This is a genomic window from Streptomyces sp. NPDC102514, from assembly GCF_055584525.1.
On the sequence record NZ_JBVJLW010000007.1, the window covers coordinates 87,514 to 199,678 of the forward strand.

At 70.9% G+C, this 112,165-nt stretch carries 101 protein-coding genes, 7 tRNA genes and 1 pseudogene (2 of these 109 running past the window's edge); 31 read left to right on the forward strand and 78 right to left on the reverse strand.

Features of this window, described 5'->3' with window-relative positions; genetic code table 11:
- The 3 genes from ACZ60E_RS19290 to pyrR form a co-directional block, all read right to left on the reverse strand.
- Positions 1-666: the 5' portion of a dihydroorotase gene (locus tag ACZ60E_RS19290; RefSeq protein ID WP_469441901.1), read on the reverse strand. Its footprint begins 621 nt before the window's first position; only the first 666 of its 1,287 coding nucleotides appear in the window; its start codon is at positions 664-666; its stop codon lies beyond the left edge, outside the window.
- A 5-nt stretch (positions 667-671) separates the two neighbouring features.
- A complete protein-coding gene (locus tag ACZ60E_RS19295; RefSeq protein ID WP_384810142.1) occupies positions 672-1,649 on the reverse strand; it encodes an aspartate carbamoyltransferase catalytic subunit in 978 nt (325 codons plus the stop codon).
- Between the two features lie 137 nt (positions 1,650-1,786).
- The gene (pyrR, locus tag ACZ60E_RS19300; RefSeq protein WP_210891820.1) at positions 1,787-2,377 is read right to left on the reverse strand and encodes a bifunctional pyr operon transcriptional regulator/uracil phosphoribosyltransferase PyrR; all 591 of its coding nucleotides are present in this window, start codon (positions 2,375-2,377) and stop codon (positions 1,787-1,789) included.
- A gap of 244 nt (positions 2,378-2,621) precedes the next feature.
- Between pyrR and bldD the strand changes: the two genes are divergently transcribed.
- Positions 2,622-3,122, forward strand: a complete 501-nt coding sequence (gene bldD / locus ACZ60E_RS19305) for a transcriptional regulator BldD (protein ID WP_067366005.1) — start codon at positions 2,622-2,624, stop codon at positions 3,120-3,122.
- A gap of 253 nt (positions 3,123-3,375) precedes the next feature.
- On the opposite strand, the gene nusB is transcribed toward bldD, so the two are convergent.
- The 14 genes from nusB to ACZ60E_RS19375 form a co-directional block, all read right to left on the reverse strand.
- Positions 3,376-3,810, reverse strand: a complete 435-nt coding sequence (nusB, locus tag ACZ60E_RS19310) for a transcription antitermination factor NusB (protein ID WP_384815356.1) — start codon at positions 3,808-3,810, stop codon at positions 3,376-3,378.
- 2 nt (positions 3,811-3,812) lie between these two features.
- Positions 3,813-4,379 carry an elongation factor P gene (efp, locus tag ACZ60E_RS19315; protein WP_384815359.1) on the reverse strand — a complete coding sequence of 189 codons (567 nt, stop codon included), beginning with the start codon at positions 4,377-4,379 and terminating at the stop codon, positions 3,813-3,815.
- A gap of 104 nt (positions 4,380-4,483) precedes the next feature.
- Entirely contained in the window at positions 4,484-5,590 is a 1,107-nt protein-coding gene (locus ACZ60E_RS19320) for an aminopeptidase P family protein (protein ID WP_469441906.1), read from the reverse strand.
- Between the two features lie 210 nt (positions 5,591-5,800).
- Complete coding sequence (locus ACZ60E_RS19325) at positions 5,801-6,727, reverse strand: Pro-rich N-terminal domain-containing protein (protein WP_469441908.1); 927 nt, start codon at positions 6,725-6,727, stop codon at positions 5,801-5,803.
- Between the two features lie 166 nt (positions 6,728-6,893).
- Positions 6,894-7,985: a 3-dehydroquinate synthase gene (gene aroB, locus ACZ60E_RS19330; protein WP_469441909.1), complete on the reverse strand. Its 1,092-nt coding sequence runs from the start codon at positions 7,983-7,985 to the stop codon at positions 6,894-6,896.
- Positions 7,982-8,497, reverse strand: a complete 516-nt coding sequence (locus tag ACZ60E_RS19335) for a shikimate kinase (protein ID WP_453795790.1) — start codon at positions 8,495-8,497, stop codon at positions 7,982-7,984. Before ACZ60E_RS19335 ends, aroB begins: the two co-directional genes overlap by 4 nt.
- Positions 8,494-9,678: a chorismate synthase gene (aroC, locus tag ACZ60E_RS19340; protein WP_398288812.1), complete on the reverse strand. Its 1,185-nt coding sequence runs from the start codon at positions 9,676-9,678 to the stop codon at positions 8,494-8,496. The genes ACZ60E_RS19335 and aroC overlap by 4 nt, the downstream gene beginning before the upstream one ends.
- A gap of 191 nt (positions 9,679-9,869) precedes the next feature.
- Complete coding sequence (locus tag ACZ60E_RS19345; protein WP_469441911.1) at positions 9,870-10,139, reverse strand: hypothetical protein; 270 nt, start codon at positions 10,137-10,139, stop codon at positions 9,870-9,872.
- 62 nt (positions 10,140-10,201) lie between these two features.
- Complete coding sequence (locus ACZ60E_RS19350; RefSeq protein ID WP_469441913.1) at positions 10,202-11,065, reverse strand: shikimate dehydrogenase; 864 nt, start codon at positions 11,063-11,065, stop codon at positions 10,202-10,204.
- Positions 11,043-12,872 carry an endolytic transglycosylase MltG gene (mltG, locus tag ACZ60E_RS19355; RefSeq protein ID WP_469441915.1) on the reverse strand — a complete coding sequence of 610 codons (1,830 nt, stop codon included), beginning with the start codon at positions 12,870-12,872 and terminating at the stop codon, positions 11,043-11,045. The genes ACZ60E_RS19350 and mltG overlap by 23 nt, the downstream gene beginning before the upstream one ends.
- A 117-nt stretch (positions 12,873-12,989) precedes the next feature.
- Entirely contained in the window at positions 12,990-13,454 is a 465-nt protein-coding gene (ruvX, locus tag ACZ60E_RS19360) for a Holliday junction resolvase RuvX (RefSeq protein WP_107019871.1), read from the reverse strand.
- Between the two features lie 17 nt (positions 13,455-13,471).
- Positions 13,472-16,144 carry an alanine--tRNA ligase gene (gene alaS / locus ACZ60E_RS19365; RefSeq protein WP_385838371.1) on the reverse strand — a complete coding sequence of 891 codons (2,673 nt, stop codon included), beginning with the start codon at positions 16,142-16,144 and terminating at the stop codon, positions 13,472-13,474.
- On the reverse strand, positions 16,144-16,512 hold the full coding sequence (locus ACZ60E_RS19370; RefSeq protein ID WP_469441917.1) for a DUF6167 family protein: 369 nt from the start codon (positions 16,510-16,512) through the stop codon (positions 16,144-16,146). Before ACZ60E_RS19370 ends, alaS begins: the two co-directional genes overlap by 1 nt.
- 7 nt (positions 16,513-16,519) lie before the next feature.
- A complete protein-coding gene (locus ACZ60E_RS19375; protein ID WP_107019681.1) occupies positions 16,520-16,954 on the reverse strand; it encodes a DUF948 domain-containing protein in 435 nt (144 codons plus the stop codon).
- Positions 16,955-17,114: 160 nt separating this feature from the next.
- On the opposite strand from ACZ60E_RS19375, the gene ACZ60E_RS19380 reads away from it, so the two are divergent.
- A complete protein-coding gene (locus ACZ60E_RS19380; RefSeq protein ID WP_469441919.1) occupies positions 17,115-19,301 on the forward strand; it encodes an ATP-binding protein in 2,187 nt (728 codons plus the stop codon).
- Positions 19,302-19,346: 45 nt separating this feature from the next.
- Here ACZ60E_RS19380 and rpsD read toward each other — a convergent pair whose 3' ends face one another.
- The 3 genes from rpsD to ACZ60E_RS19395 form a co-directional block, all read right to left on the reverse strand.
- Positions 19,347-19,961 (reverse strand): 30S ribosomal protein S4, encoded by a 615-nt coding sequence (rpsD, locus tag ACZ60E_RS19385; protein WP_107019683.1) that lies wholly within the window; start codon positions 19,959-19,961, stop codon positions 19,347-19,349.
- A gap of 343 nt (positions 19,962-20,304) precedes the next feature.
- Positions 20,305-21,660: a replication-associated recombination protein A gene (locus tag ACZ60E_RS19390; RefSeq protein WP_384815380.1), complete on the reverse strand. Its 1,356-nt coding sequence runs from the start codon at positions 21,658-21,660 to the stop codon at positions 20,305-20,307.
- A 104-nt stretch (positions 21,661-21,764) separates the two neighbouring features.
- Positions 21,765-22,403, reverse strand: coding sequence for a vitamin K epoxide reductase family protein (locus ACZ60E_RS19395; protein ID WP_469441921.1), 639 nt, complete (start codon positions 22,401-22,403; stop codon positions 21,765-21,767).
- 139 nt (positions 22,404-22,542) lie between these two features.
- Here ACZ60E_RS19395 and ACZ60E_RS19400 point away from each other — a divergent pair, with 139 nt between their 5' ends.
- Genes ACZ60E_RS19400 through ACZ60E_RS19415 form a run of 4 tightly spaced genes read left to right on the forward strand, consistent with a single transcriptional unit; the run spans position 22,543 to position 26,097 of the window.
- Positions 22,543-23,409: an ABC transporter ATP-binding protein gene (locus ACZ60E_RS19400; RefSeq protein ID WP_384815385.1), complete on the forward strand. Its 867-nt coding sequence runs from the start codon at positions 22,543-22,545 to the stop codon at positions 23,407-23,409.
- Positions 23,406-24,254 carry an ABC transporter permease gene (locus tag ACZ60E_RS19405; protein WP_469441924.1) on the forward strand — a complete coding sequence of 283 codons (849 nt, stop codon included), beginning with the start codon at positions 23,406-23,408 and terminating at the stop codon, positions 24,252-24,254. The genes ACZ60E_RS19400 and ACZ60E_RS19405 overlap by 4 nt, the downstream gene beginning before the upstream one ends.
- Positions 24,255-24,265: 11 nt before the next feature.
- Entirely contained in the window at positions 24,266-25,477 is a 1,212-nt protein-coding gene (locus ACZ60E_RS19410; RefSeq protein WP_469442272.1) for a sensor histidine kinase, read from the forward strand.
- Positions 25,474-26,097: a response regulator gene (locus tag ACZ60E_RS19415; protein ID WP_384815392.1), complete on the forward strand. Its 624-nt coding sequence runs from the start codon at positions 25,474-25,476 to the stop codon at positions 26,095-26,097. Before ACZ60E_RS19410 ends, ACZ60E_RS19415 begins: the two co-directional genes overlap by 4 nt.
- Before the next feature lie 163 nt (positions 26,098-26,260).
- Here the strand turns inward: ACZ60E_RS19415 and hisS are convergent, their stop codons facing one another.
- Both hisS and ACZ60E_RS19425 read right to left on the reverse strand, forming a co-directional pair.
- Entirely contained in the window at positions 26,261-27,523 is a 1,263-nt protein-coding gene (hisS, locus tag ACZ60E_RS19420) for a histidine--tRNA ligase (RefSeq protein WP_384810155.1), read from the reverse strand.
- 13 nt (positions 27,524-27,536) lie between these two features.
- A complete protein-coding gene (locus ACZ60E_RS19425; RefSeq protein ID WP_384810158.1) occupies positions 27,537-28,253 on the reverse strand; it encodes an MBL fold metallo-hydrolase in 717 nt (238 codons plus the stop codon).
- A 181-nt stretch (positions 28,254-28,434) separates the two neighbouring features.
- Between ACZ60E_RS19425 and ACZ60E_RS19430 the strand changes: the two genes are divergently transcribed.
- Positions 28,435-29,274, forward strand: a complete 840-nt coding sequence (locus ACZ60E_RS19430; RefSeq protein WP_384810161.1) for a peptidylprolyl isomerase — start codon at positions 28,435-28,437, stop codon at positions 29,272-29,274.
- A gap of 135 nt (positions 29,275-29,409) precedes the next feature.
- On the forward strand, positions 29,410-30,639 hold the full coding sequence (locus tag ACZ60E_RS19435) for a DUF349 domain-containing protein (protein ID WP_384810164.1): 1,230 nt from the start codon (positions 29,410-29,412) through the stop codon (positions 30,637-30,639).
- Between the two features lie 156 nt (positions 30,640-30,795).
- Here the strand turns inward: ACZ60E_RS19435 and ACZ60E_RS19440 are convergent, their stop codons facing one another.
- The 15 genes from ACZ60E_RS19440 to pgsA form a co-directional block, all read right to left on the reverse strand.
- The gene (locus tag ACZ60E_RS19440) at positions 30,796-33,357 is read right to left on the reverse strand and encodes a RelA/SpoT family protein (protein ID WP_469441927.1); all 2,562 of its coding nucleotides are present in this window, start codon (positions 33,355-33,357) and stop codon (positions 30,796-30,798) included.
- A 228-nt stretch (positions 33,358-33,585) separates the two neighbouring features.
- Positions 33,586-34,125, reverse strand: coding sequence for an adenine phosphoribosyltransferase (locus ACZ60E_RS19445; protein WP_469441929.1), 540 nt, complete (start codon positions 34,123-34,125; stop codon positions 33,586-33,588).
- Positions 34,122-35,255, reverse strand: a complete 1,134-nt coding sequence (gene secF, locus ACZ60E_RS19450; RefSeq protein WP_384810170.1) for a protein translocase subunit SecF — start codon at positions 35,253-35,255, stop codon at positions 34,122-34,124. Before secF ends, ACZ60E_RS19445 begins: the two co-directional genes overlap by 4 nt.
- A gap of 1 nt (position 35,256) precedes the next feature.
- Positions 35,257-37,008, reverse strand: a complete 1,752-nt coding sequence (gene secD, locus ACZ60E_RS19455; protein WP_469441930.1) for a protein translocase subunit SecD — start codon at positions 37,006-37,008, stop codon at positions 35,257-35,259.
- A gap of 139 nt (positions 37,009-37,147) precedes the next feature.
- Positions 37,148-37,681: a preprotein translocase subunit YajC gene (gene yajC, locus ACZ60E_RS19460; RefSeq protein WP_469441932.1), complete on the reverse strand. Its 534-nt coding sequence runs from the start codon at positions 37,679-37,681 to the stop codon at positions 37,148-37,150.
- A 164-nt stretch (positions 37,682-37,845) separates the two neighbouring features.
- The gene (gene ruvB, locus ACZ60E_RS19465; protein WP_107019699.1) at positions 37,846-38,916 is read right to left on the reverse strand and encodes a Holliday junction branch migration DNA helicase RuvB; all 1,071 of its coding nucleotides are present in this window, start codon (positions 38,914-38,916) and stop codon (positions 37,846-37,848) included.
- Positions 38,917-39,042: 126 nt separating this feature from the next.
- Complete coding sequence (gene ruvA, locus ACZ60E_RS19470; protein ID WP_469441935.1) at positions 39,043-39,654, reverse strand: Holliday junction branch migration protein RuvA; 612 nt, start codon at positions 39,652-39,654, stop codon at positions 39,043-39,045.
- Complete coding sequence (gene ruvC / locus ACZ60E_RS19475; protein ID WP_384810181.1) at positions 39,651-40,196, reverse strand: crossover junction endodeoxyribonuclease RuvC; 546 nt, start codon at positions 40,194-40,196, stop codon at positions 39,651-39,653. The genes ruvA and ruvC overlap by 4 nt, the downstream gene beginning before the upstream one ends.
- 220 nt (positions 40,197-40,416) lie before the next feature.
- Positions 40,417-41,169, reverse strand: coding sequence for a YebC/PmpR family DNA-binding transcriptional regulator (locus ACZ60E_RS19480; protein ID WP_385834917.1), 753 nt, complete (start codon positions 41,167-41,169; stop codon positions 40,417-40,419).
- A 76-nt stretch (positions 41,170-41,245) separates the two neighbouring features.
- A complete protein-coding gene (gene pdxT, locus ACZ60E_RS19485) occupies positions 41,246-41,851 on the reverse strand; it encodes a pyridoxal 5'-phosphate synthase glutaminase subunit PdxT (RefSeq protein WP_385834918.1) in 606 nt (201 codons plus the stop codon).
- A gap of 66 nt (positions 41,852-41,917) precedes the next feature.
- On the reverse strand, positions 41,918-42,766 hold the full coding sequence (gene pdxS, locus ACZ60E_RS19490) for a pyridoxal 5'-phosphate synthase lyase subunit PdxS (RefSeq protein ID WP_384810304.1): 849 nt from the start codon (positions 42,764-42,766) through the stop codon (positions 41,918-41,920).
- A gap of 264 nt (positions 42,767-43,030) precedes the next feature.
- On the reverse strand, positions 43,031-43,576 hold the full coding sequence (locus tag ACZ60E_RS19495; RefSeq protein ID WP_210891882.1) for a hypothetical protein: 546 nt from the start codon (positions 43,574-43,576) through the stop codon (positions 43,031-43,033).
- 317 nt (positions 43,577-43,893) lie between these two features.
- Positions 43,894-45,066, reverse strand: coding sequence for a glycosyltransferase family 4 protein (locus ACZ60E_RS19500; protein ID WP_469441940.1), 1,173 nt, complete (start codon positions 45,064-45,066; stop codon positions 43,894-43,896).
- Complete coding sequence (locus ACZ60E_RS19505; protein ID WP_469441942.1) at positions 45,063-46,061, reverse strand: phosphatidylinositol mannoside acyltransferase; 999 nt, start codon at positions 46,059-46,061, stop codon at positions 45,063-45,065. The genes ACZ60E_RS19500 and ACZ60E_RS19505 overlap by 4 nt, the downstream gene beginning before the upstream one ends.
- Entirely contained in the window at positions 46,058-46,756 is a 699-nt protein-coding gene (gene pgsA / locus ACZ60E_RS19510; protein WP_384810197.1) for a phosphatidylinositol phosphate synthase, read from the reverse strand. The genes ACZ60E_RS19505 and pgsA overlap by 4 nt, the downstream gene beginning before the upstream one ends.
- Positions 46,757-47,039: 283 nt before the next feature.
- Here pgsA and ACZ60E_RS19515 point away from each other — a divergent pair, with 283 nt between their 5' ends.
- Both ACZ60E_RS19515 and ACZ60E_RS19520 read left to right on the forward strand, forming a co-directional pair.
- The gene (locus ACZ60E_RS19515) at positions 47,040-49,238 is read left to right on the forward strand and encodes an elongation factor G-like protein EF-G2 (protein WP_469441943.1); all 2,199 of its coding nucleotides are present in this window, start codon (positions 47,040-47,042) and stop codon (positions 49,236-49,238) included.
- A gap of 167 nt (positions 49,239-49,405) precedes the next feature.
- On the forward strand, positions 49,406-51,067 hold the full coding sequence (locus ACZ60E_RS19520; protein WP_384810203.1) for a hypothetical protein: 1,662 nt from the start codon (positions 49,406-49,408) through the stop codon (positions 51,065-51,067).
- A gap of 36 nt (positions 51,068-51,103) precedes the next feature.
- Here the strand turns inward: ACZ60E_RS19520 and ACZ60E_RS19525 are convergent, their stop codons facing one another.
- Positions 51,104-51,664: an HIT family protein gene (locus ACZ60E_RS19525; protein WP_107019708.1), complete on the reverse strand. Its 561-nt coding sequence runs from the start codon at positions 51,662-51,664 to the stop codon at positions 51,104-51,106.
- A 67-nt stretch (positions 51,665-51,731) separates the two neighbouring features.
- Between ACZ60E_RS19525 and ACZ60E_RS19530 the strand changes: the two genes are divergently transcribed.
- Positions 51,732-52,388 (forward strand): potassium channel family protein, encoded by a 657-nt coding sequence (locus ACZ60E_RS19530; protein ID WP_384810206.1) that lies wholly within the window; start codon positions 51,732-51,734, stop codon positions 52,386-52,388.
- Positions 52,389-52,601: 213 nt separating this feature from the next.
- Here the strand turns inward: ACZ60E_RS19530 and thrS are convergent, their stop codons facing one another.
- The 3 genes from thrS to ACZ60E_RS19545 form a co-directional block, all read right to left on the reverse strand.
- Positions 52,602-54,578 carry a threonine--tRNA ligase gene (gene thrS / locus ACZ60E_RS19535; protein ID WP_469441948.1) on the reverse strand — a complete coding sequence of 659 codons (1,977 nt, stop codon included), beginning with the start codon at positions 54,576-54,578 and terminating at the stop codon, positions 52,602-52,604.
- Between the two features lie 143 nt (positions 54,579-54,721).
- On the reverse strand, positions 54,722-55,945 hold the full coding sequence (locus ACZ60E_RS19540) for a hypothetical protein (RefSeq protein WP_385834931.1): 1,224 nt from the start codon (positions 55,943-55,945) through the stop codon (positions 54,722-54,724).
- Positions 55,942-56,508, reverse strand: a complete 567-nt coding sequence (locus tag ACZ60E_RS19545) for a DUF4365 domain-containing protein (RefSeq protein ID WP_107019874.1) — start codon at positions 56,506-56,508, stop codon at positions 55,942-55,944. Before ACZ60E_RS19545 ends, ACZ60E_RS19540 begins: the two co-directional genes overlap by 4 nt.
- A 168-nt stretch (positions 56,509-56,676) precedes the next feature.
- Between ACZ60E_RS19545 and ACZ60E_RS19550 the strand changes: the two genes are divergently transcribed.
- Positions 56,677-57,405 (forward strand): exonuclease domain-containing protein, encoded by a 729-nt coding sequence (locus ACZ60E_RS19550; RefSeq protein WP_469441950.1) that lies wholly within the window; start codon positions 56,677-56,679, stop codon positions 57,403-57,405.
- Between the two features lie 63 nt (positions 57,406-57,468).
- On the opposite strand, the gene ACZ60E_RS19555 is transcribed toward ACZ60E_RS19550, so the two are convergent.
- Positions 57,469-57,540 (reverse strand) — tRNA-Val (locus ACZ60E_RS19555).
- Positions 57,541-57,579: 39 nt separating this feature from the next.
- Positions 57,580-58,062, reverse strand: a complete 483-nt coding sequence (locus tag ACZ60E_RS19560) for an SRPBCC family protein (RefSeq protein ID WP_469441952.1) — start codon at positions 58,060-58,062, stop codon at positions 57,580-57,582.
- Between the two features lie 95 nt (positions 58,063-58,157).
- Between ACZ60E_RS19560 and ACZ60E_RS19565 the strand changes: the two genes are divergently transcribed.
- Entirely contained in the window at positions 58,158-60,635 is a 2,478-nt protein-coding gene (locus tag ACZ60E_RS19565) for an SCO7613 C-terminal domain-containing membrane protein (protein ID WP_469441954.1), read from the forward strand.
- Positions 60,636-61,161: 526 nt separating this feature from the next.
- Here ACZ60E_RS19565 and ACZ60E_RS19570 read toward each other — a convergent pair.
- The 7 genes from ACZ60E_RS19570 to ACZ60E_RS19600 all read right to left on the reverse strand — a co-directional run bounded on the left by ACZ60E_RS19570 (position 61,162) and on the right by ACZ60E_RS19600 (position 69,190).
- Positions 61,162-63,918: an exo-rhamnogalacturonan lyase family protein gene (locus ACZ60E_RS19570; protein ID WP_469441957.1), complete on the reverse strand. Its 2,757-nt coding sequence runs from the start codon at positions 63,916-63,918 to the stop codon at positions 61,162-61,164.
- 102 nt (positions 63,919-64,020) lie between these two features.
- Positions 64,021-64,632 (reverse strand): hypothetical protein, encoded by a 612-nt coding sequence (locus tag ACZ60E_RS19575; RefSeq protein ID WP_469441959.1) that lies wholly within the window; start codon positions 64,630-64,632, stop codon positions 64,021-64,023.
- A 7-nt stretch (positions 64,633-64,639) separates the two neighbouring features.
- Positions 64,640-65,563 (reverse strand): carbohydrate ABC transporter permease, encoded by a 924-nt coding sequence (locus ACZ60E_RS19580; protein WP_469441961.1) that lies wholly within the window; start codon positions 65,561-65,563, stop codon positions 64,640-64,642.
- On the reverse strand, positions 65,560-66,531 hold the full coding sequence (locus tag ACZ60E_RS19585; protein WP_385834937.1) for a carbohydrate ABC transporter permease: 972 nt from the start codon (positions 66,529-66,531) through the stop codon (positions 65,560-65,562). Before ACZ60E_RS19585 ends, ACZ60E_RS19580 begins: the two co-directional genes overlap by 4 nt.
- A complete protein-coding gene (locus tag ACZ60E_RS19590; protein WP_469441963.1) occupies positions 66,531-67,820 on the reverse strand; it encodes an ABC transporter substrate-binding protein in 1,290 nt (429 codons plus the stop codon). Before ACZ60E_RS19590 ends, ACZ60E_RS19585 begins: the two co-directional genes overlap by 1 nt.
- A gap of 794 nt (positions 67,821-68,614) precedes the next feature.
- Positions 68,615-68,686: transfer RNA gene (locus ACZ60E_RS19595), tRNA-Val, on the reverse strand.
- 69 nt (positions 68,687-68,755) lie between these two features.
- A complete protein-coding gene (locus ACZ60E_RS19600; RefSeq protein WP_384810232.1) occupies positions 68,756-69,190 on the reverse strand; it encodes a TIGR02611 family protein in 435 nt (144 codons plus the stop codon).
- A 191-nt stretch (positions 69,191-69,381) separates the two neighbouring features.
- Here ACZ60E_RS19600 and ACZ60E_RS19605 point away from each other — a divergent pair, with 191 nt between their 5' ends.
- Both ACZ60E_RS19605 and ACZ60E_RS19610 read left to right on the forward strand, forming a co-directional pair.
- Entirely contained in the window at positions 69,382-69,795 is a 414-nt protein-coding gene (locus tag ACZ60E_RS19605; protein WP_003959770.1) for an SsgA family sporulation/cell division regulator, read from the forward strand.
- Between the two features lie 515 nt (positions 69,796-70,310).
- The gene (locus ACZ60E_RS19610; RefSeq protein ID WP_384810235.1) at positions 70,311-70,868 is read left to right on the forward strand and encodes a CGNR zinc finger domain-containing protein; all 558 of its coding nucleotides are present in this window, start codon (positions 70,311-70,313) and stop codon (positions 70,866-70,868) included.
- 41 nt (positions 70,869-70,909) lie between these two features.
- Here the strand turns inward: ACZ60E_RS19610 and ACZ60E_RS19615 are convergent, their stop codons facing one another.
- Positions 70,910-71,062 carry a hypothetical protein gene (locus tag ACZ60E_RS19615; RefSeq protein ID WP_189772695.1) on the reverse strand — a complete coding sequence of 51 codons (153 nt, stop codon included), beginning with the start codon at positions 71,060-71,062 and terminating at the stop codon, positions 70,910-70,912.
- Between the two features lie 197 nt (positions 71,063-71,259).
- Positions 71,260-71,706: a hypothetical protein gene (locus ACZ60E_RS19620; protein WP_385834938.1), complete on the reverse strand. Its 447-nt coding sequence runs from the start codon at positions 71,704-71,706 to the stop codon at positions 71,260-71,262.
- A 290-nt stretch (positions 71,707-71,996) separates the two neighbouring features.
- Here ACZ60E_RS19620 and ACZ60E_RS19625 point away from each other — a divergent pair, with 290 nt between their 5' ends.
- Positions 71,997-72,521: a DsbA family protein gene (locus tag ACZ60E_RS19625; protein ID WP_469441964.1), complete on the forward strand. Its 525-nt coding sequence runs from the start codon at positions 71,997-71,999 to the stop codon at positions 72,519-72,521.
- Between the two features lie 28 nt (positions 72,522-72,549).
- Here ACZ60E_RS19625 and ACZ60E_RS19630 read toward each other — a convergent pair whose 3' ends face one another.
- The 3 genes from ACZ60E_RS19630 to ACZ60E_RS19640 all read right to left on the reverse strand — a co-directional run bounded on the left by ACZ60E_RS19630 (position 72,550) and on the right by ACZ60E_RS19640 (position 75,513).
- Positions 72,550-73,374 (reverse strand): GNAT family N-acetyltransferase, encoded by an 825-nt coding sequence (locus ACZ60E_RS19630; protein WP_469441966.1) that lies wholly within the window; start codon positions 73,372-73,374, stop codon positions 72,550-72,552.
- A gap of 172 nt (positions 73,375-73,546) precedes the next feature.
- The gene (locus ACZ60E_RS19635; RefSeq protein WP_469441968.1) at positions 73,547-74,368 is read right to left on the reverse strand and encodes an aminotransferase class IV; all 822 of its coding nucleotides are present in this window, start codon (positions 74,366-74,368) and stop codon (positions 73,547-73,549) included.
- 38 nt (positions 74,369-74,406) lie between these two features.
- A complete protein-coding gene (locus ACZ60E_RS19640; protein WP_469441970.1) occupies positions 74,407-75,513 on the reverse strand; it encodes a chorismate-binding protein in 1,107 nt (368 codons plus the stop codon).
- A 156-nt stretch (positions 75,514-75,669) separates the two neighbouring features.
- On the opposite strand from ACZ60E_RS19640, the gene ACZ60E_RS19645 reads away from it, so the two are divergent.
- From ACZ60E_RS19645 to ACZ60E_RS19665, 5 genes are all read left to right on the forward strand, one after another.
- Positions 75,670-75,742: transfer RNA gene (locus ACZ60E_RS19645), tRNA-Gly, on the forward strand.
- Between the two features lie 39 nt (positions 75,743-75,781).
- Positions 75,782-75,855, forward strand: a tRNA-Cys gene (locus tag ACZ60E_RS19650).
- 1 nt (position 75,856) lies between these two features.
- A tRNA-Val gene (locus ACZ60E_RS19655) sits at positions 75,857-75,928 on the forward strand.
- A gap of 23 nt (positions 75,929-75,951) precedes the next feature.
- Positions 75,952-76,023 (forward strand) — tRNA-Val (locus ACZ60E_RS19660).
- Between the two features lie 55 nt (positions 76,024-76,078).
- Positions 76,079-76,153 (forward strand) — tRNA-Val (locus ACZ60E_RS19665).
- A gap of 61 nt (positions 76,154-76,214) precedes the next feature.
- Here ACZ60E_RS19665 and ACZ60E_RS19670 read toward each other — a convergent pair.
- The 4 genes from ACZ60E_RS19670 to ACZ60E_RS19685 form a co-directional block, all read right to left on the reverse strand.
- Positions 76,215-76,511, reverse strand: coding sequence for a TFIIB-type zinc ribbon-containing protein (locus ACZ60E_RS19670; RefSeq protein WP_384810254.1), 297 nt, complete (start codon positions 76,509-76,511; stop codon positions 76,215-76,217).
- A gap of 74 nt (positions 76,512-76,585) precedes the next feature.
- Positions 76,586-77,533 carry an aminoglycoside phosphotransferase family protein gene (locus tag ACZ60E_RS19675; RefSeq protein ID WP_469441973.1) on the reverse strand — a complete coding sequence of 316 codons (948 nt, stop codon included), beginning with the start codon at positions 77,531-77,533 and terminating at the stop codon, positions 76,586-76,588.
- 280 nt (positions 77,534-77,813) lie between these two features.
- Positions 77,814-78,023: a hypothetical protein gene (locus ACZ60E_RS19680; protein ID WP_107019729.1), complete on the reverse strand. Its 210-nt coding sequence runs from the start codon at positions 78,021-78,023 to the stop codon at positions 77,814-77,816.
- Between the two features lie 240 nt (positions 78,024-78,263).
- Positions 78,264-78,530, reverse strand: coding sequence for a hypothetical protein (locus ACZ60E_RS19685; protein ID WP_384810261.1), 267 nt, complete (start codon positions 78,528-78,530; stop codon positions 78,264-78,266).
- Positions 78,531-78,726: 196 nt separating this feature from the next.
- On the opposite strand from ACZ60E_RS19685, the gene ACZ60E_RS19690 reads away from it, so the two are divergent.
- Positions 78,727-80,112, forward strand: a complete 1,386-nt coding sequence (locus tag ACZ60E_RS19690; protein ID WP_469442275.1) for a serine/threonine-protein kinase — start codon at positions 78,727-78,729, stop codon at positions 80,110-80,112.
- A gap of 437 nt (positions 80,113-80,549) precedes the next feature.
- On the opposite strand, the gene ACZ60E_RS19695 is transcribed toward ACZ60E_RS19690, so the two are convergent.
- From ACZ60E_RS19695 to ACZ60E_RS19740, 10 genes and pseudogenes are all read right to left on the reverse strand, one after another.
- Positions 80,550-81,368: a TrmH family RNA methyltransferase gene (locus ACZ60E_RS19695; protein WP_384810263.1), complete on the reverse strand. Its 819-nt coding sequence runs from the start codon at positions 81,366-81,368 to the stop codon at positions 80,550-80,552.
- Between the two features lie 64 nt (positions 81,369-81,432).
- Positions 81,433-82,701, reverse strand: a complete 1,269-nt coding sequence (cobA, locus tag ACZ60E_RS19700) for a uroporphyrinogen-III C-methyltransferase (RefSeq protein WP_469441974.1) — start codon at positions 82,699-82,701, stop codon at positions 81,433-81,435.
- 245 nt (positions 82,702-82,946) lie between these two features.
- On the reverse strand, positions 82,947-86,900 hold the full coding sequence (cobT, locus tag ACZ60E_RS19705; RefSeq protein WP_469441975.1) for a nicotinate-nucleotide--dimethylbenzimidazole phosphoribosyltransferase: 3,954 nt from the start codon (positions 86,898-86,900) through the stop codon (positions 82,947-82,949).
- Between the two features lie 507 nt (positions 86,901-87,407).
- The gene (gene cbiE / locus ACZ60E_RS19710; RefSeq protein ID WP_384810272.1) at positions 87,408-88,616 is read right to left on the reverse strand and encodes a precorrin-6y C5,15-methyltransferase (decarboxylating) subunit CbiE; all 1,209 of its coding nucleotides are present in this window, start codon (positions 88,614-88,616) and stop codon (positions 87,408-87,410) included.
- Between the two features lie 228 nt (positions 88,617-88,844).
- Complete coding sequence (locus ACZ60E_RS19715) at positions 88,845-89,483, reverse strand: GNAT family N-acetyltransferase (protein ID WP_384810274.1); 639 nt, start codon at positions 89,481-89,483, stop codon at positions 88,845-88,847.
- 153 nt (positions 89,484-89,636) lie between these two features.
- A complete protein-coding gene (locus tag ACZ60E_RS19720; protein WP_384810276.1) occupies positions 89,637-90,470 on the reverse strand; it encodes a MetQ/NlpA family ABC transporter substrate-binding protein in 834 nt (277 codons plus the stop codon).
- A 62-nt stretch (positions 90,471-90,532) separates the two neighbouring features.
- A complete protein-coding gene (locus ACZ60E_RS19725) occupies positions 90,533-91,360 on the reverse strand; it encodes a MetQ/NlpA family ABC transporter substrate-binding protein (RefSeq protein ID WP_384810279.1) in 828 nt (275 codons plus the stop codon).
- 293 nt (positions 91,361-91,653) lie between these two features.
- Positions 91,654-92,361 (reverse strand): annotated as a pseudogene (locus ACZ60E_RS19730) (methionine ABC transporter permease); the annotation flags it as partial.
- Entirely contained in the window at positions 92,358-93,401 is a 1,044-nt protein-coding gene (locus ACZ60E_RS19735) for a methionine ABC transporter ATP-binding protein (RefSeq protein WP_469441979.1), read from the reverse strand. The pseudogene ACZ60E_RS19730 and the gene ACZ60E_RS19735, both read right to left, overlap by 4 nt.
- 388 nt (positions 93,402-93,789) lie before the next feature.
- Positions 93,790-94,437 (reverse strand): HAD family hydrolase, encoded by a 648-nt coding sequence (locus ACZ60E_RS19740; RefSeq protein WP_469441980.1) that lies wholly within the window; start codon positions 94,435-94,437, stop codon positions 93,790-93,792.
- 69 nt (positions 94,438-94,506) lie between these two features.
- On the opposite strand from ACZ60E_RS19740, the gene ACZ60E_RS19745 reads away from it, so the two are divergent.
- Together ACZ60E_RS19745 and ACZ60E_RS19750 are read left to right on the forward strand one after the other, a co-directional pair.
- Entirely contained in the window at positions 94,507-94,866 is a 360-nt protein-coding gene (locus ACZ60E_RS19745; protein WP_107019741.1) for a hypothetical protein, read from the forward strand.
- A gap of 1 nt (position 94,867) precedes the next feature.
- Positions 94,868-95,314, forward strand: a complete 447-nt coding sequence (locus tag ACZ60E_RS19750) for a hypothetical protein (RefSeq protein ID WP_469441981.1) — start codon at positions 94,868-94,870, stop codon at positions 95,312-95,314.
- An 81-nt stretch (positions 95,315-95,395) separates the two neighbouring features.
- Here the strand turns inward: ACZ60E_RS19750 and ACZ60E_RS19755 are convergent, their stop codons facing one another.
- The 3 genes from ACZ60E_RS19755 to ACZ60E_RS19765 all read right to left on the reverse strand — a co-directional run bounded on the left by ACZ60E_RS19755 (position 95,396) and on the right by ACZ60E_RS19765 (position 97,815).
- A complete protein-coding gene (locus ACZ60E_RS19755) occupies positions 95,396-95,899 on the reverse strand; it encodes a GNAT family N-acetyltransferase (RefSeq protein ID WP_469441983.1) in 504 nt (167 codons plus the stop codon).
- Positions 95,900-95,945: 46 nt separating this feature from the next.
- Positions 95,946-96,452 (reverse strand): RNA polymerase sigma factor, encoded by a 507-nt coding sequence (locus tag ACZ60E_RS19760; protein ID WP_469441985.1) that lies wholly within the window; start codon positions 96,450-96,452, stop codon positions 95,946-95,948.
- Positions 96,453-96,612: 160 nt separating this feature from the next.
- Positions 96,613-97,815 carry a glycerophosphodiester phosphodiesterase gene (locus ACZ60E_RS19765; protein WP_469441987.1) on the reverse strand — a complete coding sequence of 401 codons (1,203 nt, stop codon included), beginning with the start codon at positions 97,813-97,815 and terminating at the stop codon, positions 96,613-96,615.
- Between the two features lie 456 nt (positions 97,816-98,271).
- On the opposite strand from ACZ60E_RS19765, the gene ACZ60E_RS19770 reads away from it, so the two are divergent.
- The gene (locus tag ACZ60E_RS19770) at positions 98,272-98,964 is read left to right on the forward strand and encodes a lysophospholipid acyltransferase family protein (protein ID WP_107019745.1); all 693 of its coding nucleotides are present in this window, start codon (positions 98,272-98,274) and stop codon (positions 98,962-98,964) included.
- Between the two features lie 231 nt (positions 98,965-99,195).
- Here ACZ60E_RS19770 and ACZ60E_RS19775 read toward each other — a convergent pair whose 3' ends face one another.
- The 4 genes from ACZ60E_RS19775 to argH all read right to left on the reverse strand — a co-directional run bounded on the left by ACZ60E_RS19775 (position 99,196) and on the right by argH (position 104,215).
- The gene (locus ACZ60E_RS19775; protein WP_469441989.1) at positions 99,196-100,713 is read right to left on the reverse strand and encodes an MFS transporter; all 1,518 of its coding nucleotides are present in this window, start codon (positions 100,711-100,713) and stop codon (positions 99,196-99,198) included.
- On the reverse strand, positions 100,710-101,261 hold the full coding sequence (locus ACZ60E_RS19780; RefSeq protein ID WP_384810299.1) for a TetR/AcrR family transcriptional regulator: 552 nt from the start codon (positions 101,259-101,261) through the stop codon (positions 100,710-100,712). The genes ACZ60E_RS19775 and ACZ60E_RS19780 overlap by 4 nt, the downstream gene beginning before the upstream one ends.
- A 104-nt stretch (positions 101,262-101,365) precedes the next feature.
- Positions 101,366-102,337, reverse strand: coding sequence for an aldo/keto reductase (locus ACZ60E_RS19785; protein ID WP_469441991.1), 972 nt, complete (start codon positions 102,335-102,337; stop codon positions 101,366-101,368).
- A gap of 444 nt (positions 102,338-102,781) precedes the next feature.
- A complete protein-coding gene (gene argH / locus ACZ60E_RS19790; protein WP_469441992.1) occupies positions 102,782-104,215 on the reverse strand; it encodes an argininosuccinate lyase in 1,434 nt (477 codons plus the stop codon).
- A 317-nt stretch (positions 104,216-104,532) separates the two neighbouring features.
- On the opposite strand from argH, the gene ACZ60E_RS19795 reads away from it, so the two are divergent.
- From ACZ60E_RS19795 to ACZ60E_RS19820, 6 genes are all read left to right on the forward strand, one after another.
- On the forward strand, positions 104,533-105,411 hold the full coding sequence (locus ACZ60E_RS19795) for a hypothetical protein (protein WP_469441994.1): 879 nt from the start codon (positions 104,533-104,535) through the stop codon (positions 105,409-105,411).
- A gap of 135 nt (positions 105,412-105,546) precedes the next feature.
- Entirely contained in the window at positions 105,547-106,134 is a 588-nt protein-coding gene (locus ACZ60E_RS19800; protein ID WP_469441996.1) for a pyridoxamine 5'-phosphate oxidase family protein, read from the forward strand.
- Between the two features lie 2 nt (positions 106,135-106,136).
- Complete coding sequence (locus ACZ60E_RS19805) at positions 106,137-106,838, forward strand: L,D-transpeptidase family protein (RefSeq protein WP_469441999.1); 702 nt, start codon at positions 106,137-106,139, stop codon at positions 106,836-106,838.
- A gap of 191 nt (positions 106,839-107,029) precedes the next feature.
- Positions 107,030-108,358: a ferredoxin reductase family protein gene (locus ACZ60E_RS19810; protein WP_385837277.1), complete on the forward strand. Its 1,329-nt coding sequence runs from the start codon at positions 107,030-107,032 to the stop codon at positions 108,356-108,358.
- A gap of 37 nt (positions 108,359-108,395) precedes the next feature.
- Positions 108,396-109,253, forward strand: coding sequence for an FMN-binding protein (locus ACZ60E_RS19815; RefSeq protein WP_469442001.1), 858 nt, complete (start codon positions 108,396-108,398; stop codon positions 109,251-109,253).
- Positions 109,254-109,341: 88 nt separating this feature from the next.
- Positions 109,342-110,079, forward strand: coding sequence for an FAD:protein FMN transferase (locus tag ACZ60E_RS19820; RefSeq protein ID WP_469442277.1), 738 nt, complete (start codon positions 109,342-109,344; stop codon positions 110,077-110,079).
- 407 nt (positions 110,080-110,486) lie between these two features.
- On the opposite strand, the gene ACZ60E_RS19825 is transcribed toward ACZ60E_RS19820, so the two are convergent.
- Both ACZ60E_RS19825 and ACZ60E_RS19830 read right to left on the reverse strand, forming a co-directional pair.
- On the reverse strand, positions 110,487-111,023 hold the full coding sequence (locus ACZ60E_RS19825; protein WP_384808324.1) for an arginine repressor: 537 nt from the start codon (positions 111,021-111,023) through the stop codon (positions 110,487-110,489).
- A gap of 18 nt (positions 111,024-111,041) precedes the next feature.
- On the reverse strand, positions 111,042-112,165 hold the 3' portion of the coding sequence (locus ACZ60E_RS19830) for an acetylornithine transaminase (protein WP_385837266.1). Its footprint extends 115 nt past the window's final position; only the last 1,124 of its 1,239 coding nucleotides appear in the window; the start codon falls outside the window, past its right edge — the gene reads right to left on this strand; the stop codon is at positions 111,042-111,044.

Here is a 112,165-nt window from a genome sequence, read left to right on the forward strand (position 1 = left end):
GACGTGCTCGGCGAGCAGGACGTCCCGGGCGATGATCGACTCCTCGGCGACCGCGGGCCAGCCGCCGAGTCCCAGTTCCGCGGAGACGACGCCCTCGTTCATCTGGGCGCCCTCGGTGAGGCGGGGCTCCTGGGCGTGCTGGGCGACGACACCGCCGAAGGCCTTCACGTACTCCAGGGCCCGGCGCATGATCACGGCGTCGTCGACGCACTTGCCGTCGTCCGAGAAGACGGTGACTCCGGCGGCGGACTCGTGCATGGCGCCCAGTTCGGCGAGCTTCTTGCCCTCCAGGCCGACGGTGACGGCCCCGATGGGCTGCACGTCGCAGTAGCCGTGTTCGCGGCCGAGCCGGTAGACCTGCTCGACGACTCCGGCGGTGTCGGCGACCGGGAAGGTGTTGGCCATGGCGAACACGGCGGTGTAGCCGCCGCTCGCGGCGGCGCGCGTACCGGTCAGGACCGTCTCGGAGTCCTCACGGCCGGGCTCGCGCAGATGGGTGTGCAGGTCGACGAGCCCCGGCAGGAGCACCCGGCCGCCGGCCTCGACGACCTCGGCGCCCTCCGCCGAGAGACCCGTACCGACCTCGGCGATGGTCTCGCCGTCGATGAGGACGTCCTGCGGCTCGCCGCCGAGCACCTTCGCACCACGGATCAGAATCTTGCTCATGTGACTTACTTCTCCTCGGTACGGGTGTGGGTGGCGGCGGGTTCGTTGCCACCGAGCAGCAGGTACAGGACGGCCATCCGGATCGAGACCCCGTTGGTGACCTGCTCGATGGCGGTGCAGCGCGCCGAGTCGGCGACCTCGGCGGTGATCTCCATGCCGCGGACCATCGGCCCGGGGTGCATCACGATGGCGTGCTCGGGCATCTTCGCCATGCGGTCGCCGTCGAGGCCGTAGCGCCGCGAGTACTCGCGCTCGGTCGGGAAGAACGCCGCGTTCATCCGCTCGCGCTGCACGCGCAGCAGCATCACGGCGTCGGACTTGGACAGCGTCCGGTCCAGGTCGTACGAGACCTCGCAGGGCCAGGACTCGACGCCGACCGGCACCAGGGTGGGCGGGGCGACGAGGGTGACCTCGGCGCCGAGGGTGTGCAGCAGGTCGACGTTCGAGCGGGCGACCCGGCTGTGCAGGATGTCGCCGACGAGCGTGATGCGCCTGCCGGAGAGGTCCTGGCCGAGGCCCTCGTCCCGGCCGACGAGCCGGCGCCGCATGGTGAAGGCGTCGAGCAGGGCCTGGGTGGGGTGCTGGTGGGTGCCGTCGCCCGCGTTGATGACGGCGGCGTCGATCCAGCCGGAGGTCGCGAGGCGGTACGGGGCTCCGGAGGCGCCGTGCCGGATGACGACGGCGTCGACGCCCATCGCCTCCAGGGTCTGGGCGGTGTCCTTCAGGGACTCGCCCTTGGAGACGCTGGAGCCCTTGGCGGTGAAGTTGATGACGTCCGCGGACAGCCGCTTCTCGGCGGCCTCGAAGGAGATCCGGGTGCGGGTGGAGTCCTCGAAGAAGAGGTTGACGACGGTGCGGCCGCGCAGGGTCGGCAGCTTCTTGATCGGCCGGTCGGCGACCCGGGCCATCTCCTCGGCGGTGTCGAGGATCAGGACGGCGTCGTCGCGGGTGAGGTCGGCGGCCGAGATGAGATGACGCTGCATCTTTCAGGCTCCGTAAGGCAGAAGGCACAAGGCGGTTCAGGTCGGGAAGCGGGCGTCCGGAGGTGCCGGTGGGCACGACCGGGACGGGCAGGGGCGCGCGTGGGCCCGGCGCACGGCGACGGCCGTACGCCGCAGAACTACGGCTGCCCGCCCTGGGAGGTCTGCTTCACACCGAGCAGCACGGTGTCCCGACCGTCCTCCTCGGCGAGCTGGACCTTGACCGTCTCCCGCAACGACGTGGGGAGGTTCTTGCCGACGTAGTCGGCGCGGATCGGGAGTTCGCGGTGGCCGCGGTCGACGAGGACCGCGAGCTGCACGGCACGCGGGCGGCCGATGTCGTTCAGCGCGTCGAGGGCGGCGCGGATGGTGCGGCCGGAGAAGAGCACGTCGTCGACGAGGACGACGAGTCTGCCGTCGATGCCGTCACTGGGGATGTCGGTGCGGGCCAGTGCTCGCGGCGGGTGCATGCGCAGGTCGTCGCGGTACATGGTGATGTCGAGGGAGCCGACCGGGATACGGCGGTCGGTGATCTCCTGGAGCTTGACGGCGAGCCGCTGCGCCAGGTGCACGCCCCGGGTCGGAATGCCCAGGAGCACCACGTCCTCGGCGCCCTTGGCGCGCTCGACGATCTCGTGGGCGATACGGGTCAGGACCCGTGCGATGTCGGGGGCCTCGAGAACGGGCCGCGCATCGGACGCGTACTGCTGCTTCTGCTGTTCGGTGTCCATACGAAACGGACCTCCTTCTCCGCCTCTCGGGACGGATCATTAAAGGACGTCGGAATTGCGCCATCAACGGTACCAGCCCGGCAATGCCCCTGATCACCCCCCTCGTCCCGGCCGTGCTCCGCTTCCCCGGGGAGACCGGTCCGGACCATTCGGCTTGACGAGCCAGAGTCACGCTGCGTAACCTCACAGTGAGTCACCAGCCGCGCGGCCGAGCCGCACGTCGACACAGTGTCCGGGGAGCTATATGTCCAGCGAATACGCCAAACAGCTCGGGGCCAAGCTCCGCGCCATCCGTACCCAGCAGGGCCTTTCCCTCCACGGCGTCGAGGAGAAGTCCCAGGGCCGCTGGAAGGCGGTCGTGGTCGGTTCGTACGAGCGCGGCGACCGCGCCGTGACCGTGCAGCGTCTTGCCGAGCTGGCGGACTTCTACGGCGTCCCCGTGCAGGAGCTGCTGCCGGGCACCACGCCGGGCGGGGCCGCCGAGCCGCCGCCGAAGCTGGTCCTCGACCTGGAGCGACTGGCCCACGTACCGGCCGAGAAGGCGGGCCCCCTGCAGCGCTACGCGGCGACGATCCAGTCCCAGCGCGGCGACTACAACGGCAAGGTGCTGTCGATCCGCCAGGACGACCTGCGCACGCTCGCCGTCATCTACGACCAGTCGCCCTCGGTCCTCACCGAGCAGCTGATCAGCTGGGGCGTCCTGGACGCGGACGCGCGCCGCGCGGTCTCCCACGACGAGGGCTGACCGCCACCAGCACTGAGAAGAAACGTGCCGCCGGGGTGGCCGGAACCAGTGGGTTCCGGCCACCCCGGCGGCTTTCTGCGGCCCTGGGAGGCTTCGGCCGTACAGGGAAACGCCGGAGGGCCCGCAGCGTGATGCTGCGGGCCCTCCGGCGTACCAAGGGGCGCGGGGCCATGACACTCGGCGGCTCCGCCACGTGGGCGCGATCAGCCCCCACCGGCCCGCACATCACATCGAACCGTGCGGAGCGGATCGTTCAGGACTCGTCCCGGCGCAAGGAGGACTTGAGTTCCTTGAACCGGCCCAGCAGCCCGTTCACGAACGCGGGCGAGTCGTCCGTGGAGAACTCCTTGGCCAACTGCACCGCCTCGTCGAGCACGACCGCGTCCGGGGTCTCGTCCACCCAGATCAGTTCGTACGCGCCGAGACGCAGGATGTTGCGGTCGACGACCGGCATCCTGTCGAGCGTCCAGTCGACGGCGTACTGCGAGATCAGCTCGTCGATGCGGCGCGCGTGGTCCGCGTAGCCCTCGACCAGGACCATCGTGAACTCGCTCACGGGCGGCTGCCTGGTGTCGGTCCTGGAGTGCCTGATCCAGTCCGCGAGGACCGTCTGGACGTCGACGTCTCGCTGGTCACCCTCGAAGAGGATCTGGAAGGCGCGCTTGCGGGCCGTATTGCGGGCAGCCACGGTTAGCTGTTCACCCGGCCGAGGTAGTCGCTCGTGCGGGTGTCGACCTTGATCTTCTCACCGGTGGTGATGAAGAGCGGGACGTTGATCTGGTGACCGGTCTCCAGGGTGGCGGGCTTGGTGCCGCCGGTGGAACGGTCGCCCTGCACGCCCGGCTCGGTCTCCGCGACCACGAGCTCGACGGCGGCCGGCAGCTCGACGAAGAGCACCTCGCCCTCGTGCTGCGCCACGGTGGCGGTGAAGCCCTCGATCAGGAAGTTGGCGGCGTCGCCGACGGCCTTGCGGTCGACCATGAGCTGGTCGTAGGTCTGCATGTCCATGAAGACGAAGTACTCGCCGTCCATGTACGAGAACTGCATGTCGCGCTTGTCGACAGTGGCCGTCTCGACCTTGACGCCGGCGTTGAACGTCTTGTCGACGACCTTGCCGGAAAGCACGTTCTTCAGCTTGGTGCGCACGAAGGCGGGGCCCTTGCCGGGCTTGACGTGCTGGAACTCGACGACGGACCAGAGCTGGCCCCCGTCGAGCTTGAGCACCAGGCCGTTCTTGAGGTCGTTCGTGGAAGCCACGGTTGCGGAATCTCCTGGACTGACGTGGACGACCCAGGTAACACGCGCACGGCTCGAAGCGGTCGAAGCACTCGATACGGTCGAGGCTTGTGCGGCTTGCGAGACTAGAGCGCGAGCAGTTCCTTGGTCGTGATGGTGAGTAGCTCGGGTCCGCCGTCCGCCTCAGGGCGCACGACGAGCGTGTCATCGATCCTGACACCGCCCCGGCCCGGAAGGTGGACCCCCGGTTCGACGGTGACCGGCACGCAAGCGTCCAGTTTACCCATGGCTTCGGGGGCCAACTGCGGCTCCTCGTCGATTTCGAGCCCCACACCGTGTCCGGTCGACTCCGGAAGGCCCTCCGTGTGCCCCGCGGAGTCCAGAACCTGGCGGGCCGCGCGGTCCACGTCACGGTAGGCGGCGCCGGGCACCAGGGCCTCGCGGCCGGCCCTCTGGGATGCGAAGACGAGGTCGTACAGCTCGATCTGCCAGTCCGCGGGAGAGGTGCCGATGACGAACGTGCGGCCGATCTCGCAGCGGTATCCGTGGTAGGTCGCCCCGAGGCAGACGGAGAGGAAATCCCCCTCCTCGACCCGGCGGTCGGTCGGCCGGTGCCCGCGCCGCCCGGAGTGCGGGCCCGTGCCCACCGACGTCCTGAAAGCGGGTCCGTCGGCGCCGTGGTCGACGAGGCGGCGTTCCAGTTCCAGCGCCAGGTGCCGTTCGGTGCGGCCGACGAGGATCGACTCCAGGAGTTCACCCAGGGCCTGGTCGGCGATCTCCGCGCCGATGCGCAGACAGGAGATCTCCTCCTCGTCCTTGATCACCCGCAGCTGTTCGACGGCTCCGCCGACGTCCGCGAGGCGCAGGGCGGGCGCCACGGAACCGATCGCCCGGTGGCGGCTCACGGTGAGGTGGTGCTCCTCGACGGCGAGGGAGTCGGCGCCCTGGGCCACGGCGAGGTCCGCGGCGGCGACGGCGGGGTCGCCGCCGGGGCTCGGCAGCGCGTGGATCCGCAGGGCCTCGTCCGGGCGGCCGTCCGCGGCGGCGGTGCCGGGTGCGGTGCCGTGCACGAGCAGGTCCTCGGTCCTGCCCAGCAGGAGGACCGCGCCGGGCGGGGCCACGCCTGTGAGGTAGCGGACGTTGGCCGGGCGGGTGACCAGCGCGGAGGCGCTGCCGCTTGCGTTGCAGCGTTCACGTAGGCGGGCTCGGCGGGTCTCGTACACCTCTGGCATGTTCCGAGCGTAGGAGCTTCGCTCGGATTGTGCCGGTTTGAGGGGGCCAGGTGGGCGGGGCCTTGCGGAGTAGGGGGTGGGGCTGGAGGTTGTGTGCCGGGTGCGGGGCCGTGGGGGCTTGCCGCGCAGTTCCCCGCGCCCCTAAAAATGCGCCGTTCTCCGCGCCCCTGAAAAATGCGCCGTTCCCCGCGCCCCTTCAGGGGGCCCAGGTCACCACTGGGGTGGGCTTGCGATCGAGCGGGAGAGGACCTCGTCCAGGACTCGGGCCGTTTGGGGGACGTCCAGTTGGGAGTTGTCGATGATGGGGAGGCCCGAGCCGTACCAGCCGGCCATCCGGCCGTGGATACGGGCCACCTCCTCGTCGGTGAGGCGGCGGTTCCCGGAGCGTTCCGCGTTGCGCTCCAGGACTATCTCCAGGCCCGGCAGGAGGACGACGGGGAGCAGCCCGGGCCCGACGTGCCTTTTCCACCCGCCGAGGCCCACCACGGGCCGGTCGGGGAAGACCGCGTCGTCGAGGATGCACGAGATGTTGTTGGCCAGGAAGTTGCGGGCCGAGAAGCCACAGGTGCGGCGGGCGAGCCGGTACTGCGCCTCCGACATGTCGTTCCACCCCGACTGCGGGTCGGCGAAGCCCGAGCGCACCCACTCGCGGACGTCGTCCAGGCTGATGTGCGCCGTGGGCACCCTGCGGTGGTCCGCCCAGTACTTGGCGACGCTGGTCTTGCCCGCGCCCGCGGGCCCGATGAGCAGCACCGCGAGCGTCGTGGACGTCGGGTCGGGGACACCGGTCGCGGGCGGCGCGCTCGGCATCGGCACGGGACCGCCCGGCGGCAGCTGGACGTGGCCCGTGGTGTCCGGCGTGGGCGGTACGGGAGCGTGGTGCGGGACCGCGTGCTGCGGCGCGGGCGGGTGTCCCGGCGGATGCGGAGGGCCCTGCGGGTGGGGAAGGCCCGGCGGGTGCGGGGCCGCGGGCCCCGCCTGCGCCCCGGCGAAGCCCGGCGGCGGACCCGCGGGGACACCGGCGTGCGGACCGGGGTGGTGCGGTCCCGGGTGTGGTGCGGCCCCCGACCAGCCGGCGGCCGGTCCGTGCCCCGGCTGATGGGGCGGCGGCAGCGGAGACCCCACTGCGTGCTGCATCCGGTGCCACTCCGTCTCGTACAGGCAATGGGCGCTGGCAGCGGGGCACCTGCCCCGCTCGCCTACCGAACGGTACCGTCCCCGGCCGCCGTTTGGTGAACGGCCGGGAACGGCCCGAAGTGCCCGTCCGCACAGGCGAATCGGTGCAAGTGCCGCCCCGGGGGAGCTATACGCCCACTTCGCCGTACGCGGCGAGGAGGACCGCCGGGTCGGGGCCCTCCAGGACGGTCGGCTTGGCCAGTCCGTCGAGGACGATGAAGCGCAGGAGGTCGCCGCGGGACTTCTTGTCGACCTTCATGTTCTCCAGGAGCTTGGGCCACTGGTCGTAGCGGTAGGTCAGCGGCAGCCCGACGGATTCCAGGATCGTGCGGTGCCGGTCCGCGGTCACGTCGTCGAGGCGGCCCGCGAGACGGCCCAGTTCGGCGGCGAAGTGCATGCCGACCGAGACCGCGGCGCCGTGCCGCCACTCGTAGCGCTCGTTCTTCTCGATGGCGTGGGCGAGGGTGTGCCCGTAGTTGAGGATCTCGCGCAGCCCGGACTCCCTGAGGTCGGACGAGACGACCTCGGCCTTGACCCGGATGGAGCGCTCGATCAGCTCGGCGGTGTGCGGCCCGGCGGGCGTGCGGGCGCCCTGCGGGTCGGCCTCGATGAGGGCGAGGATCTCCGGGTCGGCGATGAAGCCGGCCTTGATGATCTCGGCGAGCCCGGACACGAAGTCGTGGACCGGCAGGGATTCGAGCGCGGCGAGGTCGCACAGCACGCCGACGGGCGGGTGGAAGGCGCCGACGAGGTTCTTGCCCTCGGCGGTGTTGATGCCGGTCTTGCCGCCGACCGCCGCGTCCACCATGGCCAGCACGGTGGTGGGGATGGCGATCCAGCGCACCCCGCGCAGCCAGGTCGCCGCGACGAAGCCCGCCAGGTCGGTGGTGGACCCGCCGCCGACGCCGATGATCACGTCGGTGCGGGTGAAGCCGGACTGTCCGAGCGCCTTCCAGCAGTACGCGGCGACCTCTGCGGTCTTGGCCTCCTCCGCGTTGGGCACCTGGATGGCGACGGCCTCGAAGCCCTGCTCGGCGAGGTCCGCGCGGAGCGCCTCACCGGTCTCGGCGAGCGCCTCGGGGTGGATGACAGCAACCCGCTTGGCCCTCTCCCCCACCAACTGACCCAGCTCACCGAGGAGTTGGCGGCCGACCAGGACCTCGTACGGCTCGCTGCCCGCCGTACCGCCGACGTGGATCCGCGTCACTGCCTCGTTCATGCTTCCTTCAACTCCAGTGCGTCGAGGACCGCTCGGGTGACCTCTTCGGGGGTACGGCCGTCGGTGGCCACCACGGCGCTCGCGACCCCCGCGTACAACGGGCGGCGGGCGTCCATGAGTTCGCGCCACTGCCGGCGCGGGTTGACCGCGAGCAGCGGCCTGGCCGCGTTCAGGCCGGTGCGCTGCACGGCCTCCTCGACGTCCATGGAGAGGTACACGACGGGCTGTCCTGCGAGCAGCGCCCGGGTGTCCTCGTCGAGGATGGAACCGCCGCCCAGGGCCAGTACGCCCTCGTGTCCGGCGAGCGCCCGCTTCACGGCCTGCTTCTCCAGGGCGCGGAAGGCCGATTCGCCCTCCTCCACGAAGATGTCCGCGATGGTGCGGCCCTGCTCGGCCACGATGTCCTCGTCCGTGTCCCGGAAGCGGCAGCCGAGCCGCTCCGCGAGCAGCGCTCCGACCGTGGACTTGCCGACGCCCATGGGGCCGACCAGCACGATCCTGGGACCGGTCACCGCACGACCAGGTTCTTCAGGTACGACTGCACGTTGCGCCGGGTCTCCGGCACGCTGTCGCCGCCGAACTTCTCCGCCACCGCGTCCGCCAGGACCAGCGCGACCATCGCCTCGGCGACGATCCCGGCCGCGGGCACCGCGCACACGTCCGAGCGCTGGTGGTGCGCCTTGGTGGCCTCGCCGGTCACCACGTCGATGGTCGCCAGGGCCCGCGGCACCGTGGCGATGGGCTTCATCGCCGCCCGTACGCGCAGCAGTTCACCCGTGGTCAGCCCGCCCTCGGTACCGCCGGAGCGGCCCGAGGTGCGCCGGATGCCCTCGTCGGTCTGGACGATCTCGTCGTGCGCCTTGGAACCGGGCACACGCGCGAGGTCGAAGCCGTCCCCGACCTCCACGCCCTTGATCGCCTGGATGCCCATCAGCGCCGCCGCCAGCCGGGCGTCGAGGCGCCGGTCCCAGTGCACGTGCGAACCGAGGCCCACCGGCACCCCGTACGCCAGCACCTCGACGACGCCGCCGAGCGTGTCGCCGTCCTTGTGGGCCTGGTCGATCTCGGCGACCATCGCCTTCGAGGCGTCCGCGTCCAGGCAGCGCACCGGGTCCGCGTCCAGCTTCTCGACGTCGTTGGGGGTCGGGTACACGCCGTACGGGGCCTTCGCCGCCGCCAGTTCCACGACGTGCGAGACGACCTCGATGCCCGCGGTCTCCTTGAGGTACGAACGCGCCACCGCGCCCAGGGCCACCCGCGCCGCGGTCTCCCGTGCGGAGGCCCGCTCCAGGATCGGCCGTGCCTCGTCGAAGCCGTACTTCTGCATACCGGCGAGGTCGGCGTGGCCGGGCCTCGGCCGGGTCAGCGGGGCGTTGCGGGCCAGCTCGGCGAGGATCTGCGGGTCGACGGGGTCGGCCGCCATGACCTGTTCCCACTTGGGCCACTCGGTGTTGCCGACCATCACGGCGACCGGCGAGCCGAGGGTGAGTCCGTGCCGGACACCGCCCAGGAAGGTGACCTCGTCGCGCTCGAACTTCATCCGCGCGCCGCGCCCATAGCCCAGGCGCCGCCGGGCCAGGTGGTCCGCCACCATCTCCGTGGTGATCGGCACGCCGGCGGGAAGACCCTCCAGCGTCGCCACAAGTGCCGGACCGTGGGACTCCCCGGCGGTCAGCCAGCGCAACCTGCTCAACGGTGCTCCTCATGCTCGCGCCCTGGTACTGCGTACTGCTCCTGCGTACACGCGTCCTCGCGTACGGCGACGGCGCGACCGGGTGCGCGGCCCTGGCCCGCCGCCTCCGATCCTCCCACGTCCGCGCCCTGCGCCCGGCCCCAGGTCCATCTGGCGGACGCGCCCCGCTCACGCCGTGGTGCCGGTACGCGTCACGCCGCGGGGTCGTCCCGCCGGGGCGGTGGGGCGTACGAGCCCAGGTGGTCGGCGCCGCGGCCCTGTGCGAACCGCGCCGACTCGGGGATGGGCCGCCCGGCGCGCACCGCCCGGTGGTAGGCGAGCTTGCGCTTCGTCTTGAGGGCCCAGGGCGTCACGACGGCGAGCACGAAGACCCCCAGCGCGGTGCCCTGTGCCCAGTCCGGCAGGAAGCCCACCACGGACTGGAACACCTCTGACTTCCAGGAAGCCTCTGTCACATACATGGATCCGTCCCCCGATTTTCCGGTACCCCCGACCCCGCCCCCGCGGAATCGGAAGCCGGATCCTAGCGGCCGTCCTGGCGGGCCGCGAGCGACTTCTCCCCCGCCGTCCGCATGGCGTCGACCGGGGCGGGAGCCAGGCCCGTCATCTGCTCGACCTGCAGCACCGCCTGGTGTACAAGCAGGTCGAGCCCGCTGACGACGGCGCCCCCGTAGGCGGACCAGCGGGCCGCGAGGTCGGTCGGCCAGGGGTCGTACAGGACGTCGAAGAGGGTGGCGGGCCGTTCGGGGACGGACGGGGCGAGGGCGTCGGTGGTGCCCGCCGGGGTGGTGGCGATCACCAGGGGCGCGCGCAGCGCCTGCTCGGCGTCCGACCAGTGGGCGGTACGCACCTCGATGTCGAGCCGCTCGCCCCACTGCCGCATCTCGGCGGCACGCGCCTCGCTGCGGACGTACGCGACGACCTCGCCCATGCAGACACGGGCGAGCGCGGCCAGCGCGGAGGAGGCGGTGGCGCCCGCGCCGAGGATCGCCGCGGATTCCACTTGTTCGATGCCCCGCTCGCGCAGTGCGGCGACGATCCCGGGGATGTCGGTGTTGTCGCCGACGCGGCGGCCGTCCTCGGTGCACACCACCGTGTTCACGGCCTCGACGGAGGCCGCCGTCCCACTGATCTCGTCCAGCAGCGGAATGATCGCCCGCTTGAGCGGCATCGTCAGCGAGAGTCCGGCCCATTCGGGACCGAGTTTCCCGATGAATCCGGGCAGCGCCGCCTCGTCGATCTCGAAGCGGTCGTACGACCAGTCGTGCAGACCCAGTTCCCCGTACGCGGCACGGTGCAGCACCGGGGAAAGGGAATGGCCGATCGGGGAACCGAGAACGGCGGCTCTACGCCGCCGGCCCCCGTCAGTCCTTGTTGCGCCGCTCATTGAATTTCTGAACCAACTTCTCGTGCTCGGCCAGGGTCTTGGTGAAGTCCGTCTTCTTGCCGTCGATGGAGATGAAGAACATCCACGCACCGCCGTCGGGCTCAAGCGCCGCCCGCAGCGCCTCGTCACCGGGATTCCCGATCGGCCCGGGCGGAAGACCCTTGTAGAAGTACGTGTTGTACGGGTCGTCGTAGTTCCGGATCTCGGCGACCGAGATATCGATCTTGCTCTGACCCTTGAGGTAGTTGTACGTCGAGTCGAATTCGAGCTTCTGGTTGGTGACGTCGTTCGTCGGCTTCAGCCGGTTGTAGACGACGGACGCCATCTTCTTGAAGTCGTCGTGCGTGATGCCCTCGGCCTGGACGAGGCTCGCGACCGTGACGACCTGGAGCGGGTCCTCAAGGCCGAGGTCCTTGGCCTTCGCCTCCAGGTCGTACTTGGCGTACTCCTTGTTGGCCTGCGCGACCATGTCCTTCAGGACGGTCTCGGGCTTCATGTTCTTGTCGGCGGGGTAGGTCGCCGGATAGAGGAATCCTTCCAGCGGGTCCTTGATGTCGCTGTCGTCGTTCGCCCAGTCCGGCAGCCCGAGGCTCTTGTACTTCTTCTTGGCGATCTCGGCGGTGGTTCCCTTGGAGAGATCGAGCTGCTTGTCGATCGCCTCGTACACCGTGACGTTGCGCTGCCCTTCCCTGACGACCAGATTGTTCTGGCTCTTGGGATCGAGCATCAGCGCGACAGCGCTTTCTGCGGACATCTGCTTCTTCAGCAGATAGGAACCCGCCTGGATCTTGTCGCCGTTCTCGTTCTGCGCCTGGGCCGCCACGAAGGCGTCCACGCTCTTGACGACTCCGGCCGCCTTCAGTTTCTGGCCGATCACCGATCCGAAGGCGCCCTTGGGAATCACGACGGTCACCTGACCGCCGGTTCCCTCTCCCGCGTAATCGGGGGCCGAACCGAAACGACTCTGATAGAACTGGTAGCCGAAATAGGTGATGCCACCGCCCACCGAGAGGAGGACGAGGGAGACCACCAGGCAGGCGCAGCCGTTCTTGCTCTTCTTCTCGCCTTTGCCCTTGCTCCCCTTACCGCCTTTGCCGCCCTTACCGCCTTTGCCGCGCCGCCGGTTCTGCGGGTCGTCGTCGGAGTCGTCCTCGTCGTCGTCACCGCCCGCGAAGAACGCGTGCTCGCCCTGGTCCGGACCCGGGTCCCAGTCGGTGCGCTTGGATTCCGGTTCCGGTTCCGCCTGGGGTTCCGGTTCGGCGCGGCGGCGGCTCGGCGGCTCCGGCGGCGGATAGGCGTCGGGGGTCCCGTAGTAGTCGGGCTGCTGGCCGTTGTACGCCACGGCCTGGCCGCCGTAGGGATCGTTCGGGTCACCGCCGTACGGAACCTGTTGCTGCTGCTGGTACTGCTGGCCCGCGTCCCAGCCGCCGCCGTTGTACGGCTGGCCGTTCTGGTCGTACTGCTGACCGTTCGGGTCGTACTGCCCGCCACCCTGGTTGTGGTAGTCCTGCCCACCCTGGCCGTTGTACTGCTGCGGAGACTGACCGTCGTACTGCTGCTGCCCCTGGACGTAGTGCTGCTGCTGTCCCTGGGCGTACTGCTGCTGCGCCTGGTCGTAGTCGGCCTGCTGACCCGTGCCCCAGTCGCCGTACTGCGGCTGCTGCGGCTGCTCCGGATAGTGCTGCGGCTGGCCGCCGTAGGGGGACTGGGCCGCGTGGGCCTCCTGTCCTCCCCATCCGCCGTCCCCGTACAACGGGTCCTCGGGATGCCACGGTTCGGAGCCTGGGCCCCGGCCATACTCAGTCATCGATCCCCTAGAGCCGCGAGGCGGTGGTCGCGCGGTGGCTGGGCTTCCGTCGCCTCTTCTCCTGTGCGGAAGCTATTCGAACACCACCGCATCGCGCGGAACGTTACCGTACCGCGATCAGATGACCACTTCGACGCCCTCGCCCGGAGATGTACCTGACACCCGTTCGGACTCCAGTGCCTGCTGGAGGATGATCACGGCCGCGACCTGGTCGATGACCGATCTGCCCTTCTTGGACTTCACGCCCGAGGCGCGCAGTCCCTGACTGGCCGTCACTGTGGTCATCCTCTCGTCCACGAGGCGCACCGACACGGGTGCGATCGCGCGTGCGAGTTCTTGTGCGAACGCGCGGACCTTCACGGCGGCCGGGCCCTCGCCCCCCTTGAGGGAGCGAGGGAGACCGACGACGACCTCGATCGGCTCGTACTCCTCGACGAGTTGCCGCAGCCGCCGGTGGGCGGCCGGGACGTCACGTCCCGGCACGGTCTCCACCGGCGTGGCGAGGATCCCGTCGGGGTCGCAGGAGGCGACCCCGATCCGGGCGTCCCCGACATCGATGGCGAGCCGCCGGCCGCGGCGCATGACCCGCTCGCCGTCGCTCACTTGGCGGTCTCGGCCACAAGCCGCTCGACGGCGTCGGCGGCCTCACCGATGGCGGCCGGGTTCTGGCCGCCGCCCTGGGCCACGTCGGGCTTGCCGCCACCGCCGCCACCGAGGGTCTTGGCGGCCGTGCGCACCAGCTCACCGGCCTTGAGGCCACGCTCACGGGCGGCCTCGTTGGTGGCGATGACCGTCAGCGGTTTGCCGTTGACGGTGGTGAACAGGGCGACCACGACGGCCCGTCCGCCCTGGATGCGGCCACGTACGTCGAGGACCAGTTTGCGCAGGTCGTCGGCGCTCGTGCCGTCCGGGACCTGACCGGTGACCAGGGCGATGCCCTGGACGTCCTTGGCCGACCCGGCGAGACCGGCGGCGGCCTGGAGGACCTTCTCCGCGCGGAACTTCTCGATCTCCTTCTCGGCGTCCTTCAGCTTGCCGAGCATGGCCGAGACCTTCTCCGGCAACTCCTCCGGACGGCCCTTGATCAGCTCCTGGAGCTGGGCGACGACCGTGTGCTCGCGGGCGAGGAAGTTGTAGGCGTCGACTCCCACCAGGGCCTCGATACGGCGTACGCCCGAACCGATCGACGACTCGCCGAGCAGCTTGACCAGGCCCAGCTGGGCGGTGTTGTGCACGTGTGTGCCGCCGCACAGCTCCTTGGAGAAGTCGCCGATGGTCACGACGCGCACGCGCTCGCCGTACTTCTCGCCGAACTCGGCGATGGCGCCCTGCTTCTTGGCCTCGTCGATGCTGAGGATCTCGGCGTGCACGTCGAGGTCGCGGGTGAGCACCTCGTTGATCTTCTGCTCGACGTCCGTCATCACGGCCGTGGGCACGGCGGACGGGGAACCGAAGTCGAAGCGGAAGCGGCCGGGCTGGTTCTCGGAACCGGCCTGGGCGGCCGTCGGGCCGAGGGCGTCGCGCAGGGCCTGGTGGGTCAGGTGCGTGGCCGAGTGGGCACGGGCGATGGCCGTGCGGCGGCGCACGTCGATGACGGCCTGGGCCTTGGCGCCGACGGTCACCTCGCCGACCTGGACGACGCCCTTGTGGACGTACACCCCGGGGACGGGCTTCTGGCAGTCGCGGACCTCGATCACGGCACCGGTGTCGATCCTGATGCGGCCGGTGTCTCCGATCTGGCCGCCGCCCTCGGCGTAGAAGGGGGTGCGGTCGAGGACGATCTCGACCTCGTCGCCCTCGGTGGCGGCGGGCGAGGACGCGCCGTCGACGAGAATGCCGACGACCGTGGACTCGCCCTCGGTGCTGGTGTAGCCGATGAAGTCGGTCTCGCCGGCGGCGTCGGCGATCTCGCGGTAGGCGCCCATGTCGGCGTGCCCGGTCTTCTTGGCCTTGGCGTCGGCCTTGGCGCGTTCCCGCTGCTCCTTCATCAGGCGCCGGAAGCCGTCCTCGTCCACGGACAGGCCCTGTTCGGAGGCCATCTCCAGGGTGAGGTCGATCGGGAAGCCCCAGGTGTCGTGGAGCAGGAAGGCCTTGTCGCCGGACAGGACCGTGCCACCGGAGGCCTTGGTCTCCGTGACGGCGGTGTCGAGGATGTTGGTGCCGCCCTTCAGCGCCTTGAGGAAGGCGGCCTCCTCGGCGAGGGCGACGGTCTCGATGCGCTTGCGGTCGGAAACCAGCTCCGGGTACTGGCGGCCCATCATGTCGATGACGACGTCGACGAGGTCCTGGACGACCGGGCCGGTGGCGCCGAGCAGCCGCATGTTGCGGATGGCGCGGCGCATGATGCGGCGCAGCACGTAGCCGCGGCCCTCGTTGCCCGGGGAGACGCCGTCGCCGATGAGCATCACGGACGTCCGCATGTGGTCGGTGACCACGCGCAGGGAGACGTCGGAGCCGTGGGCGGCGCCGTACTCGACACCGGTCAGCTCGGTGGCCTTCCTGATGACGGCCATCGAGGTGTCGATCTCGTACAGGTTCTGCACGCCCTGCAGGATCATGGCGAGGCGTTCGAGGCCGAGGCCGGTGTCGATGTTCTGGCTCGGCAGGTCGCCGAGGATCTCGAAGTCCTCCTTCGAGGTGCCCTCGCCGCGCTCGTACTGCATGAAGACGAGGTTCCAGATCTCCACGTACCGCTCGTCGTTGACGGCGGGGCCGCCCTCGGCGCCGAACTCGGGGCCGCGGTCGTAGTTGATCTCGGAACACGGGCCGCAGGGGCCCGGGACGCCCATGGACCAGTAGTTGTCCTTCTTGCCCAGCCGCTGGATGCGCTCCTTGGGGACGCCGACGACCTCGTGCCAGATGCGCTCGGCCTCGTCGTCCTCCAGGTACACGGTGATCCAGAGCTTCTCCGGCTCCAGGCCGTAACCACCCTTGTCCTGGGGGCTGGTGAGCAGCTCCCAGGCGTACTTGATGGCGCCTTCCTTGAAGTAGTCGCCGAAGGAGAAGTTGCCGCACATCTGGAAGAACGTGCCGTGCCGGGTGGTCTTGCCGACCTCTTCGATGTCCGGCGTACGGACGCACTTCTGGACGCTGGTGGCGCGGGCGAAGGGGGGCTTGACCTCACCGAGGAAGTACGGCTTGAAGGGGACCATGCCGGCCGGGACCAGGAGCAGAGTCGGGTCGTCCGCGATGAGCGACGCCGAAGGGACGACGGTGTGCCCGCGCTCCTCGAAGAAGCTCAACCAGCGGCGACGAATCTCGGCCGACTCCATCAGTGGTCCTCATTCCGGTTGTACGAGTACGTCGACCTCTCGACGTACGTCGGGTTCTTGCTGTACTTCGGGTTCCCGCCGCGCTGCGGGTCCTCGCCGCTCTCCAGGGCGGCGAGGCGGCGCGGGGAGGCCAGTTCGGGGTCGGCGTTCAGTCCGAGCGCCTCGCCCAGTTCCGCCTCGCGCTGGACCATGCCGTCCCGGACGTCGAGTGCGAAGTCCTTGAGGCGGTGACCCGCTTCGAGCGCCTTGTTCGCGGCCTGTGCCGCCAGGCTCTCGGGCGTCAGCTGCTTGATCTTGCGGTTGACCTTGGTGGTGGCCCACACGCCGGCGGCTGCGCCCGCGGTGAACCAGAACGTACGGCGGAACATCGCTGCGTCAGTCCTTCTTCCGCTTTCCCCGTCGCGCCGACGGGACGGTGCGGCCCACGATCACGGTGCGTCGCGTGGGCTTGGCGGGCTCGTCCTCGCGGCGGCCGCCCATGGCCCGGCGCACGCCGTAGCCGAACGCCGCCACCTTCACCAGCGGGCCGCCGAAGGTCGAGGCGACGGTCGAGGAGAGCGCCGACGCGTTCGACGTGACCTCCTGGACGTCCGCGGCGATGGCGTCGACCCGCTCGATCTGGGTCTGTGCGGAGCGCACGGCCGCGGAGGCGTCCGCGAGGAGCGGGACCGTCTGTTCGGTCACGTCCGCGACGAGCTTGGTGGTCGCCCTGAGCGTCTGGGCCAGCCTCGCAAGTGCCACCGCGAGGAAGGAGACCAGGATCGCCCAGAAGACGGCCACCAGGATCCCGGCCACCTCACCACCGGACACTGCGCACCCGCTCCCTGAACTCGTGCCTCACCATCGAAAAGTCGTCCTCCGACCCTATCGCGCCGGGGCCGCGGCTCCGTACCGGATTACCGCCCGTCGCAACAGTCCTCGCGGGAAGCGATTGTACGGAGTGCTCATGGATGAGTACGCTCCGTTGCCCATGCGGTCTTCTCAGGGTTCTCAGCCCTCCGGAGCGGGGGCGGGCGGTCACCGGGCCGGCAATCTGCCCCTGGAACTCAACGCGTTCGTGGGCCGGGCGGCCGAGCTGACGCGACTGGACGCGGCGCTCGGCGCGGCGCGGCTGGTGACGGTGACGGGCCCCGGCGGGGTCGGCAAGTCACGGCTGGCGGCGCGCGCGGCGGCCCGGCTCCGGCCGGACGACGGGGTGTGGCGGGTGGAGCTGGCCGAGCTGCGCGAGCCGGAACTCGTCGCGTACGCGGTCGTGGAGGCGCTGGGGCTGACGGATCACACCTCGCGGCCGCCGCGCCAGGTCCTGCTCGACCATCTTGCGCAGCGGCACCTCCTGCTCGTGCTCGACGGGTTCGAGCATCTGGTCGACGCGTGCGCGTCGCTGGTCGGTGAGCTGCTGCGGCGCGCGGCGGGTCTGCGGGTGCTCGCCGTGGGGCGCAGGCCGCTCTCGGTGGAGGGCGAGCAGGTGTTCCCGCTGGCGCCGCTGACCGAGGCGGAGGCGGCCGAGCTGTTCGCGGACCGCGCCGCCGCCGGCACACCGGGTTTCACGCTGCACGACGGCAACCGCACGGACGTCCACGAGATCTGCCGGCGGCTGGACGGGGTCCCGCTCGCCGTGGAACTGGCCGCGGGACGGCTGCGGGCCCTCTCCCCCGCGCAGCTGCTGGTCCGGCTCGACGACCGTTTCCGGCTGCTCACGGGTGGGGGGCGCGACACGCTGCCGCGCCATCAGGCGCTGCGTACGACGATCGGCTGGAGCCATGAACTGTGCACGCCGCAGGAGCGGCTGATGTGGGCGCGGTTGTCGGTGTTCGCCGGGCAGTTCGACCTGGAGTCCGTGGAGTACGTGTGCGGGGGCGGCGGACTGCACCCCGACAACATCCTCGACGTGCTCCACGAGCTGCTGGCCCAGTCGGTGATCACCCGCGAGGAGACACCTGCGGGCGTGCGCTACCGGATGCTGGACACGGTCCGGGCCTACGGCGCGGACTGGCTGGAGGCCACCGACGACGGGGCGCGGCTGCGGCGGCGGCACCGGGACTGGTTCATGGGGCTGGCGACCTGGGGCGAGCTGGACTGGTTCTCGCCCCGGCAGCACGAGGTGGCCGCGCGGGTGGAGGCGGAGCTGCCGAATCTGCGCCGCGCCCTGGAGCACTGTCTGAGCGAGCCGGACGACGGGCATCTGGGCCAGTACCTCGCGGGGACCCTCTGGTTCTACTGGGTGGGCTGCGGGCGGCTGTCGGAGGGGCGGCACTGGCTGGAGCGCAGTCTGGACCTGGACACCGAGCACGAGGGTTCGCGGCTGAAGGCGCTGTGGGTGCTGGGCTATGTGGCGATTCTCCAGGGCGACACCGTGCCCGCGTTCGCCGCGCTCGGCGAGTGCCGTCGGACGGCGGAACTCGCCGGGAACCGGACCGCGCTGGCCTACGCCGAGCACCGCACCGGCTGTCTGGCCCTGGTCACCGACGACATGCCCCGCGCGCAGACCCTGCTGCGCTCGGCGCTCGACCGATATCACGAGATCGGTGAGCTGAACAGCAACGTCCTGATGGCGCAGGTGGAGCTGGCGATGGCGCTGGCCTTCCAGGGCGAGCTGCCGGACGCGGTGCGCCTGTGCGAGGAGGTGCGCCGGGTCTGCGTGGACCACGGGGAGCGCTGGTCGCTGGCGTACGCGCTGTACGTGCTGGCGTACGCGGCCTGGGCCGAGGGTGATCCGGCGGGCGCCCGACGGCTGCTGACGGAGTGCCTGGACATCACCCATGCCTTCCACGACCTGCTCGGCACGGTCCTGACGGTGGAGCTGCTCGCGCTAATCACCGTGGCGGAGGGCGACGCGGCCGAGGCGGCGGTGCTCCAGGGTTCCGCCTCCCGGATGTGGCCGTCGGTGGGCCTGCCCCTGTTCGGCTCGGCCTACTACAACGCCCCGCACGAGCAGTGCGAGGCCATGGCCCGTGAGCGGCTGGGCGACGAACGGTACGAGGAGTGCGTACGGACCGGGGCGCGGCTGGGCCGGCAGGCGGCGGTGGGCCGGGCGCTGGGCCGCACCCGGCCGGAGGCGCTCGGCGCCTCGGCCGCGCCGCGTGGCATCACTGCACCCCCGGACATGAGAGAACCCGCCGCCTCGCCCACCCGCAAGGGTGGGGAGACGACGGGCTGACGCTCTACGAGCGGGCGCGAGGCCGGTGGTGCTGTGTACGCCTGATCAGCGGGCGTAGTACTCGACGACGAGCTGCTCGTCGCAGATCACCGGGATCTCCTTGCGGTTCGGCTCGCGGTCCAGGCGGAACGCCAGGGCGCCGAGGTTCACCTGGAGGTAGCGCGGGGTCTCACCGTCGGGGGCGAACCCACCGGCACGGGCGACCTCGAACAGCGTCTTGCTGCGGCTGCGCTCGCGGACCATCACGACGTCGTCGGGCTTGACGCGGAACGACGGCTTGTCGACCTTGCCGCCGTTGACCTCGATGTGGCCGTGCACGACCATCTGGCGGGCCTGGTAGATCGTGCGGGCGATGCCCGAACGCAGAACCAGGGCGTCGAGACGACGCTCCAGCTCGATGACCAGGGCCTCACCGGTCTTGCCCTGCGTCTTGGCGGCACGCTCGTAGGCGCGGACGAGCTGACGCTCGGACACGTCGTACTGCGCGCGCAGACGCTGCTTCTCCAGCAGACGGACCTTGTAGTCCGAGTTCTGCTTGCGGCCACGGCCGTGCTCGCCGGGCGGGTACGGGCGGGCCTCGAAGTACTTGACGGCCTTCGGGGTCAGCGCGATGCCGAGGGCACGCGACTTCTTGACCTTGGGGCGGGACTGGTTCGTCATGAACCAAACACCTCGTGATTTCTGATGTGAATACGGCTTCACCAGTGGTTAGGGGAGGTCGCATCCGCAGCCAGGGAAACCCTTCGGGTCCTTCACGGACCTGTTGGGCAGCCGCTCCCTGAGCTGGGCACATGTGCAGCACGCGAGTGGCCCACCGACCGGTTCCCGGAGAACTCCGAGAGGGTGATGGGCTGCCCGCGACACCTTCGACGGTGCGCGACGCTCCTGGGTTCCTCACCCGGGGGTGGGGGCTCCGGCTGCATGTCCCGTTCTGGTGGTGCCGACTTCCTTGTTGAAGGAGGCCGGACACGGGACGCAGCGCTGCGGAGAGTCTACAGGGTGATCAGGACCGCCCTCGACCGAGGTGTTTCCTGGTCCACTCCACCGCGTCCGCGTAGCGCGCCTCGGCACCGTGCCGGGTCGGGGTGTAGTACTCCCGGTCCTTCAATTCCTCGGGCGCGTACTGCTGGGCGGCGATGCCTTCGGGGAGGTCGTGCGGATACACGTACCCCTGCGCGTGACCGAGCTTGGCCGCGCCCTTGTAGTGCCCGTCCCGCAGGTGCATCGGCACGGGACCGGCGTGGCCCTTGCGCACGTCCTCCATGGCGGCGCCGATCGCCGTCGTCGCGGCGTTCGACTTCGGGGCCAGGGCGAGGGCGATGGTGGCGTGGCTGAGGGTGAGCGCGGCCTCGGGGAAGCCGATCATGGCGACGGCCTGGGCGGCGGCGACCGCCGTGGGCAGGGCGTTCGGATCGGCCAGGCCGATGTCCTCGCTGGCGGAGATCATCAGCCGACGGGCGATGAAGCGGGGGTCCTCGCCGGCCTCGATCATCCGGGCCAGGTAGTGCAGTGCCGCGTCGACGTCCGAGCCCCTGATCGACTTGATCAGGGCGCTGGCCACGTCGTAGTGCTGGTCGCCGTCGCGGTCGTACTTCACCGCGGCCCGGTCGACGGTCTCCTCCAGGGTCTGGAGGGAGATCTCGGCGTCCTTCTTGTCGAGTGCGGCCCCGGCGGCGGCCTCCAGGGCCGTGAGGGCGCGCCGTGCGTCACCGCCGGCGATCCGCAGAAGGTGCTCCTCGCTCTCCTCGGGGAGGGTGAGGGCCCCCTTGAGGCCGCGCTCGTCGGTGAGCGCCCGGCGCAGCAGCCCGCGCAGGTCGTCGTCCGTGAGCGGTTCGAGGGTGAGGAGCAGCGAGCGGGACAGCAGCGGGGAGATGATCGAGAAGTACGGGTTCTCCGTGGTCGCCGCGATCAGCGTCACCCAGCGGTTCTCCACGGCCGGGAGCAGGGAGTCCTGCTGGGCCTTGCTGAAGCGGTGGATCTCGTCGAGGAAGAGGACGGTCTCCTTGCCGTACCCCCCGGTGGCCCGGCGGGCGCCCTCGATGACCGCGCGGACCTCCTTGACGCCCGCGGTGATCGCGGAGAGCTCCACGAAGCGCTTGTTCGTCGCCTTGGAGACCACGTACGCCAGGGTCGTCTTGCCAGTGCCGGGCGGGCCCCAGAGGATCACCGAGGAGGGCCCGGCCGGGCCGCCGCCGCCCTCGCCGACGAGTCTGCGCAGGGGCGAGCCCGGCTTCAGCAGATGCTGCTGCCCCTCGACCTCGTCGAGGGTGCGCGGGCGCATCCGGACGGCCAGGGGGCTCCCCGAGGGGTCCTTCTCCTGGCGTTCTTCGGCTGCGGCGGTAAACAGGTCGGGCTCCACGTCCAAAACCCTATGTCACGCCACTGACAACGCGGCCGGGCCCTTGTCCCGCACAGGATCCGCCGGTTCCCGCAAGGGTTCCGCCGGGCGCACCGCCGGTCGCGTCAGCTGGTCCAGAAGTCCCACCAGCGCGTGAGGATCAGCATGCCGATGATCCCGATGTGCAGGACCGGCAGCACCCAGGCGAACTCGTCGAGGAACCCCTTCAGCCAGCCGGGCGCGGGCAGCAGGCCGTTGCGGACGTTGTGCGAGGTCACGGCCCAGAACATGATGATCGTCGCAACCCAGGCGAGGCAGCACCACAGGCAGAGCGAGTTGATGTTGTACAGCGACTGGTACTGCAGCCAGGTCACGAACCCGACCCCGAACAGCGTGCCCGCGTTGAAGGCCAGCCAGTACCAGCGCGGGTAGGTCGCCCGCCCCAGCAGGCTCACGCCGACGGCGATCACGATGCCGTACGCCACGAGGCCCATCATCGGGTTGGGGAACCCGAAGACGGAGGCCTGGTCGCTCTTCATGATGTTGCCGCAGGAGACGACCGGGTTCAGGCTGCAGCCCGGCGTGAAGTTCGGGTCCTCCAGCAGCTTGAACTTGTCGATGGTGATGACCCAGGAGGCCAGCAGCCCGGCCGCGCCCGTGACCATCAGCAGCAGGGCGAGGAAACGCCCGCCGCCCACGGTCCGTGGGACTCCCGCGGCTCCCTGATCGGTGGAGACGCCTTCCCTGACTGTCGTCTTGCTCATCACGCCGTTTCCGTAGCTTGAGAGGACCTTCCGGGCACGGTCATTGTGCCGCACACGCGCGTGTGTCCACCGTTCGATGGACATAAGGAAGTACGTGCGGTCGTCCCGGAACGCTCGCTTCGGCGGGACGCTCGTTCGCATGACAGCACACGCGAACGAACTCGCGGTCGACGTACGGGGGCTGCGCAAGCAGTACGGCGACATCACCGCCGTCGACGGCATCGATCTCGGCATCCGGCAGGGCGAGGTGTTCGGCCTGCTCGGACCCAACGGCGCGGGCAAGAGCACCACGGTGGAGATCCTTCAGGGCAACCGTTCCCGCGACGCGGGCGAGGTCTCGGTGCTCGGCACCGATCCGGTGAACGCCACACGCGCGTGGCGTTCCCGGGTCGGCATCGTCTGGCAGGACGAATCCGCGCCCCCCGAGTTGACGGTGGGCGAAACGGTCCGTCATTTCGCGCGCTACTACCCGAAGCCGCGCGACCCGGAAGAGGTCATCGGCCTGGTGGGCCTTGAGCAGAAGACGGGCAGCCGGATCAAGGCGCTCTCGGGCGGGCAGCGGCGCCGGCTCGACGTGGCGCTCGGGGTGATCGGCGATCCCGACCTGCTGCTCCTGGACGAGCCCACGACCGGTTTCGACCCGGCGGCCCGGCGGCAGTTCTGGGAGCTGATCCGCAGGCTCGCGGACGAGGGCACCACGATCCTGCTGACCACGCACTACCTGGAGGAGGCGGAGGCGCTCGCGGACCGGCTCGCGGTGATCGCGCGCGGGCTGGTCGTGGCCGAGGGCGAACCGGCGGAGCTGCGCGACCGGTTCGGCACCGAGGCCGTCGTCGAGTGGACGGAGTCCGACGGCTCCCCCCGCACCGAACGCACCGGCACGCCCACGCGTACGGTCGCCGAGCTCATGCACCGCTTCGACGGGGAGATCCCGGGGCTGAGGGTGGCCCGCCCGACCCTGGAGGACGTCTATCTGCGGCTCACGGGCCAGGAGGGCACACGATGACCACGACGACGACACGGGCGCGTACGCGGGACAGCGGCACGCAGCGGCTCCCGGCGGCCTGGCGGCTCGGATTCCACCGGGGCGCCCTGGAGATCAAACAGTTCTTCCGGCTGCGCGACCAGGTGGTCTTCACCTTCGCCTTCCCCATCGTGTTCCTCTTCCTCTTCGCCTCGATCTTCAGCGACGACGTGACGGGCGCGGGCGTCACGGCCTCGCAGCTGTACGTACCGGCGATGATGGCCGCGGGCATCATGACCACCAGCTTCCAGTCGCTCGGCATCTCGATCGCGATCGAGCGGGACGAGAAGGTGCTGCGCCGGCTGCGCGGGACCCCGATGCCGCCGGCCGCGTACTTCATAGGGAAGATCTGGCTGGTTCTCGTCACCGGCTTCCTGGAGACGGTGATCCTGCTCCTCGTGGGCATCACGTTCTACGGCGTGGAGCTGCCCTCGGACGCCGTGAAGTGGCTGCACCTCGGCTGGATCTTCCTGCTGGGCCTGACGGCGTGCGCCCTGCTCGGCATCGCGATCAGCTCGGTCCCGAAGACCGGCAAGAGCGCCACATCCGTGGTCGTCCTGCCCTTCCTGGTGCTGCAGTTCGTCTCCGGCGTCTACATCTCCATCGACACCATCCCGGACTGGATGCTGAACATCAGCGCGGTGTTCCCGCTGAAGTGGATGTGCCAGGGGCTGCGCGGGGTGTTCCTGCCGGAGTCGGCGCAGGTCCTGGAGCAGACGGGCAGCTGGGAGTTCGGGCGGATCGCGCTGGTGCTCGGGGCGTGGTGCGTCGGAGGATTGCTGCTGTGTCTGCTGACCTTCCGCTGGAAAACCCGCCGCGACGGATGAGCGGCACAGCCATGGACCACGGCGACGGCGCCTACACCTGGGACCGTTCTTTCCGGCTCTGGGACTCGTACTTCGCCGTGGTGTGGGCGGCCACCCTGGTGTTCGTGCTCGGCACGGACTTCCCGGGGTGGCACACCCGCGTCGTCGCCGCGGCCCTGCTCGTCCCGCTGGTCCCCTGGTACGTACTGGTGGGCCGCCCGACCCTCAGGAGCGAACCGCCCGACGAGCGGCGGGCCCTCGCGTTCCTCGCCGGATGCCTGGCGCTGTTCCTCCCCTCCGCGGTCCTGGTCGGCGAGACCCGGCTGATGACCTTCGCGCTCGTCCCGCCCTGCTTCATGGCGCTGTGCCTGCGCCGGGCCCTGGCCGCGGTCGTCGTCATCAACCTCGCGCCGGTGGTGGGCTGGGCGCTGCTGTGGTGGCCCAACGACCACGCCGTGTTCTTCAACTCGGTGTTCGCCGTGGTCACCCTCGTCTTCTCGGCGGCCGTCGGCACCTGGATCATCCGGGTCATCGAGCAGAGCCAGGACCGGGCCACGCTGATCGCCGAGCTGGACGCCAGCCGCCACGAGCTCTCACGGCTCTCGGCCGCGCACGGCGCGCTGGCCGAGCGGGAGCGCCTCTCCCGGGAGATCCACGACACGCTCGCGCAGGGCTTCACGAGTCTGCTGATGCTCACGCAGGCGGTCGAGGCGGAGCTGGACCGCTCCGATGTGGTGAAGGCCCGCCGGCATCTGGCCCTGATGGAGGGCACCGCACGCCAGAACCTCGCCGAGGCGCGGGCCCTGGTCGCCGGCGGTACGCCCGCCGACCTCGACGGGGCGTCGCTGCCCGACGCGCTGCGCCGGCTCGCCGCACGGCACGAGGCGTCGGTGACCGTGTCCGGTCCCGTGCGCGCGCTGCCCGCCGCGACGGAGGTCGTCATCCTGCGCGGCTGCCAGGAGGCGCTGTCCAACGCCCGCAAGCACGCGGGGAGTTCGGCCGCGGTCGACATCGAGCTGAGCTACTCCTCCGAAGAACTCTCGGTGCGTGTGGGCGACGACGGGTGCGGCTTCGATCCGTCGCTGCCGTCCGGGGGTTACGGGCTCGTGGGCCTGCGGGCGCGGGCCGCCGAGGTGGGCGGGACGACGGTGGTCCGCAGCGCGCCCGGCGAGGGCACCACGGTCACGGTCCGGCTCCCCGTACCGCTCACACCGCTCACACCGCTCGAAAGGGGTACCCCGTGATCCGGATCGTCCTCGCCGACGATCATCCCGTCGTGCGCGAGGGGCTGCGCGCGATGCTCAGCGCCGAACCCGATCTGGACGTCGTGGCCGACGCCTCCAGCGGGCCCCAGGCGGAGGCCCTGGCCGCGGAACTCCGGCCGGACATCGTCCTGATGGACCTGCGGATGCCGGGCGGCGGGGGCGTCGACTCGATCCTCCGGATGACCGAGGCGGGGCTGCCGTGCCGGATCGTGGTGCTCACCACGTACGAGACCGACCGGGACATCCTGCGGGCCGTCGAGGCCGGGGCCGCGGGGTATCTGCTCAAGGATCTGCCACGGGGTGAGCTGGCGGACGCGGTACGGGCCGCCGCCCGCGGGGAGACCGTCCTGGCGCCGTCCGTCGCCGCGCGGCTGGTGGACCAGCTGCGTACGAAGCCGGAGCGGCCGCGGTTGTCCGCGCGGGAGGTGGCGGTGTTGCGGCTAGTGTCCGAGGGGTGCACGAACGCCGAGATCGGGCGGCGGTTGTTCATCGGGGAGTCGACGGTGAAGACGCATCTGCTGCGGGCGTTCGGAAAACTGGGGGTCGACGACCGGACGGCGGCGGTCACTAGCGCGATGCGTTTCGGCTTGCTTGAGTGACCTTTCCTCGCCCCCGCCGCCCTTACCCGTTCCCGTCACTGACTCGGGGGCGCTGCCCCCGAACCCCCGGTCCTCAAACGCCGGACGGGCTGGTTTTCCAGCCCGTCCGGCGTTTGAGGACACAGTGACGGGACGGGTAGGGGCGGCGGGGGCGAGAAAAGTCCTAGCTCAGGCGGGACTCAAGCTCCGCCACGATCTCGTTCACGCCGACCGCCACCTGTTCTCCGGACTCCATGTCCTTCAGCTGCACGACCCCCTCGGAGAGATCCCGCTCACCGGCGACGACCGTGTAGCGCGCCCCACTGCGGTTCGCGTTCTTCATGGCGCCCTTCAGGCCCTTACCCCCGTAAGAGAAGTCCGCCGCAACCCCGTTGCGCCGCAACTCGGTCACCACACCGAAGAGCACCCGACGGGCCTCCTCCCCGAGCGGTACCGCGAACACACTCGTGGCGGAGGGAAGCTGGAGCGAGACACCCTCGGCCTCAAGGGCGAGGACCGTACGGTCGACGCCCAGCGCCCACCCGACGGACGGCAGCGCGGGCCCGCCGATCATCTCGGAGAGGCCGTCGTAGCGACCGCCACCCCCCACCGCGGACTGCGAGCCGAGCCCGTCGTGCACGAACTCGAACGTCGTCCGGGTGTAGTAGTCGAGCCCCCGGACGAGCTTCGGGTCGTCCTCGTAGGAGACGCCCGCGGCCGTGATCAGCTCGCGCACCTCCTCGTGGTACGCCTTGCACGCGTCGCAGAGGTAGTCCCGCAGGAGCGGGGCGCCCACCAGCTGCTTCTGGACGTCGTCCCGCTTGTCGTCGAGGACGCGCAGCGGGTTGATGTCGGCGCGGCGCAGGGTCTCCTCGTCGAGGTCGAGCCCCCGCAGGAAGTCCTGGAGCGCGGCCCGGTAGACGGGCCGGCACTCCTTGTCGCCGAGCGAGTTGAGCAGGATCCGGAACTCGCGCAGTCCGAGCGAGCGGTACGCCTGGTCGGCCAGGATGATCAGCTCGGCGTCGAGCGCCGGGTCCTCGGCCCCGATGGCTTCCGCGCCGACCTGGGAGAAGTGCCTGTAACGGCCCTTCTGCGGGCGCTCGTAGCGGTAGTAGGAGCCCGAGTACCAGAGTTTGACGGGGAGGTTGCCGAGCTTGTGGAGGTTGGCCTCCAGCGCGGCCCGCAGCACGGACGCCGTGCCCTCGGGGCGCAGCGCCAGCTGGTCGCCGCCCTTGGTCTCGAAGGCGTACATCTCCTTGGTCACGATGTCGGTGGACTCACCGACCCCGCGTGCGAACAGCTCGACGCTCTCGAAGCCGGGCGTCTCGATGTAGCCGTAACCGGAGTTGCGCAGCGGAGCGGCGATCGCCTCGCGCACCGCGAGGTACTTCGCGCTGTCCGGCGGGATGAGGTCGTACGTGCCCTTGGGGGCCCTGAAGGTGCTCACGGGAGGTCTCTCGTCACATTCCTCGTCGAGGAGCGGAGGTCGGGTCCGCTCCGGGGCCGGGCGCCGCCACCTGCCGCAGGTACGGGTTGGTGGCGCGCTCCTGGCCGATGGTCGTCTGGGCGCCGTGGCCGGACAGCACCACGGTCGAGTCGTCGAGCGGCAGGCACACACGTGCCAGCGAGCCGAGCATCTCGTCCATGTCGCCGCCGGGCAGGTCGGTGCGTCCGATGGAGCCGGCGAAGAGCAGATCCCCGGAGAAGAAGACGGAGGGGATCTCCGCGCTCTCGGGCATCCGGAACGTCACCGACCCCTTCGTATGGCCCGGCGCGTGCGCGACGGAGAAGTCCAGGCCGGCGAGTCTCAGCGCGGCGCCGTCCGTCAGTTCCCGTACGTCGTCCGGTTCGCCGACCGTCAGCTCGCCCATCAGCGGCATGCCGATCGAGCGGCCGAGCGCCCGCTCCGGGTCGCTCATCATGTAGCGGTCCTCGGGGTGGATCCAGGCGGGCACGTCGTGCGCGCCGCACACCGGGACCACCGAGGCCACATGGTCGATGTGGCCGTGCGTGAGGACGACGGCGACGGGCTTGAGCCGATGCTTGGCGAGCGCTTCCTCGACTCCCTGGGCGGCCTGGTGGCCCGGGTCGATGATCACGCACTCCTCACCGGCGGCGGGGGCGACCACATAACAGTTGGTGCCCCAGGCCCCGGCGGGGAACCCGGCAATGAGCACGTTCGTCCTTCGGTATGCCGTACGGAATGTCGCACGGGGGATGGCTTCGCTGCGGTTCAGAGCCTACCGGCGCTGCCGGAACCACAGCGAACCCATATACGGTACGGGGCACACGCAGGCGGTCGGCTCACAAGACCCACGCGTCCCACCTGACGTACGAGACGCATGAGGAGATAACCCGGTGGTCACCCAGGAACAGCGGCGGCGTCAGCTCGCCCGGGAGAAGTTCTTGCGGCAACAGCAGCGGCGTACGTCCGCTCGGCGCAAGGCCCACGCTCGTAACGCGGTGATCGCGTCGGTCCTCGGCGTGATCGTCGTCGGCAGCGTGGTGTCGTACGCGACCGGGGTCTTCAAGAAGGACGACGACGACAAGTCGAACGCCGCCGCGGAGGCCACCCCGAGCGCCTCCCCCAGCAAGGCCCCGGACCCCTGTGACAAGGCCGCCGCGGGCAAGGTGAAGTCGCTGACGTACAAGAAGGAACCGGCGATCACCATCGACAAGTCGGCGGACTACACGATGAAGCTGCAGACGACCTGCGGCGCGATAGACATCGACATGCCGGCCTCGAAGGCCCCGCACACCGTGAACTCGTTCAGCTTCCTCACGGGCAAGGGCTATCTGGACCACACCAAGTGCCACCGTCTGACGACGAACGGCATCTACGTGCTCCAGTGCGGTGACCCGCAGGGCACCGGCATGGGCGGCCCCGGCTACACGATTCCCGACGAGAACCTCAAGGACAAGCGCCTCAAGGGCGATGTCTATCCGGCGGGCACGGTGGCGATGGCCAACCAGTACAACGCGCAGACGAAGGAAGGCCGCAACAGCGGCGGCAGCCAGTTCTTCCTCGTCTACCAGGACAGTCAGTTGCCGGCCAACTACACACCGTTCGGCACGATTTCCGAATCGGGCATGAAGGTGCTGAAGAAAATCGCGGGCGCCGGCGAGAGCACTGGCCAGGGCGACGGCGCACCCAACGCGACCGTCGTGATCGACAAGGCGACCGTGACGAAATCCTGACCGCAGGCAGCGAAATTTCGGTCGCGCGGGATGCGGACAGCCGCCCCGCCGGTCGCCTATGTTGGCCGTGACGAAACTGTGGACGATGCCCGGGGGCAATGCCGCCCCACGCAGGCATCATGTGGAGGAGGCGCTGTGAGCAGCGACCCGTGGGGCCGCGTCGACGAGACGGGCACCGTGTACGTGCGTACCACCGACGGCGAGCAGGTCGTCGGTTCCTGGCAGGCCGGTACTCCCGACGAGGCACTGGCCTACTTCGAGCGCAAGTACGAGGGACTGGTCGTGGAGATCGGCCTTCTCGAACGACGGGTGAAGACCACCGACCTGTCCTCGAAGGACGCCCAGGTCGCCATCTCCCACATCCGCGAACAGGTGGACGCCCACCACGCGGTCGGGGATCTGGACGCGCTGAAGGTCCGGCTGGACAAGCTCGTCGAGACGGTCGACGCCCGTCGTGAGGAGCGCAAGGCTCAGCGGGCGAAGCAGTCCGACGAGGCCCGGCACTCCAAGGAGGCGCTGGTCGTCGAGGCGGAGGAACTGGCCCAGTCGGACCAGTGGCGGGCCGCCGGTGAGCGGCTGCGGGCGCTCGTGGACACCTGGAAGGGCCTGCCGAGGCTCGACCGGAAGTCCGACGACGAGCTGTGGCACCGCTTCTCGCACGCGCGCTCGGCGTTCTCCAAGCGGCGCAAGGCGCACTTCGCGTCGCTGGACGCGCAGCGCGAGGAGGCCCGCAAGACCAAGGAGAAGCTGGTCGCGGAGGCCGAGTCGCTCTCGGCCTCGGCCGACTGGGGTCCGACGGCGGCCCGTTACCGCGAGCTGATGGCGGACTGGAAGGCCGCGGGCCGCGCCCAGCGCGAGCACGAGGACGACCTGTGGAACCGCTTCCGCGGCGCCCAGGACGTGTTCTTCGCGGCGCGCAGCTCGGTCTTCGCCGAGCGGGACGCGGAGCAGACGGAGAACCTGAAGCTCAAGGAGGAGCTGGCCGAGGAGGCCGAGAAGCTCGTCCCTGTGCAGGATCTGAAAGCGGCCAGGGCCGCTTTTCGCTCGATCAACGAGCGCTGGGAGGCCATCGGCCATGTGCCGCGGGACGCCCGGCCGAAGGTCGAGGGGCGGATGCACGCCGTGGAGCGGGCGCTCCAGGAGTCCGAGGAGACCGAGTGGCGCCGGACGAACCCGGAGGCACGCGCGCGTGCGGAGGGTCTGACCGGGCAGCTGCAGGCTGCGGTGGACAAGCTCCAGGGGCAGATCGAGACGGCTCGCTCCGCCGGTAACGGGGCCAGGGCCGACAAGCTCCAGCGGGAACTCGACGGGCGGCAGGCTCTGCTGGAGCAGGCGCTCAAGGGGCTGCACGAGTTCGGCGGCTAGCTCCGCCGGGGCGCTCCGCTGGACGGCCCGTTTTTGACTGCGGGTGCGTCGTGGCTGGTCGCGCAGTTCCCCGCGCCCCTTCGGGGGCGCTGCCCAACCGACGAAGGAGGGGCTCCCGTACAGACCGTACGGGAGCCCCTCCTTCGTGTTCTGCTGCTAGGCCTCCGACGGGCGGCGGGCCGATGTCACCCGGTAGACGTCGTACACGCCCTCCACTCCCCTGACCGCCTTCAGGACGTGGCCCAGGTGCTTGGGGTCGCCCATCTCGAAGGTGAAGCGGGAGGTGGCCACCCGGTCGCGGGACGTCTGGACGGCCGCGGACAGGATGTTGACGTGCTGGTCGGACAGGACGCGTGTGACGTCCGACAGGAGCCGTGAGCGGTCCAGTGCCTCGACCTGGATGGCGACCAGGAAGACCGAGGACTGGGTGGGGGCCCACTCGACTTCGAGGATGCGCTCGGGCTCGCGGGACAGGGAGTCGACGTTGACGCAGTCCGTGCGGTGGACCGACACCCCGCTGCCGCGCGTCACGAAGCCCATGATCGGGTCGCCGGGAACGGGCGTACAACAGCGGGCCAGCTTGACCCACACGTCGTCGACGCCCTTGACGACGACACCCGGGTCGGCGTTCGAGCGGCGCTTGCGGCCCCGGCCGCGCGCGGGCGGGACGCTCTCGTCGATCTCCTCGGTGGCGGCCTCCTCGCCGCCGAGCGCCTGCACGAGCTTCTGCACGACACCCTGCGCGGCCACATGGCCTTCGCCGATGGCCGCGTACAGGGACGAGATGTCGGGGTAGCGCATCTCGTGCGCGAGCGTGACCAGCGAGTCGCCGGTGAGGATGCGCTGGATCGGCAGGTTCTGCTTGCGCATGGCCCGCGCGATGGCGTCCTTGCCCTGCTCGATCGCCTCGTCGCGGCGCTCCTTGGAGAACCAGGCGCGGATCTTGTTGCGGGCGCGGGGCGACTTGACGAAGCCCAGCCAGTCCCGGGAGGGTCCGGCGCCGGCCGCCTTGGAGGTGAAGACCTCCACCAGGTCGCCGTTGTCGAGGGTCGACTCCAGCGGTACGAGGCGTCCGTTGACGCGTGCTCCTATGGTGCGGTGGCCCACCTCCGTGTGCACCGCGTAGGAGAAGTCCACGGGGGTCGCGCCGGCCGGCAGCGCTATCACGTCGCCCTTCGGCGTGAAGACGAAGACCTCGTTGCGCGAGAGGTCGAAGCGCAGGGACTCCAGGAACTCGCCCGGGTCCTCGGTCTCCTTCTGCCAGTCGAGGAGCTGGCGCAGCCACGCCATGTCGTTGAGGTGGTCGTCCTTGCCGGTGGTCCGCGGCTGGTCGGAGCGCACCTTGGAGGCGCCGGCGACGGCCTCCTGCTTGTACTTCCAGTGGGCGGCGATGCCGTACTCGGCGCGGCGGTGCATGTCGAACGTACGGATCTGGAGTTCGACCGGCTTGCCGTTGGGCCCGATGACCGTCGTGTGCAGCGACTGGTACATGTTGAACTTGGGCATCGCGATGTAGTCCTTGAACCGCCCCGGAACCGGGTTCCAGCGGGCGTGGACGGTGCCCAGTGCCGCGTAGCAGTCGCGGACCGTGTCGACGAGGACGCGGATGCCCACCAGGTCGTAGATCTCCGCGAAGTCACGGCCGCGGACGATCATCTTCTGGTAGACGCTGTAGTAGTGCTTCGGGCGGCCGGTGACGGTCGCCTTGATGCGGGCCGCGCGCAGGTCGGACTGGACCTCGTCGGTCACTATGGCGAGGTATTCGTCGCGCTTGGGGGCGCGCTCGGCGACCAGGCGCACGATCTCGTCGTACATCTTGGGGTAGAGGATCGCGAAGGCGAGGTCCTCCAGCTCCCACTTGATGGTGTTCATGCCCAGGCGGTGGGCGAGCGGCGCGTAGATCTCCAGGGTCTCGCGCGCCTTCTTCTCCTGCTTCTCGCGCTTGAGGTAGCGCATGGTGCGCATGTTGTGCAGGCGGTCGGCGAGCTTGATGACCAGGACGCGCGGGTCCTTGGCCATGGCGACGACCATCTTGCGGACGGTCTCGGCCTGCGCGGCCTCGCCGAACTTGACCTTGTCGAGCTTGGTGACGCCGTCGACGAGCAGGGCGACCTGGTCGCCGAAGTCCTTGCGGAGGGTGTCGAGGCCGTACTCGGTGTCCTCGACCGTGTCGTGCAGGAGCCCCGCCATCAGCGTCGCCGGGTCCATGCCCAGCTCGGCGAGGATCGTCGTCACCGCGAGCGGGTGCGTGATGTACGGGTCGCCGCTCTTGCGCTTCTGGCCGCGGTGCCAGCGCTCGGCGACCTGGTAGGCGCGCTCGACCTGGCGCAGCGTGGCCGTCTCGATCTTCGGGTCGTTGCTGCGCACGATCCGCAGCAACGGCTCCAGCACCGGGTTGTACGGGTTCGAGCGCTGGACGCCGAGACGGGCGAGCCGGGCCCGTACACGGTTGGAGGAGCCACCGGAGCGCGCGGGCTGGCCGGCGGCGGGCCGGGCGGCGGACGCGGGGCGGGCCGCCGGCGTGGAGGCCTGCCGCTCGGGAGCCGCCGGCTCGGGACGTGGCTGATCCGCCGCCTCGGCCGGGGCGGCCGACCCGTTCTTCGCGGGTGCGGGCGCGGCGGGCGTGCCCGTGGACGCCGCGGGCTGCCCGGGCTTGGCGGCGGGTGATACCCCCGGGCGGTCGGCCCTGGGGGCGAGTGGCTGGGCCTCGTCTGGCAAGAGGGCTCCTCGTGCGCGATCCGGGTCCCCGGTCAGGCTCCGGAAACTCCATGGTAGCGATCCTGGGCTCGGGTCTCGCCTTCGGCCGGTGGGACGGCCTTCCACGGGAGAAACACGAGAGGCGGGTCCCGGATTCCTCCGGGACCCGCCTGCGCGGTGTCCTGCGGGGTTCTGAACGATGTCCGACGGGTGGCCGCCCGGTTGCCGGGAGGCAGGTCGTCCGGTCGCTCAGACCGTGAGCAGTGCCTCCAGCGGGGCGCCGTCCAGAGCGGGCTCCAGACGGGCACGGCCGCCCAGGAAGCCCAGCTCCATGAGAACGGCGACCCCGGCGACCTCGGCGCCCGCCCTGCGGATCAGCTGGAGCGAGGCCTCGGCGGTGCCACCGGTGGCGAGGACGTCGTCGACGACCATGACGCGGTCGCCCGGCGTGAGGTCCTCGGCGTGCACCTCGATCTCGGCGGAGCCGTACTCCAGCTCGTACGACTGGCTGAGGGTCGCTCCGGGGAGCTTGCCGGCCTTGCGCACGGGGATGAAGCCCAGTCCGGCGCGGACCGCGACGGGGGCGCCGAGGATGAAGCCGCGGGCCTCCAGGCCGACGATCTTCGTGGCGCCGTTGCGGACACTGACCTCGGCCAGGGCTTCGGTGAGCGCCGTGAACGCCGCCGGGTCCGCCAGGAGCGGGGTGATGTCCTTGAACACCACGCCCGACTCCGGGTAGTCGGGCACGTCACGGATGCGGCTGAGCAGCAGCTCCTCGACGCCGGTCATCGGCGCTTGCCCGAGGGACGGCCGCGGCCCCTGCCCCGGGAGGAGGGCTGGGCGCGCTGGGCACGGGGTCCGACGACCGCGGGGGTCGCGTCGTCGTCCTCCGGCTCCTCGTCGTCGTACGAGCGCTCGACGACCGGGGCCTCCAGGGACTCGCCCTTCGCCGCGGCGGCGGCCCGCTTGGCCAGGACGCGCTTCCTCAGTGCCTTTATCTGCGGCTCGCGCTCCTTGAGGTCGGCGACGAGCGGCGTGGCGATGAAGATCGAGGAGTACGCGCCGGCGGCGAGGCCGACGAACAGCGACAGCGAGATGTCGTTGAGCATGCCCGCGCCGAGGACACCGCCACCGATGAACAGCAGGCCCGCCACCGGGAGCAGCGCGACGACCGTGGTGTTGATCGAACGCACCAGGGTGCCGTTGATCGAGCGGTCGGCGATCTCGCTGTAGGTGTAGCGGGTCTGTTTGGTGATGTCCTTCGTCTGTTCCTTGAGGCTGTCGAAGACGACCACCGTGTCGTACAGCGAGTAACCGAGGATCGTGAGCAGACCGATCACGGTGCCCGGGGTGACTTCGAACCCGACGAGTGCGTAGACGCCGACCGTGATGGTGATGTCGTGGATGAGCGCCACGAGCGCCGCCGCGGCCATGCGCCACTCGAAGGCGATCGCCAGATAGATCACGACGAGGACCATGAAGATCGCCAGGCCCTGCCAGGCCTTGTTGGCGACCTGATCACCCCAACTGGGGCCGACCAGATCGGCGTTGATCTTCTCCGGGTCGACCTTGAGGTCCGAGGCGAGGGTCTTCTTGATCTGGTCGGACTTGCTGGTGTCGACGCCGGCGACCTGGATGCGCAGTCCGCCGTTGCCGAGCTTCTGGACGATCGCGTCGTGGCCCGAGGCCTCTTCCGCGTACGTCTCGGCCTGGCTCACCGAGACGCTGGTGCGCTCCGTGGTGAAGACGGCGCCGCCCTGGAACTCGATGCCCATGTTCAGGCCGCGCACCGCGAGGCCCAGGATCGCCGTGATGGTGATCAGGATCGAGACGCCGTACCAGATCTTGCGCTTGCCGACGAAGTCGTAGCCGATCTCACCGCGGTGGAGCCGGGCGCCGAGGGTGCCGAGTTTCGACATCTCACGCCTCCTTCGTGTCGACGGGGGCGGACGCACGACGGGTGCGGCGCAGCGGCGGCTGCACGCCCAGTCGCTTCGGGTCGAGGCCGGACCAGCTGTGGCCGTCCGCGAAGAACTTCCTGCGGGCCAGAAGCGTCATCAGCGGCTTGGTGAAGAAGAAGACGACCACCACGTCGAGCAGGGTGGTCAGACCCAGGGTGAAGGCGAAGCCCTGGACCTTGCCGACGGTGACGACGAAGAGCACGGCGGCGGCGAGGAACGACACGAAGTCGGAGACCAGGATGGTGCGCCGGGCGCGCGGCCAGGCACGCTCGACCGCGGGGCGCATCCTGCGGCCTTCGCGGATCTCGTCACGGATGCGTTCGAAGAACACGATGAACGAGTCCGCCGTGATGCCGATGGCCACGATGGCGCCGCAGACCGCGGGCAGGTTCAGCGCGAAGCCGATGGTCGGGCCGAGCAGCGCCATGATCACGTACGTCATGACCGCGGAGACCAGCAGCGAGGCGATGGCGATGAGCGACAGACCCCGGTAGTAGAGCACCAGGTAGATGATGACCAGGGCCAGGCCGATGGCGCCGGCGATCAGACCGGCCTCCAGCTGCTCGCCGCCGAGCGCGGCGGTGACGGTGGTGACGCTCGCCTCGGTGAAGGTGAGCGGCAGCGCGCCGTACGACAGCATGTTGGCGAGGTCCTGGGCCTCCTGCTGGTCGAAGCTGCCGGAGATCTCCGCGGTGCCGCCGGTCAGCGCCTGGCTGACGTACGGGTCGGAGACGACCTCACCGTCGAGGACGATGGCGAACTGGTTCTGCGGGGACTGGTTCTGCGCCAGCTTGCCCGTGATGCTCGCGAACTTCTTGCCGCCCTTGCCGGTGAAGTCCATGGTGACTTTCCAGCCCGCGGCACCCTGGGTGTCGAACACGGCCGAGGCCTTGTCGACGTCCGTGCCCTCGACCTCGGCCGGGCCCAGGATGTACTTCTGCCACTGGCCCTGCGAGTTCTGGCCGCAGGCCACGGTCGGGTCGCCGGCCTTGACGCCGTCACCGGCCTTGGCGCGGACCGTCTTCTTGCTGCAGTCCAGCGCCGTGTACTGCGCCTGGAGCTTCGCGGTCGCCGGGTCGGTGCTCGCGGACGCCGAGGGGCTGGCAGCGGGGGACTCACTGCCCGTGCTGCTCCCCGAGGGAGTGGGGTCGGCCTTCAGCGCGTCGGTGACCGCCCGGCCCTGCGAGGTGGCGGAGGCGGAGGGCGACGAGGACGAGGTGGCCTTCTCGCTCTCCTTCGCCGAGGCGGAAGGGCTCGCGGAGGAGCTGCCGGACGCGCTCGGGGACGGGGTCGCGGCGTCGGCGCCGGTGACCTCGGTGACCAGCACGGGACGGAAGTAGAGCTTGGCGGTGGTGCCGACCTGTTCCCGGGCCTGCTCGGAGTTCGTACCCTTGGGGATGTTGACGATGATGTTGCTGTCGCCCTGGGTCTGCACCTCCGCTTCGCTGACGCCCAGACCGTTGACACGGCGGTTCATGATGTCGACCGCGGTGTCCATGTTGGTCTTGTTGATCGCGTTCTTCTGACCGGGCTCGTTCTTCGCCTGGAGCGTGATGCTCGTACCGCCTGCGAGGTCGATGCCCAGTCGCGGTGTCGTGTGCCCGGAGGCGAACATGCCGCCGGTGAGCGCCACGATGGCGATCAGGATCAGGGCCAAGGTGCGCCCCGGCCTGCTCTGGGTGCCCTGTCGGCCCTTCTTAGGTGCTGCCACCTTCTCGTTCTCCCTCTTCGTCCGCCCGGTCTCTCGGTACCTTCGCGGACGGGCATCAAATGGTGTGGGGTTCCACGCGAAGCCGGACGTCCGGGGACCACGGCGCGCGAGCGGCGCACTCCGCGGTCCCCGGTCGTGGCTACTTCGTGTCGGACTCGCCGTCGGACTTCTTCAGCTCCGCGGCGTCGGTCTTCTTCGGCTCCGCGACGGCGGACTCGTCGGCGGGCTCCGCGACGGGCTCGGTCGTCGGCTCGGCGACGGGCTCGTCGGCCGCGTCCTTCTTGCCGAGGTCGACGTGCTTGCCGTCGGAGACGTCGGCGGACTCGTCCGTCTCGGTGAGGGAGGAGGCGTCGTCCGGCACGACCGACTCGTCGGACTTCAGGTCGTGCTCGATGCCGTGGACGATGCGGTTGTACTCGTCGTCGCCGAGGACCGCGCCGATGGCGTTCTTCGCGAAGAGCAGGTCGACGCCCGGGCCCGCGTCAAGGAGGACCGTCTCCTCGTTGACCTCCTTCACCGTTGCGTACATGCCACCGATCGTGCGGACTCCGGTGCCGGGCTGCATGTCGTTGCGCATCTGCGCAGCCGCATTCTGCTTCTTCTTGGCCGACCGGGTCATCAGGAACATGGCCCCGATGAGCACGATGAACGGGAGGAGGGTCACGAGACTCACGGGACGGAACTTCCTTCATTCGACCGCGATGGTGAGCGGCCTGATGGATGGGGGTATGTACGCCGTCGACAAGGGCGGCATCGGCGGAGTCTAAGCGAGTCCGCCGTCAAGGAACAACGCTCAGCATGGCACCGGGGTTCCTGACCTCGCGAGCCCCCTCGCCGTCACGCCCCGAACAGGTCCCCTTGTCCGTTTCCACCGGTTGACGACCGGGGCGGCGTGAGCCCCAGGTGAGCCCACGCGGCCGGAGTGGCGACGCGTCCGCGGGGCGTACGGGCCAGCAGCCCCTCGCGTACGAGGAAGGGCTCGGCCACCTCTTCCACGGTCTCCCGCTCCTCCCCCACGGCCACGGCGAGCGTGGAGAGGCCGACGGGCCCGCCGCCGAAGAGCTTGAGGAGGGCTTCGAGGACGCCCCGGTCGAGACGGTCGAGGCCGCGGCTGTCCACTTCGTACACCGCGAGGGCGGCCCTGGAGATGTCCTGGTCGATGACGCCGTCGGCCTTGACCTGGGCGTAGTCGCGGACCCGGCGCAGCAGGCGGTTGGCGATACGCGGCGTGCCCCGGGAGCGGCCGGCGATCTCGGCGGCCCCGTCCGTGTCGATCTCCACGTCGAGCAGATGTGCGGAACGGTGGATGACCCGCTCCAGCTCGGCGGGCTCGTAGAACTCCATGTGGGCGGTGAAGCCGAAGCGGTCGCGCAGCGGGGGCGGCAGCAGGCCCGCGCGCGTGGTGGCGCCGACCAGCGTGAAGGGCGGCAGTTCGAGGGGGATGGCGGTGGCGCCGGGGCCCTTGCCGACGATGACGTCGACGCGGAAGTCCTCCATCGCCATGTAGAGCATCTCCTCGGCGGGCCGCGACATGCGGTGGATCTCGTCGAGGAAGAGGACCTCGCCCTCCTGGAGGGAGGAGAGGATCGCCGCGAGGTCGCCCGCGTGCTGGATGGCGGGGCCGCTGGTGATGCGGATCGGGGCCTCCATCTCGGCGGCGATGATCATCGAGAGGGTGGTCTTGCCCAGGCCGGGGGCGCCGGAGAGCAGCACGTGGTCGGCGGTGGCGCCCCGCGCGCGGGCGGCGCGCAGGACGAGGTCGAGCTGTTCGCGGACCTTCTCCTGACCGATGAACTCACCGAGGTCCTTGGGCCGCAGGGCGGCCTCGACGGCCTGCTCCTCACGATCCCCGGCAGCACCGACGAGCCGCTCGCCGCTGCCGTCGTCGGTCGTCTCGTCCCAGTTCATTCGGCGTGCCTCGCGGGGTAGTGGTTCAGGTCGTGCGGACGTGGGGTGCCCCGAAGGGGCGCGGGGAACTGCGCGACCGGCCACGACGCACCCGCAGGTTCATGACGGCCCCTCCCCCGGCAGGGCTCAGCGGGCCCGGTTGAGCGTCTGAAGCGCGGCCTTCAACAACTGACCGATCTGCGGCACCTCGCCGGAGGCCTCCGCCTGCGGCGCAACCGCCGACACCGCCTCGTCGGCCTCCCGGGTCGCATATCCCAGCCCGATCAGCGCGGCATGCAGCTGCTCCCGCCACCCCTCGGCGACGGGCCGCCCGATCGCCGCGCCCCCCGTACCGAGCGGCTCCCCGAGGCGGTCCTTCAGTTCGAGCAGCAGCTTCTGGGCCCCCTTCTTGCCGATGCCCGGGACGGCGGTGAGGGCCTTCTCGTCCCCGGTGGACACCGCGCGGCGCAGGGCGTCCGGGCTGTGCACGGCGAGCATCGCCTGGGCCAGCCGCGGCCCCACCCCGCTCGCGGTCTGCAGCAGCACGAAGGTCTGGCGCTCGTCGTCGTCCGCGAAGCCGTACAGCGTCAGCGAGTCCTCGCGGACGACCAGGGAGGTGGCGAGCCGGGCCTCCTTGCCCATGCGCAGTCCGGAGAGGGTGTCGGGGGTGCACTGGACGGCGATGCCGATACCGCCCACCTCGACCACCGCGGAGTCGGGGGCGAGGGCGGCGACCTTGCCGCTGACGAAGGCGATCATCGGGTGACCTTCCGGGTGGAGAGCTGGGCCCGGCGGTGCGCGGCCTGTGCCTGCTGGAGGCGGTTCACGGCCGGGGCACGCCAGATGTGGCAGATGGCGAGGGCGAGGGCGTCGGCGGCGTCGGCGGGCCTGGGCGGTGCGTCGAGCCGCAGCAGCCGGGTGACCATGGCGCCGACCTGGGCCTTGTCGGCGCGGCCGTTGCCGGTGACGGCGGCCTTGACCTCGCTGGGGGTGTGCAGGGCGACGGGGATGCCGCGCCGGGCCGCGCAGAGCATCGCGACCGCGCTGGCCTGGGCCGTGCCCATCACCGTACGGACGTTGTGCTGGCTGAACACCCGCTCCACTGCGACGTATTCGGGGCGGTGCTCGTCGAGCCACTGCTCGATGCCCTGCTCGATGGCGACGAGGCGCTGTCCCAACTCCGCGTCGGAGGGGGTGCGGACGACTCCGACGGCGATCATGGTGAGCGGCCGGCCCGCCACGCCTTCGACGACCCCGACACCGCACCGGGTCAATCCGGGGTCAACGCCCAGTACCCGCACCCGGCCCCCTCCTTCGACTGATCGGCCCCACCCGGCCACCACCGGGGTGCTGTCCCCGATTCGTGCAGGTTATCGGGTGCCACCGACAACGCCCGCCAGCGACGCCCGGCAAGGGGGCGGGCCGACAACGGGACGGGCCGACGGGGTGTGTCCCGTCGGCCCGTTGAGCCCGTACCGGCTGCGGCGCGACGACGCGCGGCGGGCGGTGTGCGGCGCGGTGTTACGCGTCGACCTTCTCCATGACCTCGTCGCTCACGTCGAAGTTGGCGAAGACGTTCTGCACGTCGTCGCTGTCCTCAAGGGCGTCGATGAGCTTGAAGATCTTCCGGGCGCCGTCCTCGTCCAGCTCGATCTGCATCGTCGGGACGAAGTTGGCGTCGGCCGAGTCGTAGTCGATGCCGGCCTCCTGGAGCGCGGTGCGCACCGCGACCAGGTCGGTGGCCTCGGAGAGGACCTCGAAGGACTCACCGAGGTCGTTGACCTCCTCGGCACCCGCGTCGAGCACGGCACCGAGGACGTCGTCCTCGGACAGCTCGCCCTTGGGGACGATGACGACGCCCTTGCGGTTGAAGAGGTACGCGACGGAACCCGGGTCGGCCATGTTGCCGCCGTTGCGGGTCATGGCGACGCGTACGTCCGAGGCGGCGCGGTTGCGGTTGTCGGTGAGGCACTCGATGAGCACCGCGACACCGTTCGGGCCGTACCCCTCGTACATGATCGTCTCGTAGTCGGCGCCACCGGCTTCGAGACCACCGCCGCGCTTGACCGCGGAGTCGATGTTCTTGTTCGGGACCGAGGACTTCTTGGCCTTCTGCACGGCGTCGTAAAGCGTCGGATTGCCGTCGAGGTCCACGCCGCCCATGCGCGCCGCGACCTCGATGTTCTTGATCAGCTTCGCGAAGAGCTTGCCGCGCTTGGCGTCGATCACGGCCTTCTTGTGCTTCGTCGTGGCCCATTTAGAGTGGCCGGACATCTGCCTGTCTCCTTCGCGTAACCCAACCAGTACGAACTCCCGGGGCTTCGAGAGCCTGGGGGACCCCCAGATCCTACTAGGACGCCGCTGTCCGGGTCGCGCGGACCATGTCGACGAAGAGACCGTGCACGCGGTGGTCGCCGGTCAGTTCCGGATGGAACGACGTGGCGAGCGCGTTGCCCTGGCGTACGGCGACGATGTGACCGCCGTACTCGGCCAGTACCTCGGCCTCCGCGCCCACCGATTCCACCCAGGGGGCCCGGATGAAGAGTCCCTCCACAGCATCGCCCTCGATGCCCCTCACGTCGACCTTCGCCTCGAAGGATTCGTTCTGCCGTCCGAAGGCGTTGCGGCGCACGATCATGTCGATGCCGCCGATCGTCTCCTGGCCCGAGCGCGGGTCGAGGATCTTGTCGGCGAGCATGATCATGCCCGCGCAGCTGCCGTAGACGGGCAGGCCGTCCCGCACGCGCGCGCGAAGGGGCTCCATCAGGCCGAAGAGGACGGCCAGTTTGGAGATGGTGGTGGACTCACCGCCGGGGACGATCAGTCCGTCGACCTCGGCGAGTTCCTCGGGGCGCCGCACCGGCCTGGCCACGGCGTCCGCCGCGGCCAGGGCGATGAGGTGCTCCCGTACGTCGCCCTGGAGGGCCAGGACGCCTATGACGGGGGTGGTGCTCATCTACGGAGTGCCTGCCTTGTGTGAAGGGGTGCCCTGGAGAGGGTGGTCTCCGTCCGGAGGGACGGACTACCAGCCGCGGTTCGCGTAGCGCTCGGACTCGGGGAGGGTGTCGCAGTTGATGCCGACCATGGCCTCGCCCAGGTTGCGGGAGGCGTCCGCGATGATCTTCGGGTCGTCGTAGAAGGTGGTGGCCTTCACGATGGCCGCGGCGCGCTTGGCCGGGTCGCCGGACTTGAAGATGCCGGAGCCGACGAAGACACCCTCGGCGCCGAGCTGGCGCATCAGCGCCGCATCGGCGGGAGTGGCCACGCCACCCGCGGAGAACAGCACGACCGGGAGCTTGCCCAGTTCGGCGACCTCCTTGACGATCTCGTAGGGGGCGCGCAGTTCCTTGGCGGCGGCGTACAGCTCGTTGTTGTCGTAGCCGCGCAGGCGGGCGATCTCGTTCTTGATCTGGCGCAGGTGGCGTACGGCCTCGACGACGTTGCCGGTGCCGGCCTCGCCCTTGGAGCGGATCATGGCGGCGCCCTCTGCTATGCGGCGCAGGGCCTCGCCCAGGTTGGTGGCACCACAGACGAAGGGGGTCGTGTAGGCCCACTTGTCGGAGTGGTTGACCTCGTCGGCGGGGGTGAGCACCTCGGACTCGTCGATGTAGTCGACGCCGAGGGACTGCAGGACCTGGGCCTCCACGAAGTGGCCGATGCGCGACTTGGCCATCACCGGGATCGAGACGGCCTCGATGATGCCCTCGATCATGTCCGGGTCGGACATGCGTGCCACGCCGCCGTCCTTGCGGATGTCGGCCGGGACCCGCTCCAGGGCCATGACGGCCACGGCGCCCGCGTCCTCGGCGATCTTCGCCTGCTCGGGCGTGACGACGTCCATGATCACGCCACCCTTGAGCTGCTCGGCCATGCCGCGCTTCACGCGCGCGGTGCCGGTGGCCGGGGTGTCGGTGGACTGGACGGGGTGGGAGAGCGTGCTGGACACGGGTTGACCTCACTCGGTGAAAGAGGGCTTCTGCAAACACCGAGGAAACGCCCGGGGACCAGGCCACAGCAAGGGCCAATGGGTAGGCGGTGGCTCATTTTCCGGCCCATGCCGAGCTTTTCCGCTGGTCAGGGCCTTGTCCGGGATTCACGCACCCGCCCGGACCACGGCCTCGCGCCGCCGGAACTCCTACGTTCCGGGGCGGTCCGCGAGCGCCGTCGGGGGCTCGTCGTCCATCTCGAAGGCCAGCGGGAACGGGGCGTGTCCGGCCAGCCGGAACCAGCGCACCTTGCGGTGGCGGCGCAGGGCGCGGGCCGCGCGTACGGCGTCGTTGTGGAAGCGCCGGGCCATCGGTACGCGGCGGACCGCCTGGGCGAGTTCGCGGGCCGCGTCCTCGCCGCCCGGGGCCGCCTGGACCGCTTCCACCTGCTCGGTCTCCCCGAAGACCGCCCGCAGTGCCTGGCTGAGGTCGCTCTCGGCGACCTCCCGGTGGTCCTCCTCGGCCTGCCGGGCGGCGTGCGCGGCCTCGTAGAGCACCATCGACGCGGCCGGGTCGAGCACGCCGGCGGTGGCGAGTTCCTGGGCGACCGAGGCGCGGCGCAGGAGCTGTGCGTCGAGGGCTGCGCGGGCTGCGTCGATGCGTGAGTGCAGGCGGTCCAGGCGGCCCGCCGTCCAGCTCAGGTAGAGGCCGATCGCCGCGAGGGCGACCACGATCCAGATCAGTGTGGAGGTCACGGGGGCACGCTATCCGGTGGGGGTGGCGCGGTCCTTCGGGGCGCCCCCCGAGGCGGCGCCTGCGGCGCCGGGCTGCTCGGGTGCAGGGCGGGTGAGGGCTCGTCGCGCGTCGCGGCGGAGCCGCTGATCGGCTCCGGCCCCGCGTGCTCGAACGGTCGGCTGCGGGCCGGTGGGGGCTTGTCGCGCAGTTCCCCGCGCCCCTGGGCAGCGGGCGCCGGGCGGGATGAAAAGCGCGGCGCAGCCGGCTTTTCAGGGGCGCGGGGAACTGCGCGGCCGGCCCCCACCGGCCCGCAGCCGAAACTCTGCCCCCCGGAGGGTCAGTCCCGCGCCAACCCGAAGCGGGCCAGCAAACCGCCCGGCTCCGCCGGTTCGTCCGCCGCGGCTACCGCCGCCGCGCCGTCCGTGACCGTCTCGTACACGGACAGGATGTCCGCGCCGACCGTCGACCAGTCGAAGCGCCGCACGTGCGCGCTCCCCCGCTCGTGGAGTTCCGCGCGTCGCGCCGGATCGCCGAGGAGCCGTACCGCCGACGCGGCCAGCGCGTCCGCGTCCTCGTTGGTGAACAGTTCGCCCGCCGCGCCCTGGTCGAGGACCTGCGCGAACGCGTCGAGGTCGGAGGCGAGCACGGGCGCGCCCGCCGACATCGCCTCGACCAGGATGATCCCGAAGCTCTCGCCGCCGGTGTTGGGCGCCACGTACACGTCGACGCTGCGCAGGAATCGCGCCTTGTCCTCGTCGCTGATCATGCCGAGGAACTCGACGCGCGGGCGCAGCTCCGCCGGAAGTTTCTCGACGGCTTCCTTCTCGTCGCCGCGTCCGGCGACCAGCAGCCGTGTCTGTGGCCGCTCGGCGAGGATCTTCGGCAGGGCCTTCATGAGGACCGGCAGGCCCTTGCGGGGCTCGTCGATGCGGCCCACGAAGCCGATCGTGCCGCCCTGCCACTCGGGGTTGGGCTCGGCCTTCGCGAAGAAGTCGACGTCGACGCCGTTCGGGATGACCACGGCGTCGCCGCCCAGGTGCTCGACGAGCGTGCGCCGGGCGTACTCGCTCACCGCGATCCGCGCGCTGATCTTCTCCAGCGCGGGCTGCAGGATCGGGTACGCGGCGATCATCGCGCGGGAGCGCGGGTTCGACGTGTGGAAGGTGGCGACGATCGGTCCCTGGGCCGCCCAGCAGGCCAGCAGGCCGAGGGAGGGCGAGGCCGGCTCGTGGATGTGGATCACGTCGAACGTGCCGTCGTGGAGCCAGCGGCGTACGCGCGCGGCGGACAGGAACCCGAAGTTCAGGCGCGCGACCGAGCCGTTGTACGGCACCGGGACGGCACGGCCCGCCGAGACGACGTACGGCGGGAGCGGTGTCTCGTCGTCGGCGGGCGCGAGGACGGACACATGGTGCCCGAGCGCGATGAGGTGGTCGGCCAGGTCGCGGATGTGGAACTGGACTCCCCCGGGGACGTCCCAGGAGTACGGGCAGACGATGCCGATCCTCATGGCCGCTCCCCCGGCCGGACCTGCTCGTCGCGTACCGCTGCGGACGGGAGCTCCCCGCCGGGCGGCCCCGCGATCGGCTCCCCCGCGGTCGTCCCCGGGCGGGGTTCCAGGTCGGCGAGCCACAAGCGTTGCAGCATGTGCCAGTCCTCCGGATGGTCGGCGATCCCCGTGGCGAAGGCATCGGCCAGCGCCTGCGTCATGACAGACGTCTTCTCGGCCCGCGTACCTGACCCGGGTACGTCGACGGGGGGATGGACCCGGCCACGCATCACGGGCGAGTCGTCGTACCACAGGGTCACCGGCAGCAGCAGCGCGCCGGTCTGCTGGGCGAGCAGTGCCGGGCCCGCGGGCATCCGGGTGGTGTCGCCGAAGAAGGAGACCTCGACCCCGGAGGCGGACAGGTCGCGTTCGGCGACCAGGCAGACCAGGCCGCCGTCGCGCAGCCGCCGGGCCAGCGTGCCGAACGCGGTGCCGCCGCTGTGCGGCAGCACCTCCATGCCGAGGCCCTCGCGGTACGCCACGAACCGGTCGTAGAGCTTCTCGGGCTTGAGGCGTTCGGCGACCGTCGTGAACGGCGTCTCCAGTCTGGTGGTGACCCAGGCGCCCGCGAGGTCCCAGTTGCCCAGGTGCGGCAGCGCGAGGATGACGCCCTTGCCCGCCGCGAGTCCCTCGGTCAGATGGTGGAGGTCCTTCGGCTCGAAACCGCTCCTGATGCGTTCCTTGCTCCATGCGGGCAGCCGGAACGACTCCATCCAGTAGCGCAGGTACGAACGCATGCCCGCGCGGGACAGTTCCGCGAGCCGCTCGGGACTCGCGTCGGGCAGCACGCGCGCGTAGTTCGACTCCAGACGCAGTACGCCCTTGCCTCGCCGCTTCCAGGTGATGTCGGCGATGGTCCGGCCGAGGCGCACGGCCACCGGCTCGGGGAGCTTCTTCACGGCTCCCCAGCCCGCTGCGTACGCGCCGTAGGTCAGCTGGTCCCGGAGACCGCTCACGAGGTGGCCTCGCTGTTGTGCGAGGTGCTTTCCGGTGAGTTCCCCGGCGGGGCGGCGACCGCCGCGTCGGCCTCGGCGGCCTCGCGGCGGACCGTGACGACGCGCTGGACGAGGGTGACGACACTGCCCACGGCGACGATCCACAGCGCGATCGGCAGGAGCACGTCGATGCCGGGGACGCCGAAGGTCTTGTGGAAGCCCGCGAGGCCGGCCGCGACCAGCGAGATCACCAGGCGTTCGGCGCGCTCGACCAGGCCGTTGACGGCGACGGGCAGGCCGATCGACTCGCCCCGGGCCTTGGTGTACGACACCACCTGACCGCTGGCCAGGCAGAAGATCGACACGGCGCACAGGACGTTGTCGTCGCCGTTGCCCGCGTACCAGAGGGCGAAGCCGCCGAAGATCGCGCTGTCGGCCACCCGGTCGAGCGTCGAGTCGAGGAAGGCGCCCCAGCGGCTGGAGCGGCCCAGCTGGCGTGCCATGTTGCCGTCGACCAGGTCCGAGAACACGAAGAGCGTGATGACGATCGTGCCCCAGAAGAGCTCTCCCCGGGGGTAGAAGACCAGCGCGCCCGCCACCACTCCGGCCGTGCCCAGGAGGGTGACCGTGTCGGGGCTCACCCCCCGGCGGATGAGAAACGCGGCGAACGGTGTGAGGACACGCGTAAAGAATGCACGCGCGTACTTGTTCAGCATGGCCTTCCCGACGGTCGGTGTGGCCGGGCGGCCCTGCTGGCCACCGGCTGGCCCATCGTAGCCACGCGTGCGCGTGTGCGACGGTCGGGCACCCGCGCCCCGTGTCACGTCCTGGTGACATCCGGGGGGCTCGGCAGGGGGGCGGCGCGATCGCGTCCGTTGTATGGACGCACCGTGACGCGAGTGCAAAGCTCGATGGCACCGCGGGCGTCGCCGGAGCCGCCCTTCGCGGATCCGCCGGCCCGCGCCCCCAGTGACCTCACCGTGCACGGGAGGCAATTCCATGGGCGACAAGGCGAACGCACACCCCGGAGCCGCCGGCAGGGCTACGGCGGCCGACCACCCCGCGTCCGTACGGAATGTGGTGCTGGTCGGCCACAGCGGTTCGGGCAAGACGACTCTGGTGGAGGCTCTCGCGCTGACCGCGGGAGCGGTGAACAGGGCGGGCCGTGTGGAGGACGGCGGCACCGTCTCCGACTACGACGAGATCGAGCACCGGCAGCAGCGCTCGGTGCAGCTGTCCCTGGTCCCGGTCGACTGGGACGGATACAAGATAAATGTGCTGGACACTCCCGGTTACGCCGATTTCGTCGGCGAGCTGAGGGCCGGTCTGCGAGCGGCGGACGCGGCCCTTTTCGTCGTCTCGGCCTCGGACGGCGTGGACGGCTCGACGCGCATGGTGTGGGAGGAGTGCGCGGCGGTCGGCATGCCGAGAGCCATCGTGGTGACGCATCTGGAGTCGGCGCGGGCCGACTTCGACGAGATGACGCGGATCTGCGCGGACGCGTTCGGCGCGGACGACCCCGACGCCGTACTGCCGCTGTACCTGCCCCTGCACGGCGCCCAGGGGCCCGACGGGCATGTGCCGGTGACGGGGCTGATCGGGCTGCTCTCGCAGCGGCTGTTCGACTACTCGTCCGGGGAGCGCAAGGAGTCCGAGCCGGGTCCCGAGCAGATGCCGCTCATCGAGTCGGCCCGCAACCGGCTGATCGAGGGAATCATCTCGGAGAGCGAGGACGAGACCCTCATGGACCGCTATCTCGGCGGTGAGGAGATCGATTTCAGGACACTCGTGGAGGACCTGGAGCGGGCGGTCGCGCGCGGGGTCTTCCATCCGGTGCTGGCCGCCGCGCCCGCCGCCGAGGGCGCCCGGCAGGGGCTGGGCACGGTCGAACTGCTCGAACTGATCACCGGCGGCTTCCCGACGCCGCTGGAGCGCGAGGCCCCGATCGTCACCACCCCGGACGGCCGGGCCCGCCGCGTCAAGGCCTGCGATCCGGACGGGCCGCTGGTCGCCGAGGTCGTGAAGACGGCCTCCGACCCGTACGTCGGCCGGGTCTCGATGGTGCGGGTGTTCTCCGGGACCCTGCGCCCGGACGAGACGGTGCACGTCTCCGGGCACGGGCTCGCCGACCGCGGCCACGAGGACCACGACGTCGACGAACGCATCGGCGCCCTGTCCGCGCCCTTCGGCAAGCAGCAGCGCGCCCTCACGCACGCGATCGCGGGCGATCTGGCCTGCGTCGCCAAGCTGAACCGGGCCGAGACCGGTGACACCCTTTCGGCCAAGGACGACCCGCTCCTGATGGAGCCCTGGCAGATGCCCGACCCCCTGCTGCCGCTCGCCATCCAGGCGCACAGCAAGGCCGACGAGGACAAGCTCTCGCAGGGCCTGGGCCGGCTGGTCGCCGAGGACCCCACGATGCGGCTGGAACAGAACCAGAACACCCACCAGGTCGTCCTGTGGTGCCTGGGCGAGGCCCACGCGGACGTCGCCCTGGAACGGCTGCGCAACCGGTACGGCGTCCAGGTCGACGTCGTACCGCACAAGGTGTCCCTCCGGGAGACGTTCGCCGCCAGGTCGGCGGGGCGCGGCCGTCATGTGAAGCAGTCCGGCGGGCACGGGCAGTACGCGATCTGCGAGATCGAGGTGGAGCCGCTGCCCGGCGGCTCCGGCATCGAGTTCGTCGACAAGGTGGTGGGCGGTGCCGTGCCCCGGCAGTTCATCCCGTCCGTGGAGAAGGGAGTGCGCGCCCAGGCCGCCAGGGGCGTGACGGCGGGTTATCCCCTCATCGACGTGCGGATCACGCTGACCGACGGCAAGGCGCACTCCGTGGACTCCTCGGACGCGGCGTTCCAGACCGCCGGCGCGCTCGCCCTGCGGGAGGCCGCGACCGACGCGCGGATCCATCTGCTGGAGCCGGTGGCCGAGGTGACGGTCCTGGTGGGCGACGAGTACGTGGGGGCCGTGATGAGCGATCTGTCGGGCCGGCGCGGCCGGGTCGTCGGCACCGAGCAGGCACCGGGCGGCCGGACCCTCGTACGGGCCGAGGTGCCGGAGATCGAGATCGGGCGGTATGCGGTCGATCTGCGCTCGCTCTCGCACGGCACCGCGCGGTTCGACCGCACCTACGCCCGGCACGAGCCCATGCCACCGCAGTTGACCGAAAGGATCCGCGAACAGACGCAGGGCGCTCATTAGTTGATGTCCTCTTCGATCGGCGGGCGGCTGCGGCCGTCCGCCGACGAATGTCGGCCCCTGGCGATACGCTGAGAACCTGATCAAGACGATGACCTGATCAACAGGTGTGCGGAGCACCGAAGTCGGGAATGCCGCAGCAGCGGGGCAAGGCGGCGATGGGGGCGGTAATGGCGGACGACGCATTCGATTTCAGGCCGGGAGCGCAGGTTCCGCTCTCGGGTTCCGCGGGACAGACGGCGGCGACGTTCGCGCTCGCCTCCGCGGCCTATCGGGACAGCCCCGTCGAAGCGATCCTCGACGCGAACAGCGAGTGGCACCAGTCGAAGGTCTCACCGGGACAGAAGTGGGCGTCGATCTTCAAGCCGAACCTGGGCGAGGCCTTCGCCCGGGCCGTGCAGCTCCGGATGCTGGGCGGCGGTCGCGGTGCGCTCATCCAGTCCTTCGGCACGGAACCGCAGGTGGTCGTCGAGCACTGCCTGGCGGCGAACCGCATCCGCAAGGAGCGGGACAGCTGGCTCACCGCCGTGATGGTGCTGACCGGCCTGATCTTCCTGCCCGGTCTGCTCATCTGGCTGCTGGTCTTCCAGATCCGCCGCTCGGTCGCCAAGTCCGAGGACAAGCGGGCCGGAGCCCTCGGCACCGCGATCCTGATCGGGGTGGGCGGCCTGGCGGTCCTCTTCCTGCTCAAGATGCCCTTCAGCGGCTTCTGGGCCTGGTATGCGCGCGCGGCGATCGTCGCGCCCGTCGTCGGCTGGGTCTGGGCGAAGCAGATCTGTGAGCGCACGGCCCACGATCTGCGGGAGCGCTGGAGCAGCCTGCTCGCGGGCGGCGGCATCGGCGCCAAGATTCCCGAGGCGGTGCCCGGCAGCCCCGGCGAGACGGCGGCCGAGCGGCTGCGCCAGGGCCTGGCACGGCTGAGCGCCGAGCAGCAGTCGAACTCGGTGTTCTACGCGGGCCCCAAGGGAATACTGGGCATGGGCACGCGCTGGGGCACCTGGCAGCTCGCCGAGGACCTGGTGTCGGCGGACTCCAGCAAGGAGATCCATCCGTTCCGCAGCTGGGACGTCATCCGGTCGATCCACGACCAGTTGCGCATGCTGGAGCGCGGCCCGCTCAACACCGGTGGTTTCCCGGCGCCTTCGATAAAGCACTGGGTGGTCACACCGATCAACGAGAACGCCGGCTCGGTCTCCCGCCCCGGCGGCACCGACGTGGACGCGTACCAGGTCAAGACGCACAAAATACAGGAGATCTGCAACAAGCAGCAGTTCGGCAGCGGTGACCGCCACTACCTCGGGGTCCAGTGGACGCTCTGGGACGGCCAGTTGATCATCACGATGCTGATCACCGTGACCGTGCTGCACGAGACGCTGCGCATCGAGGTCACCGGACACGCGCTGGGGCCCGTGCACTCGCTGTTCACCAGCGGGCCCGCCGCGAAGACGAAGACGGTCCCGAAGACCGTCAGGTTCTGGGAGACCAAGACGCAGAAGCTGCCGCTGGTCGACGCCGACGAGGTCGTACGGCTCGCGGTGCGCGCGCCCTTCACCTGGTATCCGCCGATCCTCGACCACCTCGGCGGCAAGCTGACCCTGCCGGAGCCCTTCGGTCTGCGGCACGCCTGGGCGGCCAAGCCCTGGCGGCACCGCTTCATGGCGGACGACGCCCTGCGTGCGGCGACCCCCGTGCTGCGGGTCGTGCACGCGGCGGCGATCCGCGTGCTGAACGACAACGGCGTGGACACGACGAAGTTCGCGGGCCGCTCGTCCGCCCTCAGCGGGGCCGTCCAGGACGTCTCCCCGAAGAAGGCGGACCTGTACGACGCGTAGGCGTCCACGCCGGGTGGACGGGCGGGAGGCCGGGCCTCAGACCGACGGCCAGGCCTCCGCGAGCATCTTCCGCGTGTCCGCGAGGAGTTGCGGCAGCACCCGGGTGTGCCCGACCACCGGCATGAAGTTCGTGTCCCCGCCCCAGCGGGGCACGATGTGCTGGTGGAGGTGCGCGGCGATCCCGGCCCCCGCGACCGAACCCTGGTTCATCCCGATGTTGAAGCCGTGCGCGCCGGACGCGGTCCGCAGCGCGGTCATCGCCTGCTTGGTCAGCTCACCGAGCTCGGCGGTCTCCGGGACGGTCAGATCGGTGTAGTCCGCGACATGCCGGTAGGGCACGACCATCAGATGCCCACCGTTGTACGGGTACAGGTTGAGCACGGCGTAGACCTGCTCGCCGCGCTTGATGACGAGCCCGTCCTCGTCGGATTTCGCCGGAATCGAGCAGAAGGGACAGCCGTCGCCGGCACCGGGACCGGTCGGCTTGTTCTCACCCTGGATGTATGCCATCCGGTGGGGCGTCCACAGGCGCTGGAACGCGTCCTGTGTGCCGACTCCGATCTGCTGCTCCGGCTCACTCGTCATGAGGTGAAGCATATGGCTTCGCCCGTTCGCGGCGTGTCGCCGGGTACCGCGCGAAAGGGCCCGCCGCCAAGCTGAGGTGATGGACGACGACACCCGCACGACCCGCTGGGAGCGCCGCACCGAGCTGCCGCTCGTCGTCGCCTCGGTGCTCTTCTTCACCTCGTACGCGATCCGGGTCCTGGGCCACGGACTGCCCGAGCCGTGGCCGGGCGCCTGCGTCGCGGCGATGCTGGGTGCCTGGGCGGTGTTCGCCGTCGACTACGCCGTGCGCTGGCGGCTGAGCGGCCAGGGGCCCCGGTTCGTACGGACGCACTGGCTGGACACGGTCGTCCTCATGCTGCCCCTGCTGCGCCCGCTGCGCGTGGTGAAGGTCTACGAGACCGTGCAGCGCCGGCGCGGGCGGCCCCGGCTGGCCCTGCACGCCCGTGTGATCACGTACGCGGGTCTGGCCGTGTCCCTCCTCGGCTTCGCGGGCGCGCTCGCCGTGTACCAGCAGGAGCGCACGGCACCGGACGCGACGATCCACACCTTCGGCGACGCGGTGTGGTGGACCTGCGCGACGCTGGCGACCGTGGGGTACGGCGACGTGGCTCCCGTGACGCCCGTGGGACGGCTGATCGCGGTGGGCCTGATGGCCTGCGGGCTCGCCCTGCTCGGCGCGGTGACGGGGTCGTTCTCGTCGTGGCTGCTCCAGGTCTTCTCCGGCGAGGGCAACGAGAAGCCCCCGGGCGGCTGAGCCGCCCGGGGGCCTGTCGTCGCGCGCCCTAGGGCCTGTCGTCAAATTCCCGCCTGCCGGGCGACGCCTGGCACGCACTCTCGCTGCACCGGGCGAAAGCCCAAGTACGTCCAGTACGCGGACTTCCACCCGGCACACCGAGAGCACGCACCAGACGCCGCCCGGCCCGCCCTCCGGGCGGACGCCGGGAATTTGACGACAGGCCCTAGGGCCTCAGAGCTGCACCCGCTCCTCGACGACCTTCGCGATCTTCGCGATGGCTTCGTCGAGCGGGATGCCGTTCTCCTGGGAGCCGTCGCGGTAGCGGAAGGAGACGGCGCCCGCGGCCATGTCCTCGTCGCCCGCGATGACCATGAAGGGCACCTTCTGCTTCTGGGCGTTGCGGATCTTCTTCTGCATACGGTCGGAGGACGAGTCGACCTCGACCCGCAGCCCCTTCTTCTTCGCCTCGGCGGCGAACTTGTGCAGATAGTCGATGTGCGCGTCGCCGATCGGGATGCCGACCGCCTGGACGGGCGCCAGCCACGCCGGGAACGCGCCCGCGTAGTGCTCGAGGAGCACCGCGAAGAAGCGCTCGATCGACCCGAACAGCGCACGGTGGATCATGACCGGCCGCTGCTTGGAGCCGTCCGGGCTCGTGTACTCCAGGTCGAACCGCTCCGGCAGGTTGAAGTCGAGCTGCACGGTCGACATCTGCCAGGTCCGGCCGATCGCGTCCTTGGTCTGGACGGAGATCTTCGGCCCGTAGAACGCGGCGCCGCCCGGGTCCGGGACGAGCGGGAGGCCCTGCTTCTCGGCCACCTGCCGCAGCGTCTCGGTGGCCTCCTCCCACACCTCGTCCGAGCCGACGAACTTCTCCGGGTCCTTGGTGGACAGCTCCAGGTAGAAGTCGGTCAGGCCGTAGTCCCGCAGCAGGCCGAGGACGAAGGTGAGCGTCTTGTCGAGCTCCTCCGCCATCTGCTCCTTGGTGCAGTAGATGTGCGCGTCGTCCTGGGTGAAGCCGCGGGCGCGGGTCAGGCCGTGCACGACGCCCGACTTCTCGTACCGGTACACGGTCCCGAACTCGAAGAGGCGCAGCGGCAGTTCACGGTAGGAGCGGCCACGCGCGTCGAAGATCAGGTTGTGCATCGGGCAGTTCATGGGCTTGAGGTAGTAGTCCACGCCCTCGTCGAGCTGCATGGGCGGGTACATGCCGTCGGCGTACCAGTCCAGGTGGCCCGAGGTCTCGAAGAGCTTCCCCTTGGTGGCGTGCGGGGTGTAGACGAACTCGTACCCCTCCTCCTCGTGGCGGCGCCGCGAGTAGTCCTCCATGACGCGGCGGACGATGCCGCCCTTGGGGTGGAAGACCGCGAGGCCCGAGCCGATCTGCTCCGGGATGGAGAACAGGTCGAGTTCGCTGCCGAGCTTGCGGTGGTCGCGCTTCTCGGCCTCGGCGAGGAACTCCAGGTGCGCCTTCAGCTCGTCCTTGGTGGGCCAGGCGGTGCCGTAGATGCGCTGGAGCATCGGGTTCTTCTCGCTGCCGCGCCAGTAGGCGGCGGCGTTGCGCATCAGCTTGAACGCCGGGATGTTCCGGGTGGTGGGCAGGTGGGGACCGCGGCAGAGGTCCTTCCAGCACAGGTCGCCGGTCTTGGCGTCGAGGTTGTCGTAGATGGTCAGCTCGCCCGCGCCCACCTCGACGTCCGCGCCGTCGTCGCTCGAAGCGGCGCCCTTGAGGCCGATGAGCTCCAGCTTGTACGGCTCGTCGGCCAGCTCCTCGCGGGCGGCCTCGTCGGTGACGACCCGGCGGGAGAAGCGCTGGCCGCGCTTCTGGATCTCCTGCATCTTCTTCTCGACGGCCTTGAGGTCCTCGGGGGTGAAGGGCCGCGCCACGTCGAAGTCGTAGTAGAAGCCGTCCTTGACCGGCGGACCGATGCCCAGCTTGGCCTCGGGGAACAGCTCCTGCACCGCCTGGGCCATCACGTGCGCGGTGGAGTGGCGCAGGATGTCGAGGCCGTCCTTGGAGGAGATCTCGACGCTCTCGACGGTCTCGCCGTCCTTCACCTCGTACGCGAGGTCCTTCAGCTCGCCCGCCACGCGCGCGGCGACGATGGTGCGCTCACCGGCGAAGAGCTCGGCCGCCGTAGTCCCCGTCGTCACCACGCGCTCTTCCCGCTCGGAATCGCGTTGGATGATCACACGGACGTCTGACACCGGACTCTCCTACCTGAAGGGAACGCGTGCGGCGACTCCTGCGCGCGTCGTGGAAGCGATCGTACCGAGCCGGGGGCGCCCACCGCGAAACGGTTGTCCCCAGCACCGCCCCACGCCCGCCCCCGCCTCGCCCACAGCCCGCGTCAGTCCTCCGTGCACGCCTCCTCGAAGAAGTCGAGGTTCTCCTGGAGGGACTTCATCAGGCGGTCGCGTTCAGCCTCGTCCACCTGGACCGGTGTCACCCCGGACGCGCCGGTCAGCCGGCGGAATCCGCCGCGGCTCTCCAGCCGGCCGTGCACCCGCACCGGGAGCCCCACGAGATGGGCCTGCCCCGCGATCCGGTACGACTCCTCGTCGAGGGTCATCCGGACGTGCGGCACCTCGGCACCCGCGATGACCTTCAGCCGTACCGTTCCGTCGCCGCGCGGCCCCGACCTGCGCATCCGCACCACGGCCCCGGTGACGCGCACGGGCACGGACGGCTCCTCGCGCAGATAGCGGGCCCCCGCCTCACGCAGCGCGGGCAGGTCCCCGGGCGAGAACTCGACGGGTTCCGCGGACGCCGCGCAGCCCTCGGGGACCCCCGCGGCGGGCGCCCACTCGACGGCGACCCTGGCGCCCTCCGTACCCCGCACCAGCGCCACGAGCGCCTCCGTCAGCTCATGGCTCACACCCGCCTCGACCGCCCCGTCGAACGCGTCCATGCCACCGGTGGCACGCCGGTAGTCGATCGCCTCACGGGCCGCGTACAGCGCCTGGTGGAGTTGGACGGCGAGCGGGCGGCCGGTGGCGACCGGCACGAAGGCGGTGAGGCGGCGGCCACCGGGGGCGGCTCCGACCAGCACGTTCTCCAGGGAGGCCGCGGCGGGCCTGCGGTGGCGGGCGCCGTGGTAGCCGGCCCGCCCGCGGGTGGCGAGGGCGCCCGCGAGGAGGATCTGCCGGGCCGCCGTACGCATCTGCTCCTCGACCGTCCACGGCGATGTGCCGACCGGGCCCACCGGGACGTCGCGCCACCAGTGGATCTCGTCGCTGGGCACGGCGAGGCCGACCAGGACGTCACGGGCGGACGGCGAACCGCTGCGGGACAGCGCGACGAGGGCCTCCCCCAGCAGGTCCTCGCTGTCCGGGAACGCCCGGCTCTCCGGCACGAGCAGACTGGTGCCGGAACCGCCGGGCCCGGGTGGCGTCCAGCGGCCGTACCGGCCGGGTGCCCCGCCGCGGCGCTGCCAGCCGTGCCGGAGCAGCAGCGCGCCGAGGACGGCCGGGTCGACCTCGTCGGGCCGCGGCGGCTGGTCCCACAGCCCCGGCGGCTCGACGGGGTGGGGCCTGACGGGGCGTAGGGGCTCGTCGAAGGGGCGGTGCGTCACGGTATGCCTCCCGTACCGACCCGCGTCATGATCTCGCAGAGCGCCCTGTCGTCGAAGACGCGCGTGGTCGGTATCCGCACGGTGGTCCTGCGCCGGCCGGTGATCCGGTGTCCGGCGAGGTTGATCCAGTAGCAGCAGTGCCGCAGGTCGAGGCCTTCGTGGCCGGCACGCAGCCAGTCGTCCTGCGATCTGGGCACCAGCATCACGACCAGTATTTTGTGCACCGAGACCGGGGTCCGGGCCAGCTTCTCCAGGTGGGCGTTGTCGAGCGTGAAGGAGAAGGCGGCGCCCGGCGGGTTCGGCGGGATCTGGTACGTGCACTTGAGCTGCACCTTGATGGTGACTTCGTCGTCGACCGTGTGCCCGGGGGCGCTGTGGCTGACGTGCCAGTCGATGCCGTTGTCCGGAAAGGGCTGGGACAGGGAGCAGCCCGAGGCGGCCGCCACCGCGTGCAGATAGCCGACCTGCAGTGTCTCCATGCATGCGGTGGTGGCCAGTGAGCCGCGATGCGGTGCCGTCCGCCGGGGCAGCAGCCCGCCCTGCTCGGGCTGCGCGAGCGCCATGTCCAACAGCCTTCCGAATCCGGTGAATCCCCGCGACGAGTCGCTGAACTGCAAAGACCCGTACCTCTGTTGTCTCCTTCCGGCGTACGGCGCAAACAGCCCGGGTATCACAAAAAGGGCAGGGGACGGCGCGTCAACTGCCGAAGGTGAACGAGGAGTTGTGTGCGTATGACGTGCTGGTACGAAGGGCCCTTGACCGCATTCGACACGGAGACGACCGGTGTCGACGTGGAAACCGACCGGATCGTGTCGGCGGCCATCGTCGTCCAGGACGCTCCCGGCAGCCGCCCGCGCGTGCGTCGCTGGCTGGTGAATCCGGGGGTGCCGATGCCCGAGGGCGCCACGGCGGTGCACGGGCTGACGGACGAACATCTGCGGCGCAGCGGCCGCTGGCCGTCACCCGTCATGGACGAGATAGTCAGGGAGCTGGCCGAGCAGAGCGCGGCGGGACGGCCGCTCGTGGTGATGAACGCGCCCTTCGATCTGACGCTCCTGGACCGGGAGTTGCGCAGGCACCGGGCGTCCTCGCTGGACCACTGGTTCGAGTCCGTGCCGCTGCGCGTCCTCGATCCGCGGGTCCTCGACAAGTATCTGGACCGCTACCGCAAGGGCCGCCGCACGCTGACGGACCTGTGCGCGCACTACGAGGTGGAGTTGCAGGGCGCCCACGAGGCGGCGGCCGACGCGCTGGCCTCCCTGGAGGTCGTACGGGCGATCGGGCGGCGGTTCGCGACCCGCATGGAGCGGCTGTCGCCGGCCGAACTGCACACGCTGCAGGGCGGCTGGCACGCGGCGCAGGCCCGTGGCCTGCAGGCGTGGTTCGCCCGCAGCGGTTCGGAGGAGCTGGTCGACCAGTCCTGGCCCCTGCGTCCCGAACTCCCGGCGGAGGCCGCCTGAGCGCCGCACCGCGCGGGGCCATGCAAAAAGCCGGTCCGTCTGTGACGGACCGGCCTTTCCCGGTGGGCGATACTGGGTTCGAACCAGTGACCTCTTCGGTGTGAACGAAGCGCTCTCCCACTGAGCTAATCGCCCGGGAACGCACCGAACAATACAGGTCTCCGTGCGTTTCCTTCAAACCGCTTCGCGGTTCCCCCGAAGGCGGGCGGCGAGCCCGCGGCGCCCCGCCCTCATCATCAGCGCGTGATTGGCGCGGAAGACGGGCCGCCCGGGCACCGCGAACCGTCGCAGCAGCGGCTTGGTCACGTGCACCTCCTGGTCGTAACGGGCGCGGGTGCCCGGCCCGTCGCCCGGCCCGCCGCCCGCTCCGTCGGCGGCGACGGTCCACCGGGCCCAGCCGTCCACGTCGCCCGTCATCGAGATCTCCAGGATGCCGGCCGCCCGGTCGCGCCGGACCTCCCTGGCGGTGAACACGAGGTCGTACGGCAGCACCGAGCGGATCCGGATGACACCGCTGGCCCCGTCGACGGGCGTCACCTCGCGCACCTGCGGCCACCAGAGCGGATAGCGCTCGGCGTCGGCCAGCGCGTCGTAGACGTCGCCGGGCGGGGCGTCGAGGATCCAGAGGCTGCGGAAGCGGTAGTGCGTCCAGTCCATGGGTTTCATGATCCGGGTCCGCCCGCCCACCACAAGCCCATGACCCGCCATGGCTGCCCAGGACGGATCTGAGTACGACCTGAGTACGTACGCTCATGCCGTGGGACGTGACCCGGACCACACTCCAAGGCATGACGAACATTCCGCCGCCGGCCGAGGAGTTGCGGATCCTCGACCACGAGCTGTGGCAACTGGACGCCCGCAGGGCCCAGTTGCTGGCCCGCCGGATCTGGCTGCTCAATGTGCTCCGGTCGGCCGGGCCTCAGACGGCCCCCGTCCATGTCCCGGCCGCCTGGCCGCCCCGCGCTCCCGGGCCCCGACGCCCGGAGGCCACGGCCCCCGGTGTGCAGAACGTGCTGCTCGTGCTCGGCGGTGTCCTGCTGACCATCGCGGCCATCGCGTTCACGCTGGTGAGCTGGGGCGACATGGGCATCGCCGGACGGTCGGCGGTCCTCGGCGCGGTCACCGCGGCCGCGCTCGCCGCGCCGGTGCCGCTGCTGAAGCGCGGCCTCCGTTCGACGGCGGAATCGGTGGCGGGCCTCGGCCTCGCGCTGACGGTGCTCGACGCGTACGCCCTGCACGAGGTCGCCCTCTCCACGGTGGACGGCACCGGTTACGCGGCAGCGGCGGCGGCGCTCCTGGCCGCGCTGTGGACGGCGTACGGCCGTGTGCTCGGCGACCTGCGACTGCCCCTCCCGGCAGCCGTGGCATCGGCCCAACTCCCCCTGCTGCTCTGGGCGGTGGCGGCCGACGCGGGGGCCCACCCGATCACGGCAGCGCTCCTGGTGACGGCCGCGTCGGACACCGCGCTGGCGCTCTCCGTCCCCGTGCGCTCCATCCGGCCCGTACGGATCGTCGCCGCCGTCGGCGCGTACGGGACGGGCGCCTTCGGCGTCCTGGCGGCCGGCGTCCTCATGCTGGACGCCCCCGGTCCGAGCGCCGCCGCCCGTGCGGCGGCGCTCCTCGCCCTCGCCGCGGCGATCGCGCTCGGGGCCGCATGGCGTGCCCCCGAGGCGCGGGCCGCTCTCGGCCTCGCGTCGGCCGGCGGTCTGATCGCCGTCGCCGCGGCGGGCGGCGTGCTCCGTACGGTCCTGCCCGGTGTGTGGACGGTCCCGGCCTGCCTGGCCTGCGCGATCGCCCTGCTGTCGGTACGCGGAACCTGGCTGCCCGGGACCGTACGCCGTGGCCTGTTCTGGTCCTCCGTCACGGTGCAGGCGCTCGCCGTGGCCGAAACCCTGCCCCTCGTCCTCCTGACCCTGTTCGGCCCGGCCGGCTGGGCCGCTCATGCCTGGTCCGGCGCGCCGTCGGACGCCCGCGACGCGGTGACGGTCTCCGCGCCGTGGATGTCCGGCACGGAGAGCGCTCCGCTGGTGCTGGCGGCGGTGGCGGCGGTGCCGGCCCTGACGTTCCGGAGCGGCGCGCGGCGCCCCTTCGCCCTGAGCGGGGCACTGCTCCTCGCCTGGTCCGCGGCCCTGCCCCTCCCCGCCATCGCACAACTCCCCTACGCGGCGGCCCTGGTGGCGCACGGCGCGATCACGGTGGCCGTGCCGGCGGCAGCGGCGTACACGTCCGCGACCGTCGACCACCCCCCGGCGGCCGGCCGACGCGTGCCTCTGCTCCCGACCACCGCGCTCTGCCTCGCGCTCCTCGGCTCACTGCACCTGGTGGCCCTCTCCCTGGCCTCCGAAGCGGCGACACTGGCCGTGCTCGCAACCCTGACCGCGGTGTTCGCGTCGGCGGCGGCCCTGCGCAAGGGGACGAACCTCAGGGCCGTCACGACCGCCACCGCGCTCGTGTACGCCACGGCGCTCGCCTGTGCCACGGGCGTGTCCCTCGGCTGGCAGCCGCAGCACATCGCGCTGCTCGTCCTGGTGGTGCCGGCCGTCGCGGCGGTGCTCGCGCCCCGGTTCGGCGATCGCGCGACGACGGTGTCCACCGAAGTCACGGGAGCCGTCGCGGGACTGCTGGCGATCGACCTCGCGACCGCCGAACTGCCCGTCCTCGCTCTGGTCCTGGCCCTGTGCGGCGTGATCGCCGCGGGCACGGCCGTACGCGAGGACCGCAGGCGGGTCGGCCATGCGGCGGCCGTGCTGTTCGTCCTGGCCGCGTGGGTCCGGCTGGCCGCGTGGGACGTCGGCGCCCCGGAGGCGTACACGCTGCCGGTGACCGTGCCCGCGCTGCTCCTCGGGTACGTCCGCAGGAGCCGTGACGCGGAGGCCTCGTCCTGGACGGCGTACGGTCCCGGCCTCTCGGTGACCCTGCTGCCGAGCCTCCTGGCCGTATGGGGCGACGCGAACTGGCTGCGCCCCCTGCTGCTGGGCTCCGCGGCACTGGCCGTCACCCTCGTCGGCGTCCGGCACCGCCTCCGGGCCCCGCTCGTCCTGGGCGGCGCCACGCTGATCCTGGTCGCCCTCCACGAACTGGCCCCGTACATCGCCCAGGCCATGGGCGCGGTCCCCCGCTGGGCCCCACCCGCCCTGGCCGGCCTCCTGCTCCTGACCCTGGGCGCCACCTACGAACAACGCCTACGGGACGCACGACGGGTCAAGGACGCCCTTGGCCGCATGCGCTGAAGCCGCTGTCTGGACGGTGCCGCCCCACCCCCGGGGGGGCCGTCCCACCGGGGGAAACCGCCCCCGCGGGGAGTCGCCCCGCCAGGGGCGCTCCCGAGGGGCGCGGGGAACTGCGCGGCCAGCCACAACGGACCCGCACCCGAACGCCCCTCCCCTGAGGGGGCACAGCGCACTGCGGGTACGTGAGCCGCTGCGCGTGCGTCGTGGCTGGTCGCGCAGTTCCCCGCGCCCCTAAAAGGCGCCACGGCTGGCGCACCCGACAGAGGGCTCAGCCTCGCAAGGGCGCAGCGCACTGCGGGTACGTGAGCCGGCGCGCGTGCGTCGTGGCTGGTCGCGCAGTTCCTCGCGCCCCTAAAGGGCGCCGAGGCGGGCGCACCTGACAGGGGGCTCAGCCCCACAGCGGCGCAGCGCACCGCCGGCGCGCGTGCGTCGTGGTCGGGCGCGCAGTTCCTCGCGCCGCTGAAGGGCGCCGAGGCGGGCGCACCCAGCCACAGCGGACCCGCCCCCCCAACCCCCCGCGGCAGCGTCACGGCATCTGGTCGCCGATCAGGGCCAGATTCTGGATCGCCGCCAGCCCGTACAGCGCCGTCGTGTTCGTCGACACCCAGGGCGCCTCGCTGCCGGCGACGAGCCCCACCGGTCCCGTCACCTCCTTCGTGGACCAGTCCGTCGACTCCTTGTAGTCCCACGTGTCGGCGCTGTTGTAGAACTGCCGCCACGCCCGCGCGGCGAGCGCGTCGTCGCCCAGTTCGACCGCCGCGTACGCGTCCTGCCGCGAGTGTCCCTGGAACAGCAGCAGCGACCCGAAGTCGGACCCGTAACGGGCCTTCTGTTCGGCCTTGGTGGCGTTGAAGTACCGGCAGTAGTCGAGCCACGCCTCCTTGAACTCCGGCATGTCGATCTGGTCGAGCAGTTCGGCGTTCAGTTCGACCAGCCCGAACATCGCCGAGAGGTGCGAGACCCCCACCACGGCCGAGCCCGCGACGGCGAACTTCCCGGTGTCCAGGTCGTACAGCGCGCTGCCCTGGACGAATCCGTTCGGCTGCGCGGCGATGGTCTCCATCGTGGACAGCACGCGTGCCCGCGCCTTCTCCCACTTCGGCCCGCGCCGCTCCCATTCGGTGAGCCACGCCGACACGAGCCCGCTCCAGTCGGTGCCGAAGCCGATGGAGAGGGCGTTGCGGTCGGGCTCGTACGGCTCGGTGCGGATCTTGCGGATCGGGTCGAGCACGAGGAACGTCTCGTCGGAGTCGACGTTGGCGTGCATGAGGTCGCCGACGCGTTCGTCCCCGGTGAGGAAGTAGTAGTAGCGCCGGTAGGTCGTGTTGGCGATGCGCTGCTGCTTGGCGCTGTCGGCGTAGTGCTGGACGCCGTGCCGGGTGCCGAGGCCGACCCACTGTCCCAGGTGGTAGACGTCGACCTCGCCGGTGTGCCGGGTCATGGCCTCCGCGAAGCGGAAGATGTCGGCGCGCCCGGAGCGCATGTAGGCGAACCAGAGCCACAGGTCGGGCGACAGCTCGGAGTTGTCCCAGGCGTAGCCGCCGACGTCGTAGCACCACTGGTGACGGCTCGGATCGTACGTGTGCATGATGTCGCCGTAGTCCCAGAAGCCGTACCACCTACGCATCTCCACCTGGTCCTTGTAGTAGGTGAAGAGGAAGTCGAGATGGTCCTCGATCTTCGCCTTGGCGGCGGTGGAGCGGTCCGGTTCGGCGAAGAGCCGGCCGAAGACGCCCGCCTTGACGAGGTGTCCCGGTGGAGCGGCGAGCTGCGCGGGCTTGCGTACGGCGGCCACCTGTTTGGCCGTCGCCGCGGCGCTGGGGGTCGACTCATGGGCCCAGAAGAGGAGTTCGCTGGTGCGGGCGATGCCGTAGGGGGTGCCGAAGCCGGGCTCGTAGTCCTCGTAGGTGATGTTGAGGCCTTCGAGCTGTTCGGGGTACGTGTCCTGGCCCATGCCGTCGTGGTAGAAGCGCAGGTCCATGGGCTGCGACTCGGGCGACCAGAGCCACAGGGTGACCTCGGCCTCGTCGGTCTGGGCGTCGCGGATGTCGAGCTGGGCGGGGAACTTCTCCCAGAAGTCCCGCAGCCCGAAGGCGAGTCCGCCGCTGGCGCCGCCCACGTACCCGAAGCCGCTGGCCCGCCGGCCGCCGCCCGCGGAGATCCAGCCGTGCCCCTTCTTGGTGCGCTTGCGCACGCCGAAACCGTCGGCCGACAGCTGCGAGAGGGTGTAGTCGCCCCATTCGGGGATGTACTGGAGCCGGGTGGTCACCCGCTGGTCCCAGGTCGACGGGTCGGGCAGCTTCTGTCCCTCGAACTGGGCCGTCCGGACGGCCGCGCCCGGGTCCCGGCGCAGCCCGGTGATGCCCTTGACCGCCTCGCGCAGCAGCCCGGTCCCCTCCCCGCCGATCCGGATGTGCCGGTCGTACGCGGCATCGCGCATCGGCACCTTGAAGCGCACGCCGATACCGCGGATGAAGTCGCCGCTCGCCTTTCCGGGCTCCTGGGTGCCGTCGAAGGTGATCGTGTGCACCATGCGGAACGACTCGCCGCCCGCGTAGAAGTAGAGCCGCACCGAGAAGGGCAGCCAGCTCCGGCCGCCCTTGCGGTGCTTGCCGTCGATGCGGACCACGGCGCGGACAGGCCCGTCCTGCTCGACCTCGGTCTCCGCGATGACGCTCTCGAACCGCTCGTACTTCTCGGCGCCCTGGTCGCCGTCCTCGATCTCGGGCTGGCGCAGCAGGACGAGACGGCCGTCCTTGGCGATCTCCGTCGAGCCGCGGACGACGGACTTGACGAGGGTGGCCCCGCTCTTGCCGATCTTCGCGGTGATGACCCCGGTCGAGACGGTGATGGTGCCGCCGCCGCTGCCGACCGTGATCTTCTTCTCCGGGGCGGCGGGCGTACCCGCGTCGAGGGTGAGCTTTCCGCTGCCCGCCCCCGGGCCGACCGCGTGCGCGGTCCACTTCAGGGAGCCGTCGGGCCAGTAGCCGATCGGCCAGGACTGCACGGGCACGGCCCTGCCGTCGGCGTCGGTCAGCGCGAACGTCTGGTCCTTGTCGTACGCGCCCTTCGGCCAGGGCACGCCCACGGTCGAGCCGGGGGCCTCGCCGAGGCCGCCGTCCTCCAGCCAGTCCAGGGTCACCGGGTCCGCGTCGGCGGCCTCGGTTCTCGGGGCGGCCTGCGCGGCCCGGGCGTCCTGCGCGCCCAGGGCCCAGCTGAACTGGGCGGCGGCTCCGGCGACGGCGGCCGCCTTGAGGAGGGACCTGCGGGGGATGGGGGACATGGCCTTTCCTTTCCTTGCGAGGAGGTCAGGTGCATGACAGAGAGAGGTACGGCGCCGGGCGCCGACCTTGTGCGAAGTGGTCAGGACCGTCGGGACGGCCGGTCAGCGGCGTCGGCGCCCGCGTTCCTCCACGGCGAGGGCCGCCGCCGCGACGGCCCCGAGGACGGGGATCGCCAGCGGCGGCACGAACCAGCCGGAGACGGCCACGACCGCCAGTCCGCCGACGAGCAAGAAGGACCCGGCGGGGTCCAGGACCGTACGGCGTCCGGCGGCGCCGAGCAGTTCCCGCCACCGGGCGCCCGGCTCCCAGACGGCCGCCGCGCGCAGCCCGGCGACGGCCAGCCCGATCAGCGCGAACAGCCCCACGGCCCCGACGAACGGACCTCCCGGAATCCCGGCGCGCACGGCCTGGACGTCCACCCACACCGCGAGGGCCGCGGCCCACCCGGCGAGCCCGGCGGCCCACCCGCCGCGCACGGCCAGGCGGAAGTCCGCGACGAACTCCCGCCAGCCGCCCGACTCATGGCCCGTACGCCGTCGCAGGTGCCGTGCCCCGGCCGCGAACGCGGCCGGGTAGGTGACGACGGCCAGCGAGGCCACCGCGATCCACACCCCGGTGAGCAGACACTCGGCGAAGAGCGCGAACCGCTCGGCGAAGGCGGATTCACGTCGCGTGACAGCGGCCGTACGGGCCTTCGTGCGCGTCTGGGTCATGACCTGTTCAGCCCTTCAGACCGGAGGTCGCCATACCGTCGATGAGGTAGCGCTGGAAGGCGAGGAAGAACGCCAGCACGGGCAGCAGCGCCACCAGTGACATGGCGATCATGCCGCCGTAGTTGGCGACGCCCTCCTGGTCGCGGAACATCATCATGCCGAGGGAGACGGTGTACTTGGCGGGCTCGTTGAGGTAGATCAGCGGGCCCATGAAGTCGTTCCAGGCGTTGATGAAGGTGAAGATCGCACTGGTGATGAGGGCCGGGCGGCACAGCGGCAGCACGATCGACCAGTAGATCCGCAGATGCCCACAGCCGTCGAGCCGTGCCGCCTCGTCCAGTTCCCTGGGCAGGTTCCGCATGAACTGCACCATGAGGAAGACGAAGAACGCCTCGGTGGCGAGGAACTTGCCGATCAGCAGCGGCACGTACGTGTTGATCAGTTCCATCTTCTGGAACATCACGTACTGCGGGATCAGCAGCACGTGGTACGGCAGCAGCAGGGTGCCGATCATCAGCGAGAACATCAGGTTGCGCCCGGCGAACCGGATACGGGCGAACGCGTACGCCGTCAGCGAGCAGGAGACCAGGATGCCGACGACGGAGCCGAGCGCGTAGAAGAGCGAGTTCTGGAAGAACGTGGCGATCGAGATGTCCGCGATGCCGTCGGCCAGCCCCTTGAAGTTCTGCAGGATCGGGCTGGTCGGGAAGAGCTGCAGACTGCCGATGATCTCCCGGCTGGGCTTGAACGAGGCGCCGATGACCCAGACGACGGGGTAGAGGACGACCGCGAGGACCAGCAGGGCGCCGAGGTGCCAGACGAGCGACCCGCCGGTCCTCCGCCCGAGCGCCAGGGGCTTGCGTGGCGGTGCGGTCTTCGTACCGGTGCCATTACTCGTGGACACGCCGGTGGTCGTGGTGGTGGTGCTCATCGGGAGGCCTCCTCGTAGTGCACCCATCGCTTCTGGGACCAGAAGAGGACGACCGTCACCAGGGCCACGGCGAGCAGCAGCATCCAGGCCATCGCCGAGGCGAAGCCCATCTGGGCCTCCTTGAAGCCCTTCTGGTACAGGTAACAGGTGTAGACGAGCGTGGAGTCGGCCGGTCCGCAGGATGCGTTGGAGACGACGTACGCGGAACCGAAGATCTGGAACGAGTGGATGGTCTCCAGCAGCACGTTGAAGAACAGCACCGGGGAAATCATCGGCAGGGTGATGCTCCAGAACCGTTTGAACGGTCCCGCGCCGTCGACCTCGGCCGCCTCGTACAGTTCCTTGGGCACCTGCTTCAGACCGGCGAGGAAGATGACCATGGGGGCGCCGAACTGCCAGACGGTGAGCGCCACCAGGCTGTAGAGCACCCAGTCCGGGTTCCCGACCCAGCCGCCCACGTCGAATCCGAAGAACGACTGCGTACGGTCCACGGCGGCGTCGTCGGAGAACAGCGCGCGCCATACGAAGCCGATGGACACGCTCGCGCCGATCAGCGAGGGGGCGTAGAACGCGGCCCGGTAGAAGGCCTGTCCGCGGCGGCTCTGGGCGAGCAGCAGGGCGACCCCGAGCGCGAGGAGCAGTTTCAGCGGGGTGCCGATGATGACGTACTTCGCCGTCACCTCGACCGACTTCTGCCACCGGGGGTCGTCGAACATCCTGGTGAAGTTGTCGAAGCCGATCCACTTCGGGGAGTCGAAGAGGTTGTAGTCGGTGAACGCGAAATACAGCGATGCGGCCATGGGCCCCGCGGTCAGCAGCAGAAAGCCGGCGATCCAGGGGGACATGAAGAGGTAGCCGGCCAGGTTCTCCCGGCGGCCCCGCCGCTTCACGGCGACGGGGCGGCCGGGACGCTTCGCCGGGGCATCCGGCGGAGAGTCCTTGATGAGCGTCGTCACTGCTGTTCCCATCAGGTGGCGAGGGCGGTCTTCGCCTCGGAGAAGAACTGCTTGACCGCGTCGGAGACCTTGGTCTTGCCCGTCGACATGTCACTGGCGACCCGCAGGAACGCGGCTTCCACGGTGTCGGCGCCCGCCGGGTGCGGTGTGATCGTGCCGAGCAGTCCGGCCTCGGCGACGTCCGCCTCGTACTTCGCGATCGCCTGGTTGGGGGCGTCTTCCGGCTTGTACGCGTCGAACTGCTCGGTGGTGGAGAGGAGGCCGCGGTCGTAGCCCATGATCTTGCCGACCTCGGGGTCGTGCACCATGAAGGAGATGAACTGCGCGACCTCCTTCGGGTGCTTGGTCCGCGCGAAACCGCTCAGCATGAGTGAGCCGAGGTACTGGCCGGTCTCCTTGCCGTCGGTCGTGGGGATCGGCGCCAGACCGTAGCTGCTGTCGCCCTCCGTGGCGTAGCGCACGGTGAAGTTGTCCCAGGTGAACTCGGACGCGCCGTCCCCGGAGGCCAGCGCCGACTTGGGCTTGAGCTGCTCGACCTTCTTCGGGTCGGTCACGATGCCGGCCTTGACGCGGTTGTAGCCGTCCTGCCACCACTCCGTCAGATCGGTCTCCTCGAAGCCGAGTCCGTCCTCGGTGAAGAACGCCTTGCCGTTCTGCCGCAGATAGAGGTCGTAGAGGTACATGATCCCGAAGTAGCCGGTGTCGCCCGCGACCTTCTGGGTGTCATGGATCTTCTTGAGCGCGGCGAAGTACTCGTCCCAGGTCCAGCCCTGTTCGGCCTTCACCCCGGCGGCCTTGAAGACTTTCTCGTCGATGACGAGTGACATGGTGTTCGAGCCGACGGGTACGCCGAGGAGTTTTCCGTCGACCTCGCCGACCTTCTCCACTCCGGCGCGGAAGTTCTTGAGGTCCAGATTTCCCGCGTCCACTTGCGACTTGAGGTCAAGCAGAACACTTCTCTTGTCGTACTTCCGCAGGAATGCGACCGCGTTCTGGAATACGTCCGGTGGATTTCCGCCCGCGGCCTGAGTCTGGAACTTCTCCCAAAAGGCCACGTAATCCTGGAAGTCCGTCTTCACCTTGATCTTCGGGTACTTCTTCTCGAAGAGCTTGATGGACTGGTTGATGCGCTTGGCCCGCTCCTCGGCACCCCACCAGGCGAAGCGGATCTCGACCGTGCCGTCGCCCGATCCACCGCTGTCACCGCCACAGCCCGTGGTCGCGGCCAGCCCCGCCGTCGCGAGCGACGCCCCGGCCGCCTTGAGGACCGTCCGCCTCTCGACACTCCCGTTTATCCCCACAGTCGGGCCTCCTTGCGACGTCGCTGTCCGCTGCCATGAATCGTTTCAAGTAAGCGCTTGCTGGCACAAGGTACGGAGGCCCTTCGCGGGCGTCAATGATTCGGACAGGAATTGATGTGAAGCGGCTCGCGCGGGCCTGAGCGTGAACTGGGGCGAATTGACTACGGAGTTGGGCGACTCCGCAGGTAGGGCGGGGTGGGTCGGGTGGTCGAACGGGAATGTCGGGGGGTGGGGGTTTGGGGAGGGGGGCTGAAAGGGGTGGGGTGCCGGGTTGCCGGGCCGCCTGGGAGGGGGATCGCCTCTGAGGCGGCTTCCTTGGGGAGGGATTCTGCAGGGAGGGTCCACCGAGGGTTTCCGCGGGGCCGGAGTGTGCGGGGGCTGTCGCCCGAGAGGGTCTGGGGCAGGTGGTGCGCGGGGTCGCCTGTCGCTTCGGCGGTGTGTCTTTGGAGGTGAAGCGACTGGTCGGGGGCCGTGTGCCGCCTGGGGCGGCCTCGGGCTAGCTCCTCGCGCCCTTTCCGGGACGGGGGCTCGACCGGGTCCGGGGCGGGTCGTACAGCCTGCCCCGCGGGCCTTCTTGGCGGCAGCGGGCGAGTCTCGCGCCCCTCGGGGCCGGAGTCGCTCCGGGTCGCGATCCGTGACCTGCGTTTGTGGCCACTGGACGCACGTCACCGCTGGACCGCGAGGTGCGGCTGCGGCTGGACTTCCGGTGGCTGACCGGGGGGCGTGTTGCCCGGAACGGCGATAGGCGGCTTGGGTCCACGGATTACGTGGACCCAAGCCGCCTATCGGCAGTGTGGGCGATACTGGGATCGAACCAGTGACCTCTTCGGTGTGAACGAAGCGCTCTCCCGCTGAGCTAATCGCCCGGGCGCAGGAAGAAGATTACCCCATGTCAGGGCGTGCGCCCGACCGGCCCGTGAGCGCGTGAACCGCCGCTACTCCTTGATGTTCCACGGCATCTCGATGCCGAACTTCCACACGTACACCCCGACCAGTACCGCGATGATCACCAGCCCGATGGTCGTCAGGATGATGTTGCGGCGCCGGACCTTCGGGTCGAGAGCCTTCTGTGTGGCCTCGGTGACTTTGCGTTTCGTCCAGCGGAGCACCAGCTGCGCCCAGACGAACTCGGTCGCCCAGATCGCCATACCGCCGAAAATCACCAGCCAGCCCGGACCGGGCAGCGGCAGCATGATCACTCCGGCCACGACGACCGCGAGACCTACTACGAACACACCCACCTGCCAGCTCAGGTGCAGCATGCGGCGTGCCTTGATGAATTGCGGCGCACGGGATCCGAGCGCCGGCTCGCTCTTGGTTTCGTCGGCCGCCATGGCGACCTCCCCCGTTCGGTCACTCCCCGTATTCATACGGCCAAACCCTACCGGACGGAAACCGGTCACCGGAATGGTCGTAGTACGCGAACGAGGACTCGGCCGGATGAGGTACCTAAAGACACGCAAAACACTCAGAGGGGTTTACAACGGCACCGTAGGTGGCATGTCGATTTCGCCGACGTGCGAATCCCCGAGCGCACACTGAGCGAAAGGCCCTGGCGCTTATGAACACCACGGTCAGCTGCGAGCTGCACCTGCGCCTCGTTGTGTCGAGCGAGTCCTCTCTGCCTGTCCCCGCAGGCCTGCGGTACGACACGGCCGATCCCTACGCCGTGCACGCCACCTTCCACACCGGAGCGGAGGAGACTGTCGAGTGGGTGTTCGCCCGCGACCTTCTCGCCGAGGGCCTGCACCGGCCCACCGGTACCGGCGACGTCCGAGTCTGGCCGTCCCGCAGTCATGGTCAGGGCGTCGTGTGCATCGCCCTGAGCTCTCCGGAGGGCGAAGCTCTGCTGGAGGCCCCTGCGCGGGCCCTGGAGTCGTTCCTCAAGCGAACCGACGCCGCCGTGCCTCCCGGCACGGAACACCGGCACTTCGATCTCGATACGGAGCTCTCACACATCCTGGCCGAAAGCTAGGACGAGGCTTCGTACCAAGCCGCCCGGCGCCGTCCACTCGGGGAGACGGCTCGGGCTCAGACAACCGCATATGGATGACATGGGCGCCGTCTCCGCGTTAGCCCGCGGGGGCGGCGCCTGTGTTGTGCGCTTGGGCCTTGTTGCGGCTGCGTGGGGGTGGGGGGTGGGGGTGACCGTCGTACGTTCCCTGGCCGCCGCCCTGCGCTGAGCGCGCCGTTCCCCGCGCCCCTGGGTGCGTGGGGGTGGACGTCGCATGGCCCCTGCACGCCGTCCCGGGCTGAGCGCGCCGTTCCCCGCGCCCCTCGGTGGGTGGGGGTGACCGTCGTACGATCCCTCGCCGCCGTCCTGGGCTGAGCGCGCCGTTCCCCGCGCCCCTGGGCGCGTGGGGGTGCGGGGCGTGTGGATCGGGGTCGTCCGCCTGCGTGCTGTCGGGGCGCCGTCGCTTCGGGCGGGAGCCGCTAGCATCGGCCAGCATCGGCGGGCGGTTGCCCGACCTTCAGGCCAGGGAGCGAAACGTGCTGATCACCCACGACACCCGGTGCGCCCTCGACACCGTGGTCGATCTGGTGAACACCGCACCGGAGGACGACACCCCGGACGGACTCGCGAACCTCGCGGCGCTGCTCGACTTCGTGCGAAAACACGCCATGAGTGATGTCGGGACCCTGTCCGAGCTCGATCTGTCGGCGGTGCGCCGGATTCGGGGGCGCTTCGCCGCGGTCTTCGCCGCCCCGGACGCCCGGACCGCCGCCTCGCTCATCAACGAACTGGTCGCCGCCGCCGGAACCACTCCGCGTCTCACGAACCATGACGGCTACGACTGGCACGTGCACTACTTCGCGCCCGGCGCGTCCGTCGCCGATCATCTCGCCGCGGACTGCGGCATGGCACTGGCGTTCTTCGTGGTGGCCGGAGAAGAGGAGCGGCTGCGCCGCTGTGAGGCACCGGACTGCCGACGTGCCTTCGTCGACCTCTCCCGCAACCGCTCCCGCCGCTACTGCGACAGCCGCACCTGCGGAAACCGCCTACATGTGGCCGCGTACAGGGCACGGCGCAAAGAAGCGGCAGGCTGACGGAGTCCTCAGCGGGTGGCGCCGGGGACTCCGCATACGGCTCAGAGCAGCAGCAGATCGTGCAGCGAAGCCATGAGCAGCAAACAGCCGATCACCGCAAGGAAGATCATCAGCGGTGGCTGAGAAAGCGCGAAGAGACAACCCCGCCGTTCCTCGGGAGGAACAACGGTGTCGCTCTGGGTTGTGTCCAGCATCTCGCCGCGATGATGACGCAGCCGAGAGGCCCTACGCGATCAACACGCCCGGATTATGGGGGAGTTAGCCGAAATCCGTGACACGATGTTCCACGATCTGGGATACGCGTGTGCGAGCGGGCCTTCATGGAGCGCGGCCGGGTGTTCGTCCGGCTCTCTGTGGCGAATCAGGAGATCCTCGCGTGCCGCCGCATTCTTCATATCCCGTGCTTTTTCAGGATGGCTTCGATGTCGCTGAAGTCCTCCCCCGCCGGGGCCTTGCGCGGCTTGCTCTCGGGACGGGCCGCGGGACGGGCCGCCGCCGGGCCCAGCGAGGGGGCCGAGGCCGCCGGAGCCACCGCCTCGCGCTGCGCGGCCCTGGCAGCCCTGCGCTCCTTGCGGGTCCCGCCCGTACGCCGCTCCACGGCGCGCGTGGTCATGAACAGCAGCCAGGCCGCCCCGAGCACGCCGACACCGGCCCAGGCGGTCGGACTGAACGCCGTGTCGGCCGCCCATTCGACGACCCCGGTCATCACCAGACCGAGCGGGACCAGCGAGTACGCGGCAAGGCGGGCCGCGGTCAGGAAACGCTTGCGGTACGCGGTGACCGCGGCGATGCCCAGGCCTGCCGCGGCGACGGCGGAACAGACGGTCTCGGCAATCATCCGGTCCTCCAGGCGGGGCGGGTGGGTCGGTCGGGGGCACTTCGTCCCTTCCATCCTGCACCGCCGCACGCCCGGTATGCCATGGTCCGGGGAGACCTCAGGGACATCTCCGGGTCGGGTCCTCCTGAGGTGCCGGTCCAGGCTGCCGGTCCAGGTGGCCGGTCCATGGCGAGGCATCGCCGGGGAGAATCGCGGTCGGCGCCCACCGGCTGCAGGGCGGACCGGGCGGACCCGGGGTCGCCCGGAGGTCCCGGTTGGGGCACGTGGGCCCCGGCTGGGAGACTGGCCCCATGAGCGACTCCTCCCCCGCCCGCCCCGCCGTCCCCGTACTGGACATCTGGTGCGAACTGCAGTGCCCGGACTGCCGCAGTGCCTTCGACGACCTGCGCGCGCTGCGTGCCCGCTACGGCGACCGGCTGGAGCTGCGGCTGCGGCATTTCCCGCTGGAGAAGCACAAGCACGCGTTCGCGGCGGCCCAGGCCGCCGAGGAGGCCGCGGAACAGGGCAAGGCCTGGCCGTACGTCGAGGCGGTGCTGGAGCGGGTGTCGGAGCTGGACCGCGACGGGGAGGCGGTCCTCCTCGATGTGGCCCGCGGGCTCGGCCTGGACGTCGAGGAGTTCGACACGGCCCTGATCGACGGCCGGCACATCCTGATCGTCGACGCCGACCAGGCCGAGGGCAAGGCGATCGGCGTGACCGGCACGCCGACGTACGTCATCGACGGCGAGCGCCTCGACGGCGGCAAGAGCCAGGACGGGCTGCGCGAGCGCGTCGAGGAGATCGTGGACCGGCTGCTGGCCGGGCAGGAGTCCTGACGCCCGCCCTCTCAGGGGGCTCCCGCGGCTACAGCAGGTCTTTGTAGAAGTGGTACGTGGTCGTCCCGTAGCCGAGTGACTCGTAGAGCCGCTCGGCCGGGGTGTTGCCCGCGAAGACGTTCAGGCGGACACCGGCGTGTCCGGCGTCGAATGCCCGTACCTCCGCCAGCAGCATCAGCGAGCGGCCGTGCCCCCGGCCCCGGTGTTCCTCGTCGGCATCGACGCGGTAGACGAACGCCCATCCGTCACGCGCCGCCACCCACAGCACACCCACCGGAGTTCCGTCGTGCTCCAGGACGTCGAGGTCCGAGCCCGCGCTGCCGGCCCCGTCCGGCAGCAGAGTGGCGTAGTCCTGATCGGCCTTGGCGCGGGCCTCGGCCTCGGGCATCCCCCCGGCGATCCACTCCTGGGTGTAGGCCTCCTTGACCCGCACCACCCAGGAGTCGAACTCGGTCTCCGTCATGGGGCGTCCCCGGCTGCCGGCCGGGAGTTCGGGTGCGGTCGCGCCGAGCCGCTTCTCCAACGCGCGGTTGCGGACCACGTAACCGAGGGCCGTCGCGAGTCGCAGGGCCCGCGCCGCGTCGGCGGGTACCGACACCTCGATGCGCCGGCAGCCCCAGCCGCGCGCCACCTCCTCCGCGGCGAGCGCGGCCACCGTGCCCCGGCCGCGCCCCCGGTCCGGCTCCTCGATGCCCAGTTCACGGATCCGGGCGACGGGCGGTCCGGAACCGGGGTCGGTGGCGAGATGTATCGCGCCCACGGGACGGCTGTTCACACACACCGTGTAGTGACGGGAGAGCGCCCCGTCGGCGTCGCGCTGAAGCGGCTCGGTCGGCCGCAGGGTGGTGGTCATCAGGGGTGTTGTACCCGTCCGGACGCCCTCACGCCATCGAGTTCGGCCGACGGTTCCGACGAGCGCCCGCACGACGACCGGCGCGGAGATCCGGACAGCGATCGGTCCGGGGATCCGGACAGCGATCGGTCCGGGGATCAAGTCAGCGATCGCCGCACGGTGACGGTGCGGCTCAGGGGTCGAGGTCGTCGGCCGCCCGCTCGGTGAAGATCCGCATGGCCTTCGCGGTCACCGGGCCCGGCGCGCCCGGCAGTTCGCGGTCGTCGACCCGGTGCACGGCCTGTACGTCGCGCAGCGTCGAGGTCAGGAAGACCTCCTCGGCCCGCTCCAGGACGTCCAGCGGGAGGTCGGTCTCCTTGGCGCCGGTCCATTCGACGGTGAGGGCGCGGGTGATGCCCGCGAGGCAGCCGGAGGCGACGGGCGGGGTGTGGATCTCACCGTCGAGGACGACGAAGACGTTGGACCCCGTGCCCTCGCAGAGCTGCCCGACCGTGTTCGCGAACAGCGCCTCGGACCCGCCGTGCTCACGCGCGCGGGCGAGGGCGACGACGTTCTCGGCGTACGACGTCGTCTTGAGGCCCGTCAGCGCGCCGCGCTCGTTGCGGGTCCAGGGGACGGTGATCACGGCGGTGGAGTCGGGGCGGCGGCCGGACTCCGCCAGCGCCACGACCAGGGTCGGCCCCTGCTCCCCGCGGTCCGAGCCGAGCGGCCCGTGCCCGCCGGTGTACGTGATCCGCAGGCGGCCGAGCCGCATGGGATTGGCGTCCAGGACGGCCGCGCACGCCCTGAGCAGCTCGTCGCGGTCGGGCTCGGGCAGTCCGAGGCCGCTCGCCGAGCGTGCCAGGCGGTCGAGGTGTCTGGTGAGCGCGAAGGTGCGCCCGTCGGTCGCCTTCACCGTCTCGAAGACGCCGTCGCCCACGGTCAGCCCGTGGTCGAACACGGAGACGCGGGCCGACTCGCTGTCCTGCAGCCCGCCGTCGAGCCAGATCTTCACTGAACCTCACCTCACGAGAACGACGAGAACGTGCCGGGTCACCGGCCTGACCTGCTTCCCCGGCCGGAGACTCCGGGGGCGCGCGCGGAGGTGAGCCCACCCGCCTCACCCGCGTCGTACGCCCCTGGGTACTCCCCCGACGCTACAGCGAGCAGCCGGGCGGCCTTCAGCTCGGTCTCCTCCCACTCGCGCCGGGGATCCGAGCCCCACGTGATGCCCGCGCCGGAGCCGAAGCGCAGCACGCCTTCGGCCCGGTCGATCCAGAAGGTGCGGATCCCGACGGCCAGTTCCGCGGTGCCGCGGTCGGCGTCGACCCAGCCGATGCCGCCGCAGTACGGCCCGCGGGGGGCCGTCTCCAGTTCTTCGATGATCCGCAGGGCGCTGGACTTGGGGGCGCCGGTGACGGATCCGGGCGGGAAGGCCGCGCCCAGCAGCTCCGGCCAGCCCACGTCCTCGCGCAGTTCGCCGCGGACGGTGGAGACGAGGTGGACGAGGCCCGGGTGCTTCTCGACGACGCACAGGTCGGGCACGGTCACACTGCCCGTGGCACACACCCGGCCCAGGTCGTTGCGGACCAGGTCCACGATCATCACGTTCTCGGCGTGGTCCTTTTCGAGGAGGTCCGCCTCGGTGCGGCCGGTGCCCTTGATCGGACCCGACTCGACGACACGGCCGGTGCGGCGCAGGAAGAGTTCCGGGGACGCGGTGGCTATCTCGACCCCGTGGCCGGGCAGACGAATCGTTCCGGCGTACGGGGCCGGGTTGCCGCGTGCCAGCAGGGCGGTCAGCGCGTCCACGTCGGCGTCCGGGGCGATGGGCGCGGACAGGACCCGGCAGAGGTTCGCCTGGTACACCTCGCCGGTCGCGATGAGCTCCCGTATGCGGCGTACACCCGCCGTGTACGCGGCGCGGTCGAGCGACGACGTCCAGTCGCCGGCGGCGGGTCCCGTCCACTCCCCCGGCACCGGAGCCGGTACGACCTCGCGCCGTACGTCCGCGAAACGGGCACAGACGACACGGCCCTCGAAGTCGGCGCTCACGGCCCAGAAGCCACTGGAGTCGAGGGCCGCGGGGTCGTCCGTGACATCGACGAGGCCGGTCGCGACGAGGCCGCCGAAGCGGGCGAGAGCTGGGAGGTCGTGCACAACCGTGAGTCTATGGTGGGTGACCTGCGGGTGCCTCGGCCGTGTCCTGGAGCGGGCGTAACGCAGCACGCTGCGCAAACGCGTTTTTGTGCTGGCCCCGGTATCCGCTAGAGTTCAACACGTCGCCGGGACGCGAGAGCCGACCGGAAACGACAAGCGGACGTAGCTCAGTTGGTAGAGCGCAACCTTGCCAAGGTTGAGGTCGCCAGTTCGAACCTGGTCGTCCGCTCGCAGGAAGTGGGGGATCTTCCCGACCCCCCGCACTCCTGGTGGAGTGGCCGAGAGGCGAGGCAACGGCCTGCAAAGCCGTCTACACGGGTTCAAATCCCGTCTCCACCTCCAAGGACGATTAGCTCAGCGGGAGAGCGCTTCCCTGACACGGAAGAGGTCACTGGTTCAATCCCAGTATCGTCCACTGATCCGGTTCGCCGGGTTCCCGCGCGATTAGCTCAGCGGGAGAGCGCTTCCCTGACACGGAAGAGGTCACTGGTTCAATCCCAGTATCGCGCACGCAGTACAGACAGTACGAAGGACGAGCAGTACGCATCACCAGCAGGTCCCACCCGCGCGATTAGCTCAGCGGGAGAGCGCTTCCCTGACACGGAAGAGGTCACTGGTTCAATCCCAGTATCGCGCACCAGCCGAAGCCCCCGGCCGTCTCGTACGGTCGGGGGCTTCGTCGTGTTCCGGGTCGGACCGGATCAGGAGGAGAAGAGCATGTGACCGAAGCTCTTCTGACGCTTGTGGCCATAGTGGCCACCGTGCCCGCCATGACCGCCGTGCTGCGGCGCGCCCCAGGCGGGTGCGGGGGCGGACGGGTAGGCCTGCGGGGCGCCCTGCGGCGGCGGGCCGGGCTGCGACCACTGGCCCTCCATGCGGGTCAGCGACTCCAGCTCGCCGTAGTCGAGAAAGATCCCGCGGCAGCCGCTGCACTGCTCGATCTGGACACCATTGCGGTTGTACGTGTGCATCGGCGCATGGCACTTCGGACACTGCATGCTCGGCTCAACTCCTCGCCTGTCGGTACTGCTTCCGCCAGGACAGACTCTGTCCGGCTGCGGTCGGTTGCACCCTACGTCGCGTAGTCTCCCGCCAACTCCGGTGGGTGCGCTGCCATTCGGTCACATGCGTCGATCACGGACGTCTCGACCTCGTCCAACGGGCGCCCGGCCGCGACCGACTTGGCGATCGCCTGCGCCGCGGTCTGCACGCTCAGGGCGCGGGCCGGGACGTCGAGGGCCGGCCAGGGGTCGCTGTCCGCCGGGACGGCCGTACCCCCGGCCTTCCGGTACGCGGTGAGGAAACGCGTCCACTCGTCGGGCGCCAGGAGCCCGCAGGCGAACCAGGCCGCGGGACGGGCCAGGTCCCAGGCGGGATCGCCGAGGCCGAGGTCGTCGATGTCGATGAGTAGCCAGTCGCCGCAGCCCGACCGCACCAGCTGGCCCAGGTGGAGATCGCCGTGGCAGAGCGTGCCCAGGTCCGGCATCGGGGCCTCGTCCCGCGCCCAGGCGGGCAGGACGGCCCAGGCACGCAGCACGGGGGCCGCCGCCGGGTGCGGTCCCGCCGCCAGGAGGCGGGCGACCGCGCGGGCCGCCTTCGCCGGGCCACGCATGGGAGGCAGCCCGGACGGGAGGACGGCGTACGGAGTCCGGTGCAGCCGGGCGAGCAGGGCCGCGGCCTCCTCCCAGGGGGCGGCGTCCGGGTCGTCGCGGTCCACGGGAGTGCCGTAGGACCAGAAGGTGACCGGCCTGCCGTCCAGCTCGGCCGTGCCCGGTCCGTACGGCGGCAGGAGGATGCCGTCGAGCGCGGGGTGCGCGGCCACGGCCAGCCGCGCCGCGAGCTCCGTGGGGTCGGTGCCGGCGGCGTGCGCCTTCGCCACCGTGCCGCCGTGCCGGACCACGGTGCCGTCGGGCCGGTCGGCCAGCACGGAGGTGTCCGTACCGCAGACGCAGGTCTCCGCCGCAGGATGGGCGGCGGCCCGCACCTTCGCGCTGAGCGCGGGCAGCACATCTGCGGTCACTCGGGTCCCCCTCAGGTCGTACGTTCCCGGCCCCGTCCGGCCTTGTCCTTTTTCGGCTGGCCTTGTCCGGTTCCGTCCCCGGTCCCGTCGCGCGTGGGCGGGTCCACAGGATCTACAGGAGCGTACGCAGAAGATCTCAGGAGCCCGGGCGGGCAAAGCAATGCGGGCGCAGCTCCCCAGCTGCGCCCGCATCTTTTGCCGTCCGCCGCACCCCCGTCCCCACGGGGTTTCATGGCCGGATGTCCCCGCCCGGACCGCTCTTCCGGGCCTGGGGCGCCGCTCAGCGCCCCAGCATCACGCCCACGGACGACGCCTGTGTGACCACTGCCTCCCAGCCGCCGAAGACGACTACAAGCAGGGTGGCCAGAGGAAGAACCATGGCCGTCGCCACCAGGGGGTGGCGCCGACCGGACCGGCTGGGCCCGAACGCGGCGGTGTACGCCCTGCGTCCCTGTGTACGGATCATCGCCCGCGATGCCGTGTCAGCCATGGTCCCTCTCCTGACCGTTCTGTTGAAAAGCTCGTGGTGTCCGGCCTCTGACGACGCCGGACCTCTCATATCTGGCAGCGGCGGGTGTCTGACCTCGGGGGACGAGTGCTGCCACCCGCCGCTTGACAACAAATCTAGGCGGGAGGGGCGTGTGGGTCGTCATGCCCTCGTACCTATTACCGGGCCTCCCGGAGGATGAGCGGTGACCTGCGGAGTACTCCCCTGGGTGGAGAAGGCCTTCTAGGTCTCGGGGGTTTCCCTGAGGGGGCGTCCGGTCTGTTCCGAGCTGTCCTCCCTCGGGACCGGTTGTTCGACGAGTGCGAGCACCCGGGTGGACATGAAGCGGGCCGTACGCACGACTGATCCACTCCTGGTGACTTCGCTCACTTCGACCACCCCTCTGCGGACCGCCGTCTCCACCCGACGGCCCGCCCGGCTGGCCACCACCTCGTACGTACGGGTCGTGTCCCCCGCGTCGACCACTATCTCCACGCGATCACCCTTCACGGGCCCAATCCCCCTTCTGTGAGCGATGGTTGGGATTCCGCGCAGCTCAACGCCGCCGCAGTCCCCCGTCCCCTGACCACCTCTCAAGTTTCCCACCCGGCACTGACAATCGGTCGGGCCGCGAGGGCGCGGCCTCTGCGCGCACCCGGCCGCGGAAACGTAAGCTGTGGCTCGTCAAACGGACCGGGCAGCGGGGATGGACATGGCGATGATGCGCCTGAGGCGCGAGGACCCGCGTGTCGTCGGCTCGTTCAGGCTTCACCGACGGCTCGGCGCGGGCGGGATGGGCGTTGTCTATCTGGGCTCCGACCGGCGCGGCCAGCGGGTCGCGCTGAAGGTGATCCGGCCCGACCTCGCGGAGGACCAGGAGTTCAGGTCGCGCTTCGCCCGCGAGGTGTCGGCGGCGCGGCGGATCAGGGGCGGGTGCACCGCGCGGCTCGTCGCCGCGGATCTGGAGGCCGAGCGGCCCTGGTTCGCGACCCAGTACGTTCCCGGGCCCTCGCTGCACGACAAGGTCACCGAGGACGGGCCTCTCTTCGCGGCCGAGGTCGCGGCCGTCGGCGCCGCCCTCTCCGAAGGGCTCGTCGCCGTGCACGAGGCCGGTGTCGTCCACCGGGACCTCAAGCCGTCGAACATCCTGCTGTCCCCGAAGGGGCCGCGCATCATCGACTTCGGCATCGCCTGGGCGACCGGGGCGAGCACGCTCACGCACGTGGGTACGGCCGTGGGGTCGCCCGGGTTCCTCGCGCCGGAGCAGGTGCGGGGTGCGGCGGTCACGCCGGCCACGGATGTCTTCGCGCTCGGCGCGACGCTGGCGTACGCCGCGACGCAGGACTCGCCCTTCGGGCACGGCAGTTCCGAAGTGATGCTCTACCGGGTGGTGCACGAGGAGCCGCAACTGCACGGCGTGCCCGACGCGCTGGCCCCTCTCGTACGCGCCTGTCTGGCGAAGGATCCCGAGGAGCGGCCCAGCACGCTGCAGTTGTCGTTGCGGCTCAAGGAGATCGCGGCGCGGGAGGCGCAGGGTATGGGCGAGGCCCGGCCGCCCGCGCCCCGTGCGGCGGAGGCCGACCGGCCGACCGGGCGGCTCGCCGACGATTACGACGACTATCCGGAGCAGCGGACGCAGCGGCGGACGCAGGGGTCTTCCGGGCCTCGTGGGAACGGGTCGTCCTCGCGGTCGGGGGCGCGTCCGCCGGCTCCCTCGCGGGGTGGTTCGAATCGGTCCGGATCTGGCTCCGGGTCCGGGTCCGGCAGCAGGGCCGGGCAGTCCGGCAGTCGGGCCGGGCAGTCCGGGAGTCGGAGCGGGGCGCCGCGGAGCGGGACGGGGCGGTCTGGGCCTCGGACCGGGCCGCGGACCGGGCCTCGGACCACCGGGACCGGGCGGCGGCCCGCCAATCCGCGGCTGTTGCGGCAGCGGTTGTTCGTGTTCGTGGTGGTGACGTTGCTCGTGGCGCTGGCGATTGCTGCGGCGCAGGGGTGTCAGGGGCCTGCTCGGGGGCTTGATCGTGAGGGGTCCCCTGGCGGGGGCGTGTCGCAGGAGCAGTCGTATCGGCAGGGTGGGCTTCACCACGGCGGGTAGGGCGGGTAGGGGTTGTTCGTCGGGTGCGGGTGCGTTGTGGCTGGGCGCGCCGTTCCCTGCGGCCCCCCTGCGGGGCGCGACGGGGTTGCTCGTCGGGTGCGGGTGCGTCGTGGCTGAGCGCGCCGTTCCCCGCGCCCCTTACGGGGCACACCGGCGTTAGTCGTCGGCTGACGGTGCGTCGTGGTTGGGCGCGCCGTTCCCCGCGCCCCTTTTGGGGCGCTGTCGTGGCCGCCTGTTATGAAAGATCCGGCTCGGCCGGTAAGCGTGTTCGTCGGGTGCGGGGCCGTGGGGGCTTGTCGCGCCGTTCCCCGCGCCCCTTACGGGGCAATACCGGCATTAATCGTCGGCTGACGGTGCGTCGTGGTTTGGCGCGCCGTTCCTCGCGCCCCCTGCGGGCGCCCCGGTCGTCGCCGCGGCGGTCTCCGGGGCGTGCGGGTTTAGCGGGTTGGTCTGCCTGTTGCTACCGCGTAGAACGCGACCGCTGCTGCCGCTCCTACGTTCAGGGAGTCGACTCCGTGGGCCATGGGGATGCGGACCCATTCGTCCGCCGCCACCAGGGCCTGGGTGGACAGGCCGTCTCCCTCCGCGCCGAGCATCAGGGCGACGCGGTCCATGCGGTGCGGGGCCACCTCGTCGAGGGTCTTGGCCTTTTCGTCCGGGGTGAGTGCGAGGAGGCCGAAGCCCGCCTCGCGGACCGAGTCGAGACCCTTGGGCCAGGAGTCCAGGCGTGCGTACGGCACGGCGAAGACGGCGCCCATGGAGACCTTCACCGAACGCCGGTACAGCGGGTCCGCGCAGTCCGGTGAGAGCAGGACCGCGTCCATGCCGAGGGCGGCGGCGGAGCGGAAGATCGCACCGATGTTGGTGTGGTCGTTGACCGACTCCATGACGACGACCCGGCGGGCCGTGCGGAGCAGGTCGTCGGGGGTGGGCAGCGGTTTGCGCTGCATGGAGGCGAGCGCGCCGCGGTGCACGTGGTAGCCGGTGACCTGTTCGGCGAGGTCGGGGCTGACCGCGTACACCGGGGCCGGGAGTTCGTCGATGACGTCGCGCATGACGTCGACCCACTTGGCGGACAGCAGCATCGAGCGCATCTCGTAGCCGGCGTCCTTGGCCCGTCTGATGACCTTCTCGCCCTCGGCGATGAACAGGCCCTCGGCCGGTTCGCGCTTGCGGCGCAGCTCCACGTCGGTCAGGCCTGTGTAGTCACGCAGGCGCGGGTCGGCTGGGTCCTCAACGGTGATGAGATCGGCCACAGGGTGATACTGCCTTGTCCTGAGTGCGGTGCCAACGGCTTGGAACGGGTTGTGTTACCCGGGGTTACTCAGAGGTCCCGTCAGAGGCCCCGTCGGACGTCTCGAACGAGCCGTCCGCCCCCACGGTCACGACCTCCCCGATGACGATGACCGCCGGCGGCCGTACCTCCTCGGCCCGGGCGGTGTCGCCGACCGTCGCCAGGGTCGCGTCGACGCGGCGCTGCGCCGCGGTCGTGCCCTCCTGGACGAGCGCCACGGGGGTACCGGGCGCCTTGCCGTTCTCGATGAGGGTACGGGCGATCGCGCCGATCTTGTCCACGCCCATCAGCACGACCAGGGTGCCGCGGAGCTTGGCGAGCGCAGCCCAGTCGACCAGGGAGCGTTCGTCGTCGGGGGCCACATGGCCGCTCACGACCGTGAACTCGTGGGCGACCCCGCGGTGCGTGACCGGGATGCCCGCCGCGCCCGGCACGGAGATCGAACTGGAGATGCCCGGGACGACCGTGCAGGAGATGCCCGCCTCGGCCAGCGCCTGGGCCTCCTCCATGCCCCGGCCGAACACGAAGGGGTCGCCGCCCTTGAGACGGACCACCGACTTGCCCTGCAGGGCGTGCTCGATGAGCGCGTTGTTGATGGCCTCCTGGGCCATGAAACGCCCGTACGGGATCTTCGCCGCGTCGATCACCTCGACGTGCGGCGGGAGTTCGGCGAGCAGGTCGCGCGGGCCCAGGCGGTCGGCGATGACCACGTCCGCCTCGGCGAGGAGACGCCGGCCGCGGACCGTGATCAGGTCCGGGTCGCCGGGACCGCCGCCGACCAGGGAGACGCCGGGCGTACGGGTGCGGTGGTGGGGCGCCACGAGGGTGCCGTCGCGCAGGCCCTCGACCACCGCGTCGCGGATGGCCGCGGTGTGGCGGGGGTCGCGGCCCTTGGCGTCCGTCGTCAGGACGGCCACCGTGACGCCCTCGCTGTGGCCCGTCGCCGGGGTCCAGGCGGTGGCCTCGTCGGCGTCGTCCGCGCGGACGCACCACACGCGGCGCGCCTCCGCCTCGGCGGAGGCCTCTGCGTTCGCCGCGGAGTCGGGGGTGGCGATCAGGACGTACCAGGATTCCGCGAGGTCGCCCGACGCGTACCGGCGCCTCGTCCAGGTCAGTTCGCCGGCGTCCGCCATCGCCTCGACCGAGGGGGTCGCGGACGGGGACACGAGCTGGATGTCCGCGCCCGCCGCGATGAGGGCCGGGAGGCGTCGCTGGGCGACCTGGCCGCCGCCGAGGACCACGACACGGCGGCCGGCGAGGCGGAGGCCTACGGGGTAGGCGGGGTTTTCGGCCATGGAGGTGCGGCTCCTCAAGCGGGTGGTGCGGGGTGGCGCGCTGCGGCGGTGGAGCGGGCCTGACGTGCGGATTTTATGGGGCGGGGTGGTGGGGGGCCGGGGTGGGTGGGGGTACTTTCCCCTGGCCCGCCCCTTCCCGAAACCGGGGCTGTGCCCCGGGCCCCCCGCGTGTGCGGGTCCGTCGTCGGTCTGTGCCCACCCGTTCCGCCCTGCGGAACGCCTGCCCACAGACCGACGACTCGCGCCTACTTCTCGGTCACGCCCGCCGAGTCGAACGTCGCCACCTCGTGCATCGCCCTGGCCGCGCTCTGGACCACCGGCAGGGCCAGGAGGGCGCCCGTGCCCTCACCGAGGCGGAGGTCGAGGTCCACCAGGGGGCGCAGGCCCAGCTTGTTGAGGGCGGCCACATGGCCGGGCTCGGCGCTGCGGTGGCCCGCGATGCAGGCCGCGAGTACCTCGGGGGCGATCGCGCGGGCCACCAGGGCGGCGGCGCCCGCGCTGACACCGTCCAGGATCACCGGCGTACGCAGGGAGGCGCCGCCGAGGAGGAGGCCCACCATCGCGGCGTGCTCCAGGCCGCCGATGGCCGACAGGACGCCGATCGGGTCGGCCGGGTCCGGCTGGTGGAGTTCCAGGGCGCGGCGGACGACCTCGGTCTTGCGGGCCAGGGTCTCGTCGTTGATGCCGGTGCCGCGGCCGGTGACCTCGGCCGGGTCGCTGCCGGTGTAGACGGAGATCAGGGCGGCCGACGCCGTGGTGTTGGCGATGCCCATCTCACCCGTGATCAGCGCCTTGTTCCCGGCCGCCACCAGGTCGCGGGCGGTCTCGATGCCCACCTCGATGGCCGACCTGACCTCCTCGCGGGTCAGCGCGGGGCCGGTCGTCATGTCGGCCGTGCCCGCCCGGACCTTGCGGGGCAGCAGGCCGGGGGTCGCGGGCAGGTCGGAGGCCACGCCCACGTCGACGACGCAGACCTCGGCGCCGACCTGGGCGGCGAAGGCGTTGCAGACCGCGCCGCCGCCGAGGATGTTGGCCACCATCTGGCCCGTGACCTCCTGGGGCCACGGGGTGACGCCCTGGGCGTGTACGCCGTGGTCGCCCGCGAAGATCGCGACGGCCGCCGGTTCCGGGATGGGCGGCGGGCACATCCGGGAGAGCCCGGAGAGCTGCGCGGAGATGATCTCCAGCATACCGAGGGCCCCGGCCGGCTTGGTCATGCGCTTCTGGCGCTCCCAGGCCTCGCCGAGCGCCTTGGCGTCCAGCGGCCGGATGTTGGTGATGGTCTCGGCGAGCAGGTCGTGCGGCTCCTCGCCGGGCAGGGCGCGACGGCCGTACGTCTCCTCGTGGACCACCCAGGACAGCGGGCGGCGCTTGGACCAGCCCGACTGCATCAGCTCGGGCTCGTCCGGGAACTCGTCTACGTATCCGACGCAGAGGTAGGCGACGACCTCGAGGTGCTCGGGCAGGCCGAGGCCGCGGACCATCTCGCGCTCGTCGAAGAAGCTGACCCAGCCCACGCCCAGGCCCTCGGCACGGGCCGCGAGCCACAGGTTCTCGACGGCGAGCGCCGAGGAGTACGGGGCCATCTGCGGCTGGGTGTGGCGGCCCAGTGTGTGCCGGCCGCCCCGGGTCGGGTCGGCGGTGACGACGATGTTCACCGGGGTGTCGAGGATGGCCTCGATCTTCAGTTCCTTGAACTGCTTCGCGCGGCCCTTGGGCAGCGACTTGGCGTACGCCTCCCGCTGGCGCGCGGCCAGTTCGTGCATCGAGCGCCGGGTCTCCGCCGAGCGGATGACGACGAAGTCCCAGGGCTGCGAGTGGCCGACGGAGGGCGCCGTGTGGGCCGCCTCCAGGACGCGGAGCAGCACGTCGTGCGGGATGGGGTCGCTGCGGAAGCCGTTGCGGATGTCGCGGCGCTCGCGCATCACGCGCAGGACGGCCTCGCGCTCGGCGTCGTCGTAGCCGGGCGCGGCCTGGCCGGTGGACTCAGGTGTCTGCGCCACGGCGGCCGTGCTCTCTTCCTGGTCGGCGGCCCGGGTGTCCAGGTCTTCCGCCTGCTGTGCGACTACGGGCTCGGGGCTGTCGTCCGCGGCCTCGGCGACCGGCGCGGGCTCCCTGGGGGCCGGCAGTACGAGGATCGACTCGTCGTCCGGTTCGTCCTCGGACGCGGTGTCGGGCCCTGCGGCGGGGATCGGCGCGAGTGCCGGTTCCGGGGCGGGCTCAGCCACGGGTTCAGCCACGAGCTCCGGCGCGGGCTCCGGCGTGAAGTGCTCGACGGACGCCGCGGGCGGGGTCGCCGCCGCCTCGGCTGTCTGCTCGGCCTGCTCCTCGGGGAGGGGCGTCACCGGCATGCCGTGCGGCGGGGTGGGAGCCAGGTGCGGGGTGGTCGGGACCGTGCCCTCGACCGGCACGAACTGTCCGGCCTGCGCGGCCGGAGCAACCTGGTCGGCCGGGGCGATCTCCGCGGCTTGTCCGGCGGGCTGCTCCGGCGCCGCCTGGAAGTCGTCCTGCGGCTGGGCAGCCTCGCCCAGTGCCTGACCCTGCGACTCGTCCCCGGGAATCTGGTCGGCGGGTGCCATGGGTACCTCGGGGTGCGCGATGGGGTCGGGCTGCGCCTGCTGTGCCGTGACGGGGACACCGATGCTCGGGTCGACACCCGTCACGGGCTCTACGGGCTCTACGGCCTCGGCGGCGTCCTGGATCTGGACGGCCTCCGCGACAACGGGCTCACCCTCCACCGGCTGGGGCTGCGGCTCCTGGAGTGCGGCCTGCGGTCCGGCCTCGGCGAAAGGGGCGGCCGTGTCCTGAGACTGCGGTTCCACCAGGTGGACGGGGTGCGGGACCTCGGCGGCGTACTCGGGGTGCTGCGTCGCGTCTTCGGCAACCGGGGCGACGGGGGGCTCGGTGGCGTACTGTCCGGCCTCCTCGTCCGACGGGTGGGCGAAGTGGACGGCGGCGGGTGCGGCCGGGAAGGACGCGGGCTGGGGGGCGTGCGGGAAATCGGGGAGCGCCTGGGCGTACTCGGATCCGAGGCCCCCTTCCGGGGCCTGCGGGAACAGCGAACCGTCGGCGAGCTGCGGGGCCTGCGCGTAGTCCTGGACCAGGACCGGTTCCGGGAACTGGACGGCATCCGGCGCCGGGACGGCTTCCCCGGGCTGCGCGATGCCGGTCGGCTGGTCCGGGGCCGGGGCCGTGGGCTGAACCACCGGTTCCGGCTGCGGAGGGACGTACGCCTCCTCGGCGGCCTGCTCGGCAACCTGCGGAGCCTCCGGAACCGGTACGGCACCCACTGCCGCCGCCTCTGCCGCTGCCGCTTCGTCCGCACCGGCCTCGGTGGGCTCCACGACGGGCTGTGCGGACGGCACCTCGTGCACCGGGTCGGCGCCCGAGGCGTCCTGCGCCTGCACCTGTGCCTGCTCCTGCGGGACCTCGGGCGTCTGCTCCGCCACCGGAGCCTCGACGGCCTGCTCCTGCGGAGCGGGCACCTCCTGGCTCTCGGCGAGCGACGGCCCGGCCCCCGCGTCGGGCGTCAGCGCGCCGGACGGCTGCGCATCGGGCGCCTGCGCGACCGGCGCGGCCCCTGCGGTCACCGGGGCGCCCGCGTATGCCCCCGCGCCCTCCGGGAAGACCGTTTCTGCAGGCGTGCCCTCGGAAACGACCTGTGCCACCGGGGGCGCGACCTGGACCTGAGCCCGGGCGCCCCACGGAGACGCGCCCTGCAACGCGATCTCGTCACGCGGTGCGTCGAGGTACTCGGGACCGGACACGACCGGAGCGACCTGCCGTACGGGGAACGCGGCGGCCGGGGCCCCCGCCGGACCGCGGTCCGCGAGCGACCGCACCGGGCTGCCGGCGCCGTTCGGGGTCGGCGGGCCGAGGTGCAAGGGGCGACGGGCGACGGGCGGCTGCGGCGCGGAGGACGACATCCGGACGGCGCTGAGGTCGACCGAACCGCTGTCGCGGCCCGACGTCTCGTGCGGACCGGGCTCGTGGACGGCCTCGACGACCGGTACGGGGACCGGTGGGGCCACCTCGTTGCCCCACGCACCCTGGGCGCCCGGCAGCAGCAACAGGTCTTCGTCTTCGGCGGTGGGCTCGGAGAGGTAGGTGTACGCACCGGGGGCGGGGACGCCCGGCTGCTCCACCATGCCTGCGTTCTCCGGCAGTCCCTCGCCCGGGACCTGGCCGGTGTCGGTCATGCGTACCCCTCGCCCATCGGTTTAGTGCTCCTACGACCTGCTCGTCCGGGGCGGCGCACCGACCGCCCGTCATGAGAACGAGCACGCGGGCCGGGCGGCACGAACGACCGGTCGACAAAGCCATTAACTGGCATTGTCGCGGTCGGCCCGCCACCGCGACAGGGTGATCCGTCACGGCCCGCTGTGGACTGCGCCACTTTGCGCGTCCTCCGGTTCTGCCGTACCACACGCCCCTCAAAATGGGTGCGTTTCGCGGGCATTGACCGGCGAAATACCGGACAAGCCGATTGCAGTACAACGATCGGCCAGCCTACCGCGCGCAGTACGACAACAGGATCACAGGACGGCGATCAGCGGGCGGCCCGGCGCCCGAAGGGGCGCGGGGCTGTGACATTGTGCGGCTCCGCCGCAGGGCGCGCTCAGCCACGACGCACGGCAGCCAACTCACCGCTCCCTCTCCCCCAGCAGAGCACCAGGCGGAGCACCCCGCGAAGCGCTGAAACGGAGCTACGGCCGGCGTTCCAGCTCCCCCGAGAGCAGGAACACCACACTCCGCTCCTTCTCCGTCCACGCGCGGGTGTCCAGCTCCACGGACTGCAGAAGGGCGCACTCGACCCGGTAACCGTGCTCGGTCAGGTCGCGGCCGATGAGTTCGGCGGCGTCGCGGGTGGACGCGTGGGTGACGATCCGCTCGGGGCGCCGGTCGGCGACGGCGGAGACCACCGCGGCACCGCCGCCCCCGACGCGCACGACGTCCGGCTCGGGGAGGTTCTCCAGGATGTGCGGTGCGGTGCCGTGCGCGATCTGGAACTGGACGCCGAACCGGCGGGCGGTCGCCATCGTGCGGGCGCAGGCGTCCGCGTCGCGGTCGACGGCGATGACGGCGGCGCCGCAGCGCGCGGCCTCCGTGGCGAAGGCGCCGCTGCCCGAGCCGATGTCCCAGACGAGGTCGCCGATCCGCGGCCCCAGGCGGGCGAGTTGGGCGGCGCGCAGCACCTCGGTCTCGCCCTCCCCCAGCTCGTCGCCGTACATCTCGTCGGGCAGCGCCCAGCCGCGCGGGCCGGTGCCCGGGTCGCGGCCGGCGAACCAGCCGCCGCCCTCTGAGGAGGTGACCGGGCCGCCCATGACGATGACGACGTTCGGGTCGCGCCAGGTGTGGTCGGCGACCTTGTCCGAGGTGAGGATCGAGACGCGCTCGCGCTCGGTGCCGAGCTCCTCGCAGATGACGAAGGTGCGGTGGACCCCTTCGAGGAGCAGTCCGAGTTCGGCGGGTCCGGCGCCGGGTGAGGTGAGGACGGCGACCTTGGTGTGGGCGCGGCACACATTCACCGCGCGTCGCAGGGTGCGCCGGTGTGCGACGACCACCTGTGCGTCGTCCCAGGGCATCCCGGCGCGGGCGAAGGCGGCGGCCACGGACGAGACCGCGGGCACGACCTCGACCTCCAGGCCGAACTCGGGGTCGCGCAGGGTGCGTACGACTCCGAAGAAGCCGGGGTCCCCGTCGGCGAGGACGACGGCCGTGCCGCGGTGGGCGGTGATGCGGCGGGCCGCGAGGGCGACGCTGCCGAGCCGGATACGTTCGGCGGCCGGGGGCACCTCGGGGAGGGTGAGGTGGTGTGCCGCGCCCGCCACGAGTGTGGCGGCGCCGAGAGCCGAGCGCGCCGCGTCCGTCAGCGGCGAGCCGTCACAGCCGATCACCGTGACCCGGTCGGCCATCGTTGTCAGTCTCCTGGAGTCATCGCAGGTCGTCGGATGGGCGGCGGGCCGCCGGGCAAGGGCCCGGAGCCCCGTGAGCGTACCTCGTGACGTCCGGGGGTGTCGGCGGGGGTCTCGGCGCGGTCGTGGGTGGGGCTGCCGGTGCGGTGCGCGGTGGGGACGTGGACCGGGACCGGGGCCCCTTCCGGCCTCGGCCGGTCCGTTCCAGCCGGTCCGGTTCCAGCCGGTTCAGTTCCAGTCGGAGTACGCGGTGAAGCCACCGGTGTCGGCGAGCTGCTCGGCGATGCCCTCGATGTCCTCGGGAAGCAGGCCCCACACGATGAAGTCGGTGCGCAGGTCCTCCCAGCGCCCGTCCTCGGTGCGGGTGCGCGCTATGCAGGCGCCCCGCAGGACGCCCTCGCTGATGCAGCCGATCTTCTGCGCGACCTGCTGGGAGGCGGTGTTGTCCGCCGCCGTGCGCAGTTCGAGACGCTCGAACTTCTGGTCGTTGAACAACCATTGGGCGGTGGCGAGCGCCGCCTCGGAGGCGTAGCCCTCACCGCGGGCCCAGGGGGCGGTGATGTACGACAGCTCCGTGGAGCGGACATGCCAATTCGTGTTGCCGAGCTGGATGATGCCGACCAGGCGCTGGGTGAGGAACTCCACGACGACCAGGTCGAGTCCACGGCCGGCGGTGCGCTCGGTGGGCGCGTACTCGTCGATCCACCTGCGGGCGGCGGCCTCGGTGAAGGGCTGCGGCACGGACGTCCAGGCCGCGACCTGTTCGTCGTTCATCATCTCCGTGAAGGCCGGAATGTCCTCGTCCTCAAGAGGGCGCAGCACCAACCGCTCCGTGTTCAGGGAGATGTCGGGGAAGGTGTTCGTCATGCGCCGCTCCGTAACCATCAGGGACCGTCGGGCCTGCTGAACTGCCCAGCATGCAGCATGCAGGCACCGAACTGCACCACGGAGTCGGCTCCTTGTCGATGAGTCGACACCGTGGCGCAGCGGGAACAGGCCGGGGACGGCCGGGGTTCGGCGTCACCCGGACGTGACGGGCAGCACCGATCCCTTGTACTTGTCCTGGATGAACTTCCGTACTTCGTCGGAGGTCAGGAGCTCGGCGAGCTTCCGGACCCGCGGGTCGTCCTCGTTGCCCTTCTTCACGGCGAGGAGGTTCGCGTACGGGTTGTTCTTCGCGGACTCCAGCAGGACGGCGTCGTCGGCCGGGCTGAGGCCCGCGTCCTGGGCGTAGTTGTTGTTGATGACCGCGGCGGCCACGTCGTCCAGGGAACGCGGCAGCTGCGCCGGTTCGAGCTCCTTGAACTTCAGGTTCTTCGGGTTCTTCACGATGTCGCCCGGGGACGCGGTCGTACCGGCCCCCGCCTTGAGCGTGATGACACCCTCCGAGGCGAGGAGTTTCAGGGCGCGGCCCTCGTTGGTGATGTCGCTGGGCACCGCGACGGTGACGCCGTCGGGGAGGTCGGCGACGTCCTGGACCTTCTTCGAGTACACGCCCATGGGCGGCAGGTACGCGTCCACGACCGGGACCAGGTCGGTGCCCTTGGACTTGTTGAAGTCGTCCAGGAACGGCTCGTTCTGGTACAGGTTCGCGTCGAGGGAGCCCTCCTGGAGCGCGGTGTTCGGCAGGACGTAGTCCGTGAACTCCTTGATCTCCAGGTCGAGTCCGTTCTTCGCGGCGAGGTCCTTCTTGATGTACGACAGGACCTCGCCGGCCGGGACCGCGGTGGCGCCGACGACGAGCGTGCCGCCGTCACCTCCGCCGCCGGAGCCCTCGTCCTTCGCGCCGCAGGCGGTCAGGGTCAGGCCGAGGGCCAGTGCGGCGACGGCCGCGGAGATGACGGGCTTGCGCATCGTCGGCGCCTTCCTCAGGTGGTTCGGTGGTCCGGGTGACCCGGGCGGTGCGGAGCGGTCGGTCAGAAGGACGCGGTGACGGAACCGGCGTACTTGTCCTCGATGAACTTCTTGACCTTGGCGGAGGTCAGGAGCTTGGCGAGCTTCTTGACGCGCGGGTCGTCCTCGTTGCCCTCCTTGACGGCGAGGAAGTTGCCGTACGGGTTGTCGTCGGCGGACTCCAGCACGAGGGCGTCCTCGGAGGGCTTGAGGTCGGACTCGATGGCGTAGTTGCCGTTGATGACGGCCGCGTCGACGTCGTCCAGGGAGCGCGGGGTCTGGGCCGCCTCCAGCTCCTTGAACTTGAGGTTCTTCGGGTTCTTCGCGATGTCCTTGGGGGTCGCGTCGTTGCCCGCGCCGTCCTTGAGCGTGATGATCCCGTTGGCGTCGAGGAGCTTGAGCGCCCGCGCCTCGTTGACCGTGTCGTTCGGGACGGCGACCGTCGCGCCGCTCTTCAGCTCGTCGGCCTTCTTGATCTTGCTGGAGTAGAGGCCGAGCGGTTCCAGGTGGACGGTGACGACGGGCACGATGTGGGTGCCGTTCTTCTTGTTGAAGTCGTCGAGGTACGGCTGGTTCTGGAAGTAGTTGGCGCCGACCGAGCCGTCCTCGGTCGCGGTGTTCGGCAGGACGTAGTCCGTGAACTCCTTGACCTGGAGGTCGAGTCCCGCGTCCTTCGCGAGGTTGTCCTTCACGTAGTTCAGGATCTCGGCGTGGGGCACGGGGCTGGCGGCCACGATCAGCGGCCCGCTCGTGTCGGAGGCGTCGTCCTTGTCCGAGCCGCAGGCCGTGAGGCCCAGGGTGAGGGCTCCGGCGGCGAGGACGGCGGTGGTGAGCTTTACGGTGTTACGCACGAAAAGTGCCTTTCCATTTGGGCTGGGTGACCCCGCGAAGGGTGTGCGGGGACGTCTGCGGGTGTGGGTGGGGACGCGTACGGGAGGCGTGGCGTACGCGGTGATGGGGCCGTACGGAGGTCTCGGCGGTCTCAGGCGACCTTGTGCGCGTCGGCCGCGGGCGTCTCGGCGGAGGTGCCCGCGTCCGCGGGACCGGAGCCGGAACCGGCCTCGGAACCGGAACCGGCCTCGGAGCCGGAGCCGGCCTCGGTGCCGGTGCCGCTGTCGGTGGTCGCCCGGGAACCGGAGTTCGCCGCGGCCCTGCTCCTGAGCAGCCTGAGCCGCGGCGCGGCACCGGACTGGCCGCCGCGCCGGTGCAGCCCCCGCGCGGCGTAGTCGCCGACGAACTGGATGAGGGAGATGACCACGGCGAGAACGGCCACGGTGATCCACATGAGTTCGGTCTCGAAGCGCTGGTAGCCGTAGCGGATGGCGATGTCTCCGAGGCCGCCCGCGCCGACGGTGCCGGCCATCGCGGAGTAGCCGATGAGGGCGACGATCGTCGTCGTGGTGCTGGAGATCAGCGACGGCAGCGACTCGGGGACGAGGACCTTGCGCACGACGGTCCAGGTGTTGCCGCCCATCGACTGCACGGCCTCGACGAGCCCGCCGTCCACTTCGCGGACAGCCGTCTCGACCAGGCGCGCGAAGAACGGGATGGCACCGATCGCGAGGGGCACGATGGCGGCCTCACGGCCGATGGTGGTGCCGGTGATCGACCGGGTGAAGCCCATCAGCGCGACCATCAGGATGATGAACGGCATCGAGCGGGCGATGTTCACGACCTGCCCGATGACCTTGTTCAGCACGGTGTTCTGCAGCAGGCCGCCCCGGTCGGTGAGGACCAGCAGGATGCCCAGCGGCAGACCGCCGACGACGGCGATGACCGTCGACCAGCCGACCATGTAGAGGGTGTCCCAACACGCCTGCTCCAGCAGCGGCTGCATCTCGGACCAGGTCACTTGGCACCTTCCTTCACCAGCGCGGACGCCAGGGCCGCTTCTCCGACGAGCTCGATCTGCAGTCCCTGCTCGCGCAGGAAGCCGATCGGCACGACGTTGTCCTCGTACCGCCCGGGAAGTTCGATGCGCATACGGCCGACCTGCCGCCCCGCGACGGTGTCCATCGCAGCGCCGAGGATCGAGATGTCGATGTTGTACGTGCGCGAGAGCTGCGAGATGACCGGCCGGGTCGCGGCGTCGCCGTGGAAGGTGACGTCGATGACCGTGCGGTCGTCGCCCGAGGCGTCGCCGCTGACCGGGAAGAGCGCGGCGGCCAGCTCGGAGCCGGGGGTGGCCAGCAGTTCGGTGACGGTGCCGGACTCGACGATCTGCCCGTTCTCCATGAGCGCCGCCGAGTCGCAGACGGTCTTGACGACGTCCATCTCGTGCGTGATGAGCAGGACGGTCAGACCCAGCTGACGGTTCAGGTCGCGCAGCAGGTGGAGGATCGCGCGGGTGGTCTCCGGGTCCAGGGCGCTGGTCGCCTCGTCCGACAGGAGCACCTTCGGGTCGCCCGCCAGGGCGCGGGCGATGCCGACGCGCTGCTTCTGGCCGCCGGAGAGCTGGGCCGGGTAGGACTTGGCCTTGTCGGTGAGACCGACCAGGTCGAGCAGTTCCAGCGCCTTGCGGGAACGCTCCTTGCCCGACTTCCCGAGGATCTCCAGCGGCAGCTCGACGTTGTCCTGGACGGTCCGCGTCGACAGCAGGTTGAAGTGCTGGAAGACCATGCCGATACGGCTGCGTGCCTGCCGCAGCTCCTTGCCCGCGCGCGGGCCGCGCCCGGCGAGGGCCGTGAGGTCCTGTCCGGCGACGCTCACGGTGCCGGCGGTGGGGCGCTCCAGCAGGTTGACGCAGCGGATGAGGGAGGACTTGCCGGCGCCGGACTGTCCGATGACGCCGTACACCTCGCCTTCGCGGACATGCAGATCGACGCCGTCCAGGGCGGTGACCTCTCGGCCGCGTGAGCGGTAGACCTTGGTCAGGCCTGTTGTCGTGATCACTGGGTTTCCATCACTGTCGAGTGCGGGGCGTGGGTGTGCGCCGGGCACGGGTGCATTTCGGTCGAACGCGGCACGGTCGTCGACGCGGTGGCGTCAGGAACCGGGCTTCGGCGGAACTGCGTGCGCGGGGCAGGCTCAGTCGCGTACGGAAAGGGCGTACGGGCAGACGTGAGCGGACTCGCTTCGGGGCGCGAGGCTGGGGGCGGTGCGGGGGCCCTCTAGAAGGCGCACATTCGACACATACAGCGAGCACCGGGCGTCATGGTCGCCTCGGTCGCAAGGATGCGGCTGCTCGTCGTGGTCATGAGAAAATTAAAGCAGATCTTTGCGCGGTACAGGGAACCGCTGTCCGCATCACGGACAGCGGTGGACACCCCTCGGACATCTCTCAGTCCCTGACGGAGAGCTCCACTCCCTCGTCGGTGACCAGTGCTGACACGGCCGAGAGGTCCTCGACCACGACGTCCGCGGTCAGCTCGTCGGCCCGGTGCGTTGTGGTCAATGCCACGGTGGTCATCCCGGCCGCGCGGCCCGCCTGGAGACCCGCGGGCGCGTCCTCGAAGACGACACAGCGGGCCGGGTCCACGCCGAGCCGCCGGGCGGCGAGCAGGAACGGCTCGGGGTCGGGCTTGCCGCGCGTGATGTCGTCGGCGGCGACCAGGTTCTTCGGGCTGATGCCGACCTCGGCGAGACGGGCCTCGCCCAGCCGCCGGGTGGCGGAGGTGACGACGGCCCAGCGGTCGGCGGGCAGCGAGTCGAGGAGGGCCTTCGTCCCGGGCAGCAGGTGCACGCCGCCCGCGACGTCCTCCACCTCCAGCTGCTCGATGCGCACGACGGCCTCGGGGACCCTGGCGGCCGGCAGCAGGTCGGCGGCTATCTCGGCGGCCGGGCGGCCGTGCAGCTCGACCCGGGCGAACTCCTCGGCAGTGATCCCGTACTCCGCGGCCCACCTGCTCCAGCATCGGTACACCGACTCGAGGGACGAGACGAGTGTTCCATCGTTGTCGAACAGCAGGGCATCGGCTTGGATCTTCATGCCCTCGACCCTACGGGGCAGCCCGGGGGCGAGGGCATCGGGCCTTTTGGCCCGTAATAGGGTCGCGGCATGCTTGATGCCCTGACGGTCGCGACGGCCGTCGCCGCGCTCGCGCTCGCCGCCTGGTGCGGCTGGGCCGCCTACCGGGACCAGCCGACCAAGGACTGGCACTTCATCGGCATGGCCGTGGTGACGCTCCTCACCCTCGTCCAGCTGGTGGTCGGCATCGTCCTGCTGGCCCGCGGTGAGAAGCCGGAGCAGGGCACGACGATCTTCGTGTCCTATCTGATCGGCGCGCTCGCGTGCATCCCGGCGGCGGGGTTCATGTCCCTGGCGGAGCGCACGCGCTGGGGTTCGATCACGGTCGCCGCGGGCGGCGTGGTCCTCGCGGTACTGCAGGTACGGCTCTACGACATCTGGGGAGGCTGAGATGGCGGTGCCCGCCGGGAGTCCCGGGACGCCCGAGGACTCCGGGAAGCCCGGCCGCACACGGCTCATCGGCGGCCCCGGCATGCTGCTGGTCTGGCTGTACGGGGTGATGGTCGTCGGCGCCGTGTCGCGCTCGGTCGTCCAGATCGCGACGGAGTTCGACAAGGCGCCGCTCGCCTACTCGCTGTCGGCGGTGGCCGGCCTCGTGTACGGCTTCATCACCTACTCGCTCGTACGCGGCGGCGAGCGGGCCCGCAGGGCGGCGCTGGTGTGCTGCGCCGCCGAACTCGCGGGTGTCCTGGTCGTCGGCACGTGGACGCTGGCCGACCCCTCGGCCTTCCCCGACGCCACGGTCTGGTCGGACTACGGAATGGGCTACCTGTTCATCCCGGTCCTGCTCCCGATCACAGCGATGTTCTGGCTGCGCAGGTCACGCAAGGCCCCGTAGGGGCGCGGGGAACTGCGCGCCCGGCCACGACGGACCCGCAGACTCCCACCGGCCGCCGTACAGAGCCGCCGCGCAGAGCCGCTACGCGCTGGCGACGAACGCGCTGGCCTGCGCATCCTTCGCCAAGATGACGAGACTGAGCCGCTCGTCGACCCGCTCGGTCGCCACCGGCTCGTACCCGTGCTTCCGGTACAACCGCAGATTCCGGTCACTGCGATGCCCGGTGAAGAGCTGGAAGCTCTTCGCCCCGGCGTCCGCCGCGAGCCGCGACTCGATCGCGTCGAGCAACCGTCCGCCCAGCCCGTGCCGCTGCATCCGTGGATGCACGATCAGCTTGTCGATCCGGGCCGTGCCGTCCGCGCCCACGGAGCCGCGCACCGAGGCCACCACCTCGTCGCGGAGCCGGGCCACCAGGACCGTGCCGTCCGTGAGCTCCGTCTTGAGGGAGTCCAGCGGCTGGGTGAGGGGCTCGATGCTGTAGTCGCCGTACAGCTCGGCCTCGCTCTGGTAGCAGAGGAACTGCAGTTTGAGGATCTGTTCGGCGTCCTGTTCGGTCGCCGCCGAGATGGTCACGCTCATGCCCATGTGTGCATGCCTCCCGCTCACCTGTTCCGCCGGTTGTCCTTCACTCCTATCCCCGCCGTTCATGCGCCGCAACCTCCGATGTGAGCATTCGGCGCAGACAACTCAGGCATCTGGAACGATCCGGACCGAGACTGCCCTGTGAGATACCCAACTCCCCCGCGATCTCCCGGTAGGTGAGGTCTTTCGGGGACAGCAGAGCCGCCATGAGGCGCGGGCAGCGGCCCGGCAGCCGTCGTACGGCGGAGTGCAGGGCGCGGCGCCGGGCGGCGCTGAGTGCCAGCTGCTCGGGGCCCGGCCCGCTGTCGTCGGCGGGCTCGGACGCGTACGGCCGTTCGATGTTCGCGGTGCGCCCCGCACGCCGCGCCTCGGTGCGGACGGCGACGCGCAGCCAGGCGGCCGGATCGGTGGGCGGGCCGTCCGTGCCGAGGCGTTCCAGGAGGCGCACCCAGACGTCCTGCTCCAGGTCACTGGACTCGGTCCCGGAGGCATATGCCTCGGCCGAGGCCTCGGCGACGAGCAGGGGGCGCAGTGTGTCGAGCATGTCGTGGGTCATATGCGGCACGACGCGACCGCCCCGGCGCGAGGTTGCCGGGACGGCCGTGCGTCACCCGACCGGGTCCGCGGGCGCGATCGTTGACGACCGGGATCGCGGACGGATCGGTACTGGATCAGCTCCGGATCGGTTCTGGATCAGCTCCGGATAAGGTTCCGGGTCAGTTCTTCTTGAGGAAGTCCTCGCGGGCAAGGATGCCGGTGTCCGGGTTGTCGGTGAAGACGCCGTCGATGCCGGTGGCGAAGTACGTGGCGAAGGCGCCGAAGGCGTCACCGTAGGCGTCCGCGTCGGTGCCCTTGCGGAAGTTCGCGGGCAGGAAGGGGTTCTCGTTGCGCATCGTGTACGGGTGCAGGACCAGGCCCTCGGCGTGCGCGTCCCGGACCAGGGTGGTCGGCGTGGTGAGGTTGCCGCTCGCGTCCTTCGGGATGATCAGGTCGAGGGTCGGTCCGATGCCCTGCGCGTAGGAGGCGATCCACTTCAGGCCCGCGGGCCTGACCAGGTCGGCGACCGTACGCGGGTCGCCCGTCTCCACGAAGTCCCAGGGGCGGGTGTTCGCCGCGGACAGGAGCACGGCCAGGGGGTTGTCCACCAGCTTGTTCAGGCGCTGGATGCTGGTCGGCTCGAAGGACTGGAGGATGACCGGCGAGTTCTTCTTGTCCAGGCCGTGCCTGCGCAGCACCTTGGCGACGCGCTCCTCCAGGCCGAGGCCCAGCTTGCGGAAGTAGGTGGGGTGCTTCAGCTCGGGGTAGATCCAGACCTGCCGGCCGAGCTTCCTGCTCTGCTCCTCGCGCCAGCGCAGCGCCTCTTCGAAGGTGGGGATCTCCCAGCGGCCGTCGTAGAGCGTGTTGTGCGGACGGTTGGCCGGGACCCGCTCCTTGGCGCGGAGGGTCTTCAGCTCGGCGAGCGTGAAGTCCTCGGTGAACCAGCCGGTCGTGGACACCCCGTCGAGGAGCTTGGTGACCTTGCGGTCCGCGAACTCCGGGTGCGCGGCGACGTCCGTCGTACCGCCGATCTCCGGCTCGTGGCGGCAGACGAGGTGACCGTCCTTGGTCGGCACCAGGTCGCCGGCCTCGATGATGTGCGCGCCCATGTCGAGGGCGAGCTGGTACGAGCCGAGCGTGTGCTCCGGGCGGTAGCCGCTGGCTCCGCGGTGTCCGATGACCGTGGGCTTGGGCAGGCTCTTGTAGCCGCCGTTGTAGCTGCCGTTCCCGTGCTTCTCGCCGGCTCTCGCCGTACCCGGCAGTCCGAGGACCGCTCCGCCGGCGCCGAGGACCGCGGCCCCGAGCAGTGCGCGCCGGCCCGGGGTGGTCCCGGTGCGGCCCTCGTTCGAGTCCTGCGTGTCGTGCGTCCCCTGCGTGCCCATGAGCGCTCCTCCGCATACTGCCCTGCACCTGTCAAAGCGGGACTGATCGTAGGTGGGGTGCGGTGACGGGTGGGAGACCTTGGACGGAACACGTGGGTGACGGTGGGTGTCTTCCTGCCACTGTCCCGGGGGGCTGCGCCCCCGGACCCCCCTGTCGCGCTCGCGCGCTCGTCCTCAAACGCCGGACGGGCTGAAAAGGAAAGGCGGTCGGCGGTCGGCGGCAGACAGAAGTTTGGGTTGCCGTGGGTGGGAACCTGCCCCATGAGGGCTAACTCGTGCGGATTTCGTCACACCGTCTCGTATGGATGACAGCCGTGTGACACGGCGCCACCCCAGGTAAACAAGGGTCAACAGTGCGTATCCAGTCGGTGAACCCGATGTGCAAGACCCCGGCGCGCGCGAGTATCGTCCTCACCTGCACAGACTTGACACCCACACAGACTTGTCACCCACCCCTTGACACCGGAGGGCCCGTTGTCCCGCTTCGCGCTCATCAAGGCAGTGCTCGGACCGATCATGCGCCTGATGTTCCGCCCACGGGTGGAAGGTGCGGAGCGCATCCCGGGCACGGGCCCGGTCATCCTCGCCGGCAACCATCTCACGTTCATCGACTCGATGATCATGCCGCTGTTCTGCGACCGCCAGGTCTTCTTCATCGGCAAGGACGAGTACGTCACCGGCAAGGGCCTCAAGGGGCGGCTGATGGCGTGGTTCTTCACCGGCTGCGGCATGATCCCGGTCGACCGGGACGGCGGACGCGGCGGTGTCGCGGCGCTGATGACGGGGCGTCGGGTGCTGGAGGAGGGCAAGGTCTTCAGCATCTACCCGGAGGGGACGCGGTCCCCCGACGGGCGGCTCTACCGGGGCCGCACCGGGATCGCGCGGCTCGCGCTGATGACCGGGGCGCCCGTGGTGCCGTTCGCCATCATCGGCACGGACAAGATCCAGCCCGGTGGTGCGGGGTTCCCCCGGCCGGGGCGGGTCACCGTGCGGTTCGGCGAGGCGATGGAGTTCTCGCGGTACGAGGGGATGGATCGGGACCGGTATGTGCTGCGGGCCGTGACGGACTCCGTGATGGCTGAGGTCATGCGGTTGTCCGGGCAGGAGTACGTGGACATGTACGCCACGAAGGCGAAGGAAGCGGCGTAGCTCCGCTGGTTTTTGAGACCGGGTGGTCGTCGGCCTGTCGGGTGCGGGCCGTCTTGGGCCGGTCGCGCAGTTCCCCGCGCCCCTGAGGGGGTGACGGCCGGTGGCACAGTGCCGGTCGTACGTGGTTGAGCGCGCTGTTCCCCGCGCCCCTGGGTGGTGGGGCGCGGGGAACAGTTCGTACGTGATCGTTGTCGTGGGCTGGGCGCGCCGTTCCCCGCGCCCCTTACGGGGCTACAGCTTCTGGTTTTTCAGTAGGTGCCATGCTGCCGCTGACGCGGCCAGGAGGACTGCTGCTCCCAGGCCTGCCGCCAGGGCGACGCCGTCGACGAAGGCCGTGCGGGCCGCGTCCAGTAGGGGCTCGGCGTCAGGCAGGGCCGAGGAGGCCTCCACCGCTCCGCCCAGGGACTCGTGGGCCGCGTCGGCCACTTCCTGGGGTGTGCCCGCCGGGGCCGTGAAGCCCGCGTAGACGCCCGTGACGATCGAGCCCAGCAGGGCGATGCCCAGGGCCGCCCCCAGCTCGTACGCCGTCTCGGAGACCGCGGACGCGGCGCCCGCCTGCTCCTTCGGCACGCTGGAGAGGATCACGTCGGCGGTCACGGTGAACGAGAAGCCCGCGCCGACGCCGACGACCAGCAGGGCCGTGCCGAGGAGCGGATAGCCGGTGGACTGGTCCAGCACGGTCAGCGCGGCCAGGGCGAGCCCGATCGCGGCGAGACCGCCGGCCACGACGGCACGGACCGAGTACCGGCGAGCGAACGTTCCTGCCACCAGCCCCGCCGCCACCGCGCCCACCGCGGCGGGCAGTTCGGCGAGGCCTGCCTCCAGCGGCCCGCGCCCCTGCACTAGTTGCAGGTACTGCGAGAGGAAGAAGACCACTCCGGACAGACCAAGGATGGTCAGCAGGTCGGCCAGTACCGCCCCGGAGAAACCGCGGTTGCGGAACAGCCGCATGTTCAGGAGCGGGACGGGGAGGGTCAGTTGGCGGCGTACGAAGCCGTACAGCGCCGCCGCTCCCAGCAGTGCCGCCGCGCCCGCCGTCGCGTTCGGGCCGTGCGAGGCGGCCTCCTTGATGCCGTACACGATGCCGACCATGCCGACGAGGGACAGTACGACGCTGAGGAGGTCCCAGGGGCCGGGCTCGGGGTTGCGGGACTCCGGCAGGAGCTTCACACCGACCAGGACGAGGACCGCCATCACGGGCAGGTTGATCAGGAAGACCGAGCCCCACCAGAAGTGTTCGAGCAGGAAGCCGCCGAGGACGGGGCCGACCGCCGTACCGGCCGAGGCGGTGGCGCCCCAGATACCGATGGCGAGACTGCGTTCGCGCGGATCGTGGAAGAGGTTGCGGATGAGGGCGAGCGTGGCGGGCATCAGCGTGGCACCCGCGACACCGAGCAACGCCCGCGCCACGATCAGCAGTTCGGGCGTGCTCGCGTAGGCGTTGAGCACGGAGACCAGGCCGAAGGCGACCGAGCCGACGAGCAGCAGCTTCTTGCGGCCGACACGGTCGCCGAGACTGCCCATGGAGACGAGCAGACCGGCGATGACGAACGAGTAGACGTCACCGATCCACAGGAGCTGGTTGCCGGAGGGCTTCAGGTCCTCACTGATGTAGGGGGTCGCGAGACCGAGGACGGTCGCGTCGACGGCCACCAGCAGCACGGCGAGGACGAGGACGGACAGCGCGAGCCAACGGCCCGGTCGCTTCTCCGCCTCCGCCGCGAACGCCGGCCGCGTCGTGCTGGTCATGATTCCTCTCTCCGTAGTGCGCCGCCGAGCAACAGCTCGACGATCATGTACTGGAAGTCCTTGGCCGCCACCCGGCCCTCGCTCACGGCCCACGCCCCGGAGGCGAACAGCCCGTAGAGGGCTTCGGTGAGCCAGGCCGGGGTCAGGTCGATACGGAACTCGCCGCTCTCCTGGCCCCGCCGGAACAGCGCGGCGATCCGGGCGTCGATGCGGGACCAGCCCGCGTTCTGCTCCTCGCCCTCGAACAGCTGGTTCTCGGTGTAGAGGAAGCCGAGCAGGCCCGCGGCGCTCTCGAACTCGCCCACCAGACGGCGTACGGCCTCGCGGGCGGTGTCGTCGTCCAGCCGGGCCGCGTCCAGCGCGGCCTCGCACTCCTGGATGCCCAGCTCTTCGAGCGCCCGTACGAGCGCGTCGCGGCCCGCGAACTGGCGGTGCAGGGTCGCCCGGCTGATCCCGGCCGCCTTGGCGACCTCGTCCATGGTGGCGGTGGCTCTGCGGGTCAGCAGGGCGGCTGCGCTGCGCAGCACGTGTTCACGATCGACGGCCATGAGACAACCATAGCCCACATGAGACATGAATGTCTCATGTGGGGCGTGTGACGCTCACCGGGAGGGGCCGGGGAACGTCAGAAGGGGTGGCCGGGCGGGAGAGGTCAGTGCCAGGGCAGGCCGGAGCGGTGCTCCCAGTACGCGCCCGGCTCCTCCGCCAGAGTGTCGAGGCGGGCCGCCTGGCCGTCGTCGAGATCGACCACCGCGGCGTGCAGGTTGGAGGCGAGCTGGTTGGTGGTGGCCGCGCCGGAGAGGACCACGCCCACCCAGGGCCTGCGCAGCACGAACGCGAGGGCGACCGCGTCCGAGCCGACGCCCGCCTCCTCCGCGACGGCGCGCACGGCGGGCGGCGCGTGCGGGTCGGCGAGACGGCCGTTGGCCATGCCCTCCTTGACGATCACGGTGAGTCCGGCCTCGCGCGCCTCGGCGAGCGCGGGGCCCGCGGAGGTGTCCAGCACGTTGTACGTGGCCTGGACGGTCCGGAAGAGGGGCGTCGAACCGACGGTCACGGCGAGCGCGGCGCGGATCGCGGCGGCCTGGGCGGGGCCGCTGGTGGAGAAACCTACGGTCAGGCCCTGCGCGGCGGCCTCGGCCAGCTCGGCGTGCAGTTCCTTGTCGGTGAGGGCCGGGCTCTCGGGCGTCACCGAGTGGATCTGGTAGAGGTCGAGACGGTCGCCGAGCAGTTCGGCGCTCTCGGCGCGCTGCCGCACGTACGTGGAGAGGCTGTGGTCCTTGATCTCGTGGGCCTCGGCGTCCGTGCGCCAGTCGGCGGTGTAGGTGTAGCCCCATTTGCTGCCTACGACGATGTCGTCGACGGCGGGGTGGGCGGTCAGCCAGCTCGCCAGGAACTCCTCCGAGCGGCCGTACGAGCGGGCGGCGTCGAAGTAGCGGACGCCCTGGGCGTAGGCGGCGTCGAGGAGTTCGTGGGTGCGGGTGCGGAGCGATTCGACGCTGCGGTCCGCGCCCAGGTCCTCGTCCCGGCCGAGGGTGATGTAGCCGGGGCGACCGATTGCGGCGAGGCCCAGGCCGATGTGGCAGGTGGGGGTGGTTGCTGTTGCCAGTCGGGCGAAGGGCATCGCGAGCTCCGTTGGTCGGCACGGGTGTGGCTGTCCGCCCAACGTATCCCGGTGATCTCCGATGCGGGCGGGGCGTCGGCGGGTGCGGGTGCGTTGTGGCTGGCCGCGCAGTTCCCCGCGCCCCCAAAAGGGGCCGTCGTTCGCTGCAGGTACGTCGTGGTTGCTCGCGCCGTTCCCCGCGCCCCTTAAAAGGGCCGTCGTTCGCTGCGGGTTGTGTGTGGCTGGGCGCGCAGTTCCCCGCGCCCCTTCAGGGCGAAGGACCGGGGCGCAGCCCCGTTTTTCAGGGGCGCGGGGAACTGCGCGGGCAACCACAACGCACCCGCACCATGCGATCAGCCTCCACCTCCCTAGGGGCGCGGGGAACTGCGCGGCCAGCCACGACCTGCCCGCAGTCGGGGGTCGGACGTCAGGCGTAGCCCCCGTACCCCCAGAAGCGGCGCAGCCCTACCCCTTGGACTTGGCCGTCGCCCAGGCGTGTTGCGTTGCCACGTCCGACTTCACCTCGGTGAGTTGGACGGCGACCGCGCTCGGCGCCGTGCCGCCGCGCGCGGAGCGGGACGCCAGCGCGCCCGGTACGTTCAGCACCGACCGCACCTCCGGCGTGAGATGCGCGGAGATCTTCGCGAACTGCTCGTCGGTGAGCCCGTCCAGTTCGACCCCGTCGGCCTCGGCGGCCTTCACGCACTCGCCCGCGACCTCGTGCGCGACCCGGAACGGCACCCCCTGCTTGACCAGCCACTCGGCGATGTCCGTGGCGAGCGAGAACCCGGCCGGGGCCAGCTCCTCCATCCGTTCGCGGTTGACCGTCAGCGTGGCCATCATCCCGGTGAAGGCCGGCAGCAGGACCTCCAGCTGGTCGCAGGAGTCGAAGACGGGCTCCTTGTCCTCCTGGAGGTCGCGGTTGTAGGCGAGCGGGAGGGCCTTGAGGGTCGCCATCAGGCCGGTGAGGTTGCCGATCAGGCGACCGCTCTTGCCGCGCGCCAGCTCCGCGATGTCCGGGTTCTTCTTCTGCGGCATGATCGACGAGCCGGTGGAGAACGCGTCGTGGAGGGTGACGAAGGAGAACTCCTTCGTGTTCCAGATGATGACCTCCTCCGCGATCCGCGAGAGGTTGACGCCGATCATCGCCGTGATGAAGGCGAACTCGGCCGCGAAGTCCCGCGAGGCCGTGCCGTCGATGGAGTTGCCGACGCTGCCGTGCTCGAAGCCGAGGTCCTTGGCGACCGACTCCGGGTCGAGGCCGAGGCTGCTGCCCGCGAGCGCGCCGGAGCCGTACGGCGACACCGCGGTCCGCTCGTCCCACTGCCGCAGCCGCTCGGCGTCCCGGGAGAGGGCCTGCGCGTGGGCCAGCACGTGGTGGGCGAACAGCACCGGCTGGGCGTGCTGCAGGTGCGTACGGCCGGGCATCGCGACGTCCGGGTGCGCCTCCGCCAGGCCGACGAGCGCGTCCTGGAGCTCGGCGACGAGGCCGCCGATGATCCGGGCGTGGTCGCGCAGGTACATCCGGAAGAGCGTGGCCACCTGGTCGTTGCGCGAACGGCCGGCGCGCAGCTTGCCGCCGAGGTCGGGGCCGAGCTGCTCCAGGAGTCCGCGCTCCAGGGCGGTGTGGACGTCCTCGTCGGCGACGGTTCCGACGAAGGAGCCGTCCGCCACGGCGGTCTCCAGCCGGTCGAGGCCCGCGAGCATGCGGGTCAGCTCGTCGTCGTTGAGGAGGTGCGCCTTGTGCAGCACGCGCGCGTGGGCACGCGAACCGGCGATGTCGTAGGGCGCCAGCCGCCAGTCGAAGTGGACGGACGCGGACAGCTTCGCCAGTGCCTCGGCGGGACCGTCGGCGAACCGCCCGCCCCAGAGCCGTACGTCACCACTGTTGCTGCTCACTGGCTGCGCTCCTCAGGACTGTTGGGAAGAAGACGCCCCCGAGGGGGCGCGGGGAACGACGCGACCGGCCATGAAGACCCTCACCCGGCCGGCCGCCGGGCCTCATCGCAGCACGTTCGCCGCTATGCATGATTATGCAGTCTCCTGCATGACTCGTCAATTCAGCGAGTCCCGGCAACGAAATCCCGCCTCACGTTGAACGCGAGAAACCGCTTACCCGTACTTCACCCCGAACGCCGGCGCCGCGTCCGTGTAGCACCTTCGAACCCCACTTCGAAGTCATCGCACCCCTCCCCTGACCCAAGTGAGGCATCCCCATGTCCAGGGCTCTTCCGAAGTACAACAAGCGCCGCGTGGCGATCATCGGCGGCGCTGCCGCGGTGGCGTTGTCCGGAGCGGTGATCGCAGGTTCCGCCCTCGCCGGGGAGACGTCCAAGAGCAACAACGACCAGGCCTCCACCCTCGCCTCCCCCGGCACGATCAGCTGCCCCGCCGTGGACGGCAGCCTGCCCGCGATCCCCGCGTCCGCGCAGGACGAGGTCACCAGGAACCTCGCCCTCCTGGACACCCAGATCGCCGAAGCGAACAAGCGACTCGTCGACACCGTCGGCCAGGGCGGCGCCAACTTCGTCCAGAACGCCATCCTCGGCCCCCTGGAGGACAAGCGCATCGCCACCCTCAACCGCATCGAGACCGCCATCGGCCGCACCGCGGCCAAGCCCGAAGGCCTCGAAGCGCTCGCCCCCTGCGAGCTGAACGCCGACGGCGCGGCCGAAGCGGGCGGCGAGGCGGGCGAGGAGGCCGGAGCCGAGCCGACCGACGCGGCCACGGAAGAGGCCGGCGGGAACGCGGGCGACGCAGGCGGAGCCGAGGACACGGGCGACGCGGGTGACGCGGGCGCCGTCGGTACGGTCAACTGCCCCGCGGTCGAGGGCAGCCTGCCCGCGATCCCCGCGTCCGCGCAGGACGAGGTCACCAGGAACCTCACCCTCCTGGACACCCAGATCGCCGAGGCCAACCAGCGGCTCATCGACACCGTCGGCCAGGGCGGCGCCAACTTCGTCCAGAACGCCATCCTCGGCCCGCTGGAGGACAAGCGCGTCGCTGTGCTCAACCGCATCGAGACCGCCATCGGCCGGGCCGCCGCCAAGCCGGAAGGCCTCGAAGCGCTCGCTCCCTGCGAGCTGAACCAGTAGAGCCGGCCGCACCCCCACGGGCGCCCCGCGCGCCGGCCGGGGCGAGCCCGGGACCCGGGGCCACACGGCCCGCGGGTCCCGGCGCCCGCGCATATAGTTAGACAGGCGAACGACTTTCGCCGATAATCACCGACCATGGGAAAGACCTACGAACGCATCGACGGCCGCCTGCGTACGTTCATCGAGGCGCAGCCCCTCTTCTTCACCGCGACCGCGCCCCTGTCCGGCGACGGCACGGTCAACCTCTCCCCCAAAGGACTGACCGGTTCGTTCGCGGTCCTCGACGACCTCACCGTCGCCTATCTGGACTTCGCCGGCAGCCACGCCGAGACCATCGCGCATCTGCGGGAGAACGGCCGGATCACCCTGATGTGGTGCGCCTTCCAGGGCCCGCCGAACATCGTCCGCGTGCACGGCCGGGGCGAGCCGGTCTTCCGTGACGACCCGCGCTTCGAGGAACTCCTCGCACACTTCCCGGACATCGTCCCCGACCCGCACGGCCTACGGGCGATCATCGTGGTGAAGGCCGAGCTCGTCCGGGACAGCTGCGGCTACGCCGTGCCCTACATGTCGTACGACGAGGACCGTGACCTGCACGCCAGGCGCTTCGCGCGCGAGGACGACGTCTCGCTGAACGCGTACTTCGAGAAGAAGGACCACATCGGGACCAGCATGGACGGCCTGCCCGGGCTGCCGCTGCCCCTGCCGGCCCGTACCGTCTGAGCATGCGCCTCGGAGCCGCCGTCCTCACGTCCGTGTCCCTCCTCGTGCTCGCCGCGGGACCGGCCCCCGAAAACCCGCCCCCGCTGCCCGAGCGGATGGCGGACACGGGCGGCGGGAGCCAGCTCCTCACCGCGCAGGCCCCCCGGACCTCGTCGACTACCGGCACCGTCACCTGGTGGAACCGCCGGCACGGGCACTGGGTGAAGGCCGGTTCGGCGCCCGCGCGCTTCGGCGCCAAGGGGCTCGTCGAGGGCGGCTCCCGCGAGCAGGGCACGAACACCACCCCGACCGGCCTCTACGACCTCCCGTACGCCTTCGGGATCGAACCGGCGCCCGAGGGGACGCGCACGCCGTACCGGCCGGTGCGGCAGACCTCCTGGTGGTGCCAGGACAACGACTCCCGCTCCTACAACCGGTGGACCGACCCCCGCCCGGCCGACTGCCGCGCCGCCGAGTCCGAGCACCTGATCTCGTACGGGACGCAGTACGCGTACGCCCTCGTCGTCGGCTTCAACTACGCGCAGCCCGTGCGCGGGCGCGGTGCGGGGATCTTTCTGCACGTCAACGGGCTTGGGGCGACCGCCGGTTGTGTGTCCGTGCCCAAGGACGCCATGCGGCGCATCCTGAACTGGGCCCAGCCCGCCCGCAGTCCGCACATCGCCATCGGGACGGACGACGGGCCGACCGCCGTCACCCGCTACTGATCTCGCCACCAGCGGGTGGCCGCCGGCCGTTACCGCGGGTCTCAGCAGTTCACGGCTTGCCCCGCGGCCCGTTGAACACACGGCCGTCCCGGGACGTACCAGTGGGCCTAGGGGTCACTCCCCTTCCCAGCGTCCCCCACGGAGGAACCGTGAGCACGATCGCCGGCGGTCGCGCCGCGCGGCGCCAGACGATGCGCCGTATCCGCCCTCGCCGCTCCCCCGCCATCCCGCTGCTCATCGCGGTATGGGCGGGCGCGGCGGGAGTCGTCTGGCTCTGGTGGAGCAATACGCCGGCCATCGCCGACGACAAAGGCCGGATCCTGAACGCGGGCCGGATCACCGGTCTGCTCGCCGGGTATCTGATGGCTCTCGTGGTCCTGCAGATGGCCCGCGTACCCGCCCTGGAACGCCGCGTCGGCTCGGACCGGGTCGCCCGCTGGCACGCCATGAGCGGCCGCTACATGCTGTGTCTCGTCCTCGCCCACATCGGCCTGACGATGTACGGCTACGCCCTCCAGGCGAACACCGGGGTCGTCGAGCAGACCATCGACTCGGTCAAGACCCTGCCCGACATGGGCAAGGCGGCGATCGGCACGGGTCTGCTGCTGTTCATCGGCCTGATCTCGGTGGGCGGACTGCGCAAGAGGATCCCGTACGACACCTGGTACCACATCCACCTGCTCACGTACGTGTCCGTGTACCTGTCGTTCTGGCACCAGCTGTCCACCGGCAACGACTTCGCCGTCGAGCCCGCCGCGACCACCGCCTGGTACGCGCTGTACGGGACGGTCACCGCGCTGGTGATCTGGTACCGGGTGATCACGCCGGTCCGGCTGAACCTGCGCCACCGGATGCAGGTCGAGGAGGTCGTCGAGGAGGCGCCCGGCATCGTCTCCGTGCTGATCAGCGGGAAACGGCTGCACCGCATCGGTGCCGAGCCGGGGCAGTTCTTCCGCTGGCGGTTCATGGCGCCGGGCATGCGGCTCAGCTCGCACCCGTACTCGCTGTCGGCCGCGCCGCGCCCCGGGCTGCTGCGGATCACCGTCAAGGCGCTGGGCGACCACAGCACCGCGCTGAAGGGGCTGAAGCGGGGCACGCGGGTCTGGGCCGAGGGCCCGTACGGCGCGCTGACCGCGTCCCGGCGCAGCCAGGGCAAGGTGCTGCTGATGGCCGGCGGCGTGGGCATCACCCCGATGCGGGCGCTGTTCGAGACACTGCCGGCGGCGCGGGGTGACCTCACCCTGCTGTACCGGGCCAACAGCACCCAGGACCTGGCGCTGTGGGACGAGTTGTCGGCCATCGCCGACGAGCGCGGTGCCCGGCTGATGTACGCGGTGAACAGCCCCGACGGGGAGCGCCCCGACATCAACCCGGAGACGCTGCGCCAGAAGCTGCCCGACATCGACGACCACGACGTGTTCCTGTGCGGGCCGCCCGGCTTCGCCGAGGGCGCGTACACCGCACTGCGCGGCGCCGGCGTGCCCGCCCGCCGCATCCACCACGAGTCCTTCGAACTCTGAGAACTCTGAGAATCCTGAGGAACGGGAGTCCGGACCCATGAAGAAGAGCCATCCCCTGCGCCGCGTCGTGCTGGCCGGTGCCGCCACGGTGTCCGGCATCGTCCTGCTGCTGGCGCTGAAGCCCGCGTCGGACCCGGCGGCGGCGTCCGCCGACGGCGCGTCGCAGCAGCAGTCGGCCTCCCCGCAAGGTTCCGGAGGAGTACAGGCGGCCGGCGGCACTCAGGCCCAGACCCTCACCGGTGACGTCGTCAAGACCGACTACGGCAACGTCCAGGTCCGGATCACCGTGGCCGGCGGGAAGATCACCTCGGCCGCTGCCCTGCAGTCGCCGACCGGCGGACGCAGTACGACGGTCAGCACCGACGCGGTGCCCAAGCTGAACAAGGCGGCCGTCACGGCCGGCAGTGCCGACATCGACGCCGTGTCCGGGGCCACCTACACCAGCGGCGGCTACAAGAAGTCGCTCCAGTCGGCCCTGGACAAGGCCGGTGCGCCGGGCGGCGGTTCGGCCGAGGCGAGCGGCACGGGCGGCGGCACCGGCGGCACCGGCGGCACGGGGAACGCCACCGGTGGCGGCAGCGGTTCGGGCGACGCGAGCGGGTCCGGGGCCGGTGCCGCGCAGGCGAAGACCGTCACCGGCAAGGCGGTCACGACCGACTACGGGCCCGTGCAGGTACGGGTCACCGTGACCGGCGGGAAGATCACCAAGGCCGAGGCCGTGCAGCAGCCCAAGGGCGGGCGCAGCGACCAGATCAGCGGGGACGCGGTGCCGAAGCTGAACGCGGCGGCGGTCGCCGCGGGCAACGCCGACATCGACGCCGTGTCCGGGGCCACCTACACCAGCGGCGGCTACAAGGAGTCCCTGCAGTCGGCCCTGGACCAGGCCGGTGGCTGAACCCGCTGAACCCACCGGGTCCGCCGAGTCCACTGAGCCCACCGAGTCCGCCGGGGTGCCCCTCGCGGTGCGTCACGCGGAGGAGGTGATGGGGACGGTCTTCTCCTTCGACATCCGAGGGGGTGAACCCGACGCCGTGCAGGCGGCGTTGGCGGCGGCCGTCGCCGAACTCCATGTGGTGGACGAGGTGTTCAGCACCTACCGTCCGGACAGTCAGATCTCCCGGCTGGCGCAGGGGCTGCTGACCGTGGACCAGTGCGATCCCGAGGTCGCCGAGGTTCTCGGGCTGTGTGCGGAGGCCGAGCGGTTGAGCGACGGGTGGTTCAGTTCGACGTACGCCGGGTCCGTCGACCCGACCGGCATCGTGAAGGGCTGGTCCGTCGAACGGGCGGCCCTGCGGCTCGTGGAGGCCGGGGCGAGCGGGGTGAGCGTGAACGGCGGGGGTGACGTGCAGATGTACGGCGTGCCGGGGCCGCACCGGCCCTGGCGGGTCGGAGTGGCCGACCCCCTGCGGCCGGGCGGGCTGGCCGCGGTGGTCTCCGCGGCGGGGGTGGACCGGCTGGCCGTGGCGACGTCGGGGTCCGCGGAGCGGGGTACGCACATCGTGGATCCGCGCACGGGGCGCTCCGCGGTGACCGATCTGGTGGCGGTGACCGTGGTCGGGCCGCGCATCACGTGGGCGGACGCGTGGGCCACGGCGGCGTTCGCCATGGGGTCGCGGGAGGGGCTGGCGTGGTTGGAGTCCTTGCCGGACGTGGAGGCGCTGTTGATCACCGCGGGTGATGAAGTCCGCTGCACGGACGGTCTGGCCGACCGGCTGGGGTGATCCGGCCTGTTCCGCGACTGCGGGTGCGCCGTGGCTGGCCGCGCCGTTCCCCACGCCCCTAACGGGGCACCCCGGTGCATGGTCGCGTGCGGGTGCATCGTGGTTACCCGCGCCGTACCCCGCGCCCCTAACGGGGCACCCCGGTGCATGGTCGCGTGCGGGTCCGTCGTGGTGGCCCGCGCCGTTCCCCGCGCCCCTGGAAGACGGGGCTTCGCCCCTGTCTTTCGTTGCCGTGGGCGACCCGCGCTTTTGGCTTTTGGCTTTTAGGGGCGCGGGGAACTGCGCGGCCAGCCACGACGGACCCGCAGCCAAAAACGGAGGACCGGGGCGCAGCCCCGTCCTTTAGGGGCGCGGGGAACTGCGCGACCGGCCACGGCGGGCCCGCAGCCTGGAGTGAACCGACAGTCTCAGTGGTGGTTCTGGGCCAGTCTCAGCAAGTGGTCCGCCAGGGCCTGGCCGCCTGTCGGGTCTCGGCTGATGAGGAGCAGCGTGTCGTCGCCCGCGATCGTCCCCAGGATGTCCTGCAGCTCCGCCTGGTCGATGGCGGAGGCGAGGAACTGCGCAGCGCCCGGAGGCGTGCGCAGAACCACCAGGTTCGCCGAAGCCTCCGCGGAGATCAGCAGCTCCGCGGACAGCCTCCGCATCCGCTCCTCCTTCGCCGACTCCCCCAGCGGAGCGCGGGGCGTCCGGAAACCCCCCTCGCTCGGCACCGCGTAGATCAGGTCGCCGTCGTTGTTGCGGATCTTCACCGCGTTCAGCTCGTCCAGGTCCCGCGACAGCGTCGCCTGTGTGACGTGCAGCCCGTCGTCGGAGAGCAGCTTCGCCAACTGGCTCTGGGAGCGCACCGGCTGCCGGTTGAGGATGTCCACGATCCGGCGGTGGCGTGCGGTGCGGGTCTGCGGAACAGCGGGTCCCGCGTGGTCGTGATCCTGCGCCTGAGTCATCGTCGTCTCATTCTCCGGTCATTCTCCGGTTCGTCCGTCCCCGTTGGACCCGTTGGTCCGGTCGGTCACCGTGTCGAGAACACCGGGGAGGGCCCCGAGGAACGTGTCCACCTCGTCCTCGGTGATGTTCAGGGGCGGCATCAGCCGTACGACATCGGGGGCGGGCGCGTTCACCAGGAGGCCGGCGTCCTGAGCCGCCTGTTGCGCGCGGGGCGCGAGCGGTTCGGTGAGCACGATACCCAGGAGGAGCCCCGAGCCCCGGACATGGTCGACCAGCGGGTGTCCGAGGGACTCGATTCCCTCGCGCAACGTCTCGCCGGACCGCTTCACGTTCTCCAGCAGGCCCTCGGACTCGATCGTGTCGAGGACGGCGAGCCCGGCGGCGCAGGCGACCGGGTTGCCGCCGAACGTCGTGCCGTGGTGGCCGGGCTTGAGGAACTGGGCGGCCCGTCCGAAGGCCACGGTCGCGCCCAGCGGCAGCCCGCCGCCGAGGCCCTTGGCCAGCGTGACGATGTCCGGCAGGACACCCTCGTGCGCCTGGTACTCGAACCAGTGCCCTGTCCTGCCGACCCCGGTCTGCACCTCGTCCAGGACGAGGAGGCTGCCGGTGGCCGCGGTGATGGCGCGGGCCGCCTTGAGATAGCCGGGGGGCGGCACGACGACGCCGTTCTCGCCCTGGATCGGCTCGATGACGACGAGCGCGGTGTCCTCGGTGACGGCGGCGGCCAGCGCCTGCGGGTCCCCGTACGGGACGTGGGTGACGTCGCCGGGCAGCGGCAGGAACGGGTCCCGTTTGCCCGGCTGGCCGGTGAGTGAGAGCGCGCCCATGGTGCGGCCGTGGAAGCCGCCGTCGGTCGCGACCATGTGCGGGCGGCCGGTCAGCCGGCCGATCTTGAAGGCGCCCTCGACGGCCTCGGCCCCCGAGTTGCAGAAGTACACGCGGCCGTCGCGCCCGAAGAGCTGGAGGAGCCGTTCGGCGAGCGCGACGGGCGGTTCGGCGACGAAGAGGTTGGAGACGTGTCCGAGGGACGCGATCTGCTTGCTCACGGCCTCGACGATCGCCGGGTGGGCGTGGCCGAGCGCGTTGACCGCGATGCCGCCGACGAAGTCCAGGTACTCCGTGCCGTCGGCATCCCACAGCC

Bases quoted from the DNA above. Each gene is read 5' to 3' on its own strand.
- ACZ60E_RS19295 (WP_384810142.1), bottom strand. From the start codon at position 1,649: ATGCAGCGTCATCTCATCTCGGCCGCCGACCTCACCCGCGACGACGCC.
- pyrR (WP_210891820.1), bottom strand. From the start codon at position 2,377: ATGGACACCGAACAGCAGAAGCAGCAGTACGCGTCCGATGCGCGGCCC.
- bldD (WP_067366005.1), top strand. From the start codon at position 2,622: ATGTCCAGCGAATACGCCAAACAGCTCGGGGCCAAGCTCCGCGCCATC.
- ACZ60E_RS19320 (WP_469441906.1), bottom strand. From the start codon at position 5,590: ATGCCAGAGGTGTACGAGACCCGCCGAGCCCGCCTACGTGAACGCTGC.
- ACZ60E_RS19325 (WP_469441908.1), bottom strand. From the start codon at position 6,727: ATGCAGCACGCAGTGGGGTCTCCGCTGCCGCCGCCCCATCAGCCGGGG.
- aroB (WP_469441909.1), bottom strand. From the start codon at position 7,985: ATGAACGAGGCAGTGACGCGGATCCACGTCGGCGGTACGGCGGGCAGC.
- ACZ60E_RS19345 (WP_469441911.1), bottom strand. From the start codon at position 10,139: ATGTATGTGACAGAGGCTTCCTGGAAGTCAGAGGTGTTCCAGTCCGTG.
- ACZ60E_RS19350 (WP_469441913.1), bottom strand. From the start codon at position 11,065: ATGAGCGGCGCAACAAGGACTGACGGGGGCCGGCGGCGTAGAGCCGCC.
- mltG (WP_469441915.1), bottom strand. From the start codon at position 12,872: ATGACTGAGTATGGCCGGGGCCCAGGCTCCGAACCGTGGCATCCCGAG.
- ruvX (WP_107019871.1), bottom strand. From the start codon at position 13,454: ATGCGCCGCGGCCGGCGGCTCGCCATCGATGTCGGGGACGCCCGGATC.
- alaS (WP_385838371.1), bottom strand. From the start codon at position 16,144: ATGGAGTCGGCCGAGATTCGTCGCCGCTGGTTGAGCTTCTTCGAGGAG.
- ACZ60E_RS19370 (WP_469441917.1), bottom strand. From the start codon at position 16,512: ATGTTCCGCCGTACGTTCTGGTTCACCGCGGGCGCAGCCGCCGGCGTG.
- ACZ60E_RS19380 (WP_469441919.1), top strand. From the start codon at position 17,115: ATGCGGTCTTCTCAGGGTTCTCAGCCCTCCGGAGCGGGGGCGGGCGGT.
- rpsD (WP_107019683.1), bottom strand. From the start codon at position 19,961: ATGACGAACCAGTCCCGCCCCAAGGTCAAGAAGTCGCGTGCCCTCGGC.
- ACZ60E_RS19395 (WP_469441921.1), bottom strand. From the start codon at position 22,403: ATGAGCAAGACGACAGTCAGGGAAGGCGTCTCCACCGATCAGGGAGCC.
- ACZ60E_RS19400 (WP_384815385.1), top strand. From the start codon at position 22,543: ATGACAGCACACGCGAACGAACTCGCGGTCGACGTACGGGGGCTGCGC.
- ACZ60E_RS19405 (WP_469441924.1), top strand. From the start codon at position 23,406: ATGACCACGACGACGACACGGGCGCGTACGCGGGACAGCGGCACGCAG.
- ACZ60E_RS19410 (WP_469442272.1), top strand. From the start codon at position 24,266: ATGGACCACGGCGACGGCGCCTACACCTGGGACCGTTCTTTCCGGCTC.
- ACZ60E_RS19445 (WP_469441929.1), bottom strand. From the start codon at position 34,125: ATGACCGGCGTCGAGGAGCTGCTGCTCAGCCGCATCCGTGACGTGCCC.
- secF (WP_384810170.1), bottom strand. From the start codon at position 35,255: ATGTCGAAACTCGGCACCCTCGGCGCCCGGCTCCACCGCGGTGAGATC.
- ruvB (WP_107019699.1), bottom strand. From the start codon at position 38,916: ATGAACTGGGACGAGACGACCGACGACGGCAGCGGCGAGCGGCTCGTC.
- ruvA (WP_469441935.1), bottom strand. From the start codon at position 39,654: ATGATCGCCTTCGTCAGCGGCAAGGTCGCCGCCCTCGCCCCCGACTCC.
- ACZ60E_RS19480 (WP_385834917.1), bottom strand. From the start codon at position 41,169: ATGTCCGGCCACTCTAAATGGGCCACGACGAAGCACAAGAAGGCCGTG.
- pdxT (WP_385834918.1), bottom strand. From the start codon at position 41,851: ATGAGCACCACCCCCGTCATAGGCGTCCTGGCCCTCCAGGGCGACGTA.
- pdxS (WP_384810304.1), bottom strand. From the start codon at position 42,766: ATGGCCGAGCAGCTCAAGGGTGGCGTGATCATGGACGTCGTCACGCCC.
- ACZ60E_RS19500 (WP_469441940.1), bottom strand. From the start codon at position 45,066: ATGAGGATCGGCATCGTCTGCCCGTACTCCTGGGACGTCCCCGGGGGA.
- pgsA (WP_384810197.1), bottom strand. From the start codon at position 46,756: ATGCTGAACAAGTACGCGCGTGCATTCTTTACGCGTGTCCTCACACCG.
- ACZ60E_RS19515 (WP_469441943.1), top strand. From the start codon at position 47,040: ATGGGCGACAAGGCGAACGCACACCCCGGAGCCGCCGGCAGGGCTACG.
- ACZ60E_RS19520 (WP_384810203.1), top strand. From the start codon at position 49,406: ATGGCGGACGACGCATTCGATTTCAGGCCGGGAGCGCAGGTTCCGCTC.
- ACZ60E_RS19525 (WP_107019708.1), bottom strand. From the start codon at position 51,664: ATGCTTCACCTCATGACGAGTGAGCCGGAGCAGCAGATCGGAGTCGGC.
- ACZ60E_RS19530 (WP_384810206.1), top strand. From the start codon at position 51,732: ATGGACGACGACACCCGCACGACCCGCTGGGAGCGCCGCACCGAGCTG.
- ACZ60E_RS19545 (WP_107019874.1), bottom strand. From the start codon at position 56,508: ATGGCGCTCGCGCAGCCCGAGCAGGGCGGGCTGCTGCCCCGGCGGACG.
- ACZ60E_RS19550 (WP_469441950.1), top strand. From the start codon at position 56,677: ATGACGTGCTGGTACGAAGGGCCCTTGACCGCATTCGACACGGAGACG.
- ACZ60E_RS19560 (WP_469441952.1), bottom strand. From the start codon at position 58,062: ATGGACTGGACGCACTACCGCTTCCGCAGCCTCTGGATCCTCGACGCC.
- ACZ60E_RS19565 (WP_469441954.1), top strand. From the start codon at position 58,158: ATGCCGTGGGACGTGACCCGGACCACACTCCAAGGCATGACGAACATT.
- ACZ60E_RS19570 (WP_469441957.1), bottom strand. From the start codon at position 63,918: ATGTCCCCCATCCCCCGCAGGTCCCTCCTCAAGGCGGCCGCCGTCGCC.
- ACZ60E_RS19575 (WP_469441959.1), bottom strand. From the start codon at position 64,632: ATGACCCAGACGCGCACGAAGGCCCGTACGGCCGCTGTCACGCGACGT.
- ACZ60E_RS19580 (WP_469441961.1), bottom strand. From the start codon at position 65,563: ATGAGCACCACCACCACGACCACCGGCGTGTCCACGAGTAATGGCACC.
- ACZ60E_RS19585 (WP_385834937.1), bottom strand. From the start codon at position 66,531: ATGGGAACAGCAGTGACGACGCTCATCAAGGACTCTCCGCCGGATGCC.
- ACZ60E_RS19600 (WP_384810232.1), bottom strand. From the start codon at position 69,190: ATGAATACGGGGAGTGACCGAACGGGGGAGGTCGCCATGGCGGCCGAC.
- ACZ60E_RS19605 (WP_003959770.1), top strand. From the start codon at position 69,382: ATGAACACCACGGTCAGCTGCGAGCTGCACCTGCGCCTCGTTGTGTCG.
- ACZ60E_RS19615 (WP_189772695.1), bottom strand. From the start codon at position 71,062: ATGCTGGACACAACCCAGAGCGACACCGTTGTTCCTCCCGAGGAACGG.
- ACZ60E_RS19620 (WP_385834938.1), bottom strand. From the start codon at position 71,706: ATGATTGCCGAGACCGTCTGTTCCGCCGTCGCCGCGGCAGGCCTGGGC.
- ACZ60E_RS19625 (WP_469441964.1), top strand. From the start codon at position 71,997: ATGAGCGACTCCTCCCCCGCCCGCCCCGCCGTCCCCGTACTGGACATC.
- ACZ60E_RS19630 (WP_469441966.1), bottom strand. From the start codon at position 73,374: ATGACCACCACCCTGCGGCCGACCGAGCCGCTTCAGCGCGACGCCGAC.
- ACZ60E_RS19670 (WP_384810254.1), bottom strand. From the start codon at position 76,511: ATGCAGTGTCCGAAGTGCCATGCGCCGATGCACACGTACAACCGCAAT.
- ACZ60E_RS19680 (WP_107019729.1), bottom strand. From the start codon at position 78,023: ATGGCTGACACGGCATCGCGGGCGATGATCCGTACACAGGGACGCAGG.
- ACZ60E_RS19690 (WP_469442275.1), top strand. From the start codon at position 78,727: ATGGACATGGCGATGATGCGCCTGAGGCGCGAGGACCCGCGTGTCGTC.
- cobA (WP_469441974.1), bottom strand. From the start codon at position 82,701: ATGGCCGAAAACCCCGCCTACCCCGTAGGCCTCCGCCTCGCCGGCCGC.
- cobT (WP_469441975.1), bottom strand. From the start codon at position 86,900: ATGACCGACACCGGCCAGGTCCCGGGCGAGGGACTGCCGGAGAACGCA.
- cbiE (WP_384810272.1), bottom strand. From the start codon at position 88,616: ATGGCCGACCGGGTCACGGTGATCGGCTGTGACGGCTCGCCGCTGACG.
- ACZ60E_RS19715 (WP_384810274.1), bottom strand. From the start codon at position 89,483: ATGACGAACACCTTCCCCGACATCTCCCTGAACACGGAGCGGTTGGTG.
- ACZ60E_RS19720 (WP_384810276.1), bottom strand. From the start codon at position 90,470: ATGCGCAAGCCCGTCATCTCCGCGGCCGTCGCCGCACTGGCCCTCGGC.
- ACZ60E_RS19740 (WP_469441980.1), bottom strand. From the start codon at position 94,437: ATGAAGATCCAAGCCGATGCCCTGCTGTTCGACAACGATGGAACACTC.
- ACZ60E_RS19745 (WP_107019741.1), top strand. From the start codon at position 94,507: ATGCTTGATGCCCTGACGGTCGCGACGGCCGTCGCCGCGCTCGCGCTC.
- ACZ60E_RS19750 (WP_469441981.1), top strand. From the start codon at position 94,868: ATGGCGGTGCCCGCCGGGAGTCCCGGGACGCCCGAGGACTCCGGGAAG.
- ACZ60E_RS19755 (WP_469441983.1), bottom strand. From the start codon at position 95,899: ATGGGCATGAGCGTGACCATCTCGGCGGCGACCGAACAGGACGCCGAA.
- ACZ60E_RS19760 (WP_469441985.1), bottom strand. From the start codon at position 96,452: ATGACCCACGACATGCTCGACACACTGCGCCCCCTGCTCGTCGCCGAG.
- ACZ60E_RS19765 (WP_469441987.1), bottom strand. From the start codon at position 97,815: ATGGGCACGCAGGGGACGCACGACACGCAGGACTCGAACGAGGGCCGC.
- ACZ60E_RS19775 (WP_469441989.1), bottom strand. From the start codon at position 100,713: ATGACCAGCACGACGCGGCCGGCGTTCGCGGCGGAGGCGGAGAAGCGA.
- ACZ60E_RS19780 (WP_384810299.1), bottom strand. From the start codon at position 101,261: ATGGCCGTCGATCGTGAACACGTGCTGCGCAGCGCAGCCGCCCTGCTG.
- ACZ60E_RS19785 (WP_469441991.1), bottom strand. From the start codon at position 102,337: ATGCCCTTCGCCCGACTGGCAACAGCAACCACCCCCACCTGCCACATC.
- ACZ60E_RS19795 (WP_469441994.1), top strand. From the start codon at position 104,533: ATGTCCAGGGCTCTTCCGAAGTACAACAAGCGCCGCGTGGCGATCATC.
- ACZ60E_RS19800 (WP_469441996.1), top strand. From the start codon at position 105,547: ATGGGAAAGACCTACGAACGCATCGACGGCCGCCTGCGTACGTTCATC.
- ACZ60E_RS19805 (WP_469441999.1), top strand. From the start codon at position 106,137: ATGCGCCTCGGAGCCGCCGTCCTCACGTCCGTGTCCCTCCTCGTGCTC.
- ACZ60E_RS19810 (WP_385837277.1), top strand. From the start codon at position 107,030: ATGCGCCGTATCCGCCCTCGCCGCTCCCCCGCCATCCCGCTGCTCATC.
- ACZ60E_RS19815 (WP_469442001.1), top strand. From the start codon at position 108,396: ATGAAGAAGAGCCATCCCCTGCGCCGCGTCGTGCTGGCCGGTGCCGCC.
- ACZ60E_RS19820 (WP_469442277.1), top strand. From the start codon at position 109,342: ATGGGGACGGTCTTCTCCTTCGACATCCGAGGGGGTGAACCCGACGCC.
- ACZ60E_RS19825 (WP_384808324.1), bottom strand. From the start codon at position 111,023: ATGACTCAGGCGCAGGATCACGACCACGCGGGACCCGCTGTTCCGCAG.